We start from the raw sequence: 113,699 nt of genomic DNA, 5'->3' as shown, positions 1-113,699 counted from the left end.
TTGAGGGCGAGCAGCAGCACCATGCCGACGAAGAGGGACGCGATGAGGCCCCAGACGAGGTCGGGTTCGCGTTCGAAGAGCAGCGGCCCCGGCTGGATGCCGTACTGCTGGAAGGCGGCGAGCATGACGGCGGCGACCGCCGTGGTCGGCAGCCCGAGGGTGAGCATGGAGACGAGGGTGCCGGCCGCCGAGGCGGAGGACGCCGACTCCGGGCCCGCGACGCCCTCGATGGCGCCCTTGCCCCACTCGTCCTTGTGCCGGGAGAGGCGCTTCTCCGTCACGTAGGAGAGGAACGTGGGGATCTCGGCGCCGCCCGCGGGGATCGCGCCGAACGGGAAGCCGATGAGCGGGCCGCGCAGCCAGGACTTCCAGGTGCGGCGCACGTCCGCCTTGCCGAGCCAGGGGCGGCCGACGGGGATGGCCTCGCCGCCGCCGCCGCGGCGCAGGTGCGCGGCGACCCACAGGGCCTCGCCGATGGCGAAGAGGCCGACCGCGACGATGACGACGTCGACCCCGTCGGCGAGCTGCAACGAGCCGAAGGTGAGCCGCTGCTGGCCGGTCATCTGGTCCAGGCCGACGAGGCCGATGGTGAGTCCGATGAGGAGCGAGGCGAGACCGCGCACGCGCGAGGAGCCGAGGACGGAGGTCACCGCGATGAACGCGAGGACCATGATCGCGAAGTAGTCGGGGGCGCCGATGTCGACGGCGAGCGAGGCGACCTTGGGGGCGAGCGCGACGAGCAGGATCGTGCCGATCATGCCGCCCGCGAAGTGCCCGATGGCCGCGGCGGCGAGCGCTTGTGCGCCGCGGCCCGCCTTCGCCATCGGGTTGCCTTCCATGGCGGCGACGACGGCGGCGCTCTCCCCCGGCGTGTTGAGCAGGATCGAGGTCGTCGAGCCGCCGAACATCGCGCCGTAGTAGATGCCCGCGAACATGATGAACGCGCCGGTCGGTTCGAGCCCGTACGTGACCGGCAGGAGCAGGGCGACGGCCATGGCGGGCCCGATGCCGGGCAGGACGCCGATGGCGGTGCCGAGCAGGACGCCGAGCGCGGCCCACAGCAGGTTGACCGGGGTGAGGGCGGTGCCGAAGCCGTCCATGAGGGAGGTGAGGGCGTTCATGGCGTCACAGCGCTCCCATCAGGGGCCCGCCCGGCAGGGGGACGCCGAGGAGGTTGTCGAAGAGGACGTAGGTGAGGAGGGAGAGGGCGGCGGCGATCAGCGGGTCCCGCTGGGGGTGGCGGCTGCCGAGGGCGTAGGCCGCACCCCAGAAGAGGAGGGCGCCCGCGACGGGGAAGCCGAGCGGCTCGATGAGGACGGCGAAGGCGAGGAAGACCCCGGCGAGGAGGAGCACCGTGCGCCAGTCGGCGGGCTCGGACAGGTCGATGTCCTCGCCGGCCTCGGCCTCGCCGCGCCCGCCCCGCAGGACGTCGACGGCGAGCAGCACGGCGACGAGCAGCAGCCCGCCGCCGACGACGTACGGGACCGTCCTCGGGCCGACGGGTCCGCGCTGGGTCAGGTCGACGTCCATGGTGAGCGCGTCGGTGAGGACGAGGACGCCGAGGGCGAGCAGCAGGACGCAGACGCCGAGTTCGGAGTGGTCGCGCAGCCAGGAGCGCGCGGGCGCCGCCGGTGCGCGGGTCTCGGTGGAGGCCGTCACAGCCCCAGCTCCTTCAGTACGGAGACGACGTTCTCGTCCTGGGCGGTCAGGAAGTCCCCGAAGTCGTCGCCGGTGAGGAACGCGTCGCCCCAGCCGTTCTTCTCCAGCGACTGCTTCCACTCCTTCGAGGCGTGCAACTCGCGCACCAGGGTGGTGAGTTTGGTGCGCTGGGTGTCGGAGAGGCCGGGCGGGGCGACGATGCCGCGCCAGTTGGTGAAGTCGACGTCGTAACCGGACTCCTTGAGCGTCGGCCCGTCGAGGCCCGGGACGCGTTCGGGTCCGGTGACGGCGAGGAGCCGCAGCTCACCGCTCTTGATCTGGTCGAGGTATTCGCCGACGCCCGAGACGCCGAAGGCGACCTTGCTGCCGAGGATGGAGGCGAGGAGTTCGCCGCCGCCGTCGAAGGGGATGTAGTTGACCTTCTTGGGCGCGATCCCGGCGGCCCGCGCCATCAGCATCGGCGCCAGGTGATCGGGCCCGCCGGGCGAGGACCCGCCCCCGACGGGCAGCTTGCCGGGGTTCTTCTTCCACGCCTCGACGAGCTGCTCGATGTCCTTGTACGGGGAGTTCTTCGCGACGACGACGACATCCGCCTCCTCGGTGAGGCGGGCGATGGGGGTCGTGTCGGCGAGGGTCTTCGGGGAGTGGTTCGACCGCGCGGCGCCCACGACCCCCAACCCCATGGACATGGCCAGCTTGCCGTTGCCGTGCTCGCCGACGAGCCGGGTGAGGCCGACGGTGCCGCCCGCGCCGGGCAGGTTGAACACCTCGATGTTGTGGGTGAGTCCGGCGTCCTCGGCGTTCTTGGCGGCGGTGCGCGCCGTGATGTCGTAGCCGCCGCCGGGCGTGTTGGGGACCATGAGGCGCAGGCCGGGGATCTGCGTGCCGGTGTCGGCGCCGCTGCCGGTGGTGAGCAGCGGCGGCCCCACCAGGACGAGAGCCGCGGCCCCGAGCAGGGCGAGGGGTGTGCGCAGGCGCACGGGTGCCACCACCTGTCGAGTACGGGTCGGGTGTGCGGGGGTTGTGAGGTGGCCCACATGTTGCCGTCGCGTTAACGGACTGTCTCTCTTCCGCAAGCAAGGAACGTTGTGGTCCTTGTGGTCGCGCGCCTACCCTGCGCCAGTGACAAAGGCGCTGGTGACCAAGGTGCTGGTGGTGGACGACGACTTCATGGTCGCCAAGCTGCACAGCCGGTACGTGTCCGCCCTCGACGGCTTCGAGGTGGCCGCCGTGGCGCACAGCGGCGCGGAGGCGCTCCGCGCGGCGGAGGCGGCCCGCCCCGATCTGGTGCTGCTCGACGTGTACCTGCCCGACATGGACGGCATCGACGTGCTGCGGGAGCTGCGGGCCGCCGAGGAACGGGATCCGTCACGGGCCCCGGTGGACGCGCTGTTCATCACGGCCGCGCGGGACGCGGAGATCGTCCGGGCGGCGCTGCGGGCGGGTGCGCTGCACTATCTGATCAAGCCGTTCAACCAGGCGGCGCTGCAAGAACAACTGCGGCACGTCGCGTCGGTACGGGCCCGCCTCGACACGCTGGACGAGGCCCGCCAGGAGGACGTCGACCAGATCTTCGGCGCCCGCCCGCCCGGCTCCCGGGAGCTGCCCAAAGGCCTGGCCGCACACACGGCGGACCTGGTGGAACGCACCCTGCGCGCCCACCCCCAGGGCCTCTCGGCCACGGAATGCGCCCAGGAGGCGGGCTCCCTGTCGCGGGTCAGCGCACGCAGGTACCTGGAGTTCTTCACGGAGACGGGGAGAGCGCGGGTGACGCTGAGGTACGGCGGAACGGGCCGCCCGGAGCGCCGGTACACATGGACGGCCTAGGGGCGCGGGGAACGGCGCGAGCAACCACGACGCACCCGCGCCCGCACCCGCACCCGCACCCGCACCCGCACCCGCCAACAAAAAACGATGCGCCTACGGCGCTGAGGCCGCTCTTCCTGAGCACAATCTGAGCCGCGCCTTAAGCGCGCCATAAAGATCAACTCAGACCCCTCGGACGGGCAGATCCGCGCAACATCCCGGGCTAACTTCGCTGTCACGACCCCCCGTTCGAAACCGCCCAGGAGCACTCATGCCCACCCCCCGAAAGCTCGCCGCACTCACCGCCACCGGCATCGCCCCCCTCGCCCTGCTCGCCGTCTCGACCACCCCCGCGGCGGCGCACGGCACGCTCGGCGACCCCGTCAGCCGCGTCGCCGCCTGTTACGCGGAGGGCGCCGAGAGCCCCACGTCGGCGGCGTGCAAGGCGGCGGTCGCCGCGGGCGGCCCGCAGGCCCTGTACGACTGGAACGGCATCCGGGACGGCGCCGCCGGCGGCAAGTCGCAGGAGCGCATCCCGGACGGCAAGCTCTGCTCGGCGAACTCCGAGGAGTTCAAGGGCATGGATCTGGCCCGCGCCGACTGGCCCGCGACGCAGGTCTCGGCGGGCTCGTACACGTTCAAGTACAAGGTGACGGCCCAGCACAAGGGCACGTTCAACCTGTACCTGACGAAGCAGGGCTACGACGCGTCGAAGCCGCTCGCCTGGTCGGACCTGGACCTGGAGCACCCGGTGGCGACGAAGACGGACCCGACGGCCGAGGGCGGCTTCTACACCTTCTCCGGCACGCTGCCCGAGCGCACGGGCCGCCAGCTGATCTACGGCATCTGGCAGCGTTCGGACAGCCCGGAGGCGTTCTACTCCTGCTCGGACGTGACGTACGGCGGCGACTCGGCCTCGTCGGAGGGCGCGGCCCCGGCGCCGTCCGCCCCGACCGACGAGCAGATCGCGGAGGACGCCGACAAGTCGACGGTCGACCACAGCGGCATGGACATGAGCGGCGAGGACGACACGACGGCCCCGCACGAGAGCCACGAGAGCCACGAGGCTCACGAGGCCCACGAGAACCAGGCGGCGGACGAGGCGCAGGAGTCCGCCACCCCGGTGCAGGACGAGCAGCTTGCCGCCCAGGGCAACACCCAGAACCTCGCGGAGACCGGCGGCGACTCCACCACCCCTTACCTCGCGATGGGCGGAGCCGCCGCGCTCGCGCTGGGCGCCACGGGCCTGTTCATCTCGGTGCGCCGCCGCGCGACGCGCTGACCTCACGCCAGGTCACGTCAGGCCAGGCCAGGCCAGGTCACCAGGCGGGCTTGATCGGACCCGCGGGCGCCACGGCCGTCAGCTGCTCGGCCAGCGCCCGCGCCCCGCGCTCCCCGAGCCGCTCCACCCACGGCCGCACCGCCTCGGCCATGGCCTCCTCGGCCGCCCGGGTGCAGGCCCGGCCCCGTTCGGTCAGCACGACGAGCCGGGCCCGCGCGTCGGCCGGGTGGGGGCGGCGCTCGGCGTACCCCTTGCGCACCAGCTCGTCGACGAGTTGCGCGGCGGCCTGCTTGGTGACGCCGAGGTGCGCGGCGAGGTCGGTGGCGGTGGCGTCCCCGGTGGAGAGCCGTACGAAGGCGAACCCGTGGGCGGGCCGCAGCCCCTCGAAACCCTTGGCGACGACGGAGGCGTGGATGCGGTGCGTCAGGTCGCCCGCGGCGGCGAGGAGGGCGACGGACAGGGCCATGGCGTCGGAGTTCTGCACGCGGGTATTGAAACACCCTTGACGAGATGGTCAAGCAGCTTGACTATATGGACAAGCAGCTTGACCACCTGTACGTGTCGAACAAGGAGCAGCCATGCCCGTCGTCCGCGCCGCCGAGCCCGTCGTCCACGAACTGCACGGAACCCGTTTCGTCTCGTACGCCACCCCCGCCACGGGCAGCAAGGAGCTGGCCGCCTGGCGGGCCGAGATCCCGGCGGGCACGAAGGCGCCCGTCCACACCGTCACCCGCGAGGAGATCCTCCACCTCCTGACCGGCGCGCTGCGCCTGACGATCGACGGCGCCGCCCACACTCTCAGCGCCGGGGACACGGCGATCGTGAACCCGGGTGCGACTCTCGGGGTCGAGAACCCGGCGGACGCCCCGGCCACGATGTGGGTGACGACCTCCGTGGGGCTGGAGGCGGAGCTCGCGGACGGTACGCGGATCGCCCCGCCCTGGGCGAACGCCTGAGGTCAGGCGGCCAGGGAGGCGGGGACGATCGCCCCGGGGCCGAACCGGGCCCGTGCCCGGTCGGCCACCGCCTCCAGGGTTCTGGCCCGTTCGTCCACGGGGTCGAAGGTCAGCTGCCGGGTGGCGGCCCCGGCCGGGCCGAGGCCTTCGGCGCGCAGGGCGATCGCGCGCACCCGGGCCCGCTGCAGCCCCAGCGCGTCGTACATCCGGTACGCGGTCCCGGTCAGGGCGACGGAGTGGGCGCTCGGCTCGGCGAGCGTCCGGCCGCGTACGGTCGCGGAGCGGTCGGCGTAGCGCACGGTGAGGGTCAGGGAGCGGCACACCTGGCCCTCGTCCCGCATCCGGGCGCCCAGCTCGTCGGCGGCGGCCAGGAGGGCGCGGCGGTGCCGGTACGGGTCCAACTCGTCGCGCGGGAAGCCGCGTTCGGCGGCGAGGGAGCGCGCGGCGGCGTTCGGGACGACGCGGGTGCGGTCGATGCCGCGCGCCTTGTCGTGCAGGTCGCGTCCGACGCGGGCGGTGGTGAGGCGTTGCAGGGTGGACAGCGGCGCGGCGGCGAGGCGGCCGACGGTGTCGAGCCCGTACTCGCCCAGGGTCCGCGCGGTGGCGGCGCCGACGCCGGGGAGCGCGCCGACCGGCCGGCCGTCGAGGAACTCCCGCGCGTCCCGCACCGCGTACGTCACGCCGGGCGCGGCCTCGCGGGCGGCCATGCGCGCGAGCATCGGGCCGGGACCGGCCCCGATCAGGCACTCCACGCCGTGCAGGGCGACGGCCCTGACCCGGATGACGGAGGCGATCTGCCGGGCACCCCGCCCGAAGTACCGTACGGCGCCGCGCAGATCGACCAGGGCGGTGTCCGGCGGCAGCGCCTCGACGGCCGGGCTGAACGCGGAGAGCAGGCCGAGGAGGCGGGGCAGGGACGTCTCGTCGCCGGGCGGCAGCAGGAACCGTACGCACAGCACACCGCCCGGCCCGTGCTCGGCCGTACTCATCCCGCACTCCCCTGGCTCTGGTGCCACAGCTTGCGCCGCGGGCCCGTGTTCCCGTCACCGGCCGGCTTCAGGTCGGCCCACGGGTTCAGGACGAACCCGTTCGCCATCTGGATCCGCCGGCCGCTCTCGCCCCGCTCCTGGCCGGACTCCGCGCCGGGCGGCGGTTCGGCCATGCGCCGCGCCACCCCGTCGAGCCCCTGCTCGCCGTAGACCTCCGTCAGCTCGGCCATGTTCCACGCCGCTTCGCCCACCACGCTCAGGCTGCGCGGTCCGCGCCGCTGGACCGTGCCCCGTACGAGGAGCAGCCACGAGTGGAAGACGGTGTGCGCGCAGGCGGCGTGGGCGTCGTCGAAGAACGCGAGGTCGACGAGGCCCGTGCCGTCGTCGAGGGTGGAGAAGACGACGCGCTTCCCGGACCGGATCGGCGGGGTCTGGGTGGCCGCCTTCGCCCCGGCGACCAGGACGGTGCTGCCGTGCTCGGCGTCGCGCAGCCGCCGCGCGGAGACGACGCCGAGCTCGTCGAGGAACGTCTGGTAGTCGCCCATGAGATGGCGGGAGGCGTCCATGCCGAGGACGCCGAGTTCGGCGCTCATCCGTTCCGCGTCGCCGAGGTCGGGCAGTCCGGCGGATGCGGTGCGGCGGCCGCCGGTCAGCGGGAGTTGCTCGCCGCGCGCGCCGTGTCCCGAGCGCTGCAGTTCGGCCAGGTGGAGTTGCAGGTCGCGGCGGTTGGCGCCGAACGCGTCGAGGGCGCCGACCTGGGCGAGCCGGCCGGCGAGCGGGCGGCTCGGGCGGGCCCGTTCCCAGAAGTCGAGCAGGGAGGCGTAGGGGCGGCCCGCGGCGATGCGTCCGGCCTCCGCCTCGCTGATGCCGTAGACGTCGGAGAGGGCGAGCCGGATGCCCCACGTCCCCTCGGACTTCCCGTTCCCGGACTCCCCATCCCCGGACTTCCCGTCCCCGGACTCCCCATCCCCGGACTTCCCGTCCCCGGACACCCCGTCCCCGGACTTCCCGTCCCCGGACACCAGTTCGATCTGATGATCGACCGCCGACTTGTTCACGTCCAGTGGAAGCACCGGCACCCCCCGCCGCCGCGCGTCCGCGAGCAGCAGCCGCTTCGGGTACATGCCGGGGTCGTGCGTGAGCAGCCCCGCGTAGAACGCGGCGGGATGATGGGTTTTCAGCCAGGCCGACTGGTAGGTCGGGACGGCGAAGGCCACGGCGTGCGCCTTGCAGAACCCGTACGAGCCGAACGCCTCGACGATGGCCCAGGTCCGCTGGATGGTCTCGGCGTCGTAGCCGCGCACCGCCGCGTGCTGGGCGAACCAGAACTTGATCAGCTCCTGCGACGCGGGGTCGGACAGGCCGCGCCGCACCCGGTCGGCCTCGTCGCGGCCGCAGCCGGTCATGATGTCGACGATCTGGATGATCTGCTCGTGGAAGACGACGACGCCGTACGTCTCGCGCAGCGCCTCCGCCAGGTCGGGGTGCGGATAGCGGGCCGGGGCCCGGCCGTGCCGTGCCTCGATGAACGGGCGCACCATGTCGGCGGCGACGGGTCCCGGCCGGAACAGCGAGATGTCCACGACCAGGTCGTGGAAGGTGGCGGGCTGGAGCCGCCCGACCAGGTCGCGCTGGCCCGGCGACTCGATCTGGAAGCAGCCGAGCGTCTCGGTGGACTGGACGAGCCGGTACGTGTCCGGGTCGGTCCGGGGCAGCGCGTCGAGGTCCACGGACTCACCGGTCGTCCGCTCGATCTCGCCCACGGCGTGCGCCATCGCGGACTGCATCCGCACCCCGAGCACGTCGAGCTTGAGCAGGCCGAGGTCCTCCACGTCCTCCTTGTCGAACTGGGCCATGGGGAAGCCCTCGCCGCTGGTCGGCACGGTCGGCGTACGGGCGAGCAGGGAGGCGTCGGAGAGCAGCACCCCGCACGGGTGCATGGCGACGCCCCGGGGCAGCGCGTCGAGCGCCTCGACGAGGTCCCAGAGACGCGGATGGTCGCCGAACTCCCCCGCGATGTCCCGAAGTTCGGGCAGCTCGGCCATGGCGGTGCGGGCGTCGCGGGCGCGGACGTGCGGGAACGCCTTGGCGATGCGGTCGATGTCGGCGGGGGCCATGGACAGGGCCGCGCCGACGTCCCGGATCGCGTGCCGGACCCGGTAGGTCTCCGGCATCGCGACGGTGGCGACGCGCTCGGGCCCGAACCGGTCGAGGATCGCGCGGTAGACGTCCAGGCGGCGCGCGGACTCCACGTCGACGTCGATGTCGGGCAGGACGGAGCGGCGCTTGGACAGGAAGCGCTCCATGAGCAGGCCGTGCTCGACCGGGTCGGCATTGGCGATGCCGAGCAGGTAGTTGACGAGCGATCCGGCGCCCGAGCCGCGCGCCGCGACCCTGATGCCCATGCCCCGCACGTCGTCGACGACCTGGGCGACGGTGAGGAAGTAGGTGGCGAAGTCGTGGTGGGCGATGATGTCCAGCTCGCGGTGGAGCCGCTCCCAGTACGCGCGGTCGCCCGCGTGGCCGAGGCGGACCATGCCGGCGGTGGCGCGGGAGGCGAGGACGCGCTGGGCGGTGCGCCGCCCGGCGCCCACGAGGTGCGGCTCGGGGAAGCGGACGGAGCCGATGCCGAGGTCGTCCTCGGGGTCGACGCGGCAGGCGGCGGCCGTCCGCTCGGTCTGTTCGAGCAGCCGGCGGGCCGTGGAGCGGTGGAAGCCCGCCGCCTCCACGATCCGCTCGGCCTCGGCCAGCATGGCGGCGGGGTCCTTCAGCCAGCGTTCGCCGCTGTCCAGCTCCTTGGTCGGGTCGATGGGGACGAGGCGGCGCGCGGCGTCCAGGACGTCGGCGACGGGGCCCGCGCCCGGGTCGGCGTAGCGGACGTCGTTGCTCAGGACCGGGCGGACGCCCTGCTCCGCGGCGAAGCCGACGGTGCGGGCGGCCAGCCGGAGCGAGCCGGGTCCGGTGCCCGTCCTGCCGTGGTGGACGGCTTCGAGGCGCAGGGCGTCGCCGTAGACCTCGCGCCAGGGGACGAGCAGCGCCGCCGCGCGGTCGGGGCGTCCGGCGGCGAGGGCACGGCCGACGTCGGAGTCGGGGCCGAGCAGCACGGTGAGGCCGTCGCCGTGGTTGGCGTCCCAGGGCAGGCGGACGTCCTTGGGGTCGTCCCCGGCGTGCGCGGCGGTGATCAGGTGGCAGAGGTCGGCCCAGCCGCGGGCTCCGTCGCGGGCGAGGAAGGTGGCGCGGGGTGCCGACTCGTCGACGAAGGCGCCGCCGCGTACGGGGGCCGGGCGCTTGATGCCCGGCTCGCGGGCGCCCACCGCGAGGTCGGCGCCGAACAGCGGGCGCACCCCGTGCTCGGCGCACGCCTTGGCGAAGCGGACGGTTCCGGCGACGGTGTCCCGGTCGGTGAGGGCGGCGGCGGCCATGCCCCGCTCGGCGGCGCGCTCGGCGAGCCGCTCCGGGTGGGAGGCGCCGTAGCGCACGGAGAACCCCGAGACGGTGTGCAGATGCGTGAAGTCCACCGCACGCACCTCCAGCACACCTCGAGCCGATCGGATCTCACCTCCCCCACCTCCACCATAGACCAACTTTCGAACGCGTGTACGACAGTCGTTCGAGAGGCGGCACCGCCGTGCCGGCCTACGCCCCCGTTCGGCCCACCCCGCCTGCACGACACCGGCCGCCGCCGGAGCGTTGGGGCATGAGGTTCGCCGATGAGTTCAGATCCGCCGTCACCCCGCGCGCCACGCTCCTTGTGATCGGCGTGCTCGCCCTCCAGCTGCTCTTCATCGCCTCCTACGTGGGGGCGCTGCACAATCCGACACCGAAGGACGTGCCGTTCGGCGTCGTCGCCCCGGTGGAGCAGGCGGCACGCCAGGCCGAGCAGCGGATGGCCCGGCTGCCGGGGTCCCCGCTCGACCCCCGCGTGGTCGCCGACGAGAGGACCGCGCGGCGGCAGATCCTCGACCGGAAGATCGACGGCGCCCTGATTCTCGACCCGCGCGGCACCAAGGACACCCTGCTCGTCGCGTCGGGCGGCGGCACCGTCCTGGCCAGTGCCCTGGAGACGATCGCCACGAAGGTCGACGGCGCCGAGCGGCGGACCGTGCAGAAGGTCGACGTGGCGCCCGCCTCGCCCAGCGACTTCGACGGGCTCTCCGCGTTCTACCTCGTCGTCGGCTGGTGCGTCGGCGGCTACCTGTGCGCGTCGATCATGTCGATCAGCGCCGGGTCCAAGGCCGGCAGCCCGCAGCGGGCGGCGATCCGGCTCGGCGCCATGGCGGTCGTCTCGGTCGTCGGGGGCATCGGCGGCTCGTGGATCATCGGCGACTCGATCCTCGGCGCGCTGCCCGGCTCGTTCTGGGGGCTCGCCGGGCTCGGCGCCCTGGTCACCTTCGCGGTCGGCGCGCTCACGCTCGCCCTGGAGGAGCTGACCGGCATCGTCGGCATCGGCCTGGCCGTGCTGCTCGTCGTCATCGCGGGCAACCCGAGCGCGGGCGGCGCCTTCCCGCTGCCGATGCTGCCGCCGTTCTGGCAGGCGATCGGGCCGTGGCTGCCGCCGGGCGCGGGCACCTGGGCGGCGCGCTCGATCGCGTACTTCCACGGCAACGACCTGACGAAGTCGCTGCTCGTCCTCTCCGGCTGGGCGGTGCTCGGCGTCGTGGTGACGCTGGCCGTGTCGGCGCTGCGTCAGCGCAGGCGCGGCGGCGCGCGGAACGGGGTGGGACGGGGCCCGGAGAACGGGTCGACCCACGTGGGTGTCGCGTCGTAGGACCTCCCGCGCCCCGGCAGCACCCGCCCGGGTCGCGCAAAGACCCGCCCCCGCTGGCGGCGGGGGCGGGTCTTGACACTGCTACGCGGGATCAGCCGATCTCCGACCCCGTGGCGGACAGCGCTTCCGGTACGGGCTGGAAGAACGTCTCGCCGCCCGACGTGCAGTCGCCGCTGCCGCCGGAGGTGAGGCCGAGCGCCGTGTCGCCGGCGAAGAGGGAACCGCCGCTGTCGCCCGGCTCGGCGCAGACGTCGGTCTGGATGAGACCGTTGACGATGTCGCCGTTGCCGTAGTTCACGGTGGCGTCCAGGCCGGTCACCGTGCCGTCATGGACCTGGGTCGTGGAGCCGGAGCGGGTCACCTGCTGGCCGACGGTGGCGTCCCCGGCCTGGGTGATCGTCTGCGCGGACCCGTTGTAGAGGTCGACCTCGCTGGGGTGCGGGACGTCGGCGGTGTACTTCACCAGACCGAAGTCGTTGTCCGGGAAGCTGGACTGTTCGTTGGTGCCGATGACCTGGCCGCTGGAGTCGGACCAGGTGGAGATCGACTCGGTGCAGTGGCCCGCCGTGATGAAGTACGGCTGGCCGTCCTTGACCACGTTGAAGCCGAGGGAGCAGCGTCCGCCGCCGCCCGTGATGGCGTCACCACCGGCGATGAACTTGGTGAACTCGCCCTGGGTGCGCTTGAGTTCGGCCTTGGCGCCGAGCCCGTCGACGACCTTGTTCAGCTTCTCCCAGGCCGCGCCCTTGACCGTACGGTCGGCGGTGACGACGACCTTGTTGGTGGCGGGGTCGGTGGCCCACGAGGTGCCGGGGATGGTCGCGTCGCTCTTCAGCGTCGCGCGGGCGCCGTCGAGCGCGGCGAGGGAGTTCTCGACGACTCTGGCCTTGGCGCCGGCGCTCTGGACGGCCTGCGCGGCGTCCTCGTTGAGGACGTTGACGACGAGGTGCTTGGCGTCGGCGTCGTAGTAGCTGCCCGCCGTGTCCGTACCGAGGCTCTTCGCCAGGGACGAAGCGAGATTTCCGGCCTTCGCGACGGAGAGCGTCTGGGGCGCCGGATCCGCCGCTGGGGTGCTGGCGTTCGCAGTCTGGAAGGTGATGCCCGCGGCGACCAGAGCGGCGATTCCCGCCCCGGCCACGGCGACGCGCCGCTTGGGTATGCGTCGGTGCTTCAACTCATGTCCTCCTGTGGGGGGTTCGGAACAGGCCCGATGTGGGGGTGGGCCGTGTTCCGTGAGGCTGACGAGCCCACTATCCCGAGCGTCACAGGGAGCACACAAGGTCGACTTCAGGACGCGCGTACGGGAACTGCCGTGCGCCTTTCGTACCTTGTACGCCCCTGGCGGCCCACGTCGGTCCCCTTTGCAAACACCCTGTGCTCGGGAGGTTCGGCGGAGGGTAAGGTCTGGTCCTGTCCGAAAATCGGTGGTGTAAAAGCGCCCGGCCCGTTGCTTCATGTGGCCCGCGGAGTCTCTTCCTCCGCCACCGGCTCCTGCGCGCGCCGGGCTTTCCCGTCGAGTCCCTCCAAGGCGTCCGGTGCGGACATGTGCCGCACGGCCGCCTCCGCCGCCCGCCCCGCGTCCCCCGGCGTGGCCCGCTCCAGGAAGCGCAGCAGCTCCACCGGGAACGGCAGGACGAGTGTCGAGTTCTTCTCGGCGGCGACCGCCACCACGGTCTGCAGGAGCCGGAGTTGCAGCGCGGCGGGCTGGTCCGACATGACCCCGGCCGCCTCGGCGAGCTTCTTCGACGCCTGGAGTTCGGCGTCGGCGTTGATGACGCGGGCCCGCCGCTCCCGGTCCGCCTCGGCCTGCCGGGCCATCGACCGCTTCATGGTCTCCGGGAGGGACACGTCCTTGATCTCGACGCGGTCGATCTGCACGCCCCAGCCGATGGCCGGGCTGTCGATCATCAGCTCCAGGCCCTGGTTGAGCTTCTCGCGGTTGGAGAGCAGGTCGTCGAGGTCGCTCTTGCCGATGATGGAGCGCAGCGAGGTCTGGGCCATCTGCGAGACGGCGAACCGGTAGTCCTCGACCTGCACCACGGCCTCGGCCGCGTCGACCACCTTGAAGTAGATGACGGCGTCCACCCGCACCGTGACGTTGTCCCGGGTGATGCCGTCCTGTGCGGGCACGGGCATCGTGACGATCTGCATGTTGACCTTGTGGAGCCGGTCCACGAACGGGACGATCATCGTGAACCCGGGTCCGCGCACCGCCGACCTGAGCCGGCCGAGGCGGAACACCACCCCCCGCTCGTACTGGCGCACGACCCGCGCCGCCGCCATCCCGTACACCGCTCCGGCGCAGACCGCGGCCACCCCGGCCGCCACCAATTCCTCGACCATCGCACGGCCCCCCTGGGTCCGAAGTGGGCGCAGCAACGCAGCACTTCGACGGTAACCCCGGCAGGGGGCGGGGCGGGAGAGCCGGGCGGCGAGGAGAAGCGCGGACGAGGAAGCCCCCGCCGGGCCGGACCGGCGGGGGCTTCGCACACTGGCCGTGCTGGGTGTCCGTGCTTGCGCGGGCACGGACGCCGGATGTCGGGGCCGGGACTAGAAGACGTGCATCCCGTAGGCGTTGAGCGCCTCGACGACCGGCTGGAAGAACGTGGTGCCGCCGGAGGAGCAGTTGCCGCTGCCGCCGGAGGTCAGGCCGTAGGCGGTGGTGCCGCCGTACAGCGGGCCGCCGGAGTCGCCGGGCTCGGCGCAGACCGTGGTCTGGATGAGGCCGGAGACGACGTCGCCGCCGCCGTAGTTGACGGTGGCGTTGAGGGCGGTGACCCGGCCGCTGTGGATGCCGGTGGTGGAGCCGCGCCGGGTGACCGTCGTGCCGACGGACGGCGTGGCCGCGTTGGTGATGTCCACGCTGCCGACGGTGCCGGACTTGGTCACCGAGGTGTTGGTGTAGCGCACGAGGCCGTAGTCGTTGCCCGGGAAGCTCGACCCGGCGGTGGTGCCAAGGGTCGTGGTGTGGCCCGAGTTGGACCACCAGGTGCCCGCACCGTCGGTGCAGTGCCCGGCCGTCAGGAAGTAGTCGGCCCCGGCGCTGTTCTTGACGTTGAAGCCGAGCGAGCAGCGCCAGCTACTCGCATAGATGGCGTCGCCGCCGGAGATCAGCTTGTTGAACGTGCCGGGGGTGTGCTTGATCTTGATCGCCCCGGCGGTGTCGCCCGCCTCCTGCTTGATGCGGGATATCTCCGCCTGCGAGACCGACTCGTCGACGGTCACGACGACCTGCTTGGTCGCGGGGTCGACGGCCCACGCCGTACCGGCGATGTCGGCGCTGCGCACCGCGTCGCTGGTCTGCGTGAGTTCGGCGGCGCTGAAGGTCTGCGGGGCGTCGGCGGCGTGCGCGGAGGGTACGGCGAACGCTGCCGCGGCAAGGAAGCCGGTGCCCGCGGCGATCAGCCTGGTCCGTCTCACCGTGCCATTGGGGGTGGTGCGCTTGATCCTCACTGCTCGTTCCTCCCGAGGGGAAGTCGGGGGCCCGCGTGGGGTCGGGGCCCGTGAGGCGCGGCCAGGGCGGGCGTCCGGATTCCGAACACGCCGTGTTCCTGACAAGCGCTTGCCCGGGAGTATTCGGCGATTCAAATGATCGACTCAAGAGCGCCTTTCAGACGTGCACGGGATCTCCGCATGCACGACGGAACGCCCCGACGGCTTCACTCGTACATCCCGTACGCCGCCGGGGCTCGGCTCCTTCGGGGTAGACGGGCTGCGGAGCCCTCAGGTTCCACCGCCCCGGCCGGCCGCCACGGGATGGCCGGAAGTCGGCGCTCCGGATGCGGCGGGGCGCAGACCCAGATGCGCGCGCAGGGTGGTGCCCTCGTACGCCGTGCGGAACACACCCCGCTCCTGGAGGAGCGGCACCACCCGGTCCACGAACGCGTCGAGCCCGCCCGGGGTCAGATGCGGGACGAGGATGAATCCGTCGGCCGCGTCGCCCTGGACGAAGTCGTCGAGGTCGGCGGCGACCGCGTCCGGCGTCCCGATGAACGACTGCCGGCTGCTCGCCTCGATCACCGTCTGCCGGATGGAGAGGCCCTTGGCGCGGGACAGGGCCCGCCACTTCTCGGCGAGGGCGAGCACGTCACCGCGGTGCGTACGCCCCTGCGAGAGCCCGGAGTCGACGACCGGGTCGATGGCGGGCAGCGGCCCGTCCGGGTCGTACGAGGAGAGGTCGACGCCCCAGACCTGTTCCAGGGCGAGGATCGCGTTCTGCGGGGAGACCTGGCGGCGGCGGATCTCGGCGGCCTTCTCCTGCGCCTCGGCGGCGGTGTCGCCGAGCACGACCGTCACCCCGGGCATGATCTTGAGGTCGTCCGGCTCCCGCCCGTACGCCGCGAGCCGCGCCTTCACGTCGGCGTAGAACGCCTGCCCGGCATCCAGGGTGCCGTGCCGGGTGAAGATGACGTCGGCGGTGGACGCGGCGAACTCGCGGCCCTCGGCGGAGTCGCCCGCCTGGATGACGACGGGGTGGCCCTGCGGCGGGCGCGGGACGGAGGGCTCCCCTTCGACGGTGAAGTGCCGCCCCGCGTGCCGGAACGGGCGCCCGGTGCCCGCGTCCCACACCTTCCGCGCCACTTCGACGAACTCGGCGGCGCGGGTGTACCGGTCGGCGCGGTCGAGGTAGCCGCCGCGGCGGAAGTTCTCGCCGGTGAACGCGTCGGAGGAGGTCACCACGTTCCAGGCCGCGCGCCCGCCGCTGAGGTGGTCCAGGGAGGCGAAGCGGCGGGCGGTCTCGTAGGGCTCGTTGAAGGTGGCGTTGACCGTGGCGGCGAGCCCGAGCCGGTCGGTGACGGCGGCGAGCGCGTTGAGGACGGTCAGCGACTCGGGCCTGCCCACCACGTCCAGGTCGTGGATGCGGCCCTTGTGCTCGCGCAGCCGCAGCCCCTCGGCGAGGAAGAAGAAGTCGAAGAGGCCGCGTTCGGCGGTGCGGGCCAGGTGCTCGAAGGAGGCGAAGTCGATCTGCGACCTCGACGCCGGATCGTCCCAGACGGTCGTGTTGTTGACGCCGGGGAAGTGGGCGGCGAGGTGGATCTGTTTGCGGTCACCGCGCGTGCTGCGTGGCAGGGTCATGAGGGGTCTCCCGCGAGGGCGGCGTACTGGCTGGCGGGCCGGGCCAGCCCCAGGTGCTCCCTGAGCGTGCTGCCCGGGTAGAAGGTGCGGAACAGGGCGCGGTGCTGGAGCAGCGGCACCGTCCCGTTGACCAGGCGCTCCAGGTCGCGGCGCGGATCGAGCGGCGTCAGGTGGAAGCCGTCGGCGGCGCCCGCGCGGTGCCAGTCGGTGATGAGGTCGGCGAGGTCGACGGGCCCGCCCCGGTACAGCGGGCCCTCGCTCGTGGGCAGCGGGCCGCCGCCGTGCCCCGGCTGGGCCGCGTACTCGCCGTCGCCGAGGTCGATCCGCAGGGCGGCGAGGACGCGCAGGGTGCCGGGGTCGCGGCCGTGCTCGGCGGCGCGGCGCCGCAGCCCGTCGCGGGCGGCGGCGAGCCGGTCCGGTTCGGCGACGGCGACCAGGGCGACATCGGCGTGCCGGGCGGCGACGTCGTACGCGTACGGCAGGGTCGCGTCGATCACGACGACCGGGTTGCCCTGCGGCGGGCGCGGCACGATGGACGGGCCGCGCACGGAGAACGTACGCCCCTCGAAGTCGACGTGGTGCAGTTTGTCGCGGTCGACGAAGCGGCCGGTGGCGGCGTCCCTGATCTCGGCGCCGTCCTCCCAGCTGTCCCACAGTTTGCGGGCCACGTCGACCACGTCGCCCGCCTCGCGCCACAGGTCCGCGGGGGCGGCGGCGTCCCGGCGCCCGACGAGGCGCGCCTCGTGGTCGCCGGGCGAGACGTCGGGCCGCCAGCCGGCCCGGCCGCGGCTCACCCAGTCGAGCGTGGCGACGGCGGCCTGGACGTGGAAGGGCTCGGTGTGGGTGGTGGTCACGGTCGGCACGAGGCCGACGCGTGAGGTGCGCGGGGCGATCCGGGACAGCACGGAGAGGCTGTCGAGGCCCGGCCCGCCGAAGCCGTCGTGCAGGGTGACGAAGTCGAGGGCGCCGTGCTCGGCGAGGCGGGCGAGCTGCAGATGGGGTCCGGCGTCGAAGGTGCCGGGCAGGTCGACGGCCGCGGCGAGGTGCAGCAGGCCCCGGCCCGGTTGGCTGGTCATGGCTGGTGGACCTTTCGGGAGCGTAAGAGGAGGGAAGGGCTCACGGCTTCGGCAGGCCCTTGGGGTTGATCTCCGACTTGGCGACGGCCTCGCTCGACAGGTCCCACCGCTTGAGGACCCGCCCGTACGAGCCGTCCGCGATCACGTGGTCCAGGGCGGCCGCGTAGGCGTCGACGAGGCCGCTGCCCTTCTTCGTCGTCGCCGCGATCTTGCCCTGCACGAGGTCGCCGCCGCCCGAGATGGTGCCGATGATCTGCGACTGCCCGGCGGAGGCCACGTGGTAGGCGGCGGACGGGTTCGGGCCGAGATAGGCGTCGATACGCCCGGACTGGAGCGCCAGGTAGTAGTCCGTGTCCTTCTGGAAGTACTTGATGGTGACGGGCTTCAGACCGGCCTTCTCGTCCTGCTTGCTCCAGTCGACGAGGATCTTCTCCTGGTTGGTGCCCGAGGTCACGGCGATGGTCTTGCCCGCGACGTCCTTCGGCCCCTTGACCCGCCAGTCCGTGCCCTTCTTCGCCTCGAAGGCGATGTTGTCGAGCCGGTACGTCGCGAAGTCGTACTTCTCCTTGCGCTCCTCGGTGACGGTCACGTTGGAGAACACGGCGTCGAACTTGCCGCTGTCGAGCCCGACAAAGAGGTTCTCCCAACTCACCAGCTCGGACTGGAGCTTGAGGCCGAGCGTGTCCGCGACGAGGGTGGCGATGTCGAGTTCGGAGCCGATCCGCGTCTTGTCGTCGGTGGCGAAGAAGCCGAGCGGTGGCGAGGCGTCGGCGCTGCCGCCGAGCCGCAGCGTGCCCCGCTCGCGAACCGCCTCCGGCACCAGGGCCGCGATCTTGGCGTCCTTCTTGCCCCGGATGCGGTGCTGGTCGGGGCCGATGTTGATGCTGCCGACCTTCTTGGTGCCGCCGCTGCCGGTGGTCGTGGCGGCGTCGCTGTCACCCCCGCAGGCGGCGAGGAGCGGGGAGAGGGCGAGCGCGGCGACGGAGGCGGCGAGGGTGCGGCGGGAAAGCATGGACGTACTCCTAAGTGGTTGCGCGACAAGGGAAAGCGGGGGTTCAGAGGACCTTCGACAGGAACGCCTTCGTGCGGTCCTCGCGCGGCGCGTCCAGTACGTCGCCGGGGGCGCCGCGCTCGACGATGCGGCCCTCGTCCATGAAGACGACGGTGTCGGCGACCTCGCGGGCGAAGCCGATCTCGTGGGTGACGACGATCATCGTGGTGCCCTGGTGCGCCAGGTCCTTGATGACGTCGAGGACCTCGCCGACCAGCTCCGGGTCGAGCGCGGACGTCGGCTCGTCGAACAGGAGCAGCTTCGGCTCCAGGGCGAGCGCGCGGGCGATGGCGACGCGCTGCTGCTGGCCGCCGGAGAGCTGGCGGGGGTAGGCGTCCGCCTTGTCGGCGAGGCCGACGCGGGCGAGGAGGGCGCGCGCGGACTCGACGGCCTGGGCGCGGGGCCGCTTGAGCGCGGCGACGGGCGCCTCGGTGACGTTCTCCAGGACGGTGAGGTGCGGGAAGAGGTTGAAGTTCTGGAAGACGAAGCCGATGTGGGTGCGCTGTTTGAGGACCTCGCGTTCGCGCAGCTCGTACAGCTTGTCGCCGGAGCGGCGGTAGCCGACGAGCGCGCCGTCGACGCTGATCCAGCCGCTGTCGACCTTCTCCAGGTGGTTGATGGTGCGCAGCAGCGTCGACTTGCCGGAGCCGGAGGGGCCGAGCACGACGGTGACCTCGCCGGCCCGCACCTCCAGGTCGATGCCGCGCAGCACTTCGAGGGAGCCGAAGCTCTTGTGGACGGCCTTGATGTCGACCATGGGGGCCGGGGCCTCGGGGGCGGGGGCGCTCATCGGGTCGTGCCTTTCGCGAAGTGGCGCTCCACGTAGTGCTGGAGTACGGAGAGCGCGCTGGTCAGGAGGATGTACCAGGCGGTGGCGACCATGAGGAGCGGCACCACGCGGCCGTTGCGGCCGTAGATGACCTGCACCTGGTAGAAGAGTTCGCCGATCGCCATGACGGAGACGATCGAGGTGCCCTTGAAGAGGGAGATGACCTCGTTGGCGGCGTTCGGCAGGATCGAGCGCATCGCCTGCGGCAGCACGATCCGGCGGATCTGGCGCAGGCGCGGGATGCCGAGCGCGGCCGCCGCCTCCAGCTGACCGCTGTCGACGGCGAGGACGCCGCCGCGCACGATCTCCGCCGCGTACGCGGCCTGGTGCAGGGCGAGCCCGAGGACGGCGGCGCTCATCGCGCCGACCAGGCCCATCGTGTCGAAGGAGAAGAAGCCGGGCCCGAAGGGGATGCCGAACTGCAGCTCCTTGTACAGGTAGGCCAGGTTGAACCAGAAGAGGAGCTGCACGATGAGCGGGATCGAGCGGAACGCCCAGATGTAGCCGAACGCCACCGTCTTCAGGAACCGGCTGCGCGAGAGCCGCATGAAGGCCAGCACGATGCCGAGGGCGAAGCCGAGCGCGGTCCCGTAGAAGGTGAGCTGGAGGGTCGTCCAGACGGCCTTGAGGATGACGTCCGCGGTGAAGAACTCCGCGAACACCTCCCACTCCCAGCCCGCGTTGGTGACCAGGCCGTGCGCGAACTGGGCGAGCAGCACGGCGGTCGCGGCGATGGCCACCCAGCGCCAGGGGTGGCGGACGGGGACGACCTTGAGCTGGGCGTAGTCAGGGGGCGACGGTGCCGCCTTTCCCTCGTGCTGGACGGGTGGGTCGCTGGTCAGAGACATAGGGGTACCTCGAAGTGATCAAGAGGAAGGGAGGACGCGGGGCCGCTCAGGCGGCGGTGGCGCGACAGGACAGGCCCCGCAGGAACGCGAGGATGGCGCGCGCCGTGGCGTCGTTCTGCCGGAAGGACGGGCTGTTGGTGCGCGGCCGGGTGAAGCCTCCGGCGCCCCGCGCGTTGGTGTGCGGGCCGAGGGCGAAGCGGCGCGGGTGGGCGCCGCCGTCGCGGTACAGGACGCGTCCGTCGTCCGGGTCGACGGCGAGCAGCCCGGCCGGGGTCGACAGGGCCCCGTCCGCGTGCAGCTCGCGCAGGAGCCGGTCGCGGGTACGGGCGAGCGTGGGCTGCGGAAGGCGGGCCTCGACAAGGGCGCGGGCCTCCACGACATGGCCCGGCACGGTGGCACCGGTCGCCCGGAACACCCCGTCCTCGGCGCTGACCCGCATGTCGGCCCCGACGAACTTCACGACGCCCGCGCGGGACAGCGCGAGCAGCTGGCGAAGACGGGGTCCTGGCGGCCCCGAGGCCAGATAGCTGAAGAAGCCGTGCCACCAGTCGCCGATGTCGCCGAGCCGCATGACCTGCCCGTACACGGAGAGCAGGCCGATGAAGACGGCGAGGTCGGGGCTGTGCGCCGGGTCGTGGTGACGGTCGAGGTCGGCGGTGATGTAGGCGCGAAGGCCGGCCTGGAGATCGTCGTAGGAGGTGTGCCGGACCCCGGCGAGGGGGTGGTCGAGGGCGTCGAGGTCGAGCCGGTCGGCGGGGTCGGGGACGGCGGAGGCGACGAGGGCGTGCAGTTCGGCGCCGAGCGGGGCGGCGGCCGCGTACTTCTCCTCGAAGTCGGTCCAGGCCATGGCGGTGCGCTCGGGGTGCGCGGTGAAGAGGCGGTGGTAGTGCGCGAAGCCGAGTTCCTTGTCGATGAGCGGCCACACGTCGGCGCGGAAGTCGAACCCGTCCGGTCTGGCGAGGAGTGCGTCGATCTGGGCCGGGCCGAGGAAGCGCGGCAGCGGCGGGCGCTCCCCCGCCGCCGCGTCCCAGTCGTAGCCGATCTTCGAGTGGTACGGGACGCCGCGCCGCGAGCCGACGTGGAGGACGGGCTCGCGGCCCGAGGGGATGTACCGGTCCCCTTCGTAGCGCCCGCCGCGCCCCTCGGTGAGCAGCACCATGAGGTCGACGAAGGCGAGCCCGAAGCCGCGTACGAGGACGTCCTGGCCCGGCGCGAGCGCGCTCAGGTCGGAGTCGGCGGTGAAGTCGGGGGGCAGGTGGACGAGCCCGTGCCGCAGGGCGTAGGCGCGCAACTCGCGCTGTCCGTCGTCGAGTTCGGCGTCCAGGTGGCCCTGGGCGAGGAGGACGGTGTCACCGAGCAGCGGCTTGGTGCGGCCCTCCAGCCACACCTGCTGGCGTCCGTCGCGCGGCCCGTCGACCCGCAGGGCGCGCCGCGCGTGGTGGTGGACGACGACGCCCTCGGGCAGCGCGGCGACGGCCTTCTCGTACACCCAGCGCAGGTAGCGGCCCTGGCTGCGCCGGTCGGCGAAGACGCGCCCGTCGAGGCCGGCCCACTCGTGCAGGGCGGGGCCGGGCCGTACAGGGCCGTCGACCTGCACGGTGTCGTCGGTGAACATGGTGACGTCCTGCGCCTGCGAGTTCATCCACAGCAGCGGCGACTGTTCGCGCCGCCAGATGCGTCCGGCGCCCGGCGGGTACGGGTCGACGAGATGCACGTCGAGCGCCAACTCCGCGCCGTCCTCGGCGGTGTTGGCGGCGATGCGCTCCAGGATGCCGGTCGCCCGGGGCCCCGCGCCCACGATCACGAGGGACTGCCGCGCCGCGCTCACCGGGTCGTCCCGCGCGCGTAGTGCCGCTCGATGTAGTACTGGCCGACGCTGAGCAGTGACGTGACGACGACGTACCAGATGGTGGCGACCAGGAGCAGCGGGATGACCTGGTAGGTGCGGTGATAGACGAGCTGCACCGAGTAGAGCAGGTCCTGCACGGCGATGACGCTGACGATCGAGGTGCCCTTGAGGGTGCCGATCAGCATGTTCCCGGCGGGCGGCACGATGGAGCGCATGGCCTGCGGCAGCACGATCCGGCGCCAGCGGCGGGCGCGGCTGAGCCCGAGCGCCTGGGCGGCCTCGATCTGGCCCCGGTCGACGGAGAGGATGCCGCCGCGCACGACCTCGGCGGCGTAGGCGGCCTCGTGCAGGGTGAGCCCGATGATGGCGACGGTGACCGGGCCGAACAGGTCGACGGTCTTCACGCCGAGGAGCGTCGGGTACAGGGCGCCGATGTTGAACCAGAACAGCAGCTGCACCAGGATCGGCATGGACCGGAACAGCCACACGTAGCCCCAACTCACGGCACGCAGCACGGGGTTGGCGGAGAGCCGCATGATGGCGAGCAGCGTGCCGATCGCGAAGCCGAGCGCCATGACGAGCGCGGTCAGCCACAGTGTGAGCCCGAGCCCGCGCAGGACGGACGACGAGGTGAAGTACTCCCCCACCACGTCCCACTGGAACGCCTCGTTGCGCAGGACCGAGCTGACGGCGAGTCCGAGCAGGACGAGGACGAGGGCGGCGGCCACCCACTGTCCGGGGCGGCGGCGCGCAACGATGCGCGGTGCGGCGGAGGCGGCGGCCGGCGGGGCCGAGGGCGGGACTTTGGCGAGGATGTCCGATGACATGAGAAGGCTCCGTGGGACCGGACATCCTGGATGGCCGGCCTGGTCTTGCCTTCGACACCTGCGTGCGCACGGGAATCGGCACCGGAGCCCCTCAGCAGCGGTACCGCCCCTGAGAGTACGGGCCCTTGCGCGCGCTCTGTCAAGGGTGTCCACAGTGTGAGCCGTACGTCTCAAGTGAGTTGACGCCGAAACGGATGCCTGTTCCACTTGGCGCATGCATCCGCAGCAGTGGCTGGTCACGCGCTCCCACATCGACTTCGGTCGAGTGTGGTCCGCATCCTGTTGATGCCCTTCTGACGCCTTCTGTCCGCGTCTGGTCTGCTCTTCCCGCGCTGGTTTCCGCGAGCGCACGACGTCGCCTCCGCATGACCGTGTGAGCGCACGTCCACGTCCTCGCTCTCCGCGCGCGTCGCGCCCCGCACCACCCCTTGTTCACGCGTCCCGGTACGCGCGCTTTCGCGTACCTGCCCGCGCCTTCGCCCTGCCGCGCTCTCCCCTCCCCTCGCGTATCCGTCCGCTGTGCCGTCCTGTCGTGCCGCTGTGCCGTCCTGTCGTGCCGCTGTGCCGTCCTGTCGTGCCGTCATCGAAGGGCAGAACCCCACGCCATGCGCTCCACCTCCCTGACCTCCACCTTCGCGCTGATCACCGTCGCCACGCTGGGCCTCACCGCCTGCGGCTCGGGCGACGGCGGGGGCGGCGCGGAGACCGCCGCCGCCAAGAACGCCGAGATCCCCACGACCGACGTGGTCTCCGGCCTCGCGAGAGATCCCGCGGCGGCGAGACTGCTGCCCGCCGGCGTCCGCGAGAGCGGCAGCCTCAAGATCGCCGTGACCGTCGGCGGCAATCCGCCCAACTCGACGTATCTGCCCGACGGGAAGACGATCGTCGGCCAGGACATCGACTTCGCGAACGCCGTCGCCAAGGTGCTCGGCATCGAGCTCGACCAGGAGGTCGCGAGCTTCGAGGCGATCCTCCCCGCCCTGGGCAGCGGCAAGTACGACCTGGGCACGGGCAACTTCGGCGTCACCGACGAGCGCCGCAGGACGATCGACTTCGTCACCTACATCAATGACGGCCAGGGCTTCGCCGTCCGCAAGGACAGCGACCTGAAGAAGGTCACCGACCTGAAGCAGCTGTGCGGCCTGAACGTGGCGACGGGCGCGGGCACCACCTTCGAAGCGACCCTGGAGGAGAACAAGAAGGCCTGCGCGGACGCGGGCGAGAAGCCGTACGACGTGAAGACGTACTCCGAGCCGAGCGCCGTCTGGTCCTCGCTCCAGCAGGGCCGCTCCGACGTGGTGATGAGCACGATCAACGGCCTGCGGTACGCCGTGAAGCAGCAGGAGGGGCTGAAGTTCCTCAACGAGTTCCACCGCCTGGACGTCGGCTTCGCCTTCAAGAAGGGCACCCCTCTGGCCCCGGCGTTCCAGGCGGCGGTGAACAAGCTGATCGCGGACGGCACCTACGCGAAGATCCTGAAGAAGTGGGGCACGGCCCCGTCCGGCATCGACACGTCCAAGATCTCCCCGCCGGAGATCAAGGACTGACGGCTCCCCCGCGGCGCCCCGCAATCAGAGTCCTGGAGCCCTGAGGGCCCCGCCCGCAGAGCCCTGGAGGCTGGAGGCTGAAGGCTGAAGGCTGAAGGCTGGAGGCGCCGGAGTCCTGGAGCCTAGAGCCCGCAGTCGCAGCAGGAGCAGCACTCGCAGCATTCGCACGCCTCGCAGCACTCGCAGCAGCTGCAGTCGCAACTGCTGCACGCGCCTTCGCGCTTCTTGCGGGACCAGGGCCCCTCGAACTCGTCGGCGCAGCACACCTTGCAGGTGCAGCACAGGCCGATGGCGACGGCGCACCCGGCGAGGAGTCCGCGCTTGCCGGGCTTGTGCGGCTCGTGCCCGCCCCCGCCGCCGGGGCCGCCGAACCAGCCGGGGTCGCCGGGCCCGCCGGGCCCGCCGGGGTGGACCGGCTGCGCCGGCTGTCCGCCGCCGTAGGGGTTGGGGGAGGTGTACGGGCCCTGGCCGGTCGGCGCGTAGGGGCCGCCCGGCGCCCCGGTCGGGACCCAGCCGTCCGGGGTGCCGCCGCCCTGGGGCGTGGAGGCCGTGGCGGCGTGCGGCCCGTGCCCGGTGGCGCACGCGTCCGTTCCGAAGGCCCGGTCGACCGAGCGTCTCAGCTCGTGCGCGAGCAGCAGGTGGGCGAGTTTCCCGTCGGCGAAGTCGACCTCGCGCAGCGTGCGCCGGATGCGGTGCACGGCGTCGTCGGCGAGCTTGCGCGCCTCGACGAGCCCGGTGCCGGTGGCGGTGAGCGGGTTCCAGGCACCGGCGGCGGCGTCGGCGGCGCGGTCCTCGACGGCGTCCAGGAGGTGCGCGAGCCGGCCGAACATGCGGCCCACGGCGGCGAGCGGCTCGGCGTTGTGCGGGCGGCCCGCGAGATGGGCGGTGTGGGCGAACGCGGCGCCGGTCGCGGTCTCGGTCGGCTCGGTCACCTCGGGCACGGCGGTGCCGGGCCCGGCGAGCGCCTCGATCCCGGCCTGCCGTTCGACGGCGTCGACGAGCACGGCCGTGTCGAAGCCGATGGCGGATCCGCCGCGGGCCCCGGCCCTGCCCCAACTCGCGGCGACCTTCTTCGCGGCGGCGGCGACGGGCTTGCGGGCGAACAGGCCGTCCCGGTCCTCGACATGGTCACGGACCTTCGCCGAGGCGAGGACGAGCGAGACGGCGGCGGCCAGGCGGGCACCCTCGCCCCGGGCGACGGAGGCGGTGCGCATACCGCGCAGGGGGCAGGGGCCCGCCTGCCTGCGGCCGTCGCCCGCGGTCGCGGTCCCGGTCTGAGCCTCCGTCAGCACGGAGACGAGCAGACCGTCATAGTTGGTGACGATCCGGGCGAACTGCCCGTGGTCGCGGCGCAGCGCCAGGCAGAGCCCGCACAGGTGCGCCATCCACTGGGTCTTGAGGTCCTCACCGAGCCGATGGCTGCAAGGCCGGACGATTCCGAACAAGACGTCTCCCCCGTACGTCGGATGATGGCCCGTCAACACACGAGAGAGCGGTGTCAACTCGCGCGGACCGGGTACGTCCGATCGTACCGAGCGATCACGACACCCTTTCGTTCACCCGTACGCACCCGAGATCACCCGAACGCCGCGAAGGATCATATTTCATGCTCAGTCAGCACCCTTGACCCGCACGACCCTTGGAAACCTTGGGACAACCCCGTGTTGACTGTGCACCAGTACCGTCACGAAAACCCCGCGCGGCGACTATCCACTTGGCGCGGCATCAGCATCATGGACGACCATAGGGATACGGAACGCAGAGGAACCGCTGTGAGAGGAGGCGTCCATGGGATCGGTGCGTAAGGCAAGTGCCTGGCTTGGCCTCGTCGACGACAACGATGACGAGCGTTACTACGACGACGACTACGACGAGGGGCCCGAGCCCGCCGCCGCGAGCCCGGCCGCCTGGGTGACGGACCCGCGCGTGAAGGTCGCCGCGGAGGAGGCCCAGGAGGAGGGGCGCCGCATCGGCACCGTGACGCCGGACAGCTTCCGGGACGCGCGGCGGATCGGTGAGATGTTCCGTGAGGGCACCCCGGTCATCATGAACCTGACGTCGATGGAGCCGGCCGACGCCAAGCGCGTCGTCGACTTCGCGGCGGGCCTCATCTTCGGTCTGCGCGGCTCCATCGACCGCGTGGCCACCCGGGTCTTCCTCCTCACCCCGGCGGACACCCAGATCGTGTCGGGCCGTGAGTCCCGCACCCAGCCGGATGGTTTCTTCAACCAGAGCTGATCACCGGGGCCGATCAGCGCAGACGCCCACCGGAGCAGCCGAGCCGCCGGTCAGGCGACCGGCGATTCCGCGCGGGGTGCGTGCTCCTGGGCCGCCGGCGTCTCGCAGTCCATGCGGCGCGGGAGCCGAAGCGCCGCGCCCGCGCCGAGAAGCAGCAGCACCGCACTGACCACCAGGGTCACATGCAGGCCGTGCACGAACGAGCCGCGCGCCGCCTCGCGCAGGGCGGACCCCGCCCCGCCCCCGAGCCGCGCGGCGATCTGGTACGCCTCCCCCAGCGAATGCCCGGCCGCCCCGCTCGCCGCCTCCGGGACCCCGTGGACCCGGCCGAGTCCGGGCGCGTACGCCGCGTTCATCACCGAGCCGAGCAGCGCGATGCCCATGCCCGCGCCGAGCTGGTAGGAGGTCTCGCCGATGGCGGCGGCGCCGCCCGCGTCGTCGGCCGGTGCCTCGGTGAGCATCGATTCGTAGGCGCCGAACAGCGTGGACTGGAAGCCGAAGCCGAGCAGGACGAACCCGGCGCCGAGCAGCAACGGCCGGTCGTGCTCGCCCATCAGGCAGAGCAGGAGCACCGCGCAGGCGGTGAGGGTGAAGCCGCAGCTGACCATGGTGCGCGGGCCGAACCGGCGCAGTATCGGGGTGCCGAGGACGCCCGCGATCATCGCCGCGAAGGTCAGCGGCAGCATCCGCAGGCCGGTCTCCAGCGGCGTCATCTCCAGGACGAGCTGCAGATACTGGACCGCGATCAGTTCGAGCCCGACGAGCGCCAGCATCGCGATGACTATGCACCCCACGGACGTGGAGAACGCGGCGCGCGTGAACAGCCGCATGTCGATCAGCGGGTGCTCGCGCCTGCGCTGGCGGCGGACGAAGAGGACGAGGAGCGCGAGGCCCGCGAGGAAGGGCAGGACGGCGCCCGCGTCGAGGAGGTCCCGGTCGATGCCCAGTTCCTTGATGCCGTAGACGACACCGAGGACGCCGAGCGCGGCGAGCAGCGCGCCGAACAGGTCCCAGGGCCCGTCCGACCGCCCCTTGGACTCGGGGACGAGGATCCGGCACAGCGGCAGCATCACCGCCATCAGCGGGATGTTGATGAGGAAGACCGAGCCCCACCAGTAGTGCTCGACGAGGAAGCCGCCGAGGACGGGACCGGTCGCGGCGCCGATCGCGGCGACCGCCGTCCAGACGCCGATGGCGACGGCCCGCTCGCGCCGGTCGGGGAAGACGTCCCGCAGGATCGACAACGTCGCGGGCATGATCATCGCCCCGCCTATGCCGAGCAGGGCGCGGGCCAGTATCAGCACCTGCGCGCTGCCCGCGAGGACGGCGAGGGCGGAGGCCGCGCCGAACAGGGCGTAGCCGAGCAGCAGGATCCGCCGGCGGCCGATGCGGTCGCCGAGGGTGCCGAAGAGGATGAGGAGCGAGGCGCAGATCAGCGGATAGGCGTCGCCGATCCACAGCAGCTCGACGGAGGTGGGCCGCAGGTCCTCGGTGACCGAGGGCAGCGCCACGTAGAGGATGGTCGAGTCGAGGGCGACCAGGAGAAGGCTCATGCACAGGACCACGAGGACGACCCAGCGGTTCGCGCGGCCTCCGAGAGCGGCGAGGCGATGGTGCAGCCGCCCGGCGGCCGTGCTCGTCCCGGACATGTGCGTACCTCCCAGTGAATCCTCGTGTCCGGCGGATCCGCGGGCCGGGGATGCCCGCGGTCTTCGGCTCGGGAGGAGCGGTTCTCCCGGCCCCGCTGCGGAAGGCGAGTGAGCCGTCAGCGTACGCGAGTTCAGGCCACGTACACGTGGCGGACCTCTCATGGAGCCCGTCGGCTCATGTGGCGTGCGCCACTGGGGCGGCGGGGGCGGCGCACGGTGCTCCGGGTGCCGGCGCCGATAATCGGGCCCGTGAACGACGTCGATCAGCACGAGCCTCCCACCCTGCGAAAAGCGCTGCCCGCGCTCCTCGCCTATGCGGGCGTACGCGCGCTCGGCCTGCTCGCGCTCGCCCTGTGGAGCGCGGCCGAGGGCAAGAGCCCGCACACCCTGCTGAGCGCGCGCTGGGACTCGCTCTGGTACACGCGGGTCGCCGGGGACGGGTACGGCTGGTCGGTGACGCTGCCGGACGGCAGTGTCCACTCCAATCTGGCGTTCTTCCCGCTCCTGCCCTGGCTGGAACGTGCCGGGGCCGCGATCAGCCCCCTCTCCCCCGCCGACGCGGGCCTGGCGGTGAGCTGGCTCGCCTCGCTCGCGGCGGCCTGGGGGATCTTCGCGGTCGGCGCGCATCTGTACGGGCGCCGGGCCGGCGTCTGCCTCGCGGTCCTGTGGGGCGCGCTGCCGGTGGGGATCGTCGCGTCGATGGCGTACAGCGAGGCCCTGTTCACCGCGCTCGCGGCCTGGGGACTCTACGCGGTCCTGCGACAGCACTGGGTGAGCGCGGGTCTGCTCGCCTCCCTCGCCGGTCTGACCAGGCCGATCGGCGCGGCCGTCGTGGCGGCGGTGTGGGCGGCGGGCGCGCTGCGGGTCGCGCGCGAGCGCCGCGCGTCGTGGCGGATGGTCCTCGGCGTGCTCCTCGCCCCGGTGGGCGCGGCGGCGTATGTGCTGTGGGTGGGGCACCGCACGGGCGGCGGCCTGTTCGGCTACCTCGACGTGCAGGGGCAGTGGGGCAACGGGTTCGACGGGGGCGCCGCCTTCGCCCGCTTCGTCGCCGGGAAGTTCACGTCACCGCTGGGCGCGCTCGCCGGAATCGGCCTGATCGTCGCAGTGGCCCTGGTGATCCGGCTGTACGTGGCAGGGGTGCGGCAGAGCCAGCCGGTGCCGCTGCTCGTCTACACGGGTCTCGTCGTGCTGCTTGCCCTGTGTGCTTCGGGGTACTTCGGATCGAAGCCGCGTCTGCTGCTGCCCGCGTTCCCGCTGCTCCTGCCGGTCGCGGTGGCCCTGGCCCGGTGGCGTACCAGCAGGTCGGCGTGGTTGCTCGGCGGGCTCGCGCTGGTCTCGGCGGTCTACGGCGCGTTCTGGCTGAACGGGTCGGGCCCGCCCTGACCGGCCCCGGGGCAGCCGCGACCGGGCCCGGCCGACCTTGATCGACTTCGACGGGCCGGATGAGCGGACGGAGAATTCCGTGCCAGCACGGGGTGAACACATTCATCAGCGCGCGACAAGGAGATCCGGAAAACGGTCGCCGCATTCCCGTGGACCTTTCGCTCCCGTTTCCGCATTACCGGGGATAAAGGGGTCCCTGAGATCAATCCCACATCACATCGTCATCACAAAGCCACTGTTTCGTCCTGGTCGGCAGCGCGCCCGCTGTAGCGTCGATTGGGTGCGTACCGAACGAAACCTGACCCGCCGCCTCGAGCGGGTCTTCGCGAGACTCGACCGTGAGCCCGAACGGCCGGGCAACCTGGTCATGCCCAGGATGAGCCGGCACCGCGTCGTCCTCCTCGGCCTGACCCTCGCCTTCTACCTCGCGATCGTGGTCGCCGTCCTGGCCACGACGTGGCTGGTCGCCTTCGACTGGCAGGTCATGTTCTTCCGGCCCTACCAGCAGTGGCCGGAGATCCACGCCTTCCTGGACTACTGGGTCGTCCTCGGCCAGCGCGGCCCGACCGCCGTCATGGTGATGGCGTGGCTCGGCTGGCGCGCCTGGCGGCAGCACACCCTGCGCCCGCTCCTGATGTTCGGTGCCGCGCTGCTGCTGCTCAACGCCACGGTGGGCGCCGCCAAGTACGGCATGGGCCGCGCGGGCCCGCACTACGCCACCGTCATCGGCTCGAACGAGATGTGGAAGAACGGCGATATATTTCCTTCGGGACACACCGCGAACGCGGTGGTGACCTGGGGGATCCTGGCCTATCTGGCCTCCACGCCGCGCGCCCGCCGCTGGCTCTCCGCGCTCTCCGCGGTCATCTCCCTGAGCGTCGGCCTCACCACCGTCTACCTCGGTACGCACTGGCTGAGCGACGTCCTTCTCGGCTGGGCCGCGGGCCTGCTCATCCTCCTCGCGCTGCCCTGGTTCGAGCCGCTGGTCAGCCGCGCGGAAGCGGTGATCCTCTCGCTGCGCGCCCGCTGGCGTGCCCGCCGCGCCGGAGCCGGGGCGCCCCTGCCGCAGCCCGCCGCGGCGCCCGCGATGGATCTGGGGCCCCTCACGGCGCCGGCCGCCGCGCCCGCCGAGGACGCGGTCCGCGCGCGCGAGCCGGTCACCGCCGCGCGTCCCGCCGCCCGCCCCTCGGCGCTGCTCGCGCCCGGCCCGCACACCCCGCGGGGCGAGCGCACGCCACCGGCGGGCAGCAGACGCCCGGCGGCGGTGCGCGGCACCGCCCGGGCGGCCTCGACGGACCCGCAGCGGGCCTGACAGGCACCCCACCAGCAGCGGGCACGGTACGCACAGCCAGCCCGCATGAGCGAAGGGCCCGGAACCTCCACGGTTCCGGGCCCTTCGTCGTGGACGGGAGCGGGCGGTCAGCCCTTCCAGCAGCGGGTCACTCTGCCGTCCGTGACCTCGAAGTTCAGGCGTCCCGCGCGGTATTCCATCGTGATGATCGCCCCCGGCTGCAACTGCCGTACGGTCGACCAGCCGCGGCCGCGCGCCTGGCGCTCGGCGGGTTCGGCGGCGAGTCCGACGTAGGCGTCCGGGGTGTCCTGAGGCTCTGCGGGCGGGGTCGGAATGGGTGCCATACGGCCACCGTAGGCGGTGTGCGCGGGCGACGCCAGGCCCGGTCCGACGGGCCCCGCGCGACTTCGTACGGTCACGCTTTCGTCACAAGATCACGACGGTTGTTTTGGTCGAACTTCCTCACACGATCGGGCGGTTCCGCACTTCTCATACTGTTCTCATCCGCGCCGCTCCGGCCACCGCGTACGGAATTCAACAAGGCCCCCGGATTCCGCCGGAGCGCGCCCCCTTCCTTTACCGGGGGCCCCGCGCGCAATTCCCCGCGTATTCCGAATCCGGTGCCGCCGCGCGCGAGTTGAGATCGTCCGGGAATTGCCTGTCCATGCCACAAAGAGGTGTGCGCACCCTGTCGCGGCGGGGGCCGCGCGCGCATCATGGCGTGAGTTCGGCAAGCAGGCCCGGGGCGCGTGAGCAGCGAGGGGGCAAGCGATGGGAACGACCGGTGTGCAGGCCGGTGCCGGGGCGGTGGCGGGGCCGCGGGAGCGGCAGCCGGGCCGGGTGATCGTGGACTGGCTGACCACCACCGACCACAAGAAGATCGGCCACCTCTACCTCGTCACCTCGTTCGCCTTCTTCCTCGTCGGCGGCCTGATGGCGCTGGTGATGCGGGCCGAGCTGGCCCGTCCCGGGCTGCAGATCGTCTCCGCCGAGGAGTACAACCAGCTGTTCACGATGCACGGCACGATCATGCTGCTGCTCTTCGCGACGCCGACGTTCGCCGGGTTCGCCAACGAGATCATGCCGCTGCAGATCGGCTCGCCCGACGTGGCGTTCCCGCGCCTGAACATGCTCTCGTACTGGCTGTTCCTCTTCGGCGGGCTCATCGTGCTCGCCTCGCTCGTGGTGCCGGGCGGGGCCGCGGACTTCGGCTGGTTCGCCTACGCGCCGCTGAACAGCCTGACCCGCTCCCCCGGCATCGGCGCCGACATGTGGATCATGGGGCTCGCGCTCGCCGGGTTCGGCACGATCCTCGGCTCGGTGAACTTCCTGACGACGATCATCGGGATGCGGGCGCCCGGCATGACGATGTTCCGGATGCCGATCTTCACGTGGAACACGCTGTTCACGTCGATCCTCGTCCTGCTCGCGTTCCCGGTCCTCGCGGCCGCGCTGCTCTGCCTGGAGGCGGACCGGCGGTTCGGCTCGGTGGTCTTCGAGGCGCAGTACGGCGGCGCGCTCCTGTGGCAGCACCTGTTCTGGTTCTTCGGCCATCCCGAGGTCTACATCATCGCGCTGCCGTTCTTCGGGATCGTCAGCGAAATCCTGCCGGTCTTCAGCCGCAAGCCGATCTGGGGCTACACGATGCTGGTCGGCGCGACGATGGCGATCACCGGCCTGTCGGTGGTCGTGTGGGCGCACCACATGTTCACGACGGGCGGGGTGCTGCTGCCGTTCTTCTCGTTCATGACGTTCCTGATCGCCGTGCCGACGGGCGTGAAGTTCTTCAACTGGATCGGCACGATGCTGAAGGGCTCGCTGTCCTTCGAGACGCCGATGCTGTGGTCGTGCGGCTTCCTCGTCACGTTCCTGTTCGGCGGTCTGACCGGGGTCATCCTGGCGTCGCCGCCGATGGACTTCCACGTCTCGGACACGTACTTCGTCGTGGCGCACTTCCACTACGTGGTCTTCGGCACGGTCGCCTTCGCCACGTTCGCCGGGTTCTACTTCTGGTGGCCGAAGCTGACGGGGAAGATGCTCGACGAGCGGCTCGGGAAGATCCACTTCTGGACGCTGTTCGTCGGCTTCCACACGACGTTCCTGGTGCAGCACTGGCTGGGCGCGGAGGGGATGCCGCGCCGGTACGCGGACTATCTCGCCGCCGACGGGTTCACGGCCCTCAACACGCTGTCGTCGATCGGCGCGTTCCTCGTCGGACTGTCGACGCTGCCGTTCCTCTACAACATCTGGAAGACGGCCAAGTACGGGGTGAGGGTCGAGGTCGACGACCCGTGGGGGTACGGCCGCTCCCTGGAGTGGGCGACGTCGTGCCCGCCGCCCCGCCACAACTTCACGACGCTGCCGAGGATCCGCTCGGAATCCCCGGCGTTCGATCTCCATCATCCGGAGTTCGCCGCCTACGCGGCGCAGTCGGGCTCCGGTCCCGACACCCACAATCCGGACACCGGAGCCCACGTCGGCGAGTAGGAGCCTGTCTGCTCCAAGGGGCTCAGGCCCCCGCGTGCACCTCGATCGCGAGATCGTTGTCCGCCGTGTAGTACGGCTCGGCGGTCAGCTCGCGGCCGCCCGCGGTCACCTTCACCGCGGGGTAGGCGAAGATCGGCTTCTTGTCGGCGATGTCGTCCAGGAGCCGGGCGAGGCGCACCTCGGGCCCGTCCTCACCCGCGGGCCGCAGCCACAGGTCCCAGTGGCCCTCGGTCAGCTCGTCGTAGCCGATGCGCAGCGCGAACTCGGGTCCGTCCATGGTCAGTTCGCCCCGGAGCACCGGGCCCGACGTGGCGCGGGAACGTATCTCCGCGTGCGCCTTGGCGGTGAACTCCGTGCCGTAGACGCGCCCCTTGGCGGTCAGCTCGCCGCCCGCGATCAGCACATCGCCGGCCTCGGCGTGCGGGGTGCGCAGCCAGCTCCGTACGGTCAGGTTGCCGTGCTTGGTCGCGTACGGGATGCGCACGGCCACGTAGCCGCGCGAGCCACTGGGCGCCCGGTCGACGAGGGAGCGCAGGTCGTTCATGCCGGGCACGAGGCGCGCCGGGTCCTCGCCGGAGACCTGGACGTAGGCGTCCCAGCGGCCCTCGGGCAGGCCGACGCTGATCGGCAGGGAGGCGCGCAGGCGGCCGTCGCCCATCGGGGTGAGCGGAAGGCGCACCTCCTCCGCCGCGGTCCGGTCGACCAGGACGAGGCTGGCCGGGGAGGGCGAGCCGTGGTCGGAGACGTCGAAGGTGAGGCCGCCGGCGGAGTCGGCGATGCAGTCGGCGCGGGGTGGCATGCGGACGGTCCTGTCGTCGGACGGGGGGATCGGTGCGGGCGAGGCCAGCGGCGTCGTCATGCGGTGCGTCCCTTCTCCGCGGACTTGAGCACGTCCCGCACGGCGAAGGCGCCGTTCAGCAGGGAGCCGCGGGCCCGGTGCAGCAGGCCCACGGAGCCGTTGCGGCCGCTGAGCGAGGAGAAGAGGTCCTCGTAGCGCTCGGCGATGCGGGCGGGGTCGAAGCGCTCCGAGTGGGTCAGGGCGCGCGCCGCCATCTGCTTGCGCAGTTCGTCGTCGTTGATGAGTTCGAGCAGCCCGGCGGCGATCGCGTCGACGTTGCCGACCTCGACGAGGCGTCCGTCGACACCGTTGTCGATGATCTCGCCCGGACCGTGCGGGCAGTCGGTGGAGACGACGGGGAGGCCGCACCGCATGGCCTCGACGATCGTCATGCCGAACGACTCGAAGGTGGACGTCACCGCGGCGACGGAACCTTTCGCCCACTCCGGCTCGATGGGGTTGGCGGTGCCCATGAGGAAGACGTGGTTGTAGAGGCCGCGCTGGTCGATGAGGCGGCGCAGCTTGTCCTTCTGCTTGCCGTGGCCGTAGATCCGCAGCCGCCAGTCGGGGCGCTCGGCCCGCACCTGGTCGAAGGCCTTGATCAGCAGGTCGTACCGCTTGACCGGGGCGAGCCGGCCCGCCGCCACGACCCACTTGCCGCTGCCGTCGGCGGGCGCGACACGGGGCGCGGGCACCGGGTTGGGCATGGCCTCGATACGGACGCCGGGCAGCCGCATCCCGGCGCGGTAGGCGCGGGCGTCGGCCTCGGTGGTCGTGGTCAGCGCGTCGAGACGGGGGTAGACGCTGCGCAGTTCGCGGCGGAGCCCCGGGGAGTGCGTGTCGAGCGTGAGGTGCTCCTGGCCGACACGGAGCGGGCCGCGCCGGGTCTGGCGCGCGAGGTGCACGTTGAGCCCCGGCCGGGTGCCGACCACGACGTCCGCCTCGACGCCCGCCAGGTGCGCGGCGATCCGCCGGTCGGTGAGCGCGCTGTACTGCGCGAGGCGCCCCTCGTGCTTGGGGAAGTCCGATGCGGGCTTCTTGTACTCCGGGTCGTCGCCCTCGTACGTCGGCGAGTCCTTGCGCAGGTCGACGAGGTGGCGCAGGCGCACGCGCGGGTCGGGCGCGAACGTGGGCTCCTCACGGTGCCGGAAGACGGAGACCACTTCCACGTCATGATGCTCGGCCAGCGTGTTGGCCAGGTTGTACGTGGTGCGAATCGTCCCTCCGATCCCGTACGCGTTGTGAATGAGGAAAGAAATCTGCATGCGTCCCCGAATCCCACTGTTTCGCGGCGACAGTCCGGACGGTCTCGGTCCGTCCCGGGTGACCCCGCCTACCGGTGGTTAGACAGGTGTTCTCCGGCGAGGGTTGTCCATCATCATCATCTTGTTCCAGAACAGTTGCCTTATCGGTACGCAAGTCGGGGAACCGGTTCATCTCTTCGTCCATCAGGGTTACGTCATGGCTGGTAGGCGAGTTGCGGTACGCCGAAACACGTACGGTTCATGTCGCCGTTCCGCGTGCTCCAGCCCCGTTCGTCCGTCCACCTGGCGACCGAAAGACACGTCCTGCGGGTACGTGGAGGCTCGGGCAAGGTGCGGTACGTCACGGGCAGCAGCAGTCCGTCGGCGGTGTACGGGGCGGGGCGGTTCATGAAGCGGTCCAGGCACGCGCGCGTGACGTCTCCCCCGGCGCGGACGCACGAGCGTGCCGCGTCCGTGAACCACAGGGCGGCGGCCCAGCCCTCCAGCTGCCACTGCGAGTGCGTCCTCAGCCCCTTCGTCGCGTCGCGGAAGGCGCGTACGGCCGGGTGCCCGGTGTCCTCGAAGTTGCGGCTCGCGCCGGTCGCCCAGAGGGAGGCGCGGCAGTGCGGGGCATCCTTGTAGTCATCGGCGACCGTCGAGGACCAGCTCTGTACGGTCATGACCTTCGCGGTGACCCGGGCGCCGACCTGGTCCATGGCCCGGCACAGCCGCGCGTTGCCATGCGCGTCGATGGCGTCGAAGACCAGGTCGGTGCCCTGGTCCTTGAGGTCGGCGGCGGCCGCGCGGAAGTTCGGCAGCGCGAAGTCGAGCTGCTCGGTGATCACCTTGTAGCCCTCGGCCTTGAGGCCCCGGGTCACGAGGCGCGCGTACGCGGCGGAGGCGGCCTGGTTGTACGAGACGACGGCGGCCGTGCGGGCGCCCTGCTCCCGCGCGAAGTAGCGGTAGACCTCGGTGCCGCCGTACAGCTTGCCGCCCCAGCCGGGCGTGCCGTCGCGGGGCGCGAGGCTGCCGTAGATCCCGTACAGATGCGGATAGGTGTCGTAGGCGGCGCCGATCGGCTGGCCGCCGATGTCGGGCACGCGCGCGTGGGAGACCTTTTCGGCTCCCGCGTAGTCGAGCGACGTGGTGGCCACCAGGGCGACGACCTTCTTCTCGTCGATGAGTTCCTGCACGCACGCGTTGTTGCCGACACCGCTGCCGCCGTCGTCGCACAGGTGCGTCTCGACGCGGCGCCCGTCGATGCCGCCCTTGTCGTTCAGGGTGCGGAAGTACGCCTGGGCGCCGTCGCGGGTGTCGGTGAAGGTGGCGCCGCCGACCGGGCTGGTGGCGCTGGTGAGGATGCCGACATGGATCGGCGCCGTCGTCCGCGCCGTCGTCCGGCGCTCCGCCCCGTCCCCGAAGGCGCTCTCCGGCAGCCGGGAACCGCAGCCGGAGAGCGCGAGCAGAGCGCTCAGGGCGAGCACCGCCGCGAGCGCCTCAGCAGCCCGCGGGCGCCGACGCATTGCCGCTCAGCCGCACAAGCGCGCACAAGGTCCGCACGGACACCTTCCAGGTGCCGTCCCGCTCGACGGAGGTGCCCTTCGCGCCGGGCAGCACCGTGGCCCCCTTCAGGGCGAGGGAGTACGTCACCTCGGCGTCGGTCGGCGACGTGAACCGGATGGCGGTGACGTTCGCCTGCACCTGGCCGCCGCGCTTGTCCCCGCTGAAGCTCTCCAGGACCGGGCGCATCCGGGTCCCGTCCTCCAGGACCTGCTCCTTCTCCTCCTGCGGCACGGCCGGGTCGAAGAACTTCCGCCAGTTCTCCCTGATCTCCTTGCGGGCCGCCGCCGCGTCGGGGGGCGCGGACCGGGTGGGCGCCTCGGTGGAGGGCTCCCGCGAGGAGGGCTCCTGGGTGGACGGGGTCGGCGGACTGCTCTCGTCGCCGCCGTTGTCGTCGCTGCACGCCGTCAGCGCCGGGCCGAGCGCCAGAGCCGCGGCGAGGGCGAGCGCCGCGCCCCGCGTGCGGCCCGGCCGGACCCTGATCCTGTGCCCGAGAACCATCTGGCTCACCACCGGGTGTCGGTCCGGGCCTCGACTCCGCCCGGAGCTTTCGAGGTTGGCCTGCAGAAGGCATAGTGCAAGCGATCGGCCGACAAGACCAGACACGCGCAGGCACACTCCGTCATGACGTGGGGGTCACCGATGCGGACTGCCCGGCTCCGAACCGTGCCCCCCAACCTGTGGGCCGGGCTCGCCACCCTCGCCGCCGGCGCCGTGCTGTGCGTGGCCGGCTGGTACGGCGTCTCCGGCGAACGGTTCGCCGAGCGGCAACTGCCCTATCTCGCCTCGTGCACGGTGCCGGGGGCGGCGCTGATCGTCGCGGGCGCGGTCGTCCTCACGTACGGCAGGAGCGCGCTCGCCACCTCGCGGATCGAGGAGCTGTACGAGCTTCTCGTCGCCGACGAACCGGCCGCACCGCCGCCCGTGACCGGCCCCGTCGCCACCGCGGAGGCGCTCCTCATGCTCCCCGGCGGCACCCTGTGGCACCGCGCGGACTGCCCGCTCGTGGCGGGCAGGCCCGAGGCCGTGCCCGCCGACGCGGGGGCGCGGGCGGGCGGCGGGCTCGGCCCCTGCCCCGTCTGCGAGCCGCCCGCGGAGGGCTGAGGCGTGGCCTCCCTCACGTACGACCTCACGCTCGCGGGCCTGTCGGTGGGCGCGGCGGCGGCGCTCACCGGGACCGGACTGAGCGTCACCTACCGCGCGACGGGCGTCCTGAACTTCGCGCACGGCGCGATCGCGATGCTCTGCGCGTATCTGCTGCGGCAGTGCGTGGTGGAGTGGTCCTGGCCGCTGTGGGCGGGCGCCGCGCTGGTGCTCCTGGTCGTGGCACCGGGGATCGGACTGGCCCTGGAGCGTGGCGTGTTCCGCCCACTGGCCGTGGACGGCGCCGAGCAGGGCCGCACCCTGGTCGCCTCGATCGGCGTCTTCGTGCTCCTGGTCGGGGCGGCGGCGCTGCTGTGGGGCACGGGCGCGCGGGAGGACGCGCCGACGCTGATCGGGGCCGATCCGTGGGGGCAACTGGCGGTCGCCTGCGCGGTGGCCCTGACGGTGTGGGCGGTGACCCGGTGGACGCGGTTCGGCGGGGAGTTGCGGGCGGTCGTCGACAACCGGCCGCTCGCCGTGCTCGGCGGCATCGACGCGGACCGGGTCGCGGCGGCGGGCTGGGCGTTCGGCGCGTTCACGGCGGGCCTGACCGGGGTGCTGCTCGCCCCGTACGTACGGCTCGACCCGTACGGGCTGCCCTTGCTGGTGATGGAGGTCATGGCGGTCGCGGTCGCCGCGCGGATGCGGCTCCTCTCCGTGGCGGTCCTCGTCGCCCTCGCCCTCGGGATCGCGCAGAGCCAGCTGACCCGGGCGCACCCCGGCGGATGGGCGGAGCCGCTGCTCCAGGCCGTCGGCGCCAACCTGTTCGTCGTCGCGCTGCTCGTCGCGGCGCTCGCCCTGCCCGGGATCGGCGGACGCGGGGCGCTGCCGCGCGCGATGACGCGCCGGGGGCTGCCCGCGCCGCCGGGCGCGTGGCCGGTCGCTGCGGTGCTGTTCCTGCTGCCGCTCGGGTTCGCGGGGGCGGACCTGCGGACGTCGGTGCAGGTACCGGCGCTCGCGATGATCCTCCTCTCGCTCGTGGTGGTGACGGGGCGGGCGGGTCAGCCGGCGCTCGGCCAGGGCGCGTTCGCGGGCCTGGGCGCGCTGTTCGCGACACTGCTGACGCTGGGCCGCTTCCCGCTGCTGCCCGAGGTACCGGGCCTGGCGGCGTTGCTCCTCGCCGTGCTCCTGGTGGCCCCCTTGGGCCTGCTCACGGCGGTCCCCGCGATCGGGCGGCACGGCCTGGCTCTCGCCCTTGCGACGTTCGCGGTCGGGGTGGGCGTGAGCCGGTTCGTCTTCGCCCAGCCGTACGCGGCCTCGGGCCTGGCGCCCGGCAGACCGGCGGGCTTCGACGACGACCGCGCGTATTACGTCCTGGAGCTGGTGCTGCTTGCGGCGGCACTGCTCTTCGTCGGCGTCCTGCGACGGGGCCGCACCGGCCGCGCCCTCGCGGCGATGCGGGACCACGAGGCGGGCGCCTCGGCGGCCGGGGTGCGGGTGCCCGCGCTCAAAGTGGCGGCGTTCGTCGCGGGCGCCGGGCTCGCGGCGCTCGGCGGCGGCCTGCTCGCACTCGGCGCCCGCTCCTTCGACCCCGGCGCGTACGACCCGGTACGCGGCCTGCTCTGGTTCGCGGCCCTGGTCGTCCTCGGCGCGGACAGCCTCCTCGCCGCCCTGGCGGGCGCGGCCCTCCTGGTCGGCCTGGACGCGGGCACCCGGGGCGGCGTCGCGGCGGCCGCGATCGGCGTACTGGGCCTCCTGGCGGGCCGCTTCCCGGAGGGGGTGCACGAGGCGGTGCGGAGGGGGTTTGTACGGGGTGGGGGGCGGGGGCGGTTGACGGAGCGGGGGCTGAGGGTGCGGGGATTGTCGCGTCGCCGGTCCGGGGCCGGACGGTCAGCGCCGGGCGCACCGCCCGGGGCCGGCACTCGGCAGCCGCGACGCTCGCCGTCCGGGGGCGGGCGGGCAGCGCCGGGCGCACCGTCCCCGGCCGGGACCGGACCGGCAGCCCTGGAAGCACCACCCAGCACCGACACTCAGCAGCCGCCGCGCTCACCGTCCCCAGCCGAGGCCGGACAGCCAGCGCCGGAAGCATCGCCCGGCACCGACACCCGGCAACCGCCGCGCTCACCATCCCCAGTCGGCCCCCGCGATGCGCTCTGTCCACCCGGTCAAGGCCCGGCGGCGCGGGCACCAGCGCCTCCTCGTGACCGTCCGGCGGAGCACCTCCCGGGCGCGTCCGGCCGCACACCTGGCCCCCGGGCGGAGCCCCTGCTCTCCGCGTCGCGGGTCACCGTCACCTTCGGCGGGCGGTCCGTGGTGCGGGAGGTCGATGTCGAGGTGCCTGCCGGGCGGATCGTGGCTGTCGTCGGGCCGAACGGGGCCGGGAAGAGCACGCTGTTCCACTGTCTGGCCGGGTCGTTGCGGCCGGGGGCGGGGCGGGTGTGGCTGGGGCGGCGGGATGTCACGGCGCTGCCCGCGCACGCGCGGACCCGGCTCGGGGTGGCCCGTACGTTCCAGGAGTTGGCGGTCTTCCCGTCGTTGACCGTGGCCGAGAACGTCCGGGTCGGCGCAGAGCAGGGCCGCGTGCAGGACCCGGAGGCCGTCCGGCGGCTGCTCACCCTGTTCGGCCTGCGCGGCGAGCAACGCACGTCCGAGCTGCCCACCGGCGCCCTGCGCCGCGTCGAGCTCGCCCGCGCCCTCGCGGGGCGCCCGCACACCCTCCTGCTCGACGAACCCGCCGCAGGACTGGACGACATGGAGGTGAAAGACATGGCCCGGCTGCTGCGGGCCCTCGCCGCCGACGGGGCCGGGCTCCTGGTCGTCGAGCACGATCTCGATCTCGTCGCGGATCTGGCCGATGTCGTGCACGTCATGAGCGCGGGGCGCATCGTGGCGTCAGGGCCGCCGTCCAGTGTGCTCGAACACGCCGGCGGGGCCCGCCCGTGAGGCGCGGCGTCGAACTCCGCGCCGCCCGCGTGCGGTACGGGCCGCTGGAAGCCCTGCACGGCGTAGACCTTGCCGCTCCCGCCGGGACGGTCACCGTGCTGCTCGGCCGCAACGGGTCGGGCCGTACGACCGTCCTGCGCGCCCTCGCCGGCACCGCGAGGCTCAGCGCCGGGTCCGTCGTCTGGGACGGCGCCGACGTCACCCGGCACGCGGCGCACGCCCGCGCCGCCGCGGGGCTGCGCCTCGTCCCCGACCGGCAGGCCGTGTTCGCCGCCCTGGGCGTCGCCGAGCAGCTGCGGCTCGCCGCCCCGGACGGCGATCACCGCCCCGCGCTCGCCGCCTACCCCGAGCTCCGCCCGCTCCTCGACCGCCGCGCGGGCACCCTCTCGGGCGGCGAACAACGCATGGTCGCCGTCGCCCGCGCCCTGCTCGCCCGCGCGCGTGTCGTCCTGGTCGACGAGCCCGCCCAGGGCATGGCGCCCAAGGTCGCCGCCCGGACGTACGCCCTGCTGCGCGACCTGGACGCCGCCGTCGTCCTCGCCGAGCAGCGGCTGCCGCCGGGGCTGCGCACGGGCGGCGGCACCGTGCTCGTACACGTACTGCGGCGCGGCACCGTCGTGTTCAGCGGAGAGGCGGGCGAGGCGGGCGAGGTGGGCGGCGCGGTCGCTACCTCGGGATGATCGCCGTCGTGCCCGCCTCCGAGCGGGAGGGCCGCCGCTCCTTCTTCTGCGGCTTCCGCGCGGCACTCTGCACCACGCGCCCGGCCAGCCGGTACCGCTTCGAACACGCGGGCCAGGCGCCCCAGCCCTGGTCGTCGAGGACCTTCTCGGCGACCGTGATCTGCTCGGTGCGGGAGGCGAGATCGGCGCGCGGCGCGTACTTCAGGCCGCCGTACGCCTCCCAGGTGGACTGCGTGAACTGGAGCCCGCCGTAGAACGAGTTCCCCGTGTTCGCGTTCCAGCGGCCGCCGCTCTCGCACTCGGCGAGACAGGTCCACAGCCGCTGGTCGCGGGCGCAGTCGCGGGGTTTGGTGACGAGGTTCCCCAGGCCGCTCCCCGCGCCGGGGGCGGGTCCCGGAGCGGCCGACGCCGCGACGGGGGTGCAGGTCAGTGCGAGCAAGCCGCCCAGTACGACCGCCGCCCGGCCGCACGTCCTCGGCGGTGAAGACCTCAGGGGCTTGAGGGACTTCACCGGGCTCAGGGGCTTCAGTGGCATCAAGCGCTTCAGGTGCATCGCGCCACGCTAAGCACCTGCGTCCGGCGGCCTCCGCCGCCGCGCCGCGAGGCCCGCGACCCCACCCGGTCGGCTTATCGCATCAACGCACCGACCGGGCGGAGCCGCGAGCCCCTTGCCCCGGCCGGCCGGCGCCCTCACCGACCGGCCCGCCCGCCGATCGGCCCGCTAACCGATCAGCAGCCGCTGTCCCGGCATGATCAGGTCCGGATCGGCGCCGATCACCGCCCGGTTGATCGTGTACAGGCGCTGCCAGCCGGTGCCGTGCGCCGCCGCGATCCGGCTCAGGGTGTCGCCGCCGCGGACGACGTAGCCGCCGCCGCGCGCGGCCCCGCGGTCGGCGCCCGAGGAGTTCCGCCGTGCCGGGGCGGACTTGGGCTGTACCTGCTGCGGTTGCGCGGGCTTCGCCGCTCTGGGTGCGGCGGGGGCGGCCGGTGCCGCCGGTGCGCTGCCGTACGCGCCGGCCCGGGCCGAGCAGGTGGGCCAGGCGCCCCAGCCCTGGGCGCGCTGCACCCGGGAGGCCACCGCGATCTGCTGCGCCTTCGTCGCCCGGTCGGCCGTCGGCGCGTAGGCCCCTCCGCCGTACGCGCGCCAGGTCCCGGCGGAGAACTGGAGTCCGCCGTAGTAGCCGTTGCCGGTGCTGATGTTCCAGTTGCCGCCGCTCTCGCAGCGGGCGATGCGGTCCCAGACGCCACCGTCCGCGTGTGCGGAGCCGGCGGTGGCGAGGAGGCCGAGGGGGGCGAGCAGAGCCGCCCCGGCGATCACCACGGTCGTTCGAGCCGTACGAATCGGCACGGACATGAGATTCCCTCTCGTGGACCTCGTGGACTGCGGTGTGCAGACGGCGGTGGAATCTAGGCAGCGCACGGAGCCGCATCAACTGACGCCCCGTCACGCCAGGTCAATGAACCGTTACCTGAAGTAGCGGCGAGTTCCGGCCACCCACTTCATTCACTGATTTCATGATTTGTCGACCTGTCACCACGACGATCTGTGACTCACCTCACCCACTCAACTTCCTTGCATTCCCAACAAGTTGGCGTGGAGTGACAGATTCCGGGCGGCTCTTCACGGTCTGCTGCGGATGGGTGGATTCCGTTCGGTTCCGGGCGTGACTCCGGCCACAGATCGCCCGTTGTCCCTTTATCAGTACGCATCCGCCTTCACCCCCATCGATACATCGATACAGAGGAGCCCCCGTGCCGCGCTTGCTCGACGTGAGTGACGACGTACGCGCCGAGATCGGCGACGAAGAAGCAGACCGGCTGCTCGCCGGCGAGAACACCCCGGGCGGGTACGACTGCACGTCCTGCCGCACCCCGGGCGACACCCTTCAGGAGCGCACCAGCACCGTCCTGTTCGTCGGGGACGAGACGGCCGTGCTCGCCTTCGCCCACGCCGGCTGCCTGCCCTCGCAGGTCGTGCGGGTCGCGGAGGACCAGTTGCAGGGCGCCGTGCAGGCCGTCGCCGCCTCGGACGCGGCGAGCGCCACCGTGCCCGCGCAGTCCGGCGCCCCGCAGGCCGTGCTCGGTGTGACCAGCGGCCTGGTCCTGATCGAGGGCGAGCTGCACCCGGCCCTCGTCATCGAGCCGACCGGCCCCATCGCCCGCCCCGGGTCCACCACCGCGGGCGTGGGCGGCGACGACTTCCTGCCGCTCCTGATCGAGCAGGGCTTCATGCCGGTCACCGAGCTGACCGAGCCGCCGCACGCGCTGCCCGGCTGGTCGGTGCTGCTCGCCATGGGCCAGCTGCACGCCGTGCTCCAGCCCGGTACCGGCGGCGCCCCCTCGCAGGTCGCCTGGTGGCAGGCGCACCAGCCGCTCGTGGTCACCGAGGGCTGGCGGACGGCCGCCAACAAGACGCACACGGTGCTCGTCTTCGCCGCGCCCGTCGGCTCGATCGGCCGTCAGCCGCGTGAGGACCTGCTGCGGGACGCGCTCGACAAGGCCGCGGCGAACGGCAGGCTCGTCGCCGCCGCCATGCCGCTCGCGGGCACCTGAGCCACCGCCCCCGCACGACCCGGGCCCCCACGAACACGCCGGTCACCCTGCTGACGCCCCGCGAAAGCCGAGGCCAAGGGCGCATCCGTCGGGGGCCCGGGTCGTTGGCACGTATGTGCACCCATACGACCCCACCTCATCCCAGACCGGACGCCGCCAGCCGTACCCGAACTACATTCCGGCGATGCGTCCCCCGCAGGACTACGCGGCGGGCCGCTCGGCCACGCCGATCTACGACGCCCTCTACGCGGAGTACCGGCGCTCCTTCAGGACGCTGCCCGGCGACCGCAGCGGAGAGGAGCAGCTGGGCTTCGCGCCCTTCGGGACGGGGACGTACGTGGCCCGGCACCACACCCCGTACTACGCGACGGGCCATCACTACCCGCAGCAGAACGGGCGGCAGCCCGGCCATGGAGGTCATCTCCCGGCCGCGCTGCCGCCCGCACCGCGTAGGCCGTAGCAGCAGGATCGCTACTTCTTGCGCCCGCGCTTCTCCCGCACCCGCACCGAGATGTGGATCGGCGTCCCCTCGAAGCCGAACTCCTCGCGCAGCCGGCGCTCCACGAAGCGCCGGTAGCCGTGCTCGATGAAGCCGGAGGAGAAGAGCACGAACCGCGGCGGCTTGGTACCGGCCTGCGTCCCGAAGAGGATGCGGGGCTGCTTGCCGCCGCGGATCGGGTGCGGGTGGGCGGCGACCAGCTCGCCGAGGAAGGCGTTGAGGCGGCCGGTCGGCACCCGGGTCTCCCAGCCGGCCAGGGCGGTCTCGATGGCCGGAACCAGCTTCTCCATGTGGCGGCCGGTCCGCGCCGAGACGTTGACCCGGGGCGCCCACGCGATCTGGGCGAGCTCGGTCTCGATCTCGCGCTCCAGGTAGTAGCGGCGCTCCTCGTCGAGGGTGTCCCACTTGTTGAAGGCGACGACGATCGCGCGGCCCGCCTCGACCGCCATCGTCACGATCCGCTGGTCCTGCACGGAGATCGTCTCGGAGGAGTCGATCAGGATGACCGCGACCTCCGCCTTCTCGACGGCGGCGGCGGTGCGCAGCGAGGCGTAGTAGTCGGCGCCCTGCTGGAGGTGGACGCGCTTGCGGATGCCCGCCGTGTCGACGAACTTCCAGGTGACGCCGCCCAGCTCGATCAGCTCGTCGACCGGGTCGCGGGTGGTGCCCGCCAGCTCGTTGACGACGACGCGGTCCTCGTTCGCCACCTTGTTGAGCAGTGAGGACTTGCCGACGTTCGGGCGGCCGATCAGGGCGATGCGGCGCGGGCCGCCGATCGCGGTACCGAAGGTCTGCGGGGGCGCGTCGGGCAGCGCCTCGATGACGGCGTCCAGCATGTCGCCGGTGCCGCGGCCGTGCAGCGAGGAGACCGGGTGCGGCTCGCCGATGCCGAGGGACCACAGGGCGGTGGCGTCGGCCTCGCCGCTCGGGCCGTCGACCTTGTTGGCGCAGAGGACGACCGGCTTGCCCGCCTTGCGGAGCAGGCGGACGACGGCCTCGTCGGTGTCGGTGACGCCGACCGTGGAGTCGACGACGAAGACGACCGCGTCGGCCGTCTCGATCGCGTACTCGGCCTGCGCGGCCACCGACGCGTCGATGCCGAGCACGTCCTGCTCCCAGCCGCCGGTGTCGACGACCTTGAAGCGGCGGCCCGACCACTCGGCCTCGTAGGTGACGCGGTCGCGGGTGACGCCGGGCTTGTCCTCGACGACGGCCTCGCGGCGGCCGATGATGCGGTTCACCAGGGTCGACTTGCCGACATTCGGGCGGCCGACGACGGCGAGGACGGGCAGCGGGCCGTGGCCCGCCTCCTCGATGGCGCCCTCGACGTCCTCGACGTCGAAGCCCTCCTCGGCGGCGAGCTCCATGAACTCCGCGTACTCCGCGTCGCCGAGCGCCCCGTGCTCATGCTCCGAGGAGCCCTCGGGCTGGATCTGGTCGTTCATGAAGTCCGTACCTCGTCGTTCATTCGTGGTGATCGGTGGGCCGCCGTGTTCGTGTACGGCGATCCACTACTGAAAGTCTCGCTCAGCGCCCGGTCAGACGCCTGGCATGGGCCAGGTGCGCGGTCAGCCGCCCCTGGATGCGCACCGTCGCCGCGTCGAGCGCCGTGCGCGTACGCCGCCCGGTGCCGTCGCCCGCCTCGAACGGGTCGCCGAAGACGACGTCGACGCGGCTGCGCAGCGGCGGCAGCTTCTTTATCAACCGTCCGCGCTTCTCCGTACTTCCCAGTACGGCGACCGGGACGATCGGGGCGCCGCTGCGCACCGCGAAGTACGCGAGCCCGGCCCGCAGCGAGGCGAAGTCGCCCTCGCCGCGCGTGCCCTCGGGGAAGATGCCGAGCACTCCCCCGGCGGAAAGGATGTCGAGCGCCCGCGTGACGGCCTTCCGGTCCGTGCTGGTCCGGTCGACCTTCAGCTGCCCGATCCCTTCGAGGAAGGTGCCGAGCGGCCCGATGAACGCCTCCTGCTTGATCAGGAAGTGCGTCGGGCGCGGGGCGACGCCCATGACCATGGGCCCGTCCACGTTGTGCGAGTGGTTCACGGCGAAGATCACCGGGCCGCTCGCGGGGACCCGCCACGCGCCGAGGACGCGCGGCTTCCAGAGCCCGTACATCAGGCCGACGCCGATGCGCCGGCCGACTTCGGCCCCACGTTCCGAGGAGCTCACTTGGAGGCCCGCTTCTCCCCGACGAGGGTGACGACGCACTCGATGACCTGCTGGAGCGTGAGCTCCGTGGTGTCCACCTCCACGGCGTCGTCGGCCTTGGCGAGGGGCGACGTCTTCCGGCTGGAGTCCGCCGCGTCCCGCTTGACCAGAGCCTCCTGCGTGGCCTTGACGTCGGCGCCCTTCAGCTCGCCGGAGCGGCGGGCGGCGCGGGCCTCGGGCGAGGCGGTGAGGAAGATCTTCAGGTCGGCGTCGGGCAGCACGGTCGTCCCGATGTCACGGCCCTCGACGACGATGCCCCTGCCGTCGGCGGCGGCCGCGGCGGCGATGGAGCGCTGCAGCTCGGTGATCCGGGCCCGCACCTCGGGGACCGCGCTGACGGCGCTGACCCGCGAGGTGACCTCGCCCGTGCGGATCGGGCCCGCGACGTCCGTGCCGTCGACGGTGATGGTGGGCGCGGCCGGGTCCGTGCCGGAGACGATGTCGGCCTTGCCCGCGACCGCCGCGATCGCGGAGGGGTCGGTCAGGTCGATCCCGTTGTTCACCATCCACCAGGTGATCGCGCGGTACTGGGCGCCGGTGTCGAGGTAGCTCAGGCCGAGCTGGGCGGCGACGGCCTTGGAGGTGCTCGACTTGCCCGTACCGGAGGGTCCGTCGATGGCGACGATCACGGCTGCCGGAGCGGCGGTTTCCACGGTGACGGACACCTTTCTGAGTGCACGGGGCAGGAGGACGGGGCGCGAAGGCACCCCGCACAAGGTTACTGGCTCCCGCGAGCGCCTCTTACGGCCGCTCCTACTGCCGCATGGCCCAGCCACGCTCGCGCAGCGACGCCGCCAGCCTGGGCGCGGCGGCGGGCGCCACCATGAGCTGCACGAAACCGGCCTGCTGCCCGGTGGCGTGCTCGATGCGGACGTCCTCGATGTTCACGCCGGCGGCGCCCGCGTCCGCGAAGATCCGGGCCAGCTCGCCGGGCTGGTCGGAGATGAGGACGGCGACGATCTCGTACGCGGCCGGGGCGGCGCCGTGCTTGCCGGGGACCCGGCTCTGCCCCGCGTTGCCCCGGCGCAGCATGGTCTCGACGCCCTCGGCGCCCGCGCGGCGCTTGGCGTCGTCGCTGGACTGGAGGGAGCGCAGCGCCTGGACCGTCTCGTCGAGGTCGGCGGAGACGGCGGAGAGCAGGTCGGCGACGGGGCCCGGGTTCGCGGAGAGGATGTCGATCCACATGCCCGGCTCCGAGGCGGCGATCCGGGTCACGTCGCGGATGCCCTGGCCGCACAGGCGTACGGCGCTCTCCTCGGCGTTCTCCAGGCGGGCCGCGACCATGTTGGAGACCAGGTGGGGCATGTGCGAGACGAGCGCGACGGCCCGGTCGTGGGCGTCGGCGTCCATCACGACGGGCACGGCCCGGCACAGCGCGACCAGTTCCAGGGCGAGGTTCAGGACCTCGGTGTCGGTGTCCCGGGTCGGGGTCAGCACCCAGGGGCGGCCCTCGAAGAGGTCGGCGGTCGCGGCGAGCGGGCCGCTGCGCTCCCGGCCGCTCATCGGGTGCGTGCCGATGTACGAGGTCAGGTCGAGGCCGAGCGCTTCGAGGTCGCGGCGCGGGCCGCCCTTGACGCTGGCGACGTCGAGGTAGGCGCGGGCCGCGCCCTTCCGCATGGCGTCGGCGAGCGTCGCGGCGACATGGGCGGGCGGCACGGCGACGACGCACAGGTCGACCGGGCCCCCGGGCGCCTCGTCCGTCCCGGCGCCGAGCGCGGCGGCGGTGCGGGCCTGCGCGGTGTCGTGGTCGGCGAGGTGCACGGCGACGCCGCGCGAGGCCAGGGCCAGGGCGGCGGAGGTGCCGATGAGGCCGGTTCCGATGACGAGTGCGGTTCTCACGGGGCGATGTCCTTGCGCGGGGCGGCGGCAGCGGGGAGGCAGGGGTCCAGCCTAGTTGGCCCGGACGGAACCCTGTCGCCGTCCCCCCGGAGCTGCTTGCATGGAGGGCGGTACCTGCCGCCTCGGGGGAGGCTCGTGATGAAGCGCTCGGGACCGCTCTACACGCTGTACGCCGGGCTCGCCCTGGCGCTGATCATGCTGTCGCTCAACGCGACGACGGGCGAGGGGAACGCATCGTACGCGGGCGCTCCGGCGGCCACGGCGTCGCCTTCGGTCTCCCCCTCGCCGAGCGCCTCGAAGGCGGGCCCGGCCGCGAGCCCCGGTCCGTCGCGGACGGCGGCCCGCGGAAAGACCCAGTACGCGGGCCGCACAAACGACGACGTCGCGGCCGTCTCCGTCTCCGTACGGGGACGGAAAGCGATCGCGTACTACTGCGACGGCCGCACCAAGGAGTCCTGGCTGAAGGGCGACGTCGAGGACGACGGCTCCATGAGGCTCACCGGCAAGAACGGCGCCACACTGGCCGGGACCCTCGCCGACGAGCGGATCCGGGGCACCGTCCGCGTCCACGACGGGCCGCAGGACTTCACCGCGAAGAAGGCCGTCAAGCCGTCCGGCCTGTACCGCGCCACCACCGAGGTGCGCGGCGCGAAGATCGACGGCGGCTGGATCGTGCTGCCCGACGGCCGCCAGGTCGGCATCGTCCGCGAGAACGGCACACCGTCCGCCGCACCCCCCGTCGACCCGGAGACCGGCGCCGTCACGGTCGGCGGCGAACAGCTCACCGCGCGTCCCGTCGTGCCCTGACCACTTTCGCAAGGGGTAGTCATGACCATCGACCCGAACGCCCCGACCCAGAGCTTCCCGAGCCCCGAACCCGGCCGGGGTCCGGGCGCGGCCCGCTATCTGGTGCCCGCCGTCGTCGCGGCCGCCGTGGCGGTGGGCCTCGGTGTGTACGGCAAGGCCCACGACCCGGAGGGCACGGCGTTCAACCTGGCGGGCTTCTCCAGCACGAGCGCGGTGAAGTCCTGGCTGGCGACGGCGGCGTTCGCCTTCGCGCTCGTCCAGGTGGTGTCGGCGTTCATGGTCTACGGGAAGCTGCGCGGCCCGGCGTGGGCGCCCGCCCTGCACCGCTGGTCCGGCCGGGTCGCCTTCCTCCTCGCCGTGCCCGTGGCGGTGCACTGCCTGTACGCGCTCGGCTATCAGACGTACTCGACCCGCGTCATGTGGCACTCCTTCCTCGGCTGCTTCTTCTTCGGCGCGTTCAGCGCCAAGATGCTGCTCCTGCGCGCGGAGCGGCTGCCGGGCTGGCTGCTCCCGGTCGTCGGCGGCCTGGCGTTCGCGGTCCTGACGCTGCTGTGGCTGACGTCGGCGCTCTGGTTCTTCCGCACGGTGGGGGTGACGACATGAAGCCGGCGGCGACGCGGCGCAGCGTGCTCGTGGCGGGGGCGGCGGCGCTCGCGGCGGGGTGCAGCAAGTACGGCGAGGGGGGCGGCGGGAGCGGCGAGGAGTCCTCGGCCACGGCCGCGTCCTCGGGGCCCTCCGGCGCCAACCCGTCCGGGAAGCCTTCCGCCGCCGCGAACGAACTGGCGAAGACGTCCGACATCCCGGTCGGCGGCGGGAAGATCTTCCCCGACAAGAAGGTCGTGGTGACGCAGCCGGCGCAGGGCGACTTCAAGGCGTTCTCGGCGGTCTGTACGCATCAGGGCTGCACGGTGAACTCGGTGTCGGGGGGCACGATCAACTGCCCGTGCCACGGCTCGAAGTACAGGATCGCGGACGCGTCGGTGGCGGGCGGCCCCGCGCCGCGCCCGCTGCCGCCCCAGAAGATCACGGTCACCGGAAAATCGATCTCGCTGGGCTGAGCCGGCCCCGTACGCTCCCGGGATGGAACGGGAAGAGCCGCACCCGTACGAGCTGGTGCGCGACCACACGATCTACGCCTGCGTGATGGGCTCGCACGCCTTCGGCCTGGCCACGGAGGGCAGCGACACGGACCGCCGGGGCGTGTACCTGGCGCCGACCCCGCTGTTCTGGCGGTTCGACAAGCCGCCGACGCACGTCGAGGGCCCGGCGGAGGAACAGTTCTCCTGGGAGCTGGAGCGCTTCTGCGAACTGGCCCTGCGCGCCAACCCGAACGTCCTGGAGTGCCTGCACTCCCCCGTCGTCGAGCACCTGACGGACACCGGCCGCGAACTCCTTTCCCTGCGCGACGCCTTCCTCTCCCAGCAGGCCCACGAGACGTTCGCCCGGTACGCGGTCAGCCAGCGCCGCAAACTGGAGGCCGACGTCCGCACCCACGGCGCCCCGCGCTGGAAACACGCCATGCACCTGCTCCGCCTGCTCACCTCCTGCCGCGACCTGCTGCGCACGGGCAGCCTGACCATCGACGTGGGCGACCAGCGCGAGGCACTGCTGGCGGTGAAACGCGGCGAGGTCCCGTGGCCGGAGATCGACCGCCGAATGACCCGCCTGGCAACAGAAACGGAAGACGCGGCCCGCCACACCCCCCTCCCCAAAACCCCGGACCGCCCCCGCGTGGAGGACTTCCTGATCAGCACCCGCCGCGCCTCAGCCGCTGGTCAGAGCGCGTCCCACTCCGCCCCGTAAGCCCTCAGCTCGTCCCGGTGTTCCACTCGCTCCGCCCATTCCTTCGGCCAGGCGTCCGTGCCCAGGTGGGCTCCTGCGAAGGCGCCGGTCAGGGCTGCGATCGAGTCCGAGTCGCCGGAGGTGCAGGCGGCGCGGCGGAGGGCGAGGGCGGGGGCGTCGACGAAGAGGAGGAAGGACAGGAGGGCGGTGGCGAGGGCCTCCTCGGCGATCCAGCCGGCGCCGGTGGCGAGGCACGGGTCGGTCTCCGGGGACGGGGAGCGCAGGGCGTCGCGGAGGCGGTCCAGGGCGGCGAGGCATTCGTCCCAGCCCGCGGCGATGAAGGCCGCGGGGGTCGGTGCGTCGCTCCGGGTCCACAGGTCGCCGAGCCAGCGCTCGTGGTAGGTCTCGCGGTTCTCGTACGCGTACGAGCGGAGCAGGCCCACGAGGCCGGTGGGTTCGGCGCCCTCGGCGAGGAGGCGCACGGCGTGTGCGGTGAGGTCGGAGGCGGCGAGGGCGGTGGGGTGGCCGTGGGTGAGTCCGGCCTGCAGCTGGGCGGCGCCCGCCCGCTGCTCGTCGCTGAGGCCGGGCAGCAGGCCGAGCGGGGTGACCCGCATGTTGGCGCCGCAGCCCTTGGAGTGGATCTGGCTCGCGTCCTGCCAGCGCCGGTCCTCGGCGGTGAGCAGGTCGCAGGCGCGCAGGCAGGTGTTGCCGGGCGCTCGGTTGTTCTCCGGCGAGCGGTACCAGGCCACGAACTCGGCCCGCAGGGGCGGCTCGAAGCGTGCCGCGTCGAGCGGTCCGCGCCCCGTCGCGGTGCGCAGCGCGCGGGCGACGGCGAGCGCCATCTGCGTGTCGTCCGTGATGTACGCGACCGGGCCCGGCAGCTCCATCTCGCGCCAGGGGCCGCACTTGGCGAGGATCGCCGGTACGTCGTTGAACTCCGTCGGGAAGCCGAGCGCGTCGCCCAGGGCGAGCCCGAGCAGGGAGCCGGTCGCGGGGTTCTTGGTCAGCGGAGTCGTCGGGGTCATCAGCGGGTTCCCTCCGTGGCGTCCGACACGGGCTTGAGCAGGGGCGGGAGCAGGGCGGTCGCGCCGCCCGCCCGGTAGAGGGCGGCGGGTTTGCCGCGGCCGCCGGTCAGCCGGGAGGCGCCGGGGATCTGTTCGACGAAGCCGGGGGTCGCGAGGACCTTGCGGCGGAAGTTCGCCGGGTCGAGTTCGCTGCCCCAGACCACCTCGTAGACCTGGCGCAGCTCGCCGAGGGTGAACTCGGGCGGGCAGAACGCCGTGGCGAGGCAGGTGTATTCGAGCTTGCCGCCGATCCGTTCGTGGGCGTCGGCGAGGATCCGGTCGTGGTCGAAGGCGAGCGGCCCGTACGCGCCGCGCGCCCCCGGCTCGTAGGGCAGCCAGGCGGCGCGGGCCGCGTCCCCGCCGCCGTGCGCCTGCGGGGCGTCGGGGACGAGCGCGGCGAACGCGACGGAGACGACCCGCATCCTGGGGTCGCGGTCCGGCTCGCTGTAGGTGCGCAACTGCTCCAGGTGGAGCCCGGCCACATCGCTCAGCCCCGTCTCCTCGGCCAGCTCGCGCCGCGCCGCGCTCTCCGCGGACTCGGCGGGCTCCAGGAACCCGCCGGGCAGCGCCCAGCGGCCCGCGTACGGCTCCTGCCCGCGCTCGACGAGCAGGATCTGCAGTTGGCCCGCGCGGAGCGTGAAGACGGCGAGGTCGACGGTGACGGCGAAGGGCTCATAGGCGTGCTTGTCGTAGCCGTGCATACGGCAGCCCCCTCCCTTATTGGTCCATGAGACTTTAAAGGGAGGGGGCTGCCACGAACAAGCCCTACGGCTGTTTTCGCACGGCCCGCACGCCTGACGACGGCCTAGAGGTCGACTTCCTTCATCAACATGCCGACCTCGGTGTTGGACAGCCGCCGCAGCCAGCCCGACTTCTGGTCGCCGAGCGTGATCGGGCCGAACGCGACCCGGACCAGCTTGTCGACGGGGAACCCGGCCTCCGCGAGCATGCGCCGCACGATGTGCTTGCGCCCCTCGTGCAGGGTCACCTCGACCAGGTAGTTCTTGCCGGTCTGCTCGACGACCCGGAAGTGGTCCGCCTTCGCGTACCCGTCCTCCAGCTGGATGCCGTCCTTGAGCTGCTTGCCCAGGTCGCGCGGGATCGGGCCGACGATGTGCGCGAGGTAGACCTTCTTCACGCCGTACTTGGGGTGGGTCAGCCGGTGCGCCAGCTCGCCATGGTTGGTGAGCAGGATGACGCCCTCGGTCTCGGTGTCGAGCCGCCCGACGTGGAACAGCCGCGTCTCACGGTTGTTCGTGTAGTCGCCGAGGCACTGCCGCCCCTCGTTGTCCTCCATCGTGGAGACGACGCCGGCCGGCTTGTTCAGGGCGAAGAACTGGTACGACTGCGTGGCCACCGTCAGGCCGTCGACCTTGATCTCGTCCTTCTCCGGGTCGACGCGCATGCCCTGCTCGAGCACGATCTCGCCGTTGACCTCGACGCGGGCCTGCTCGACCAGCTCCTCGCAGGCGCGGCGCGAGCCGTAACCGGCACGGGCCAGGACCTTCTGCAGCCGCTCGCCCTCCTGCTCGGCGCCGGGGAAGGTCTTGGGGAGCTTCACTTCCTTCTTGCCCGCATACCGCTCGCGGTTGCGCTCCTCGGCCCGCGCCTCGTACTCGCGCGAGGTCGCCGGAACCCAGCGCCCACGGCTCTGCCCGGGCTGCTGCCCGCGCTTCGGGCCGCCCTTGGCGCCGCCGCGCGCGGACGCGCCACGGCCCGACTTCGGACCGTCCTGCGTGGAGCCGGGGCCCACGTCGTAACGCCGCTCCTCGGGACGCGGCTTCTTCGGACGGCCCGCGCCGGCCTGCTTCTCGTCGCGGTCGTTGTCGGCACCGCGGTAGGAGCCGCGGCCACCGCCACTCGCGCCGCGGGGGCCGCCGCCGCTTCCGCCACGGCCGCCGCCGCCGCTTCCGCCACGGGCGCCACCGCCGCTACCGCCGCGGCCGCCGCTGTTGCCACCACGGCTCCCGCCGTTGTTTCCGCTGCTGTTCCTGCCGCTGCTGCTTCGCATCACAATTTCCGTCTAGTCGGCTGCGTGATCGGGGTGATCGGAGTACTTGCCGTACTCGGAACCCGGCGCATCGGGTGCGTCCGGATCGAACGACGGAACCCCTTCCAGCGTCTCGGCCTCGATCGCGTCCGCCTCGGGGAGGAAGGGCGCGAGCTCCGGCAGCTCGTCCAGGCCGCGCAGGCCCATCCGCTCCAGAAAGTAGTTCGTCGTCCTGTACAGGATCGCACCTGTTTCGGGTTCCGCGCCCGCCTCCTCCACCAGCCCCCTCTGCAACAGGGTCCGCATGACCCCGTCACAGTTCACTCCGCGCACGGCGGAGACCCGGGAACGGCTGACCGGCTGGCGGTACGCGACCACGGCCAGCGTCTCCAGGGCGGCCTGTGTCAGCCGGGCGACCTGCCCGTCGAGCACGAATCCCTCGACGGCCGCCGCGTACTCGGGCCGCGTGTAGAAGCGCCAGCCACCGGCGACCAGGCGCAGCTCGAAACCGCGCCCCTGCACCGTGTACTCGTCGGCCAGCTCCCGCAGCGCGTCCGCGACGGCCCGCTTCGGCCGCTGGAGGATCTTGGCGAGGTGCTCCTCGGTGGCGGGTTCGTCGACGACCATCAGGACGGCTTCGAGGGCGGGGCGCAGGGCGAGCCCGGCCACCCCGTCCTCGGTGATCTCGGTCTCCACGCTCACTCCTTCTCCCTCTCCTCGTTGTCGGCCACCGGTTCGGGCGCCCGGTCGAACTCGTCGGTCACGACGGGCCGCGTCGTCTCCTCGCCGGTCCAGCGCACGAGCAGCTCACCGAGCGCCTCCTCCTGCTCCAGGGCGACGGCCTTCTCCCGGTACAGCTCAAGGAGTGCCAGGAAGCGTGCGACGACGGTCAGGGTGTCCTCGGTGTCGGCCACCAGCACCTGGAAGGTCGCCTCGCCCATCTCCCGAAGGCGTGCCACCACGAGACCGGCCTGCTCCTGGACGCTGACCAGCGGCGCGTGGATGTGGTCGACGTACACCTGCGGCTTGGGTTTCGGCTGCATCGCCTTCACCGCCAGCTCGGCGAACCCCTCGGCGCCGATCTTGATGACGACGTCGGGCAGCAGCTCGGCATGGTGCGGCTCGAGCCCCACGGTGCGCGGGTAGCGCCGCGCCTCGTCGTCGAGCCGCCCGCTGAAGATGTCGGCGATCCGTTTGTACGCGCGATATTGCAGGAGCCGCGCGAACAGCAGGTCGCGGGCTTCGAGCAGCGCGAGGTCGGCCTCGTCCTCCACCTCGGCGGCGGGCAGCAGCCGGGCGGCCTTCAGATCGAGCAGCGTCGCCGCGACGACGAGGAACTCGGTCGTCTGGTCGAGGTCCCAGTCGGGGCCCATGGCTCGGATGTGCGCCATGAACTCGTCGGTGACCTTGGACAGGGCGACCTCGGTGACGTCCAGCTTGTGCTTGGAGATGAGCTGGAGCAGCAGGTCGAACGGCCCCTCGAAGTTGGCGAGCCGCACCTTGAAGCGCCCGTCATCACCCTCGGGCCCGGCCCCGGCATCCTCGGGGACCGGCACGCTCTCGGGGACCGGCAGGCCCTCGGAGACCGGCACGCTCTCGGAGACCGGCTCCGGTCCCGCACCGGCCTGCGGCACAGCGTCCGCCGCGGCCACGACATCCGGCCCGGCCTCGGGCACCGCCCCGGAATCAGACTCGGACTCTGACCTGGGCTCGGGCTCGGCGATCTCCGGTTCCCCCGCCACCTGCCCCGGCTCGACCGGCGGAGCCACCCCGCGGCCCAGTGCGCGCCGGCGCGCGCCCCGGCCGGGCGCGGGAGAGGAATCGTTCACGGGCATCACTGCCGGAGGCTACCGCCGACGCGGCTAGCGTCCGCGCAGGCGGCGTACGAGAATGCTCGCGTCCCCGCGGGACTCCAGGTCGGCCAGGACCACGGCGACCGCCTCGCGCACGATACGGCCGCGGTCGACGGCGAGGCCGTGCTCGCCGCGCAGCACCAGGCGGGCGTGCTCGAGGTCCATCAGCTCCTCGGCGGAGACGTACACGGTGATCTTCTCGTCGTGCCGCTCGCGGCCGCTGGGGCGCCGGTTGGCGGCGCGGGAGCGGCGCCGGGCGGCCGCGGTCGAGCTGCGCCCTCCCCCGGAACCCTCCTGCGCCGTGCCGGACACGCGCCGGGTGGACTTCTCCCCGGCCTCCGCGGTGGCGGCCCGGTTGCGCGAGCCGCCCTCCGACTCGGCGTCCGACGCCGTGTGCTCGCCGGCGGGCGCGGACGCGGACGCCGTTTCGGAGTCGGACTCGTCGGCGGCGGCGGGCGCGGCCGCCGCCTCGTCGCTCTCGCCCGCCGGGCCCGGGACCCGTGCCTCGCCGTTCGCCGGGCGCCGCGGTGACGACGCCTGCAGTGCCATTCCCCCGGTCGTACGGAACAGTTCGTCGGCCCCCGGCAGACTCACTCGGCGTGACACCGGGCGAGCACCTCCCTGGCGAGCTGGCGGTAGGCCGCGGCACCGACGGAGTTCGAGGCGTACGTGGTGATCGGCTCACCGGCGACCGTGGTCTCCGGGAAGCGGACCGTGCGCCCGATGACCGTGTGGTAGACGTGGTCGTCGAACGCCTCGACCACGCGCGCGAGCACCTCACGGCTGTGCACCGTGCGGGAGTCGTACATGGTGGCGAGGATGCCGTCGAGCTCGAGCTCGGGGTTGAGCCGCTCCTGGACCTTCTCGATGGTCTCGGTCAGCAGGGCCACACCGCGCAGTGCGAAGAACTCGCACTCCAGCGGCACTATGACCTTGTGCGCTGCGGTGAGCGCGTTGACCGTGAGCAGGCCGAGCGAGGGCTGACAGTCGATCACGATGTAGTCGTAGTCGGCCATGAGCGGCTTGAGGGCGCGCTGGAGCGTGGACTCGCGCGCGACCTCGCTGACCAGCTGCACCTCGGCGGCGGACAGGTCGATGTTGCTCGGCAGCAGGTCCATGTTGGGGACCGCGGTCTTCAGGAGGACCTCGTCCGCCGACATGCCCCGCTCCATGAGCAGGTTGTAGACCGTGAGGTCGAGCTCCATCGGGTTCACACCCAGGCCCACCGACAGGGCGCCCTGCGGGTCGAAGTCGACGAGCAGGACCCGGCGGCCGTACTCGGCGAGCGCGGCACCCAGGTTGATGGTCGACGTGGTCTTGCCGACGCCGCCCTTCTGGTTGCACATCGCGATGATCTTCGCGGGGCCGTGGTCGGTCAGCGGTCCTGGAATCGGGAAGTACGGCAGCGGGCGCCCGGTGGGGCCGACGCGCTCACGGCGCTGCCTGGCAGCGTCCGGGGCAAGCGTGGCCGCGTACTCGGGGTCCGGCTCGTACTCGGCGTCGGGGTCGTAGAAGTGCCCCTCGGGGGACAGTTCGTCGTAGTCGGCGAAGTGGCTGGGTGAGGTGTCGCCGCTTCGGTCGCCGGCCATGGCGTTCACGTGATGGCCATCCATGCTCTGGTGTGCTGTCTGCGTCGGCTTTGGCTGGGGGCTGCTCGGCTGCTGGTGAGTGCTGCTCTGGAAGCCGCTCTGGTGGGCCGCGAAGGTACGCACAGCTACGGAGCCGACAGCTTGAAGCCCCGCGGGTCCCTGTCCGCCTGGCTGGGCACCTCCGGGAGTAAATGTCGACTCATTCACAAGTCGTCTTACCTCCTTGGATGTGACCAGGAACAATTTATCGATAGGTCAGCGTGGCACCATGCCGACGGTTGGCGACTCTATGGCGTGTCACCGCTCCGCAGCAACACAATCCGCCGTACCCGGCAGGATGTGTCGGCAACGGAACACCCTCATGTCAAGGGCGTGCGGCGGTTCTTCGGGGCGTTTCGCGGGGGCGCGAATCGGCTAAAGGGTTACGTTCACCGCGAGTTGACCAAGTCCGTACCCATGCGCTTACGGCCGGACCCCTGGCAAGGTCCGGCCGTAAGCGTGAGATTGACGACTTTTGTTGACGCCGCCGGGCGGCGCCCTCCCGGCCGGTGCTAGCCGAGCAGCGTGTCGAGGTCGACGTGGTCGAGGCCGTGGGCCTCCGCGACCTCCTTGTAAACCACCTTGCCGTCATGCGTGTTGAGGCCCAGGGCGAGCGCGCGGTCACGGCGCAGGGCGTCGGCCCAGCCGCGGTTGGCCAGCTCGACGATGTACGGGAGCGTGGCGTTGGTCAGCGCATATGTCGACGTGTTGGGCACGGCGCCGGGCATGTTGGCGACGCAGTAGAAGACCGAGTTGTGGACCGGGAAGGTCGGCTCGGCGTGCGTCGTCGGGTGCGAGTCCTCGAAGCAGCCGCCCTGGTCGATCGCGATGTCGACAAGGACACTTCCCGCCTTCATGCGCGACACCAGCTCGTTGGTGACGAGCTTCGGCGCCTTGGCGCCGGGGATGAGGACGGCGCCGATGACGAGGTCGGCCTCCAGGCACGCCTTCTCCAGCTCGAAGGCGTTGGAGACGACGGTCTGGATCTTCGTGCCGAAGATCTTGTCGGCTTCCTTGAGCTTGTTGATGTCCTTGTCGAGCAGGGTCACGTGGAAGCCCATGCCGATGGCGATCTGCGCGGCGTTCCAGCCGGAGACGCCGCCGCCGATGACGACGGCCTTGCCGGCGAGGACGCCGGGGACACCGCCGGGCAGCACACCGCGGCCGCCGTTCGCGGCCATCAGGTGGTAGGCGCCGACCTGCGGGGCGAGCCGGCCCGCGACCTCGGACATCGGGGCGAGCAGCGGCAGCTGGCGGTTCGCGGTCTCGACCGTCTCGTAGGCGATGGCGGTCGTGCCGGACTCCAGGAGCGCGTCGGTGCACTCCTTGGACGCGGCCAGGTGCAGGTAGGTGAAGAGCGTCTGGTCCTTGCGGAGGCGGTGGTACTCCTCCGCGATCGGCTCCTTGACCTTGAGGAGCAGGTCGGCGGTGGCCCACACCTCGTCGGCGGTGTCGAGGATCCGCGCCCCCGCGGCGACGTACTCCGTGTCCGGGATCGAGGAGCCCACACCGGCGTTCCGCTCGACGAAGACCTGGTGGCCGTGGCGCACCAGCTCATGCACGCCTGCGGGGGTGATGGCCACCCGGAACTCGTTGTTCTTGACCTCGCGGGGGATGCCGACCTTCATCGTCGATCACGGTCCTTGGCTCTGGGGATATACCGGTCATTGCACTGCATACCAGTGCGCCGAAGGACACACCGGGAGACGCCACGGAAGCACGCGGCGGAGCCAGTCTAATGAAGGTTTTCGAGCTGTCTAGCCTTTCGATACATCAATCTTCAGGTGAAGCACTACGGATTTCGCAGGTGTTAGCTGCTTGTTCCGAAGGGTTTGCTTCCGGAGCGCCGTCTGCGGTGCCCGCCACCGCCTCCTCTCCCAGCATGCGCTCGGCGGCACCCCGGTGCAGCTTGGCCGCGGCGGGGTCGCCGAGCCGTTCGAGGGTGTCCGCGAGCCGCAGCTGGAGCGCCGCCTGGAGCCGTACGTCCTCGGCCTGCCGCGCCCACTCGGCCGCCTCCTGGCAGGTGCGCAGCGACTCCTCGGGCCGCCCGGCGTACTCCTGCACCCGGGCCAGCTCGCTCAGCGCCCGCGCCTGGGCGGGCACGTCACCCTCCTTGCGGTACCCGGCGATCGCCGAGCGCCAGCCGCGCAGCGCCTCGCCGTAGCGCCCCGCGTACGTGTGGACGGTGGCGATGCGCCCGTGCAGCCGCGCGGCGTCGCTCCGCTCACCCCGGGCGAGCCGCTGGGCGAGGGCCCGGCCGTACCAGTCGGCGGCCCGGTGCCAGTCCTCCAGCTGCTGGTACGCGCCGCCTACGGATTCCATCGCGCGGCCCGTGGCGTACGGGTCCTGCGCGGCGCGTCCGGCGTCGAGCGCGGTCCGGTAGCGGGCCAGCGCCTCCCGTGTCCGCCCGGTCCCGGCGTCCAGGTCGCCGAGGTTGAGCAGCGCGGCGGCCTTCTCCCTCGGCAGGTTCCGCCGCTCGGCGACGTCGAGGACCATGCCGTGGATCGCGTACAGCTCGGGCGCGGCGGTCTCGGTGCCCCGGTGCGCGACCATGGCCCGCACGAGCCCGGCCATCAGCCGCCGGGCCAGCGTGTCGAGGTCGCCGTCCGCCACGGCGAGCCGGGCCGCGGCGAGCAGCGCGGGCTGCCTGGCGTGCAGCCACTCCGCCGCGGCGGCCGGGTCGGAGAAGCGCAGGGCGCTGGGCAGTCCGGCGAGTTTCTTGCGGGCCGGGCTGTCGGCGGGCTCGGTGACGGCGCGGCAGGAGCTCAGCAGGCGGACGGTCCGTTCCAGCATGCGGGCGCGGGCCAGCTGGAGTTCGCCGGGCCGGTCCTGGGTCTCGGTGAGCCCGCGCAACAACGGGATCAGGCAGCTCGGCACCTCGTACTGCGGCAGCCGCGTGCCGACCGCCCGGACGAGCCCGAGGGCGACGAAGTCGTCGAGCGTGGCGCGGGCCGCGGAGACGGAGCAGCCGGCCAGCGCGGACGCGGTGTGCGGGTCGACATACCCCTCGGGGGCAAGCGACAGATAGCGCAGTATGCGGGCGGCCGGTCCCGGCAGGGCCGCATAGGAGTGCCGGAAGACGCGTACGAGTGCGGGCCCGTCGCCGTCCTGCGCGTGCAGCTGCCGGGCGAGATCGGCGACGGACTCCTTGGGCCTCCTGGCCAGCCAGCCACCGGCGATCCCCAGGGCGGCGGGCTCCCCGGCGCACAGTTCGACCAGGGACTCGGCCGAGCGCGGATCACAGGTGACGCGGACGGACCCGATGTGCTCGGTGAGCAGTTCGAGGGCGGACTTGGTGTCGAGCCCGCCGACCGTGCAGGGCCGTACGTCCGGGATACCGGTGAGCGGGCCCTCGGCGACGGCGACGACCAGACAGTCCGGGGTGTCCGGAAGCAGCGGGTCGACGTGCTCGGCGTCCCCCGCGTCGTCGAGCAGCAGCACGACCCGGCGCACCGAGAGCCCCTCGCGCAACCGCTCGGCCAGGTCGTCGGCCGACTCCCCCGCGGGCGCCGGCAGCTTGAGCGCGTTCAGCAGGTCACGGGCGACCCGTTCGGTCGGTACGGGGGTGCCGTCCGGCGCGGTGAGCCGGGTGCGCAGCGCCCCGTCCGGGTACCGGTCGGCGACCTGGCGCAGCAGCTCCTCGGCGAGTGCGGTGCGGCCCGTGCCAGGGCGTCCCGCGATCAGCAGGACTCGGGCGCGGGGGGCTTTCCGGCCGGACAGGGTGTCGAGCCCCGCGCGCTCGATGTCCGCCCGCAGCTCCTTCAACTCCCGCCTGCGGCCCAGGAACTGACGGCCCGTCACGCCACGAGGGGACGGCCCGACCGCCGTCTCGTCGTCCGATTCGACCGCCTGATCCGTCACGGGCCACGCTCCGTCTCACCCAGCCCCTCCGGGGGTCGGCAGGGGCGTTCCCGAGCCTAGTTCAGTGAACGGGTCCGCCCCGGGCGAGCGGCGCGCCAAGATCGCCCGATCGGATCAGCGGGTTGTCGCATTAGCGGTGGGCTCCGCCGGTTCGGGGGGTGACGACTGCGCCGCGGATCTGCGGTGAGCGGACGAGCGCGGCTCTCGTCGTGGCTGGTCGCGCAGTTCCCCGCGCCCCCGAGATGCGCACTGCGTGCGGCATCTCAGCGCACCATGGGGCTGCGGCGAAGCCGCATGCTCCAGGGGCGCGGGGAACTGCGCGACCAGCCACGACGCAGCCGAGGACGCCCGAGAACCGTCGCCCCCACGGCGACTACGCGTCGAACGGCCGCGCAGGCCACTCCGCCTCGGCCGGCCGCAACCCCTCCACAAGCCCCTCGGACCGCGCCGCGCTGAGCGAAAGCACCCCCACCACAAGGCAGTTGTTGTGAAGGTCTCCCCCGAGCACCCCGGAAACCAGGTCCGCCAGAGGCACCCGCGCCAGCTCCATGTCCGCCTCCTCGTCCTCCACCTCGAAGCGGGCGCCCTCCGCCTCGGAGAGACCCCGCGCGAGGAAGATGCGGACCGCTTCGGAGCAGCCGCCCGGCGTGGTGTACACGTCGGTGAGAACGCGCCAGTCCTCGGCCTTGACGTGCGCCTCCTCGTACAGCTCGCGCTGCGCGGCGTGCAGCGGGTTCTCGCCGGGGACGTCCAGAAGGCCCGCGGGGATCTCCCAGAGCTTCATGGAGACGGGGTGGCGGTACTGCTTGAGGATGAGGACGCGGTCCTCGTCGTCGAGGGCGAGGACGGCGACGGAGCCGGGGTGCACCTGGTAGTCGCGCTTGGCGACCGATCCGTCGGGCATGACGACCTCATCCGTGCGTACGGAGGTCTTGTTCCCGACGAAGGGGGTCTCGGTGGCCCGGACCTCCCAGTGCTCGGCGGTGTCCTTGATCGCGGTCATGTCGCCACTTCCTCCCACGCACACACAAAAGAAACCGGGGCACGTGCCGCAAAAGGCACGCACCCCGGTAACCGTACATCGCTGGTGCGACAGGCCTTACTTGGCCTTCTTGGCCCCCTGCGCCGCGGCGACCTTGCGCTCCACCGCCGCCTTCACCAGACCGGCGAAGAGCGGGTGCGGACGCGTCGGGCGCGAGCGCAGCTCGGGGTGGGCCTGGGTGGCGACCAGGTAGGGGTGGACCTCGCGCGGGTACTCGACGTACTCGACGAGCTTGCCGTCCGGGGAGAGACCGGAGAACTGCAGACCGGCCTTCTTCTCCAGCTCGGCGCGGTAGGCGTTGTTCACCTCGTAGCGGTGACGGTGGCGCTCCTCGACGTACTCCTTGCCGTCGTAGACCTCGCGCGCGACGGAGCCCTCGGCGAGCTTGGCCGGGTACATGCCGAGGCGCATCGTTCCGCCCATGTCGCCCTCGCCCGCGACGATGTCGAGCTGCTCGGCCATCGTGGCGATGACGGGGTGGGCGGTGGCGGGGTCGAACTCGGTGGAGTTGGCGTCCGGCACGTCGGCGAGGTTGCGCGCGGCCTCGATGACGATGCACTGCAGGCCGAGGCAGAGGCCGAGCAGCGGCACCTTGTTCTCGCGGGCGAACCGGATCGCGCCGACCTTGCCGGACACGCCGCGCTCGCCGAAGCCGCCGGGGATGCAGATGGCGTCGACGTCGCCGAGCTGCTTCGCGGCGCCGGCCGGGGTCTTGCAGTCGTCGGAGGTGACCCACTTGATCTTGACGCGGGCCTTGTTGGCGAAGCCGCCGGCGCGCAGCGCCTCGGTCACCGACAGGTAGGCGTCGGGCAGGTCGATGTACTTGCCGACCAGGGCCATGACGATCTCGTGGTCGGGGTTGTGGACGCGGTCGAGCAGGTCGTCCCAGGTCGTCCAGTCCACGTCGCGGAACGGCAGGTCCAGCTTGCGGACGACGTAGGCGTCGAGGCCCTCGCCGTGCACGGTCTTCGGGATGTCGTAGATGGAGCGGGCGTCGGGGCAGGCCACGACGGCGTCCTCGTCGACGTCGCACATCAGGCTGATCTTGCGCTTGATGGCGGTCGGGACCTCGCGGTCGCAGCGCAGCACGATGGCGTCCGGCTGGATACCGATGTTGCGCAGGGCGGCCACCGAGTGCTGGGTGGGCTTGGTCTTCAGCTCGCCGGAGGGGCCGATGTAGGGCAGCAGCGAGATGTGCACCACGAAGACGTTGTCGCGGCCGACCTCGTGGCGGACCTGGCGGACGGTCTCCAGGAACGGCAGCGACTCGATGTCGCCGACGGTGCCGCCGACCTCGGTGATGACGACGTCGACCTCGTCGGTCGCCATGCGCCGGATGCGGTGCTTGATCTCGTTGGTGATGTGCGGGATGACCTGGACCGTGTCGCCGAGGTACTCGCCGCGCCGCTCCTTGGCGATGACCTGGGAGTAGACCTGCCCGGTGGTGACGTTGGCCGAGCCGTCGAGGTCGACGTCGAGGAAGCGCTCGTAGTGGCCGATGTCCAGGTCGGTCTCGGCGCCGTCGTTGGTGACGAACACCTCACCGTGCTGGAAGGGGTTCATCGTGCCCGGGTCGACGTTGAGGTACGGGTCGAGCTTCTGCATGACGACGCGGAGGCCCCGTGCCTTGAGCAGCATCCCGAGGCTGGAGGCGGTGAGGCCCTTGCCGAGGGAGGAGGCGACACCCCCGGTGACGAAGATGTGCTTGGTCGTCGTGGATTTGGGCGTCATGGCCAAGAGGGGGCTCCCGTGGTCGCGGTCTGGAGGTGCGTACCGGCGCTGTCTCCGGCCTTGTCGGGGGGAGGCGCCGTCGCTGCGGTTCGGGGGTTCGATGACCACCGGCTCACGGGCTACCAGGGTATCAGCGCCTCGGGCAGGGTGCTTCCGGCCACGCTCCGCGCACACCCCACCACAGGTGCACGACATCGTCACCCGGTGGTCACCCTTTCGGCGCAGGCGCGTTGTCAGGAGCGGCAAGCGGATCACTGGGGCGCGTCGTATCCTGCTCGCGACAGTCGGCTTGGCGAGTCACACAGGAAAACGGCAGCACAACGGCGCCACCCCCCGTCCGTACCGCAGGTGCCGTCGCCGGAACAACCGGCTGATCGTCTCGTTTGCAACGACGTGCCCCGACGACGTATCAAGACGATTCGTTGACTTCCGTTTGTGAACCGTTGACCGTTGACCGTTGACCGATCATCTAGACCTATGACCGCAGACCGCTGAGACCGCATTTGCGATCGCCCCTCGACCCACTGTCGCGGTCCTGGGGCGTACGTGGCCGTTCGACTGGAGACGCACGTGGCCGGGCGCATCGAGGATTACGCACTTATCGGAGACATGCAGACCGCCGCCCTGGTCTGCCGGGACGGCACAGTCGACTGGCTGTGCCTGCCCCGCTTCGACTCGCATGCCATTTTCGCCGGGTTGCTCGGCACCGAGGATCACGGCTTCTGGCGCCTTGGCCCCGCGCACGCCGCCGACTCCGAACCGCCCGCCGCGACACGCCGCGGCTACCTCGGGGACTCGCTGATCCTCCAGTCCGAGTGGGACACCCCGCGCGGCACGGTCCGCGTGACGGACTTCATGCCCCCGCGTGACGGCGCGCCGCAGCTCACCCGCATCGTGGAGGGCGTCACCGGGCGCGTCCAGATGCGTTCGGCGCTGCGGATGCGGTTCTCGTACGGGCGGATCACCCCGTGGGTGCACAAGGTCGACGGCCGTACGGTCGCGGTCGCCGGCCCGGACTCCGTGTGGCTGGACTCGGAGGCGGAGACGTACGGCAAGAACCTGACGACGTACTCCGACTTCACGGTGTCGCCCGGCGAACAGGTGGCGTTCACCATCCAGTGGCAGCCCTCGCACCAGAAGCCGCCGTCCCTGCCGGACCCGCAGGGCGCGCTCGCGGCGACCCAGGAGTTCTGGCGGGAGTGGGTCGAGCACTGTACGTACCACGGCCCGTACCGCGAGGCCGTCGTCCGCTCCCTCATCACGCTGAAGGCGCTCACGTACGCGCCGACCGGCGGCATCGTCGCCGCGCCCACCACCTCCCTGCCGGAGGAGATCGGCGGCGTACGCAACTGGGACTACCGCTACACCTGGCTGCGGGACGCGGCGATCACCCTCTCCTCGCTCCTGCGCACCGGCTACCGCGAGGAGGCCCGCGCCTGGCGCGAGTGGCTGCTTCGCGCCGTCGCGGGCGACCCGGAGAACCTGCAGATCATGTACGGCATCGCGGGCGAGCGCGAGCTGGGCGAGGCCGAGCTGGACTGGCTGCCCGGCTACGAGAACTCGACGCCCGTACGCGTGGGGAACGGGGCGGCGCACCAGCTCCAGCTCGACGTGTACGGCGAGGTCACCGAGGCGCTGCACCTGGCGCACATGACGGGCCTGGCCCGCAACGACTACGCGTCGCTGCTCCAGCTCAAGCTCATCCAGTACCTGGAGAAGCACTGGGACGAACCGGACGAGGGCATCTGGGAGGTGCGCGGTCCGCGCCGCCACTTCGTGCACTCGAAGGTGATGGCGTGGGTCGCGGTCGACCGCACCATCAAGCTTTTGGAGTCCGGCGACGCGGACGGGCCCCTGGAGCGCTGGCGCGAGCTGCGCGACGACATCCACCGGGACGTGTGCGCCCGCGGTTACGACGCCGAGCGCAACACCTTCACGCAGTCCTACGGCTCCAAGGAGCTGGACGCGTCGCTGCTGCTCATCCCGCAGATGGGCTTCCTGCCGCCGGACGACAAGCGCGTCATCGGCACCATCGAGGCGATCCAGCGGGAGCTGTCCACCCCTGACGGCTTCATCCTGCGCTACCCCACCGACGGCGACAACGCGGGGCTCGACGGGCTCCCCGGCGACGAAGGCGCGTTCCTCGCCTGCTCGTTCTGGATGGCGGACGACCTCGCGATGATCGGCCGGGTCGACGAGGCCCGCAAGCTCTTCGAGAAGCTGCTCAACCTCCGCAACGACCTGGGCCTGCTCGCCGAGGAGTGGGACCCGCACCTGCAGCGCCAGGTCGGCAACTTCCCGCAGGCGTTCAGCCACGTGCCCCTGATCGACACGGCGCTGCGGCTCACGTCCTCCGGGGCGTACAGCGGCTGACCCGGGATGTTCGTGGGGCGCGCGCGCAGGTAGCGTCCGCCCCATGGACAGCTCCCGCACCCCGCAGAACGCCCCCGGGGGCATCACCGTGCAGCGCGCCCTGGAGCTGCCGGGCCTTCGCAGCGGGCTGCCCGAGGTGGTGGCCGGCGCGGACCGGCTCCAGCGGACGGTGCGCTGGGTGCACGCGGGCGAGGTGCCCAACATCGCGTCGCTCCTCAAGGGCGGCGAACTGCTCCTGAGTACGGGCTACGGGCTCGGGACCCGGCCCGCCGAACAGCGGGCCTTCGTCCGCAAGCTGGCCGAGCGGGGCATCGCGGCGCTCGTCATAGAGCTGGGCCAGCGCTTCGAGCGGCTGCCCGCCGCGCTCGTCGAGACGGCACGGGCCGCGAACCTCCCGCTGGTGCAGCTGCACCGCGAGGTCCCGTTCGTGACGGTCACCGAGGAGATCCACACCGAGATCGTCAACGGGCACTACGCGCTCCTTCGCCGCGCCGAGGACGTGCACCGCCGCTGCACCGAGGCCCTGCTGGGCGGCGGCGGGGTCCCGCAAGTGCTGCGCGTCCTCGCCGGGTTCAGCGGCAACCCCGTCTTCCTGGAGACCGTCGACGGGCAGCTCCTGTACGCGGCGGGCGCCGCCGGTGACGTCGCCGACCCGCTCCAGGTGTGGGAGGGGATGCGCGCGACCCACCAGGACGAGCCGCCCGGCGGGGCCGTGCTCGTGGACGTGCCGGGCGGCGGGCCCGGCGCCGGTTCGGTGCGGGCGCGGCTCGTGCTCCTTCCGGTGGTGGCGCCGCTCGCCCCGGTCCACCGGATCGCCGCCGAGCGGGCCGCCGGGTCCCTCGCCGTGGTGCTGATGCAGGCGCGGCAGGAGGAGGAGCTGGCGGCGCGCGGGCGCGGCGACTTCCTCACCGACCTCGCGGAGGGCCGGATCGCCCCGGAGGACGCCCCGGCGCAGGCCCGCGTCCTCGGGTTCAAGCCGACCGGGCAGGGACCGCTCCTTCCCGTGGTGATGCGGCTGCCGGAGACCCCGGTCGGCTCCTCGCCGGGCGGCGGCTGGGCGGTGCTCGCGCGGGCCGTGTCCGAGGAGCTGGCCTCGGTCGGCGTCCCGGTCCTGCTGGGCGTGCGGCCCGTCGAGGGGCGGGTCCCGCTCCTGCTCGGCCTGCGCGCGGAGGCGGAGCGCCCGACGGTCGCGGCGCGGGTCGCGGCGGCACTGCGGGCCGGGGTGGAACGGGCCGGGATGCGGCGGGCGGGCGCGCAGGCCCCGGTCGTCGTGGTCGGCGGCGCGGGCGGCTGGGCCGCGGCGGCGGCGGGCCTGCGCCACGCGGCGGAGACGGCGACGGCGGCGCAGGGCCTGGACGACAAGGCGTGGCACGACGCCCGGCGCCTCGACATCGACCTGCTGCTCTGGCGGCTGCACCGCCACGACGAAGGGGCCCTCGCCGCGTTCGTCGAGCGGGCGATCGGCCCGCTCCAGGACCACGACCGGCGGGCGAAGCCGCCGCTGCTGCCCACGCTCCAGATCTACCTGGCGCACGCGGGCCGCAAGGCGGAGACCGCCCGCGAGCTGCATCTGAACCGGCAGACCCTCTACAACCGCCTCGCCCGGATCGGGGAGTTGCTCGGCACGGATCTCGACGATCCGCAGACGGTCCTCGCGCTGAGCCTGGCGCTACGGGCCCGCCGCCACGTGCAGTGAGCCCTTCTCCATGAACGGACGGGCAAGTTGCACAGTTGAACAAGGGGGTCAGAACGCGCCCGTCAACTCGTCGTAGACACTGAGGACCTGCGCGATCGTCGCGTCCTCGGTCGGCCACGACGCGGCCTGCGCCAGGCCCAGGTCCCGGAGTCCCGCGCGGCGCGCGGGGTCGGAGAGCAGCCGCTCGACAGCGCGGGCGAGCGCCGGGGCGTCCCCGTAGGGCACCAATTCGGCGGCTTCGCCGACCAGTTCGGGGATGCCGCCGACCCGGGTCGCCACCAGCGGCACTCCCGCGTGCAGCGCCTCCTGGGCGAGCAGCGAGCGCGATTCCCAACTGCTGGGCAGCAGGGCCACATCGGCGGCGGGCAGCAGCTCGGCGACGTCGTCCCGGCGCCCCGCAAGGCGTACGGGCAGCCCTTCGGTCTCGATCCGCCTTTGCAGCGCGCCCCGTTCGGGCCCCTCGCCCGCGATGACGAGCAGCGGCGCCGGGTCGAGGTCGAGCCAGGCGTGCGCGGCGTCGAGCAGCACGTCGTAGCCGCGATGCCGTTCCAGGCTGCCGACGGCCATCAGCAACGGGCGGTCCACGGCGCCCAGTTCGGCCCGTGTCTTGTTGCGGGCCCGCTCCGCGTCCTCCGCGTCGACCCGCTCCGCGCGGCGCGCCGGGAACGAGACGGCGGCGAGCCTGGCGTCCCGGGCGCCTCGTTCCCGCGCCCGGTCGACCAGCTCCGACGAGGTGCCGAGGACGACGGACGCGGCGCGGGCCACGCGGCGCTCTAGCATCCGCAGCAGATGGGCGCGGGCCCCTTCCGCGAAGCCGCGGGTGTGCCAGGTGACGACGAGCGGGACACTGCGGCCGTGCAGCGCCAGGGAGGCGCGCAGCGCGGCGTGCAGGCCGTGCGCGTGCACCAGGTCGGCGTCGGCGCAGGCCACGCGGAGCGCGGCGACGGACGCGGGGTCGCTGCGGCGCGGCACCGCGAGATGGTGGGCGCCGACGTCCCCGAACCCGTACGCGCGCTCGGCCTCGGACGGGGCGCAGACCGTGACGCGCACCCCGCGGGCGACGAGCCCCGCGGCGAGCGACCGGACGTGGGCGCTGCTGCCCGCGCTGCCGCCACCCAGGACCTGCACGGTGCGCAGCGGCGACTGTCCGTGCGCTGAGTGGCTGCTCACGTGGCTCACGCGGCGTGGCTCCTGATGCGGTGGTTCGAGTGGGTCCCGGCCCGGGAACGGTGCGGGCCCGGAAGTGGTCCAGGCCAAGGATGCCAGCCCGTACGGACGTTCCGGCACCGGCCACGGTCCCCCACCCGGCCGTCTCGGGCAACCCGGCGCACCGGATCACTCACACGGGTGAGTCGATACGGGTCCTAGAACACCGAGTCCCTCTTGGCCCACGCGCTCACATGCTCCCCGCGAGCGGCCGCCGCGACGAGACCGGCGGCGTGCGCGACGAGCCCGGCCCGCCCGTTCCCCGCGACGATGGCGACGCCGAACGCGGCGCCCAGGGCGTGCGCCCCCGCGTCGCCGAGCATGCCGCGCTCCGCGAGGTCGTCCGGGAGCGCCATGGCGGCGGCACCCATGGGCGCGGCGGCGAGCGAACCGCGCAGCAGCCCGGCGCCGCCGAGTGCGAGCGCCGTCTGGGCCGCGCGTCCCGGACGTACGTCGACGAGGTTGACGAAGTGTGCCGTGCCGGCGACGACGGCCCCGGCGAGCACCTTGTCGGCCCACCGCTCCTTGAGCAGCGCGCCCGCGACGAGTCCGGCCGCCGAGATGCCGAACAACTTGACGGCGCCGCTGGTCACTTCGCCGTGCCGCAGCGCGCCGAGGTGGGCGCGGAAGCCGCGCCGCGGGTCGTCCGCGCCCACCACATCGTCGTACGCGCCGCAGGCCCCGGCCGCGAGCGTGGCGATCAGGGCGGCGCCGCGCGTCCCCGGGTCGGCGGCGAGCACCCCGAGGGCCGTACCGACGGTGACGGCGGGCCCGGGGCACAGATCGACGTCCCGGCCCGCGTGGTTCTTCCGGTCCCACAGCCGCGCGCCGCCCGGCTTCGTCCGGCGCAGGGCACCGCGGGCGGCCAGGGTGACGCCCGCGGCCAGTGCGGCGGCGCGAAGGCTGCGGGCGGCCTCAGGCATCGGCGCGGGCCGCTTCGAGGAGCTCCTCGGCGTGCGCCCGCGCCGTCTCCGAGTCCTCCTGGCCCGCGAGCATCCGCGACAGCTCCCGTACGCGGTCCTCCCCTTCGAGGACGGTGACACCGGAGCGCGTCACGGTCCCGTCGTTCGTCTTCTCGACGAGGAGCTGCCGGTCGGCGAAGGCGGCGACCTGCGGCAGGTGGGTGACGACGACGACCTGCGCGGACTTGGCGAGCTTGGCGAGGCGCCGGCCGATCTCGACGGCCGCCTTGCCACCGACCCCGGCGTCGACCTCGTCGAACAGGTAGGTGGGCACGGGGTCGGTGCCCGCGAAGACGACCTCGACCGCGAGCATCACGCGGGACAGCTCACCGCCGGACGCGCCCTTGGCGATGGGCCGGGGCGGGGCGCCGGGGTGCGGCGCGAGCAGCAGCTCGACCTCGTCGACGCCGCTCGGCCCGCACACCACGGTCCGCCCGTCGACCTCGACACCGTCGGCGCCGTCGGTCTCGTTCTGCCGGATGTCGAAGGACACGCGCGCGTGCGGCATGGCGAGCGAGGCGAGTTCCTCGGTCACCGCGGCCGCGAACCGCGAGGCGGCCTCGGTACGGGCGGCGGTCAGCTCCTGCGCCAGGGCGCCGAGCTCCCCGCGCAGCGACTCGCGCTCGGCGGTCAGCTCCTCGATGCGCTCGTCGTCGCCGTCCAGTTCGAGGAGGCGTGCGGCGCTCGACTCGGCCCAGGCGAGCACGCCCGCGACGTCCTCGCCGTACTTGCGGGTGAGCTGGGTCAGCGCGGCCCTGCGCTCCTCGACGGCCGAGAGCCGCAGCGGGTCGGCGTCCAGGTCGTCGGCGTACCCGGCGAGTTCGGCGGCGACGTCGGTCAGCAGGATCTGCACCTCACCGATCCGCTCGGCGAGCGTGGCGAGCGCCGGATCGTGCGCGCGCACGGCGTCCAGGGCACGGGCGGCGCCGCCCACCAGAGTGGTGGCGTCGACCCCCTCCGGGTCCTCGGGGTTCCCGGCCAGCGCGGCGTGCGCGGCGGCGGCGGCCGAGGCGAGCGCCTCGGCGTGCCCGAGCCGCGACGCCTCCTCCCCCAGCTCGACGTCCTCACCGGCGCGCGGCTCCACGGCGGCGATCTCGTCGAGCCCGAACCGCAGCAGATCGGCTTCCTGTGCCCGCTCCCGCGCCCGCGTGGTGATCTCGTCCAGCTCACCGCTGACGGCCCTGAGCCGCTTGTAGACGGTCGCGTACTTGGTGAGCGGCACGGCGACGGCGTCCCCGGCGTACCGGTCGAGCGCCTGCCGCTGCCGCCCCAGCTTGAGCAGCCCCTGCTGGTCGGTCTGCCCGTGAACCGCGACGAGCTCGTCGGCCAGCTCGGCGAGGACTCCGACCGGCACGGACCGCCCGCCCAGATGCGCCCGCGAGCGCCCCTCGGCGGAGACGGTACGGCTGACCAGCAGCACCCCGTCCTCAAGATCGGCCCCGGCCTCCTCGGCCCGCGCCACGGCACTCGAACCGGGGGGCACGGCGACGCGCCCCTCCACCACGGCGTTCTTCGCGCCGATCCGCACGAGCGCGGGGTCGGCCCGCCCGCCGAGCAGCAGCCCGAGGCTGGTGACGACCATCGTCTTGCCCGCGCCGGTCTCGCCGGTCACCGCCGTGAATCCGGGTGACAGCTCGACCACCGCGTCGTCGATGACTCCGAGCGACCGTATCCGCATCTCCTCCAACACGAACACGACCTTACGAGGTGAGGGGCGGTCCGTGCGACGGCCCCCTGCCCGAGTGCCCCGAAAGGGGCGCGAAGAACAGCGCGCCCGGCAGCGATCCCGCGACGACCGGGCGGACGGGACCCTCAGTGAGGCGCCCCGCGCCACCCCGCGACGGGCAACGCGAACTTGGCCACGAGCCGATCCGTGAACACCGCATGATGCAGCCGAGCGAGCCGCACAGGAACAGCCCCCCGCCGAACCTCGACCCGGGCCCCCGCGGGCAACCCCACGGTCCGCCGCCCGTCACACCACAACACCCCATGCGGCGTGTGCGGCTGCACCTCCACCGCCAGCACCGAGTTCGGCGACGTGACGAGCGGCTTGGCGAACAGCGCGTGTGCGCTGATGGGCACCATCAGCAACGCCTCCACCTCGGGCCACACCACAGGCCCACCCGCCGAGAACGCGTACGCCGTGGACCCCGTCGGAGTCGCGCACACGATCCCGTCACACCCGAACCCGGTCACGGGCCGCCCGTCGATCTCGAGGACGACTTCGAGCATCCGCTCGGGCTCGGTCTTCTGCACGGCGGCCTCGTTGAGCGCCCAGTCCCGGTGCACGACGTCACCGTTGCGGTGCACGACGACGTCGATCGTCATGCGCTCCTCGACCTCGTACTCCTTGGTGACGACCCGGTCGACGACCTTGTCGAGGTCGTCGCGCTCGGCCTCCGCGAGGAACCCGACCCGCCCGAGGTTCACCCCGAGCATCGGCACCCCGGACGCCCGCGCGAACTCGGCACCGCGCAGGAGCGTCCCGTCACCACCGAGGACGATGAGCAGCTCGCACCCGTCGAGGCAGGCCGGGGTGGCCTCCTGCACGAGCTGCACGGACGGCGGCAGCGGCAGGTCCGCCGCCTCCGAGGCGAGGACCCGCACGCCGAGGCCGCTCTTGAGCAGCCCTTCCACGACGCGTTCGGCACTGCGGATGGCCGCGGGCCGCCCGGTGTGCGCGAGCAGGAAAACAGTACGAGCTCGGGTCTGAGTCAACGCGGCCCCTCCGCCACTGCACGGTCAACGTCGGCCGGGTCCAGTTCGGGCGCCCCGGCACGCAGCCACAGAAAGTACTCGACATTTCCGGAAGGGCCGGGCAGGGGGCTCGCGGTGACGCCCCGCACCCCGAGCCCGAGCGCGTACGCCTGTGCGGCCACCCCGCGTACGGCCTCGGCCCGCAGCTCGGGGCTGCGCACGACGCCGCCGCTGCCGAGCCGCTCCTTGCCCACCTCGAACTGCGGCTTCACCATGAGGACGAGGTCCGCGTCGGGCGCCGCGCACCGCGCGAGGGCGGGCAGCACGAGGCCGAGCGGGATGAAGGAAAGATCCCCGACCACCACGTCCACCGGCACTCCGTCGATCGCCTCCAGCGTCAATTCGCGTACGTTCGTACGGTCCTTGACGGTGACGCGCTCATCGCTCTGGAGTGACCAGGCGAGCTGTCCGTACCCGACGTCGACGGCGACGACGTGCGCGACCCCGGCGCGCAGCAGGACGTCCGTGAAGCCGCCCGTCGACGCCCCGGCGTCCAGCGCCCGCCGCCCCTTCACCACGAGCCCTCGCGGCCCGAACGCGGCGAGCGCGCCCGCGAGCTTGTGCCCGCCGCGCGAGACGTAGTCGGGGTCGCTGTCGTCGGAGGCGACGACGATGGACACCCCGTTCTCCACCTGGGTCGCCGGCTTGGTCGCGACGATCTTGGCCACGCTCACCCGCCCGGCGGCGATCAGCTGGCTCGCGTGCTCCCGCGAGCGCGCCAGCTTGCGGTGGACGAGTTCGGCGTCGAGGCGGCGACGTGCCACACCTGCCACGGTCGGTTCAGCTCCTGTGCTCGTACGTCGATGAGGGCGCCGGTGACGGTGCCGGTGAGGGCGCCGACGGCTGGGGCCCGGCGTCGAGCGCGGTCAGCGCGGTGCGAAGGCCCTGGTGTACATCCTCGTACACCTCGACGTGTTCGTCCGCCGCGAGGTGGTCGACATCGCCGAGCCGCTCCAGCTGGGCGTCCACGTCGGCGTTCCCCGTGGGGGTGCGCAGGATGCCGAGGGGCGCCGGGGCAGCGGGCTCGTACGGCTCGTGCGGCTCGTGCGGCTGTCCGGCGGATTGCTCGACGGAGTGCTCGCCGGGGTGCTCGGCGCGGTGCTCGGCGGGGGTCTCGCTCATGCTCAGACGCTACCTCGGAAGCCCGGTGTACCGTCGATCACGATGGCCACTACGGAGGAGTGCCGCGCGGCACTCGACAAACTCTCGGACACCATGGCGGGCGCGGACGGGGACGTCCGGGCCGCCGCGGCGCTCGACCGCACCCTGAGCTGCCGCATCACGGACCTGGACGTGACGTTTTCCGGCCGCCTGAAGGACGGCCGGATCGAGGTGCTCTCCACATACCCGGGACCGCCTGCCGAGAAGGCGCAGATCCGGCTCGCGATGACGGGCGACGATCTGGTGGCCCTGGTGGACGGGCGGCTGAACTTCGCGAAGGCGTGGGCCGCGGGGCGGGTCAGGCTGGAGGCGTCGTTCCGCGACCTGCTGCGCCTCAGGACGCTGCTTTAGCCACTTCCGGGGCCTTGGGGTGAGCCGGCTTCCGCGCCTTGCGGGCCGCGGGCACGACCAGCGGGGTCCCCGTCTCCGGGTCGTCGATGACCTGGCACTTCATCCCGAACAGCCGCTCGACGAGGTCGGCGGTGACGATGTCCTTCGGCGCGCCCTCGGCGATCACCTCGCCCCCGCGCAGGGCGATGAGGTGCGTCGCGTACCGGGCGGCGTGGTTGAGGTCGTGCAGGACGGCGACGAGCGTGCAGCCCTGCTCCTCGTGCAGTTCGGCGCAGAGGTCGAGGACGTCGATCTGGTGCTGGATGTCGAGGTAGGTGGTCGGCTCGTCCAGGAGCAGCAGCGGCGTCTGCTGGGCGAGCGCCATGGCGATCCACACGCGCTGGCGCTGGCCGCCGGACAGCTCGTCCACGTACCGGTCGGCGAGGTCGGCGACGCCGGTCGACTCCATGGACTCCCGGACGACCTTCTCGTCCTCCGGCGACCACTGGCGCAGCAGGCCCTGGTGCGGGTAGCGGCCGCGGGCGACGAGGTCGCCGACGGAGATCCCGTCGGGCGCGACGGAGGACTGCGGCAGCAGCCCGAGCGTCTTGGCGACCTTCTTGGCGGGCATCGACTGGATGACGCTGCCGTCGAGCAGGACGCGGCCCGCGCTCGGCTTCAGCATCCGCGACAGGGCGCGCAGGAGGGTGGACTTGCCGCAGGCGTTCGGGCCGACGATCACCGTGAAGGAGTGGTCGGGGATCTCCACGGACAGCTTCTCGGCGATGACGCGCTGGTCGTAGCCGAGGGTCACGTCGTCGGCTATCAGCCTGTTCACAGCGGTGCTCCTTGCGTTCTGGAGGTTCTGGTGCGGCTGGTCCGCCGGGGAGTTCTCGGTGCGGCGGCCGCTCATATCCGGCCCGCCTTGCGCTCGGTGACGAGGAGCCACAGCAGGTACGCGCCGCCGACGACGCCGGTCACGACGCCGACGGGCAACTGGTCCGCGCCGAACATCCGCTGCGAGACCAGGTCGGCGACGATCAGCAGCGTGGCGCCCATCCAGGTGGCGGCCAGCAGGTTCGGGCCCGGCGACTTGGTGAGGCGCCGGACGATCTGCGGGGCGGTGAGCGCCACGAAGGTCACCGGTCCGGCGGCGGCGGTCGCGGCCGCGGTCAGGAAGACGGAGGCGGTGAGCAGCAGCAGCCTGGTCCGTTCGACGGGGATGCCGAGCGCGCCGGCCGAGTCGTCGCCCATCTCCAGCATCCGCAGCGGGCGCCCGAACGCGGCGACGACCGGCACGAGGACCGCGAACAGGATGAGCAGCGGCCACACCTGCTCCCAGCCGCGTCCGTTCAGGGACCCGGTCATCCAGACGGTGGCGCGCGCCGCGTCCACGAAGTCGGCCTTGGTGAGCAGATAGCCGTTGACGGCGGTGACGAACGCGGAGACACCGATGCCGACCAGGACGAGCCGGTAGCCGTGCACGCCCCGCTTCCACGCGAGGACGTAGATCGCGAGCCCGGTGACGAGTCCGCCGACGAGCGCGCCGAGCGCGACCTGCGCGGCGCTGCCGCCGAAGATGACGATCATGACGAGCGCGCCCGCGGTCGAGCCCTGGCCGAGGCCGAGCACGTCGGGGCTGCCGAGCGGGTTGCGCGAGATGGACTGGAAGAGCGCGCCGGACAGGCCGAGCGCGCCGCCGACCAGGAGGCCGACGAGGACCCGCGGCAGGCGCAGGTCGTTGATGATGAACTCCTGCCCGGCGTCGCCGTGCCCGGCGAGGGTGCGCAGGACGTCGAGGGCCGGGATCGGGAAGTCGCCGGTGCCGATGAGGACGACACTCGCGGCGAGCGCGGCGACGACGAGCACGCCCACGACGACGGCCGAGCGGACGTCGAGACGCAGGGAGAGTCCGCCCGGGGTACGGATCGCCTTGGTGGTCTTCACAGCTGGGCCAACCTCCGGCGTCGTACGAGAAGGATGAAGACCGGGGCGCCGATGACCGCGGTGACGATGCCGACCTGGAGTTCGGCGGGGCGGGCGACGATCCGGCCGACGACGTCCGCGCCGAGCAGCAGCACGGGTGAGAGGACCGCCGCGTACGGCAGGATCCAGCGCATGTCGGGCCCGGTGAACGAGCGCACGATGTGCGGCACCATCAGGCCGACGAAGACGATGGGGCCGCAGGCGGCGGTGGCGGCGCCGCACAGCAGCGTCGCGGCGGCCATGCTGAGCGCGCGGGTGCGGCCGAGGTGGGCGCCGAGGGCGCGGGCGGTGTCGTCGCCCATGGCCATCGCGTTGAGGGGCCGGGCGAGGCCGAGCGCGAGCACGGCGCCGACCGCGATGAACGGCAGCACCTGCTCGATCGTGTCCGTCTTGGCGCTGGCCAGCGAGCCGACCTGCCAGAACCGCATCCGGTTGAGCGCCACGTCATCGGTGATCATCACGGCGTAGAGGTAGCCGGAGAGCGCGGCGGTGATCGCGGTACCGGCGAGCGCGAGCCGCACGGGCGTCGCACTGCGCGTACCGCCGAGGACGTACACGAGCACGCCCACGGCGGCGGACCCGGCGAAGGCGAACCACACGTAACCGCTGAGCGAGGTCACCCCGAAGAAGCTGATCGCGGTGACGACGGCGGCGGAGGCGCCCATGTTGATGCCGAGGATGCCGGGGTCGGCGAGCGGGTTGCGGGTCAGCGCCTGGAGCACGGCGCCGGCGAGGCCGAGCGCGAGCCCGGCGAGGAGACCGAGCAGCGTCCGGGAGACACGCTCCCCGACGACGATGTCGGCGTAGCTCCCCGAGTCGTGGAACAGCCCGTGCCAGACCTGGTCGAGCGAGAGCGGCTTGGCGCCGACGGCGATGCTCGCCACACAGACGGCGATCAGCACGACGACCGCGGCGACCAGCCCGGCCGTGCGTATCGCCGTACGGCGGCCGGGTGGCGCGGGAGCGGTGTCCGCGCTTGTTTCTGGAGGACTGTCGACCAACACGAGGTTAGGTTAGCCTACCCTGCAATTCGGCCCAATCCTGCTGGCTGCCGTGGCCCGTGTCCCCCTGCCCGAGAGAAGCATCCCTCATGCCCCCTGCCCTGTCACGCCGCGCCCTCCTCACCACCGCGGGAGGGCTGGGCCTGGGCGCACTGCTCACGGCGTGCGGGAACGGCGAACGGGGCGGCGCGGCGGCCTCGGACTCCTCCGCCTCCCGATCCGCCGCGGGCCCCTGGACCTTCAAGGACGACCGCGGCAAGACGGCGAAGGTCGGCCACACCCCCAAGAACATCGTCGCGTTCGTCAGCGCCGCCGCCGCGCTCCACGACTACGGGATCGAGTGCAAGGGCGTCTTCGGCCCGTCGAAACCGGTCGACGGCAAGCCGAACCCGCAGGCGGGCACGGTGGACGTCACCGAGCTGACCAGCGTCGGCGAGGAATGGGGCCAGTTCAGCGTCGAGAAGTACGCGGCCCTCCGCCCCGACCTCCTCATCAGCAACATGTTCCCGCCGCCCGACCTCTGGTTCGTCCCCGAGGAGAGCAGCGAGAAGATCGCGGCGCTCGCCCCCACGGTCGGCATCAGCGTCGCCCACGCCTCCCTCCGCGTCCCGCTGCGCCGCTACACGGAGCTCGCGGAGTCCCTCGGCGCCGACCTGGAGGCCGAGGCGGTCGTCGCGGCGAAGGCCCGCTTCGAGAAGGCGGAACGCACCCTCCGCGAGGCGGCGAGGAAGAACGGCGGCCTCAAGGTCCTCGCCATGACCGGCGACGCCGACAACATGTACGTCGCCGTCCCCGACTCCTACTGCGACCTCCACTACTTCAAGGACCTCGGCGTCGACTTCGTCGAAGGCAAGAAGAGCGACAAGTGGGGCTTCTGGGAGTTCCTGAGCTGGGAGAACGTCGACAAGTACCACGCCGACCTCATCATGATCGACAACCGCGCCTCGGCCATGACCGAGCAGCAGCTCGCGAAGAAGCCGACCTGGGCCGCCCTCCCCGCCGTCAAGGCGGGCCAGACCACCCCGTGGGCCATGGAGGAGCGCTACAGCTACGCGGGCTACGCCCCGGTCCTGGAACGCCTGGCAGCGGCCATCACGGAGTCGAAGAGGCTCCCGCGTTGACGATGCCGGTGACGCGGCGACACGGGTGAGGCGGCAAGGCCGGTGACGCGACGATGCGGGTGACACGGCAAGGCCGGTGACCCCGGCACTAGCGCTGCATGTACTACCTGCCTTGCATGTACTACCTGCCCTGCATGTCCTATCTGCCCTGCCCGCCCTGCCCACCTGCCCGGCGGAGCCCTAAAGCTCCAGCCGTCCCAGCGCCTTCTCCGCGTCCAGCTCGCACACCCCGTCCCCCGCGACCGTCCAGGCCGCCGCGCACAGCGCACGCAGTCCGTCCATCGCCTCGCCGTCCCCCTCCAGCTCCAGCCGCTCCTCCCCCGCGGACGCGGTCCATCCCCCGCACCGGAACCCGTCCCCCTCCTCCGTCACCTCGGGCTGCCCCGTGAGCACCCCGCGCAGGTCCCGGTCCACATAGGTGGGCCGGTGCTGCGGCGGTGCGGCGAGGAGCTGCGCCGCGTCGGTGACCCCGGTGAGCACCAGGAGCGAGTCGACCTCCCCGTTGAACGCCCCCTCGATGTCCGTGTCCAGGCGGTCCCCGACCACCAGCGGCGTCTTCGCCCCCGTACGCAGAATGGTCTCCCGGTGCATCGGCGGCAACGGCTTCCCCGCGACCTGCGGCTCCGCCCCCGTCGCGATCCGGACGACCTCGACCGCCGCCCCGTTCCCCGGGGCGATGCCGCGCGCGCTCGGGATCGTCAGGTCGGTGTTGGACGCGAACCACGGCACACCACGCCCGGCGATGGCGTAGCAGGCCTCGGCGAACCGCCCCCACGCCATGTCGGGCCCCCCGTACCCCTGCACGACGGCGACGGGCTCGTCGTCCGCCGAGTCGACCGGCTCGAGCCCCCGCTCCCGCAGCGCCACCCGCAGCCCTTCCCCGCCGATGACCAGGACCCGCGCCCCCTCGGGCACCTGCTCGCTGACGAGCCGCGCGACGGCCTGCGCGGACGTGATGACGTCATCCGCCTCGGTCGGGATCCCCAGCTCCACGAGGTGCTCGGCGACAGCGTCCGGCGTCCGCAACGCGTTGTTCGTGACGTACGCGAGCGCCATCCCGGCCTTCCGCGCGTCGGCGAGCGACTCCACGGCATGGTCGATGGCGTGCCCGCCCGCGTACACCACCCCGTCCAGGTCGAGCAGCGCGGTGTCGTACGCCTCGCTCAGCGCCCGCGCACTGCTCCCCGGCCGCACCCGCGGCTCCGCGCCGGCCGCACCGCTCGCACTCTGGCTCATTCCGTTCCGCCCTTCCTCGAACCCACTCCCCCGATCATCCCCCACGCCACTGACACTCGTACGATGCACGGATGAACACTGCAGGTGACGGCCTGGATCTGCGCCCCTTCCGCGGGGTGCGCTACGACCCCGAGCGCATCGGCAGCCTCGCGGCCGTCACCTCACCCCCGTACGACGTCGTCGTCCGCCCGGACGGCCTGCTCCACCTGGAGAGCGCGGACCCGCACAACATCGTCCGCCTGATCCTTCCGCAGGCCACGTCCCAGCGCTCGCGCGACGACCAGGCGGCCGCCACCCTGCACCGCTGGCTCGCCGACGGCATCCTCGCCGCCGACCCCGAACCGGCCCTCTACGTCTACGAGCAGCGCAACGGCCACCTCCTCCAGCGCGGCCTCATCGGCGCCCTGCGCCTGTCGGAGGCGGCCGAGGGCGTCGTCCTGCCGCACGAGGACGTCATGCCGCACATCGTCGAGGACCGTGCGGGCCTCATGCGCACCACCGGGGCCAACTTCGAGCCCCTCCTGCTGACCTACCTCGGCAACGATCCGGACAATGGTCCGAGCGACGCCGAGGCGCCCGGCGCCGCCGCGACCCTCATCGAGCACACCACCCGCCACTCCGAGCCCCTGCTCTCCACGACGACCGAGGACGGCTACAGCCACCGCCTGTGGGCGATCAAGGCCCCGGCGGACATCCGCGCGGTCCAGGACGACCTGTCGCACCGCCAGGCCCTCATCGCCGACGGCCACCACCGCTGGGCCACCTACCTGCGGCTGCGCGCCGAACATCCGTCGCCGACCCCGTGGGACCACGGCCTGGTCCTCCTCGTCGACACGGCCCGCTACCCCCTGCGCGTCCGCGCCATCCACCGCCTCCTCAACAACCTTCCGCTCGACGAGGCGCTGGCAGCGGCGGCTCCCTACTTCCGCACCAGGGAAGTCGCGGGCCCGCTCCCCCAGGCGATGGAGGCCCTCGCCGAGGCGGCCGGCCACGGCAACGCGTTCCTGCTGACCGGCACCGCCGACAGGTACTACCTGCTCGACCGCCCCGAGCCCGCCCTCCTCGACCGCACGGTCCCGAAGGACCGCCCCGAGGCATGGCGCACCCTGGACGCGACGGTCCTGCACTCCACGCTCCTCGCCCACCTGTGGGGCATCCCGGAGGACTCCCCCGCCGACGTCACCTACATCCACGCCACGGACGCCACGGTCGAGAAGGCCCGCCGTGACGGGGGCACAGCGGTCCTGATGCACCCGGTCCGTGAGGAGGTCGTCCGCGAACTGGCCCGCCAGGGCGTGACGATGCCCCGCAAGTCGACCTCGTTCGGCCCGAAGCCGGCCACGGGCCTGGTCATGCGCACGCTCACGACCGGCACGACCGGCACGACCGGCGAAAACGACTGACGGGCGGACCCGGAAGGGCCCGCCCGTCACCTCACTTCACTTCACTTCACTTCAGCGGGGACGCCGCCGACTTCACTTACTTCTACTTCTCTTCCTTCGCTCCGGAAGCGTCGTCGTGGTCGTCCTCGTCACCGTCGAACGCGTCGACGAACTCGACCCCGTCCAGCTCGGCAAGGCGGTCCGACGCGTCCGTGCTGCCGTCCTTGTCGGACTCCACGGCCTTGGCGAACCACTCGCGCGCCTCGCCCTCACGCCCGGCCGCCAGCAGCGCGTCGGCGTACGCGTACCGAAGCCGCGCCGTCCACGGCTGCACGGAGTTCGACGCCAGCTCGGGGCTCTGCAACGTCACGATGGCCGCGTCCAGCTGCCCCATGTCACGCCGAGCGCCGGCCGCGACGAGCCGCATCTCGACCTGCCCGGCCTTGTCGAGCTTCTGCACCTCGGGCGCCCCGGCCATGTCGAGCGCCTTCTCCGGCCGCCCGAGCCCCCGCTCGCAGTCGGCCATGACGGGCCAGAGTTCCACGCGCCCGGTCATCCGCCGAGCCGCCCGGAACTCGGCGAGAGCCTCGCCGTACTCCTGGCAGGCATACGCGGCGAACCCGGCGGCCTCGCGCACAGCGGCCACACGCGACGCGAGCCGCAGCGCGACCTTCGCGTACCCGTACGCCTTCTGCGGGTCCTCGTCGATCAGCCGAGCGACCATGACGAGGTTCTTGGAGACGTCCTCCGCGAGCCCCTTCGGCAGCGACTGCAACTCCTGCTGCACATCCCGGTCGAGCTCGAACCCGGAGACGTCCTCCGGAATCGGCAGCCGCTTGATCGGCTCACGGTCCCGGTCCCGCTCGTCCCGGAACCGCCCGCCGCCACGACGGTCGTCCCGACGGTCATCGCGCCGGTCGTCCCGCCCGCGGTAGCCGCCACCGGGCCGCCCGCCACGGTCGTCCCGCCCACGGAACCCACCACCACGCCGGTCATCCCGACGGTCGTCGCGTCGGTCATCCCGGCGATCGTCGCGACGGAAGGGCGGCCGGTCACCATCACGGCGCGGCCCACGGTCTCGATCGCGATCCCGGTCGTCACGCCGGTACGAGGGCCGGTCGTCCCGCCCACGGAACCCGCCACCACGATTGTCGTCACGCCGGTCGTCCCGACGATCGTCGCGACGGTCATCCCGTCGGTCGTCGCGACGGAAGGGCGGCCGGTCACCATCACGGCGCGGCCCACGATCCCGATCACGATCACGGTCGCCGCCACCGTACGAGGGCCGGTCATCACGCCCACGGAACCCGCCGCCCCGGCTGTCGTCACGCCGGAACCCGCCGCCACGATTGTCATCACGCCGGTCATCACGCCGGTACGAGGGCCGGTCACCGTCACGGCGCGGCCCACGATCCCGGTCACGGTCGCCGTACGAGGGCCGGTCGTCCCGCCCACGGAACCCGCCACCACGATTGTCGTCACGCCGGTCATCCCGCCGGTCGTCACGTCGGTCGTCGCGACGGTCATCCCGTCGGTCGTCGCGACGGAAGGGCGGCCGGTCACCATCACGGCGCGGCCCACGGTCCCGATCACGGTCGCCGCCACCGTACGAGGGCCGGTCATCACGCCCACGGAACCCGCCGCCCCGGCTGTCGTCACGCCGGAACCCGCCGCCACGATTGTCGTCACGCCGGTCATCACGCCGGTACGAGGGCCGGTCACCGTCACGGCGCGGCCCACGATCCCGGTCGCCCTGCGGACGGTCGCTGCGCCGGTCGCCGCGCGGAGCGCCCCCGCGGTAGCCGCCCCGGTCGCCGCTGTCCCGGCGGCGCTGGTCGCGCTCCGGTCGCTCGTCGGGAGAGTTGGGGGACATCGGGGGACTCCTGTCTTCGGTACCGCAATCATTCTCGCGCAGCCGGGTAGCCGGCGCGCTCCGAGAAAAACTCCGGAATGCTCTGGAAATACAAAAAGGACCCTTGGTCCCAGCATGTGTGCCGGGACCAAGGGTCCTCTCAATAATAGTTCGGCGGCGTCCTACTCTCCCACAGGGTCCCCCCTGCAGTACCATCGGCGCTGTGAGGCTTAGCTTCCGGGTTCGGAATGTAACCGGGCGTTTCCCTCACGCTATGACCACCGAAACCCTTTCAGACGTCCCTCATGGAGGGACATAAGAACAGGGCGGCGAACTAGCACACTCTTCAATTGATAGGTGTAACTGTTCAGCCAGCACAGCCTGTTCGTTGTCTGGGAACAACACAGTGGACGCGAGCAACTGAGGACAAGCCCTCGGCCTATTAGTACCAGTCACCTCCACCCGTTACCGGGCTTCCAGATCTGGCCTATCAACCCAGTCGTCTACTGGGAGCCTTAACCCCTCAAAGGGGGTGGGAGTCCTCATCTCGAAGCAGGCTTCCCGCTTAGATGCTTTCAGCGGTTATCCTTTCCGAACGTAGCCAACCAGCCATGCCCTTGGCAGGACAACTGGCACACCAGAGGTTCGTCCGTCCCGGTCCTCTCGTACTAGGGACAGCCCTTCTCAAGACTCCTACGCGCACAGCGGATAGGGACCGAACTGTCTCACGACGTTCTAAACCCAGCTCGCGTACCGCTTTAATGGGCGAACAGCCCAACCCTTGGGACCGACTCCAGCCCCAGGATGCGACGAGCCGACATCGAGGTGCCAAACCATCCCGTCGATATGGACTCTTGGGGAAGATCAGCCTGTTATCCCCGGGGTACCTTTTATCCGTTGAGCGACGGCGCTTCCACAAGCCACCGCCGGATCACTAGTCCCGACTTTCGTCCCTGCTCGACCCGTCGGTCTCACAGTCAAGCTCCCTTGTGCACTTACACTCAACACCTGATTACCAACCAGGCTGAGGGAACCTTTGGGCGCCTCCGTTACTCTTTAGGAGGCAACCGCCCCAGTTAAACTACCCATCAGACACTGTCCCTGATCCGGATCACGGACCCAGGTTAGACATCCAGCACGACCAGAGTGGTATTTCAACGACGACTCCCCCTGAACTGGCGTCCAGAGTTCACAGTCTCCCACCTATCCTACACAAGCCGAACCGAACACCAATATCAAACTGTAGTAAAGGTCCCGGGGTCTTTCCGTCCTGCTGCGCGAAACGAGCATCTTTACTCGTAGTGCAATTTCACCGGGCCTATGGTTGAGACAGTCGAGAAGTCGTTACGCCATTCGTGCAGGTCGGAACTTACCCGACAAGGAATTTCGCTACCTTAGGATGGTTATAGTTACCACCGCCGTTTACTGGCGCTTAAGTTCTCAGCTTCGCACACCCGAAAGTGCACTAACCGGTCCCCTTAACGTTCCAGCACCGGGCAGGCGTCAGTCCGTATACATCGCCTTACGGCTTCGCACGGACCTGTGTTTTTAGTAAACAGTCGCTTCTCGCTGGTCTCTGCGGCCACCCCCAGCTCACCGAGTAAATCGGATCACCAGTGATGGCCCCCCTTCTCCCGAAGTTACGGGGGCATTTTGCCGAGTTCCTTAACCATAGTTCACCCGAACGCCTCGGTATTCTCTACCTGACCACCTGAGTCGGTTTAGGGTACGGGCCGCCATGAAACTCGCTAGAGGCTTTTCTCGACAGCATAGGATCATCCACTTCACCACAATCGGCTCGGCATCAGGTCTCAGCCTTAATGTGCGACGGATTTACCTACCGCACGGCCTACACCCTTACCCCGGGACAACCACCGCCCGGGCTGGACTACCTTCCTGCGTCACCCCATCACTCACCTACTACCAGATTGGACCGGCGGCTCCACCACTTTCCATTCCCCGAAGGGTCCGGAACGGCTTCACGGCCTTAGCATCACTGGATTCGATGTTTGACGCTTCACAGCGGGTACCGGAATATCAACCGGTTATCCATCGACTACGCCTGTCGGCCTCGCCTTAGGTCCCGACTTACCCTGGGCAGATCAGCTTGACCCAGGAACCCTTAGTCAATCGGCGCACACGTTTCTCACGTGTGTATCGCTACTCATGCCTGCATTCTCACTCGTGAACCGTCCACCACTAGCTTCCGCTGCGGCTTCACCCGGCACACGACGCTCCCCTACCCATCACAGCCGCCGTTGGGCGTATTGCTGCAATGACACGACTTCGGCGGTACGCTTGAGCCCCGCTACATTGTCGGCGCGGAATCACTAGACCAGTGAGCTATTACGCACTCTTTCAAGGGTGGCTGCTTCTAAGCCAACCTCCTGGTTGTCTGTGCGACTCCACATCCTTTCCCACTTAGCGTACGCTTAGGGGCCTTAGTCGATGCTCTGGGCTGTTTCCCTCTCGACCATGGAGCTTATCCCCCACAGTCTCACTGCCGCGCTCTCACTTACCGGCATTCGGAGTTTGGCTAAGGTCAGTAACCCGGTAGGGCCCATCGCCTATCCAGTGCTCTACCTCCGGCAAGAAACACACGACGCTGCACCTAAATGCATTTCGGGGAGAACCAGCTATCACGGAGTTTGATTGGCCTTTCACCCCTAACCACAGGTCATCCCCCAGGTTTTCAACCCTGGTGGGTTCGGTCCTCCACGAAGTCTTACCTCCGCTTCAACCTGCCCATGGCTAGATCACTCCGCTTCGGGTCTTGAGCGCGCTACTAAATCGCCCTATTCGGACTCGCTTTCGCTACGGCTTCCCCACACGGGTTAACCTCGCAACACACCGCAAACTCGCAGGCTCATTCTTCAAAAGGCACGCAGTCACGACTGTATGTGCAAGCACATACAGCGACGCTCCCACGGCTTGTAGGCACACGGTTTCAGGTACTATTTCACTCCGCTCCCGCGGTACTTTTCACCATTCCCTCACGGTACTATCCGCTATCGGTCACCAGGGAATATTTAGGCTTAACGGGTGGTCCCGCCAGATTCACACGGGATTTCTCGGGCCCCGTGCTACTTGGGTGTCTCTCAAACGAGCCGCTGACGTTTCGACTACGGGGGTCTTACCCTCTACGCCGGACCTTTCGCATGTCCTTCGCCTACATCAACGGTTTCTGACTCGTCTCACAGCCGGCAGACTGTAAAAGAGAGATCCCACAACCCCGCATACGCAACCCCTGCCGGGTCTCACACGTATACGGTTTGGCCTCATCCAGTTTCGCTCGCCACTACTCCCGGAATCACGGTTGTTTTCTCTTCCTGCGGGTACTGAGATGTTTCACTTCCCCGCGTTCCCTCCACACTGCCTATGTGTTCAGCAGCGGGTGACAGCCCATGACGACTGCCGGGTTTCCCCATTCGGAAACCCCCGGATCAAAGCCTGGTTGACGACTCCCCGGGGACTATCGTGGCCTCCCACGTCCTTCATCGGTTCCTGGTGCCAAGGCATCCACCGTGCGCCCTTAAAAACTTGGCCACAGATGCTCGCGTCCACTGTGCAGTTCTCAAACAACGACCAACCACCCATCACCCCGAACCAGTAGATTCGAGTGCACTGGGGCCGGCACTGAAGGCAGCCATATCGGCCGTACCTTCAGATACCCAACAGCGTGCCCGACCCGGTCCCGTCCGGAGATCATGCTTTCCACGCCCCGAAGAGCAGTACTCACAGCCTCCGACCCGACAACCAGATCGAATAGTCAACGTTCCACCCATGAGCAACCACCGTCGAACGTTTGCCGACGTTATGGCCCTGGACCACCAAGCAAGCTTGGCGGCCTAGATGCTCCTTAGAAAGGAGGTGATCCAGCCGCACCTTCCGGTACGGCTACCTTGTTACGACTTCGTCCCAATCGCCAGTCCCACCTTCGACAGCTCCCTCCCACAAGGGGTTGGGCCACCGGCTTCGGGTGTTACCGACTTTCGTGACGTGACGGGCGGTGTGTACAAGGCCCGGGAACGTATTCACCGCAGCAATGCTGATCTGCGATTACTAGCAACTCCAACTTCATGGGGTCGAGTTGCAGACCCCAATCCGAACTGAGACCGACTTTTTGAGATTCGCTCCACCTTGCGGTATCGCAGCTCATTGTATCGGCCATTGTAGCACGTGTGCAGCCCAAGACATAAGGGGCATGATGACTTGACGTCGTCCCCACCTTCCTCCGAGTTGACCCCGGCGGTCTCCTGTGAGTCCCCATCACCCCGAAGGGCATGCTGGCAACACAGAACAAGGGTTGCGCTCGTTGCGGGACTTAACCCAACATCTCACGACACGAGCTGACGACAGCCATGCACCACCTGTACACCGACCACAAGGGGGACCCTGTCTCCAGGGTTTTCCGGTGTATGTCAAGCCTTGGTAAGGTTCTTCGCGTTGCGTCGAATTAAGCCACATGCTCCGCTGCTTGTGCGGGCCCCCGTCAATTCCTTTGAGTTTTAGCCTTGCGGCCGTACTCCCCAGGCGGGGAACTTAATGCGTTAGCTGCGGCACCGACGACGTGGAATGTCGCCAACACCTAGTTCCCACCGTTTACGGCGTGGACTACCAGGGTATCTAATCCTGTTCGCTCCCCACGCTTTCGCTCCTCAGCGTCAGTAATGGCCCAGAGATCCGCCTTCGCCACCGGTGTTCCTCCTGATATCTGCGCATTTCACCGCTACACCAGGAATTCCGATCTCCCCTACCACACTCTAGCCTGCCCGTATCGACTGCAGACCCGGGGTTAAGCCCCGGGCTTTCACAACCGACGTGACAAGCCGCCTACGAGCTCTTTACGCCCAATAATTCCGGACAACGCTTGCGCCCTACGTATTACCGCGGCTGCTGGCACGTAGTTAGCCGGCGCTTCTTCTGCAGGTACCGTCACTTTCGCTTCTTCCCTGCTGAAAGAGGTTTACAACCCGAAGGCCGTCATCCCTCACGCGGCGTCGCTGCATCAGGCTTTCGCCCATTGTGCAATATTCCCCACTGCTGCCTCCCGTAGGAGTCTGGGCCGTGTCTCAGTCCCAGTGTGGCCGGTCGCCCTCTCAGGCCGGCTACCCGTCGTCGCCTTGGTGAGCCATTACCTCACCAACAAGCTGATAGGCCGCGGGCTCATCCTTCACCGCCGGAGCTTTTAACCACCGTCCAGGAGGACGGAAGTGTTATCCGGTATTAGACCCCGTTTCCAGGGCTTGTCCCAGAGTGAAGGGCAGATTGCCCACGTGTTACTCACCCGTTCGCCACTAATCCACCCCGAAGGGCTTCATCGTTCGACTTGCATGTGTTAAGCACGCCGCCAGCGTTCGTCCTGAGCCAGGATCAAACTCTCCGTGAATGTTTCCCCGTGATCGGGGTGACACCACGAGAGCGGACCGGGCGGGAGGAATAGTCCCGTCCGGTCACAGCGTCCTCGCTGTGTTTATTTCAAAGGAACCTCGCCCCAACCATCATGCGACGGCCGGAGACGGGGTAATCAACATATCTGGCGTTGACTTTTGGCACGCTGTTGAGTTCTCAAGGAACGGACGCTTCCTTTGTACTCACCCGAGAGACTCTCTCGTGGCTTTCCTCCGGGCGCTTCCCTTCGGTCTTGCTATCTTGCTGTCTTGCGTTTCCAACCTTACCAGATCCGTTTTCCGTTCCGTTTCCGGTTCGGATTTCATTTCCGGTGGCCGTTGGAGGGCCTTTGCCTTTCGGCTCTTCCACTACGTTAACCGATTCCCGCCGCAACTCATAATTGAGTTTCGCGGGTTCGAATTTCGACGTGCGAGCACGCAGAAATGTCCCCGTTGAAGGAGATCGTGAGTAGTGGTTTGGCCGCATCCGGTTGTCGGCTGAACGCCTACCCGGGTCAAGCGGCTCGGACTACCTTACGGATCGCTCAAGAGTGCGTCAAGTTCGGCGGCGGCGCGGCGTGTGCGCCCGGTAAGGGCTGACCGTCGGGTCGTCGGCGATCCAGAAGCGCCATGGGTGGACGCCACCGTCACCGGCGACCCCGGTGCGGGGGCCGTTCCTCACCTGGTCAACGGGGATCGGCGTGCCGTGCAGGACCTCCACCGGGGAGTCGCCGGGGGCGCAGGCGTCCGTGCCGTCGAGGTCGCGGCCGACCGACAGGGCCGTGGCCAGGCGTGCCGGGCCTTTGGCGAGTTCTCTGTCGTTCCGGGCCGAGAGTCGACGTTTGCGGGCGGACTCGGCGCCCTCCACGATCTCGCCGGCGCGCAGCAGGACCCCGCTCGCGGTGCCCTCCGGGCCGCACACCAGGTTCATGCAGTGCCACATGCCGTAGGTGAAGTAGACGTACACGTGTCCGGGCGGGCCGAACATCACGCGGTTGCGGGCCGTCTGTCCTCTATAGGCGTGGGACCCGGGGTCGTTCGCACCGTCGTAGGCCTCGACCTCGGTGAGGCGGAGTTCGACGGGGCCGTCCTCCGTGTGGTGCACGAGGATGCGTCCCAGGAGGTCAGGGGCGACGTCCAGGACGGGCCGGTCGAAGAACGAGCGGGTCAGGGGCGTACGGTCAGGGGCCGCGATCATGCCGTCCGAGGGTAACGGAACGGGTGGCCGCGGCACGTGCGGAACCGGGGCCCCGTCCACCGCGTTTGTAGTCAGCAGGACCGGCGGGTCGGGACGGGTGGGCCCTGCTTCCGGTTCTCCGGCGACGGCTGGCGTCGCCGGATCACGGTTCACCTACGGAGGAGATCGAGTCATGGGCTTCAAGCGACTGCTGGCGAGTCTGGGTGCGGGCGGGGCGTCCGTCGAGACGGTGCTGACCGAGGCCAATGTCGTGCCCGGTGGCGTGGTCCAGGGTGAGGTCCGGATCCAGGGCGGCTCCGTGGACCAGGAGATCGAGGGGCTGTCCGTCGGTCTGCAGGCCCGCGTCGAGGTCGAGGGCGGTGACCAGGAGGTCAAGCAGGACATCGAGTTCACGAAGGTGCGGCTCGGCGGCGCCTTCTCCCTCCAGGCCAACGCCGTGCACGCGGTGCCCTTCGGCCTCGAGATCCCCTGGGAGACGCCGGTCACCACGATCGACGGGCAGCAACTGCGCGGGATGAACATCGGCGTGACCACCGAGCTGGAGATCGCCCGGGCCGTGGACTCCGGGGACCTGGACCCGATCAGCGTGCACCCGCTGCCGTCGCAGCAGGCGATCCTGGACGCGTTCATCCGGCTCGGGTTCCGCTTCAAGAGCGCGGACATGGAGCGCGGGCACATCCGGGGCACGCGGCAGAAGCTGCCGTTCTACCAGGAGATCGAGTTCTTCCCGCCGCAGCAGTACCGGGGCCTGAACCAGGTGGAGCTGAGCTTCGTGGCCGACGACCGGGAGATGGACGTCGTCCTGGAGATGGACAAGAAGGCCGGTCTGTTCAGCGAGGGCAGCGACACGTTCCGCTCGTTCGTCGTCGGGCACCACGACTTCCAGGGCACGGACTGGTCGGCGTACCTGCACCAGTGGCTGTCGGAGGTCGGCAGCCGGAAGAACTGGTTCTAGGGTTTCAGCGTCCGCGTTCCGTAGAACCCGGGACTCTGTGGAGCTGTGAGCTCCGCAGACCCGTGAGCTTCAGGAGGTGTCCTTGTGACCGAGCAGCCCGATCGCGCGCCGCTGCCGCACGACTTCCATCCGCAGGTGCCCTCGTTCACCGTCGTGAGTGAGGACTTCGAGGCAGGTGGGGTGCTCGACGACGCGCAGGTGTACGCGGCCGGGAACACCTCGCCGCATCTGCGGTGGGAGGGCTTCCCCGCCGAGACCAAGAGCTTCGCCGTCTCGTGCTTCGACCCGGACGCGCCGACGGGCAGCGGGTTCTGGCACTGGTCCGTCTTCGACATCCCGGCCTCGGTGACCGAGCTGCCGGCCGGAGCGGGCAGCGGCAAGTTCGCGGGCCTGCCCGAGGGTGCGGTCCAGGTGCGCAACGACTACGGGACGAAGGAGTTCGGCGGCGCCGCGCCGCCGGCCGGGGACCCCGCGCACCGCTACGTCTTCACCGTGTACGCGGTGGACGAGGAGAAGCTCGGGATCGACTCGGACACGTCGCCCGCGGCCGTCGGGTTCAATCTGCGGTTCCACACGCTGGCGCGCGCGCAGGTCGTCGCCGAGTACGCGGCTCCCGCGGAGCGGTAACGGCGTCGGCGAGCCCCCTATAACGTTCATTGAACGTTTGCCCACCTCCAGTCTTGAAAGGGACCGGAGGTGGGCATTTTTTATTGCGTTGTCCATCTCGGCGCGCGCGGCCAGAGTTGACGCACGGACGCCGAGGGGTGATCCGCTGCGTACGGGAGGTGGGCAGGGTGCGGGACACATTGGTGCTGAACGCGAGCTTCGAGCCGCTCTCGACGGTGACGCTGAACCGAGCCGTCGTGCTGGTGCTGCAGGACAAGGCCGTCGTCGAGCAGGCCCACCCCGAGCTTCGGATGCGCGGCGCCGCCCTCGACATGCCCGTGCCGCGGGTGATCAGGCTCTGCCGGTACGTGAGGGTGCCGTTCCGAAGACGCGCACCGTGGTCGAGGCGGGGTGTGCTCGTGCGGGACCAGCACCGGTGCGCGTACTGCGGGCGGCGGGCGACGACCGTGGACCACGTGGTGCCGCGGTCGCGGGGCGGGCAGGACACTTGGCTGAATACGGTGGCTTCGTGCGCCGAGGACAATCACCGCAAGGCCGACCGGACGCCGGAGCAGGCGGGGATGCTGCTGCTCACGCAGCCGTTCGAGCCGACGCCTGCGGACGCGATGCTGGCGTCCCTCGCGTCGGCCGACCGGGCCGCTCTCCCGGAGTGGCTGGGCGAGCAGATGGCGGCCGCGTAGGCCGCCACTCCCCCTGCCGACCGGCTAGTCGATCGGCGGCTGCTCCCGGCGCTCCTTGCCCACCGCGGACGGGCCGGGGGTGCCGCCGCCCATCGGGTTGAAGTTGCCCATGGCGCCGCTGAGGCCCTTGAGGGCGTCGCCGATCTCGCTGGGGACGATCCAGAGCTTGTTGGCGTCGCCCTCGGCGATCTTCGGGAGCATCTGGAGGTACTGGTAGGAGAGCAGCTTCTGGTCCGGGTCTCCGGCGTGGATCGCCTCGAAGACCGTACGGACGGCCTGGGCCTCGCCCTCGGCCTTCAGGGCGGCGGCCTTGGCCTCACCCTCGGCCCGCAGGATCGCGGACTGCTTCTCACCCTCGGCGGTGAGGATCTGGGACTGGCGGATACCTTCGGCGGTGAGGATCGCGGCGCGCTTGTCGCGGTCGGCGCGCATCTGCTTCTCCATCGAGTCCTGGATGGAGGTCGGCGGCTCGATCGCCTTGAGCTCGACGCGGTTGACGCGGATGCCCCACTTGCCGGTGGCCTCGTCGAGGACGCCGCGCAGCGCCGCGTTGATCTCCTCGCGGGAGGTCAGGGTCCGCTCCAGGTCCATGCCGCCGATGATGTTGCGCAGGGTCGTGACGGTGAGCTGCTCGATGGCCTGGATGTAGCTGGCGACCTCGTAGGTCGCGGCCCTCGCGTCGGTCACCTGGTAGTAGATGACGGTGTCGATGTTGACGACGAGGTTGTCCTGGGTGATCACCGGCTGCGGCGGGAACGGAACGACCTGTTCGCGCAGGTCGATGCGGTTGCGGATGGAGTCAATGAAGGGGACGACGATGTTCAGGCCCGCGTTGAGTGTGCGGGTGTAGCGGCCGAAGCGTTCGACGATCGCCGCGCTCGCCTGCGGGATGACCTGGATGGTCTTGATCAGGGCGATGAAGACCAACACCACCAGAATGATCAGGACGATGATGATCGCTGACATCGCGTCTCCTGCGCTCCTTCGTGCCGTTGTCCCCCGGCGCCGCCCGCCGGAAGGATCATGGGTTCCTGCTGGTCGAGTCTGTCAGAACCACCCATGTGGCGGGGCCGGTTCAGGTCACCCGCGGGTGCGGATCGGGTTCCGGATCTGGTTCAGATGACGATCGCGGTGGCTCCTTCGATCTCGACCACGTCGACCTGGCGGCCCGGTTCGTACGTCGCGTTCTCGTCGAGGGTGCGGGCCGACCAGATCTCGCCGCCGAGCTTGATCCGGCCACCGCTCGCGTCGACGCGCTCGACGACGACGGCCTGTTTGCCCTTCAGGGCGTCGATGTTGGTGGCCAGGACCGGTTTCTGCGCACGTTGTCGTACGGCGATGGGGCGTACGACGGCGATCAGGGCGCAGGAGACGACGGCGAAGACCACGACCTGGAGGACGGGGCCGCCGCCCAGTCCGGCCGTCGCGGCGCCCGCGCAGGCGCCCACGGACAACATGCCCAGTTCGGGCATGGCGGTGATGACGAGCGGGATTCCGAGCGCGGCCGCCCCTATCAGCCACCACACCCATGCGTCGATGTCTGCCACGTGGTCATGGTAGATCCGCGGACGGTCATGCCGACAGGGGACGACCGGTCCGCGGGCGCACGGCGGCTCAGCTCAGCGGGAGGCCGGTGGCGGTCCAGCGGTCGCCGCGCTGCTCGACGACGAGCGGGAGGCCGAAGCAGTGCGACAGGTTGCGGGAGGTCAGCTCCAGCTCGAGCGGGCCCGCGGCGAGCACCTTGCCCTGACGGATCATCAGGACGTGGGTGAAGCCCGGGGCGATCTCCTCGACGTGGTGCGTGACCATGATCATGGAGGGTGCGATCGGGTCGCGGGCGAGGCGGCCGAGGCGCCGGACGAGGTCCTCGCGGCCGCCGAGGTCGAGCCCCGCGGCGGGCTCGTCGAGGAGGAGCAGCTCGGGGTCGGTCATCAGGGCGCGGGCGATCAGGGTGCGCTTGCGCTCGCCCTCGGAGAGCGTGCCGAACTTGCGGTCCAGGTACTCGCTCATGCCGAGGCGGTCGAGGAAGGCGCGGGCGCGCAGCTCGTCGATGTCCTCGTAGGACTCCTGCCAGCCGGCCGTCATGCCGTACGCGGCGGTGAGCACCGTCTGCAGGACGGTCTGGCGCTTGGGCAGCTTCTCGGCGAGGCCGATGCCGGCGATGCCGATGCGCGGGCGCAGCTCGAAGACGTCCGTGCCGGGCCTGCCCAGCGTCTCGCCGAGGATCGTGGCGGTGCCGCCGCTCGGGTAGAGGTAGCTCGAGGCGATGTTCAGGAGGGTGGTCTTGCCCGCTCCGTTGGGTCCGAGGATGACCCAGCGCTCGCCCTCCTTCACCGACCAGGAGACCTGGTCCACCAGAGCCCGGCCCTCGCGGACCACGGATACGTCCTCCAGCTCCAGTACATCGCTCATGAGCGCGTTGTCTCCCATTGCAGTCTCGGCCGTCTCGCGTGCGTCCGTAGAGGTTCGGCTTGTTTCGGCACTGGACGCAGCCCCCGGGTAAAACCTACGCCACCGCCGGGGCGGCCCCTTCCCTCGGTGGGTGTTTTGGTGCCGTCCGGTACGCGTCCGGTGCCCGTCCCGTGCTTTCCCGGGGACTTTCTCCGGCTTCTATGGTGGGGCGCATGCTCACAGAACCACGCTCCGGACGCCTGGCCGCATGGGGAAATGCCCTTTTGGCCGGTTTTATTGCTCCTGATGACGCGGTGCTCGCGATCGTCGGGGAGGACGCGGTGCACCGCGTCGAGGGGATTCCCGGGGAGGCGGGACCCGTCGGGCTCTCGCTCGCGCTCGGGCGGCTGCGGGCGCTCGGCGTGAGCGGTCTGCGCGTGGCCCTGCCCGCGCCGGGGCATCCGCTGGGCCTGAGCGGGCCGCCGGAGTTCAACGCGCGGGCCGTCGCCGCCGAGGAGGCCGTCGTCTGTTTCGGTGCGGCGCTCGGGCTGGTCCCCGAGGTGGACGAGGCCGGGCCCGAGGGCGATCTCCATGTGCGGGTGCTGTGGCACTGCCTGCCGGTGCGGGAGGCGCCGCCCGCCGACGTGCCGTCCCTGGGCGAGGCCGAGCGCGAGCTGGCGGAGGCCCTCCGGGAGGCGACGGAGGTGCTGACGCGCCTCGACGTGGCGGGCTCGGGGCCCGTCGCGGAGGCGGCGATCGAGGCGTACCGGGCGCGCGCCGAGCGGGGCCGCGAGGTCCTGGCCCCCGGGTATCCCCCGCGGGCCGTACGCGTGCTCGAACTGGCGCAGCGCGTCGGGCTCCTGGTGGAGACAGCGTACGGGAGCGGGCACGGCGGCGCGGTGAGCGCCTCGGAGATGTCGGCCCGCGCGGTGGCGCTGCGGCCGGTGGAGCGGACGGCGCGACGGGCGCAGGTGGCGGCGTACAACGCGTTCGTGGAGGAGCGGAACCGGGGCTGAGCGAGCGGCAAGGTGGAGCGACGCACCGGAGCCCCGCGCGGGCGGCCGCGCGGGGCTCCGGGGGTGAGGCGGAGGTCAGTCGTTGGCCGCCGGGTTGCCGAAGGTCGGGTTCAGCAGGCCGATGACGTTGATGCTGTTCGCCACGGCGTTGACCGGGACGTGGACCGGCACCTGGACCGCGTTGCCCGAGAGGACACCGGGGGAACCCGTGGCCGCGCCCTCGGCCCCCGCGTCGGCGACGGCGGCACCGGCCGAGGCACCGGCGGCGACACCGGCGACGGCGACGGCCAGGGCGGCCTTCTTGGCGATGTTCATGAGAAGTGTTCCTCCAGATGGTGCGTTTCGGCCCCAGGGACGGGCCGCACCCGGGGCAACGTGACCACCGGTCGGAGGGAACGGGTTCGGCACCGCGATACGCCCGAAAGGATCACCCGCGCAGCGCGCTCCAGGCGGGCCGGGAACGCCATCGGCCTCCCGGGTGCGCCCGGGAGGCCGATCGTCTCGAAGAGAGCTGCGTGTGTCAGCCGTTGTGGCTGTGGTTGCCGAAGACCGGGTTCAGCACGCCGATGACGCTCACGCTGTTGCCCGTGGCGTTGACCGGGATGTGGACCGGGGCCTGGACCAGGTTGCCCGAGCCGACGCCCGGGGAGTGGACGGCGTTGCCGTTCGCGTGCGCACCGTCAGTGGCGGAGGCGAGACCGGCACCGGCGGCGACCAGGCCACCGGCGACGAGGGTGACAGCCGCGGCCTTCTTCAGGTTCTTCACTTCAAAGTCCTCCTTGCGATTGCCGCGGCCAGCCGCCGCGGCACGCACTGGAGAACGCGGACCGGCCCGGAGGGATACGCCGAACGGGGGACGTATACACGACAGTATGAATCTCTCACCGGGCGGGAACCCGCCCCGGCGGGGTGCAGTAGTGCGTCGCGCGCCCGACCGGGGATATGACACAGGCGCTCAGCCCGCGGCTCCGTGCCGCACCGCCCATAGAGCGGCCTGGGTGCGGTCGGCGAGGTCGAGCTTCATCAGGATGTTGGAGACGTGCGTCTTCACCGTCTTCTCGGAGAGGACGAGGGCGCGGGCGATCTCCCGGTTGGAGCGGCCGTCGGCGATCAGGCCGAGGACCTCGCGCTCCCGCTCGGTGAGCGCACCGCCCCTGCCCTGCCCGCCGTTCGCCTCCTCCTGCGAGAGCAGCGCGCCCGCCACCTCGGCCTGGAGCAAAATGTGACCCGCGTGGACGGAGCGGATGGCACCGGCGAGCGCGTCCGGATCGACGTCCTTGTAGACGTAGCCGGCGGCTCCCGCGCGCAGGGCCGGGACCACGGTGCGCTGCTCGGTGAAGCTGGTGACGATGAGCACGCGCGCGGGGTTGGCCAGTTCGCGGAGCTTGCGGAGCGCGTCGACGCCGTCCATGCCCGGCATCTTGACGTCCATGAGGACGACGTCGGGGCGCAGCTCCTCGGCGCGGGCGACCCCTTCCGCGCCGTCCGCCGCCTCGCCGACGACCTCGATGTCGTCCTGGACCTCCAGGAACGTGCGCAGGCCGCGGCGGACGACCTGGTGGTCGTCGACCAGAAGAACCTTGATCGGTTCAGCCACCGGGAACCTCCATGTCGATCGTGGTGCCCTTGCCGGGCTCCGATTCCACTGTGAGCCGGCCGCCGACCCCGCTCGTCCGGTCGCGCATGGAGACCAGGCCGAGGTGGCGGCCCGCGCGGCGGACGGTTCTGGGGTCGAAGCCCGAGCCGTCGTCGGTGACGCGCAGCGCGGCGCCGGTGCCCCGCTTGTCGACGGTGACCTGGACGTGCTCCGCGCCGGAATGACGCAGCGCGTTGTGCAGCGCTTCCTGGGCGACACGGAGCATCGCCTCCTCCTGGGCCGCGGGCAGGGCCCTGATCCCCCCGGTCCCGAAGGTGACCCGGGCGGTGTGGGCGCGGTCGAGGACCTGGATCTGCGTCCGGAGGGTGGCGACGAGGCCGTCCTCGTCGAGGGCGGCGGGGCGCAGCTCGACGACGGCCGCGCGCAGCTCCTCGGTGGCTTCGGCGGCGAGCTCGACGACGTGGCTCAGCTCGCCCTTCGCGCGCGCGGGGTCGCGGTCCACGAGCTTGGCGGCGGCCTGGGCGGTCAGGCGCAGGGAGAAGAGTTTCTGGCTGACGGCGTCGTGCAGTTCGTGGGCGAGGCGTGAGCGTTCCTCGGCGATGGTGAGTTCGCGGCTGCGCTCGTAGAGCCGGGCGTTGGTGAGGGCGATCGCGGCGTGCTGGGCGAGGATGCCGAGCAGGTCCTCGTCCTCCTCGGTGAAGCCGCAGCCGCCTTGGGGCTTGGGGCACCTCTTATTGGCGAGGAAGAGCGCGCCGATCGTCTCGTCTCCGTCCTTGATGGGCAGGCCGAGGAAGTCGGACATGTCGGGGTGGGCGGAGGGCCAGCCCTCGAAGCGCGGGTCCTCGCGGACGTCGGCGAGCCGTTCCGTCTTCGCCTCGCGCAGCATGGCGGCGAGGATGCCGTGCTGGCGCGGGAGCGGGCCGATGGCCTTCCACTGCTCGTCGCTGACGCCGTCGACGACGAACTGGGCGAAGCCGCCGTGGTCGTCGGGCACCCCGAGCGCCGCGTACTCGGCGTCGAGCAGTTCGCGCGCCGAGGCGACGATCGTCTTGAGGACGTCGCGCACCTCTAGGTGTCTGCTCATGGCCAGCAACGCGGCGCTCACCGCGGCCAGTCCCGTCCGTGGGCCGTGACTCATGATTCTCACCGTACCGGCGGGGTGTGACAGTCCGTATCGGCCTTGTGGCGGCGGCCGCGTAGGGCGGTGGGCGTAGGCCGAAGGGCCCGGAGACGTCGCGACCCGCGCAGGAGGTGGCGGGGTCCCCCGCGTTCCTACGTTGAGGACAGCCGGCCCGGACGGCGTCGGCACGACATGGGGACGGTTGTCATGGCAGTTGCGATCATCACGGGGGCGTCGCGGGGGTCCGGGCGGGCGCTGGCCACGGCGCTCGCCGGGCGCGGCTGGGATCTCGTCCTGGACGCGCGGTCCGCGGGCCCGTTGGAGGAGGTCGCCGCCGCGTTGCGCGAGCGGGGCGGTGCGGTGACGGCCCTGGCGGGCGATGTGGCGGACGGCGGGCACCGGGCGGAGCTGATCGGGGCGGCGTGGGACCTGGGCGGGCTCGATCTCCTGGTGAACAACGCGGGGGTGCTCGGGGCCGCCCCGCTGGTGCCCCTCGAGGAGCACGCGCTCAACGACTTCCGGGCGGCTCTGGAGGTCAATGTGGTGGCGCCGCTCGGTCTGGTGCAGGAGGCGCTGCCCTTGCTGCGCGAGGCGCCTGCCGGGGCGGTGATCAATCTGAGTTCGGACGCGGCGTCGGAGGCGTACCGCACGTGGGGCGGGTACGGGGCGACGAAGGCGGCGCTCGACCAGCTGTCGGCGGTGCTCGCGGTGGAGGAGCCGGGGCTGCGGGTGTGGGCGGTGGATCCGGGCGGGATGCGGACGGACATGCTGGCGGCCGCCGAGCCGGACGAGGACCTGAGCGGGGTGCCGCGCCCGGAGGACGTGGTGCCGGCCTTCCTGAGCCTTCTGGAGCGGCGGCCCGCGAGCGGGCGGTACGCGGCGCCTTCGCTGCTGGTGACGCGGTGACGCTCGCGCTGCGGATCCCGGCGGACCGGTCGGCGCGGGTGCCGGCCGAGCAGCGGGGTCCGGGCCGGGACAGGTCGTCGGTGCGGCTCCTGGTGTCGCGTGGGACCGAGGTCGCGCACCGCCGGTTCGCCGGGCTGCCGGGCGAACTGCGGGCCGGGGACGTGCTCGTCGTGAACACCTCCCCCACGCTGGCTGCCGCGGTGGACGGACGGCTCGGGCACGCGCGCGTGGTCGTGCATTTCTCGACGCGGGGCGAGGACGGGCGCTGGGCGGTTGAGCTGCGCGATCCGGACGGGCGGGGCACCACGCGCCCGCGCGCGGGTGGACCCGGGGGGACGGTGGTGTCGCTGCCCGGCGGCGCGGGCCTCGTATATGAGGAGCCGGTCGCCGCGGGTTCGGGGCGGCTGTGGTGGGCGCGGGTGGCCGGGGACGTGCCGGCGCTGCTGCGCGGGCACGGGCGGGCGATCCGGTACGCCTACACGGAGCGGGACCAGCCGCTGTCCGCCTACCAGACCGTGTTCGCGCTGCCGTACGCGGACGGGGCGGGCAGCGCGGAGATGCCGAGCGCGGCGCGGCCGTTCACGGCGCGGATGGTGGCGCGGCTGGTGAGCCGGGGCGTGCAGTTCGCGCCGGTCACGCTGCACACGGGGGTGGCGTCGGCGGAGTCGCACGAGCCGCCGTACCCGGAGCGGTACGCGGTGCCGGAGGCGTCGGCGAGGCTCATCAACGCGGCGCGGGCGGGCGGGGGCCGGGTCGTCGCCGTCGGGACGACCGCCGTGCGGGCCGTCGAGTCGGCGGCCGGTGCGGACGGGGTGGTGCGGGCGGCGGGCGGCTGGACCGACCTCGTGGTGGAGCCGGGGCGCGGGGTGCGGGTGGTGGACGGGCTGCTCACCGGGCTGCACGAGCCGGCGGCGTCGCATCTGCTGATGCTGGAGGCGATCGCGGGGCGGGCCGCGGTGGGCCGTGCGTACGAGGAGGCGGTGCGGGAGCTCTACCTGTGGCACGAGTTCGGCGACGTGCACCTCATCCTTCCGGAGGAGAACGCTCACCCTGTGCATTGCAGTGGCAACCAGATGTGAGATCCGGAGTGGGGTCATGTGACGCCGCGCATAGGGCGCGCATCACGTACGAAGGTCCGTAGTGGGTCAGCGCGCTCACCGTTTGCCGAGGCAGGGCGGGGTCTGAAGGTCGAATGTCGACTTTCGGCCCCCTTTGGCGTGCCCGCTCTCCACTAGGCGGCTTCGTACGTCACATCGTTGCCACAAAATTTTGCGCCCGCTAACAATGGCCTCCGTCGCTCAGCGCCGACCGGTTGTACCCACGGCGTCCGTGTTCGAAACACGAGCCCGTCCGGTTCGGTCGGCGAGCGGCTCCCCGTTCTCCGAGAGGTCCCCATCTCCCATGCGCAAGTTCACCCTCCCCGGCCATAGCCAGCTGTCCCGCCCCCACAAGGTCTCGATGGCCGGTGTCGCCGCCCTCGGCGCGGCCGCGCTCGCCGTGACCCTCGTGCCGGGCCAGGGCACGCAGGCGCAGGCGTCCGAGACGGTCTCCGCTGCGCCCGTCGCGTTCACCACGAACGCCGGCACGCAGCAGATCAAGGACGTGCAGGCCAGCGTCACCAACCAGCAGGCCAACGCGTCGCAGAAGGCCCAGCAGATCGCCGCGAAGCTCAAGGCGCAGCAGGAGGCCGAGGCGAAGAAGAAGGCCGACGCCGAGGCGAAGGCCAAGGCGGACGCGGCCGCCAAGGCGAAGGCCGATGCCGACGCCAGGGCGAAGGCCGACGCCGAGGCGAAGGCGAAGCAGGAGCGCGAGGCCAAGGAGGCCGCCTCCCGTGCCGCCGCCCGCAAGCCGGTCTACGCGAACAACCTGGACGGCTGGATCAAGCAGTCCCTGGACATCATGCAGGCCAAGGGCATCCCCGGCTCCTACAACGGGCTCTACAGCAACATCATGCGTGAGTCCACGGGCAACCCGAACGCCATCAACGGCTGGGACATCAACGCCCAGAACGGCACCCCGTCGATCGGCCTGCTCCAGGTCATCCAGCCGACGTTCGACGCGTACCACGTCGAGGGCACCTCGACGAACATCTACGACCCGGTCGCGAACATCACGGCCGCCGCCAACTACGCGGCCGCCACGTACGGCTCGATCGACAACGTGAACAGCGCGTACTGACACCCATTGACGGGACCTCTGGGTCCGGAACACGCTGAACCCCCATGCCAGTGAAGGGCGGCACCCGACAGGGTGCCGCCCTTCACTGGTCCTCGCCCGTAAGCGCTGCTACTTGCGCATGACCTCGGGCTCGTGGCGGCGCAGTAGGCGGGCGACCGCGAAGCCGCAGACCACGCCGAGCAGGATGAGGATCGTGAGGTTGATGCCCCACTGGGTGACCGAGTGCTCCCACAGCGGGTCGAGGTCGTTCGGCTTCTTCGGGTCCCACGGCGGCATCAGGTGGGAGAGGTCGAGGGTGGCCCCGGCCGCGCCGACCGCCCAGCGGGACGGCATCAGCCAGGCGAACTGCTCCAGGCCGATCGATCCGTAGATCTGGAAGAGGACGCCGGTGAAGACGACCTGGACGATCGCGAACATGACCAGCAGCGGCATCGTCTTCTCGCTGGTCTTCACGAGCGAGGAGATGACCAGGCCGAACATCATCGACGTGAAGCCGAGCGCGATGATCGAGACGCACAGCTCGATCGCGGGCGGCATCAGCAGCCCTTCCTTGGGCAGCTCGCGCGGGGCGAAGCCGATGGCGCAGATGATGACGCCCTGGATGGCCGTGATGACGCCGAGGACGATGACCTTCGACATCAGGTACGCGGAGCGGGACAGGCCGGTGGCGCGCTCCCGCTCGTAGATCACCCGCTCCTTGATCAGCTCACGGACCGAGTTGGCGGCGGCCGAGAAGCACATGCCGACGGCGATGATCAGCATGATCGTGCCCGCGTCGCCGTTGAACTTCGAGGGCGGTTTCGGCGGCGCCAGTCCGAAATCGGCCGGAATGACGACGGAGACGACGCCCAGGACCGCGGGCAGGATCACCATCAGGCCCATGAAGCCCTTGTCGGAGGCGATCACCGAGATGTAGCGGCGGATCAGCGTGATGAGCTGGGCGCCCCACGGCTGCGGTTTGGGCGGCTTGATGGCGGCCGGCGGTGGCATCTGCACCGACTGCGCGGCCACGGCGTCGATGTCGGCCGCGTACATCTGGTAGTGCTGCGAGCCCTTCCAGCGGCCCGCCCAGTCGTAGTCGCGGTAGTTCTCGAACGCGGAGAAGACATCGGCCCAGGTCTCGTAGCCGAAGAAGTTGAGGGCCTCCTCGGGCGGGCCGAAGTACGCCACCGAACCGCCGGGCGCCATGACGAGCAGCTTGTCGCAGATCGCCAGCTCGGCCACGGAGTGGGTGACGACGAGGACGGTGCGCCCGTCGTCGGCGAGGCCGCGCAGCAGCTGCATGACGTCGCGGTCCATGCCCGGGTCGAGACCCGAGGTCGGCTCGTCGAGGAATATCAGCGACGGCTTGGTGAGCAGCTCCAGGGCGACGGAGACGCGCTTGCGCTGGCCACCGGAGAGGGAGGTGACCTTCTTCTCCTTGTGGATGTCCAGCTTCAGCTCGCGCAGCACCTCGTCGATGCGCTGCTGGCGCTCCTGCTCGCTGGTGTCCGCGGGGAAGCGGAGCTTCGCGGCGTACTTGAGCGCCTTCTTGACGGTCAGCTCCTTGTGCAGGATGTCGTCCTGCGGGACCAGACCGATGCGCTGGCGCAGCTCGGCGAACTGCTTGTAGAGGTTCCGGTTGTCGTAGAGGACGTCGCCCTCGTTGGCCGGGCGGTAGCCGGTGAGCGCCTTCAGGAGCGTCGACTTGCCGGAGCCCGACGGGCCGATGACGGCGATCAGCGACTTCTCGGGGACGCCGAAGGAGACGTCCTTGAGGATCTGCTTGCCGCCGTCGACGGTGACCGTCAAGTGCCGTGCGGAGAAGGAGACTTCACCGGTGTCGACGAACTCCTCGAGGCGGTCTCCGACGAGCCGGAACGTCGAGTGGCCGACGCCGACGATGTCGTTCGGGCCGAGCAGGGCCGTGCCGCCCTTGGCGATCGGCTGGCCGTTGACGTACGTGCCGTTGTGCGAGCCGAGGTCACGGATCTCGAAGCGGCCGTCGGGCGTCGCGTGGAACTCCGCGTGCAGCCGCGAGACCTGGAGGTCGGAGACGACCAGCTCGTTCTCCAGGGCGCGGCCGATGCGCATGACGCGGCCGAGCGCGAGCTGGTGGAACGTGGTGGGGCTGCGGTCGCCGTAGACCGGCGGGGCCCCCGCGACGCCGCCCGGTCCCTGCGGTCCCTGCTGGCCCGGCACCTTCTGCACGGGCGGCTGCGCTTGCTGCTGCCACGCCTGCTGCTGGGGCGCTTGTTGCCGGGGCGCTTGTTGCCGGGGCGCCTGCTGCTGCCAGTCGGGGGCGGCGTTCTGCTGCTGCGGCGGGGGCTGCTGCGTCAGCCCCGCGGCCTGCTGCTGCGCCTGGTGCGGCGTGGAGACGGCGGCGGCCTGCGCACTGCCCCGCACGTTGACCCGCGGGCCGTCCGTCGCGTTGCCCAGGTGCACCGACGAGCCGGGGCCGATCTCCATCTGATGGATCCGCTGACCCTGGACATAGGTGCCGTTGGTCGAGCCGTGGTCCTGGATCACCCAGCTCCGGCCGTCCCAGCTGATCGTGGCGTGCCGCCAGGAGACCCTGGCGTCATCGAGCACGACGTCTCCCCCCGGATCACGGCCGAGGGTGTAAGGCCTGGACGGGTCGAGCGTCCAGGTCCTGCCATTCGATTCCAGTACGAGTTCAGGCACTCCATGCCCCACTGAGTTGTCCCCCGAAGTTGTGCCCCGTCATGGGGAGTCTAGGGATGTCGAACATCGTGAGGAACTATTTCAGGAACGGCCCCGTGACCGAAAGTCGGGCCTTGCGTCGGAGCTTGTGAAGACTCTCGGGCGCTCCCGGTGCCCGCGCCCGTTGACGTGACAGATGCGGCCCGGAAGGGTGGGAGGCGCCCACAACTCCCCACGGATCATGCGCATCACGCTGATCATGCGCAAAGCGGTCGTCCGGGGGCGAGGCGGTACGGATCGGGGGGTCCTGATGGTGACCGGCCACGACACGAAGCGGCGCGGCGGCATCCCCGCCGGCGACGTGCTGCTCTCCGCCGTAGCGGCGGTGAGCTGGGCGTTCATCGGGATGACGGGGGTCGCGGCGCTCGGCCTTCACCTCCTCGACGCCGACTCCGCAGGCTCACTCGCCCCGATGACGGCCGCGGTGGTGGCGCTCGGCGTCGGCGGCCGCGTGACGCCGTCCGGCGACGTGTCGGCGTTCGGCCTCGACAGCGCGCAGGCGCACACCGCCATCGATGTCGCGCCACTGGGCGTGGGGCTCGTCGGCGCGCTCCTGCTCAGCTGGTTCTTCCTACGGGGCCTGCGCGCGCGGGGAGTTGAGGTCTCGCCCGGGGAACTGCTCGCGCGCGCGGGGGCGGTGCTCGTGCTCTTCCTGACGCTGCTCGGCGGGCTCGTATGGGCGGGTCACGACATCATCACGATTGACGGTTCGAAGCTCGGGGTGAACGACATTCCGGGCGCGGGTGGGCTGCCGGGCGACATCAAGGACAAGCTGCCCGGCGGGGTCGGGGGGCTGCTGCCGGACCGGCTCAACGACCTGGTCAATGCGGAGGCCTCCGTCGGGTTCACGGTACGGACGGGGGCGACGCTGCTCGGCGGCGCCGCGTTCGTGACCGGGGTGCTGGTGATCGCCCTGCTCGCGTCGCGGCGCACGCCCCTGCCGCGCGCGCTCGCGCCGGTGCACCGGGTGGTGCGGCCCGCGGTGTCGGCGCTCGTGACCGTTCTCCTGGTGGCCGTTCTCGCGGGGCTCGCCGCGGCGGCGTACGCGATGATCGGCGACGACCATCCGCGGCGGATCGCGGGCGCGGCGCTTCTGGGCGCGCCCAACGGGGTGTGGCTCGGGGTGCCGATCGGCCTGTTCGTGCCCTGGGACGGCAAAGCGACGGGTGAACTGTCGCGGCTGCTCCCCGATCCGATGGACGACCTTCTGCGGGCGGACGCGGGGCCCGTGACACTCGGCCGCCTCGCCGAACTCGACGGCCGCGTATGGCTGTTGGCCGTGGCGACGGCCCTGATGATGCTGTTCGCCGGGGTCCTGACGGCGGCCCGTACCCCGTTCGTACGGGGCCGGGGCCCGCGCCTGCCCTCCTTCGCGGCCGCCTGCGCGCTGCGCCTCGGCGTGGTCACGGCGCTGACGCTGCCGCTCCTCGTCTGGCTGACGGACATCTCGGCGAACGCGTCCCTGACGGTGCTGGGCTTCGACGCGTTCGGCGCGGGCATCGAGCTGCACGGACGGGTCGGGATGGCGCTGCTGCTCGGGGCGGTGTGGGGGGCGGGAGCGGGAGCGCTCGGCGCCGCGCTGGCCCACGCGTCCGGAGCGGCGGGCAGCCGGGCGGCCCCCCTGGCGACGGCCTCGGCGGCGCCGCCAGGGCCGAGCGCACCCCGGGACCCGTCCCTCGCCCCGGCCCCGAGCCCGTCAGGGCCGTACCGGGAGAGCCGCCCGTACCGGCCGTCCAACGCGGACACGAACCCTTATATGCGGCCGTACGAGGGGGGCGGCGCGGACCCGCGGGGGCCAGGAGGCCAGGACCCGGGGGCGCGTGGCGCGGAGGGGTACGGGCGGGGGGTGCCGGGGCGTGAGCAGCACGGGTGGGGTCCGGAGGGCGGCCCGGCGCAGGGTGACGACCTGACCGGCGCCCCCACGGTCGCCGGTCCGACCCGGCCGGAGCCGTCACCCCGGCCGTCACCCCGGCCGTCACCCCGACGGCCCCGGAACAGTGATGACACCGGCCTGCCGCCCCCACCCCCGCCCGCGCCCCCGCCTCCCCCGGCCCCGGGCCGGACCCGGGACGGTCGATGGCGCCGAGGAGACCGGGACGAACGCTGAGGCCTCCGGCCGGAACGGGGCGGGCGGCACCCGGGCACGCGTACCTCGCGGCCCCGCGCCGGACCCGGAGCAAGATCTGCCGGGGCATCTCGCATGGCCCCGTGCGCGGCGGAGCCGGGGTGTCCGGTGGTTGGACCCGGGCCGCGATGCGTACACGCGCCCGATAACGTAAGGGCATCATGAGCGCCTCGCAGCCCACGCACCCCGCTGATGCCCCGCACGTCGACTCGGACCCGTACGTGCCGGCCGACGTCCCGACCCTCCTGGTCAAGATATTCGGCAAGGACCGGCCCGGCCTCACCGCCGGCCTCTTCGACACGCTCGCCGCCTACTCCGTCGACGTCGTCGACATCGAGCAGGTCGTCACCCGGGGCCGCATCGTCCTGTGCGCCCTGGTGACGGAGCCCCCGGCCGGCCTGGAAGGTGACCTGCGGGCCACCGTCCACAGCTGGGCGGAGTCCATGCGGATGCAGGCCGAGATCATCTCGGGCATCGGTGACAACCGGCCGCGCGGCATGGGCCGCTCCCTGGTCACCGTGCTCGGGCACCCGCTCACCGCGGAGTCGACGGCCGCGATCGCCGCGGCCATCACGCGGACCGGCGGCAACATCGACCGTATCTTCCGGCTCGCCAAGTACCCGGTGACGGCCGTGGAGTTCGCCGTGTCGGGCACCGGCACGGAGGAGCTGCGCACGGCGCTCGCCATAGAGGCGACGAGGCAGAGCCTGGACGTGGCCGTCGTCGCGTCCGGTCTGCACCGGCGCGCGCAGCGGCTCGTCGTGATGGACGTCGACTCGACGCTCATCCAGGACGAGGTGATCGAGCTGTTCGCGGCGCACGCGGGCTGCGAGGAGAAGGTCGCCGAGGTGACGGCGGCGGCGATGCGCGGCGAGCTGGACTTCGAGCAGTCGCTGCACGCGCGCGTGGCGCTGCTCGCGGGCCTGGACGCGTCGGTGGTGGACAAGGTGCGGAGCGAGGTGCGGCTCACGCCGGGCGCCCGCACCCTGATCCGTACGCTGAAGCGCCTGGGCTATCAAGTGGGCGTCGTGTCGGGCGGGTTCACCCAGGTCACCGACGATCTGCGGGAGCGGCTCGGCCTCGATTTCGCGCAGGCCAACACCCTGGAGATCGTCGATGGCAGGCTGACGGGCCGGGTCACCGGCGAGATCGTGGACCGGGCGGGCAAGGCGCGCCTCCTGCGCCGGTTCGCGGCGGAGGCCGGGGTCCCGCTCGCCCAGACCGTGGCGATCGGCGACGGCGCGAACGACCTGGACATGCTGAACGCGGCCGGTCTCGGCGTCGCCTTCAACGCCAAGCCCCTGGTCCGCGCGGCGGCCCACACCGCCGTGAACGTGCCCTTCCTCGACACGGTCCTGTACCTGCTCGGCATCACCCGCGAGGAGGTCGAGGCGGCCGACACCCAGGAGGAGGAGACGGTGGTCAGCGCCGTCTGATCCGATCCGTCCCGTACGTCAGAGGACCCGGTACGCCGGAGGGCCCGGTACGCCGGAGGACCCGATACGTCGGAGGACCCGGTACCGATCATTCGGTACCGGGCCCTTTCACATCGCGGGGGCGTGTCTCAGTCGTTCGGCGACCAGTAGTCGACCAGCTTCGCGGCACCCGGCTCCAGGGACTTCCAGGGCCCGGTGAAGGTCAGTACGGCGAACGCCGCGGTGGAGAAGCCCGAGCGGCCGAGGCGCTGGGCCGCGTCCGGTGCGGAGTCGCCCGCGAGGGCCTCGGTGAGGCCCTGCATACCGGGGTTGTGGCCGACCATGACGGCGTTCGTCACGTCGTCCGGCGTCTCGTTGAGGACCGCGATGAGTTCGCCGGGGGACGCCTCGTAGATGCGCTCCTCGTAGACGGTCTTGGGGCGCTCCGGCAGCTCGGAGACGGCCAGTTTCCACGTCTCCCGGGTGCGCGTGGCGGTCGAGCAGAGGGCCAGGTCGAGGGCGATGCCGGAGTCGGCGAGCTTGCGGCCGGCGATCGGGGCGTCCTTGCGCCCGCGCTCGGCCAGCGGCCGCTCGTGATCGGACACCTGAGGCCAGTCCGCCTTGGCATGCCGGAAAAGGACAATCCTGCGGGGTTCTGCGACGCTCATACGTCCCAGCTTCGCACGAAACCGACCACGGGGCGCAGGGAGTTGGCGGTCCGCCCCCGCCCGCCGGCCTGTCCTAGCCGGCCACCAGTTCCCTGGCGCGTTCCAGGATGTGGCCGAGGGTCGGATCTCCCGCCGCGGCGTGGGCGTCGGCCGGGTTGAGGATGAGCAGCAGGAGCGCCACGAAGGCGACGGCCGGCAGCGCGATCGCCCACCAGGGCAGCCGGATGTCGACGCCGCCCGTGGCTGCCGGGTGGGTCCGGGGGTGCGTGGGGGCCGACATGGTGTCCTCCGTGGTCCGCGAGGCCGTGGTTCCCGTCCGTGCGCCGACGCTGTCGGCGACACTTCGAACCTACGGATCCTGCGGCCCCGGCCCCATCCGGTGATCCACCCACTTCACCCTGACACTGGCCCCCTAGGGGATGGTGGAGTTAACCCCACCCCGGGGCCGTCCCCGGCCTCGCGGGCCCGGCGCCGGTGTCAGGGCGAGGCACCGGTGTCAGGGCGAGGCGATCGTCGCGATGATCGCCACGACCACGGTGACGGCGAGCATCGCGCCGATCACCAGCAGAAGCTTCTTCTGGCCGTTCTGGGGGTTCGGCTCGAGCACAGGCGACATGCGGCAAGTGTCGCACCTGTCCGTCGGCGTCAGGACGCCGGGGCCGCCCTTCGGGCGGACGACGGGACTTCAGGAACGCGCCCAGGGCCTCGCGGCCTCGTCCTCCACGGTGCGGTTGCGGCCCGCGAGGACGCCGACGACGATCTGCGGCACCATCAGCGCGGCCATGAGCGCGATGGGGACGCCCCAGCCGCCGCTGCTCTGGTAGAGGACGCCGACGAGGAGGGGTCCGGGGATGGAGATCAGGTAGCCGGTGGACTGGGCGAACGCGGAGAGCTTGGCGACGCCCGCGCCGGTGCGGGCCCGCATGCCGACCATGGTCAGGGCGAGCGGGAAGGCGCAGTTGGAGATGCCGAGCAGGATCGCCCAGGCCCAGGCGCCGGAGGAGGGCGCGAAGTACAGGCCCGCGTAACCGGCGAGGCCGCACGCGCCGAGGATGACCACGATGGGGCCCTGGTTCGGCAGCCGGGCGGCGACGCGCGGGATGACGAAGGCGAGCGGGATGCCCATGGCCATGGTGACGGCGAGGAGGACGCCCGCGGTCGAGGCGGAGACCCCGGCGTCGCGGAAGATCTGCGCCATCCAGCCCATCGTGATGTAGGCGGCGGTGGCCTGGAGCCCGAAGAAGACGGCGAGCGCCCACGCGGTGCGGCTGCGGGTGATGCGCAGGGCGTCGCCCTGGCCGGCCGCGGTGGTGTGGGCCGGTTCGGCGGGTCCCGCGCTCCTGGCGCGGGCGAGCGGCGCCCACGGCAGGACGGCGGCGACGCCGAGGGCGGCCCAGACGGCGAGGCCGGTCTGCCAGCTGCCTCCGAGCGCGTCGGTGACGGGCACGGTGGCGGCGGCCGCGAGGGACGTGCCCATGGCGAGGGCCATCGAGTACAGGCCGGTCATGGAGCCGACGCGGTCGGGGAACCAGCGCTTGACGATGACCGGCATGAGGACGTTGCTCACCGCGATGCCCATGAGGGCGAGGGCGCTGGCGACGAGGAAACCGGCCGTGTTCCCGGCGTAGGGCCGGATGATCAGGCCCGCGGCGATCGCGACCATGCCCGCGCAGACGACCGCGCTGGCGCCGAACCGCCTGGCGAGGCGCGGCGCCATCACGCCGAAGACCGCGAAGCAGAGCGGGGGCACGGAGGTGAGGAGCCCGGCGACGCCGCCGCTCATGCCGAGCCCGTCGCGGACCTCTTCGAGGAGGGCGCCGAGGCTGGTGATGGCGGGGCGCAGGTTGAGGGCGGCGAGGACGATGCCGACGGTGACCAGGCGTACGGCCCACGCGCGCGGGGCGCCCCGTCCGTCGTCGCGCGGGGTGGATATCGGGGTCTCGGCGGTCGACGGGGGCGGCGCCATCGTCGGGGTCGTCGTCGGGGTTTCCTCACTGGCCATGGGGCCCATCTTAGAATCATGGGATGATTGGCTGTCCACTCGGCGGAGCGGGCTCGGTAAAGTCCGCTCGACGCCACCGCGCAGCCGGACCGCCGCGACAAGGGAAGAGACAAGGGAAGAACCGTCGATGCCACTGACCTCTCCGCGCCGCTCGGCCCTGTCCGAGCAGGTGATCTCCGCCCTGCGCGCCCAGATCTCGTCGGGCGAGTGGCCGGTGGGCTCCCGCATCCCGACCGAGCCCGAACTGGTCGAGCAGCTGGGCGTCGCCCGGAACACGGTGCGGGAGGCCGTACGCGCCCTCGCGCACAACGGGCTGCTCGACATCCGGCAGGGCTCGGGCACGTACGTCGTGGCCACCAGTGAGCTGGCCGGGGTCATGCAGCGGCGGTTCGCGGACGCCGATCCGCGCCACATCGCCGAGCTGCGCTCCACGCTGGAGTCGAGCGCGGCGCGGCTCGCGGCCGAGCGGCGCACCGAGCGCGATCTGAAGCAGCTGGACGCCCTGCACCTGCGCCGGGAGGAGGCGTGGGAGGCGGGCGACGCGGAGGCGTTCGTGGCGGCCGACGCGACGCTCCACCTGGCCGTCGTCGCCGCGTCGCACAACGACGTGATGACGTCGATGTACGCGGACCTCGGCGAGGTGCTGCGGGACTGGCTGCGCGAGGACGTGGGCGAGCGGCTGACCGCCGAGAACCACATGGACCACGCGCGCCTGGTCGACGCGATCCGGGAGGGCGACGCGGAGACGGCGGCCGCGGAGGCGGCGTCCTATCCGTTCCTGTGCCGTCCGGGCAGGCTGGACGGGCCCTCCCGCAGGCTGGACGGGCCCTCCCCCGCCTGACGCAGCCGGTCGGCCTTCTCGTGGCTGACCCACGCCCTGCGCACGCTCCGCCAGCACCGCCCGTTCATCCGGACCGTCTCGGCCGGGCCCACGTCGGCCGGGGCCGTGTCGGTGTCGATGTCCCACCAGGGGTCGCACTCGATGTGCAGGGCCACCCGGTCGACGCCGGGGTACGGGTTGTGGCAGTCGGCGGTCACACGTACGCCCTTGACGAGGGTGCGGCAGCCCGCGCCGAACCGTTCGGGCGTCTTCGCGGCCACGCGCGCGTGGCCGGGATCGTGGCGCTGGGCCGCGGTGTCGGACACCGCGTCGTAGGGCAGCGCGGCCAGCAGGGCCGCGGCCGCGAGGGCGGGGGCTATGCGAGAGGACAGGCGCACGGAAAGGGACCTCCTCGCACCAGAGTGCGGGGAGGCCCCTTCACCTCGCCCGGCCGGTGGGCCGAACGGGGGACACCTCGTTTCGGGCGGTGCCCGGACACCGCCCGGACGCCGCCCGGACGGCGATCAAGCAGGGGTCAGGCGCCGATGGCGTGCAGACCGCCGTCCACGTGGACGATCTCGCCCGTCGTCTTCGGGAACCAGTCCGAGAGCAGCGCGACGATGCCGCGCCCGGCCGGCTCCGGGTCCTCCAGCTTCCACTCCAGCGGCGAGCGGCTGTCCCAGACCGCGGCCAGCTCGCTGAAGCCGGGGATCGACTTCGCGGCCATGGAGCCGATCGGGCCCGCCGAGATCAGGTTGCAGCGGATGTTCTGCTTGCCGAGGTCGCGCGCCATGTAGCGGCTGGTGGCCTCCAGGGCGGCCTTGGCCGGGCCCATCCAGTCGTACTGCGGCCAGGCGAACTGCGCGTCGAAGGTGAGGCCGACGACGGAGCCGCCCTCGGTCATCAGCGGCAGCAGCGCCGTCGTCAGCGACTTCAGCGAGAAGGCGGAGACGTTCATGGCGGTGGCCACGGACTCGAACGGCGTGTTCAGGAAGTTGCCGCCGAGCGCGTCCTGCGGGGCGAAGCCGATGGAGTGCACGATGCCGTCGAGCCGGTCGCCGAGGTGCTCGCGGACCTGGCCCTCCAGGCGGGCGAGGTGCTCGTCGTTGGAGACGTCGAGCTCCAGGACCTTGACCTTGTCCGGGTCGGGCAGCTTCTTGGCGATGCGCTCGGTGAGCGTCGGCCGCGGCCAGGCGGTGAGGATGATCTCCGCACCCTGCTCCTGGGCGAGCTTCGCGGCGTGGAAGGCGATGGAGGACTCCATCAGCACACCGGTGATGAGGATCTTCTTGCCCTCGAGAATTCCAGCCATGATGTTCAGTGACCCATTCCCAGTCCGCCGTCAACGGGAATGACGGCACCAGTGATGTACGAAGCGTCGTCCGAGGCGAGGAACTTCACCGCGGAGGCGATCTCCCCGACCTGCGCGTACCGGCCGAGCGGCACCTGCGCCATGATGCCCGTGCGCTGCTCGTCGGTGAGCGCCTGGGTCATGTCGGTGTCGACGAAGCCGGGGGTGACGACGTTGAAGGTGATGTTGCGCGAACCCAGCTCGCGGGCGAGGGAGCGCGCGAAGCCGACCAGGCCCGCCTTGGAGGCGGCGTAGTTCGCCTGCCCCGCCGAACCGAGCAGACCGACGACGGAGGAGATCAGCACGACCCGGCCCTTCTTGGCGCGCAGCATGCCGCGGTTGGCGCGCTTCACGACCCGGAAGGTCCCGGTGAGGTTGGTGTCGAGGACGGACGTGAAGTCCTCCTCCGACATGCGCATGAGGAGCTGGTCCTTGGTGATGCCGGCGTTGGCGATCAGGACCTCGACGTTGCCGTGCTTCTCCTCGATCTCCTTGTAGGCCTGCTCCACCTGCTCCGTGTCCGTGATGTCGCACTTGACGGCCAGCGCGCCGGCGTCGGTGAGCTCCTTGGGGGGCTCGCCGGAACGGTAGGTGAACGCGACCTTGTCGCCCTGCTCCAGGAAACTACGGGCGATGGCGAGGCCGATGCCCCGGTTGCCTCCGGTGACGAGAACCGAG

101 protein-coding genes and 3 rRNA genes (2 of these 104 cut by a window edge) are annotated in these 113,699 nt (G+C 71.6%); 33 read left to right on the top strand and 71 right to left on the bottom strand.

What is annotated here, in order from left to right; translation table 11 throughout:
* The 3 genes in view from C1N81_RS34565 to C1N81_RS34555 are tightly spaced (at most 4 nt apart) and all read right to left on the bottom strand, a layout consistent with a single transcriptional unit that may run on beyond the window.
* Positions 1 to 1,121, bottom strand: partial view of a tripartite tricarboxylate transporter permease gene (locus tag C1N81_RS34565; protein ID WP_394435248.1) — the 5' portion only. It extends 391 nt beyond the left edge of the window; 1,121 of the gene's 1,512 nt are visible here — the first part of the coding sequence; its start codon is at positions 1,119 to 1,121; its stop codon lies off the left edge, out of view.
* Between the two features lie 4 nt (positions 1,122 to 1,125).
* Entirely contained in the window at positions 1,126 to 1,659 is a 534-nt protein-coding gene (locus C1N81_RS34560; RefSeq protein WP_394435247.1) for a tripartite tricarboxylate transporter TctB family protein, read from the bottom strand.
* The gene (locus tag C1N81_RS34555) at positions 1,656 to 2,639 is read right to left on the bottom strand and encodes a Bug family tripartite tricarboxylate transporter substrate binding protein (RefSeq protein WP_394438420.1); all 984 of its coding nucleotides are present in this window, start codon (positions 2,637 to 2,639) and stop codon (positions 1,656 to 1,658) included. The genes C1N81_RS34560 and C1N81_RS34555 overlap by 4 nt, the downstream gene beginning before the upstream one ends.
* 157 nt (positions 2,640 to 2,796) lie before the next feature.
* Here C1N81_RS34555 and C1N81_RS34550 point away from each other — a divergent pair, with 157 nt between their 5' ends.
* A complete protein-coding gene (locus C1N81_RS34550) occupies positions 2,797 to 3,486 on the top strand; it encodes a response regulator (RefSeq protein ID WP_394438418.1) in 690 nt (229 codons plus the stop codon).
* 250 nt (positions 3,487 to 3,736) lie between these two features.
* A complete protein-coding gene (locus tag C1N81_RS34545) occupies positions 3,737 to 4,747 on the top strand; it encodes a lytic polysaccharide monooxygenase auxiliary activity family 9 protein (RefSeq protein WP_394435246.1) in 1,011 nt (336 codons plus the stop codon).
* A 37-nt stretch (positions 4,748 to 4,784) separates the two neighbouring features.
* Here the strand turns inward: C1N81_RS34545 and C1N81_RS34540 are convergent, their stop codons facing one another.
* Positions 4,785 to 5,231, bottom strand: a complete 447-nt coding sequence (locus C1N81_RS34540; RefSeq protein ID WP_394435245.1) for a MarR family winged helix-turn-helix transcriptional regulator — start codon at positions 5,229 to 5,231, stop codon at positions 4,785 to 4,787.
* Positions 5,232 to 5,325: 94 nt separating this feature from the next.
* On the opposite strand from C1N81_RS34540, the gene C1N81_RS34535 reads away from it, so the two are divergent.
* On the top strand, positions 5,326 to 5,703 hold the full coding sequence (locus C1N81_RS34535) for a cupin domain-containing protein (RefSeq protein ID WP_394435244.1): 378 nt from the start codon (positions 5,326 to 5,328) through the stop codon (positions 5,701 to 5,703).
* A 2-nt stretch (positions 5,704 to 5,705) separates the two neighbouring features.
* Here C1N81_RS34535 and C1N81_RS34530 read toward each other — a convergent pair whose 3' ends face one another.
* Together C1N81_RS34530 and C1N81_RS34525 are read right to left on the bottom strand one after the other, a co-directional pair.
* On the bottom strand, positions 5,706 to 6,692 hold the full coding sequence (locus tag C1N81_RS34530) for a DNA polymerase Y family protein (RefSeq protein ID WP_394435243.1): 987 nt from the start codon (positions 6,690 to 6,692) through the stop codon (positions 5,706 to 5,708).
* Positions 6,689 to 10,210, bottom strand: a complete 3,522-nt coding sequence (locus C1N81_RS34525; protein ID WP_394435242.1) for a DNA polymerase III subunit alpha — start codon at positions 10,208 to 10,210, stop codon at positions 6,689 to 6,691. The genes C1N81_RS34530 and C1N81_RS34525 overlap by 4 nt, the downstream gene beginning before the upstream one ends.
* Before the next feature lie 179 nt (positions 10,211 to 10,389).
* Between C1N81_RS34525 and C1N81_RS34520 the strand changes: the two genes are divergently transcribed.
* Positions 10,390 to 11,460, top strand: coding sequence for a DUF3533 domain-containing protein (locus C1N81_RS34520; RefSeq protein ID WP_394435241.1), 1,071 nt, complete (start codon positions 10,390 to 10,392; stop codon positions 11,458 to 11,460).
* A 91-nt stretch (positions 11,461 to 11,551) separates the two neighbouring features.
* On the opposite strand, the gene C1N81_RS34515 is transcribed toward C1N81_RS34520, so the two are convergent.
* The 10 genes from C1N81_RS34515 to C1N81_RS34470 form a co-directional block, all read right to left on the bottom strand.
* On the bottom strand, positions 11,552 to 12,634 hold the full coding sequence (locus tag C1N81_RS34515) for a S1 family peptidase (protein ID WP_394435240.1): 1,083 nt from the start codon (positions 12,632 to 12,634) through the stop codon (positions 11,552 to 11,554).
* A 278-nt stretch (positions 12,635 to 12,912) separates the two neighbouring features.
* A complete protein-coding gene (locus C1N81_RS34510) occupies positions 12,913 to 13,803 on the bottom strand; it encodes a slipin family protein (RefSeq protein ID WP_394435239.1) in 891 nt (296 codons plus the stop codon).
* Between the two features lie 207 nt (positions 13,804 to 14,010).
* Entirely contained in the window at positions 14,011 to 14,913 is a 903-nt protein-coding gene (locus C1N81_RS34505; protein ID WP_394435238.1) for a S1 family peptidase, read from the bottom strand.
* A gap of 270 nt (positions 14,914 to 15,183) precedes the next feature.
* Positions 15,184 to 16,536 (bottom strand): LLM class flavin-dependent oxidoreductase, encoded by a 1,353-nt coding sequence (locus tag C1N81_RS34500; protein WP_394435237.1) that lies wholly within the window; start codon positions 16,534 to 16,536, stop codon positions 15,184 to 15,186.
* On the bottom strand, positions 16,533 to 17,612 hold the full coding sequence (locus C1N81_RS34495) for an LLM class flavin-dependent oxidoreductase (protein ID WP_394435236.1): 1,080 nt from the start codon (positions 17,610 to 17,612) through the stop codon (positions 16,533 to 16,535). The genes C1N81_RS34500 and C1N81_RS34495 overlap by 4 nt, the downstream gene beginning before the upstream one ends.
* Before the next feature lie 40 nt (positions 17,613 to 17,652).
* Positions 17,653 to 18,624, bottom strand: a complete 972-nt coding sequence (locus C1N81_RS34490; protein ID WP_394435235.1) for an ABC transporter substrate-binding protein — start codon at positions 18,622 to 18,624, stop codon at positions 17,653 to 17,655.
* A gap of 43 nt (positions 18,625 to 18,667) precedes the next feature.
* Positions 18,668 to 19,453 carry an amino acid ABC transporter ATP-binding protein gene (locus tag C1N81_RS34485; RefSeq protein ID WP_394435234.1) on the bottom strand — a complete coding sequence of 262 codons (786 nt, stop codon included), beginning with the start codon at positions 19,451 to 19,453 and terminating at the stop codon, positions 18,668 to 18,670.
* Entirely contained in the window at positions 19,450 to 20,340 is an 891-nt protein-coding gene (locus C1N81_RS34480; RefSeq protein WP_394435233.1) for an amino acid ABC transporter permease, read from the bottom strand. Before C1N81_RS34480 ends, C1N81_RS34485 begins: the two co-directional genes overlap by 4 nt.
* Positions 20,341 to 20,386: 46 nt before the next feature.
* Entirely contained in the window at positions 20,387 to 22,168 is a 1,782-nt protein-coding gene (locus C1N81_RS34475; RefSeq protein ID WP_394435232.1) for an FAD/NAD(P)-binding protein, read from the bottom strand.
* The gene (locus tag C1N81_RS34470; protein WP_394435231.1) at positions 22,165 to 23,016 is read right to left on the bottom strand and encodes an amino acid ABC transporter permease; all 852 of its coding nucleotides are present in this window, start codon (positions 23,014 to 23,016) and stop codon (positions 22,165 to 22,167) included. Before C1N81_RS34470 ends, C1N81_RS34475 begins: the two co-directional genes overlap by 4 nt.
* 605 nt (positions 23,017 to 23,621) lie before the next feature.
* On the opposite strand from C1N81_RS34470, the gene C1N81_RS34465 reads away from it, so the two are divergent.
* Positions 23,622 to 24,563 (top strand): ABC transporter substrate-binding protein, encoded by a 942-nt coding sequence (locus tag C1N81_RS34465; RefSeq protein WP_394435230.1) that lies wholly within the window; start codon positions 23,622 to 23,624, stop codon positions 24,561 to 24,563.
* Between the two features lie 122 nt (positions 24,564 to 24,685).
* On the opposite strand, the gene C1N81_RS34460 is transcribed toward C1N81_RS34465, so the two are convergent.
* Complete coding sequence (locus C1N81_RS34460) at positions 24,686 to 26,008, bottom strand: DUF5685 family protein (RefSeq protein WP_394435229.1); 1,323 nt, start codon at positions 26,006 to 26,008, stop codon at positions 24,686 to 24,688.
* A gap of 343 nt (positions 26,009 to 26,351) precedes the next feature.
* Between C1N81_RS34460 and C1N81_RS34455 the strand changes: the two genes are divergently transcribed.
* On the top strand, positions 26,352 to 26,801 hold the full coding sequence (locus tag C1N81_RS34455) for a cell division protein SepF (protein WP_394435228.1): 450 nt from the start codon (positions 26,352 to 26,354) through the stop codon (positions 26,799 to 26,801).
* Between the two features lie 50 nt (positions 26,802 to 26,851).
* On the opposite strand, the gene C1N81_RS34450 is transcribed toward C1N81_RS34455, so the two are convergent.
* Positions 26,852 to 28,450, bottom strand: a complete 1,599-nt coding sequence (locus C1N81_RS34450; protein ID WP_394435227.1) for an MFS transporter — start codon at positions 28,448 to 28,450, stop codon at positions 26,852 to 26,854.
* A 249-nt stretch (positions 28,451 to 28,699) separates the two neighbouring features.
* Here C1N81_RS34450 and C1N81_RS34445 point away from each other — a divergent pair, with 249 nt between their 5' ends.
* Both C1N81_RS34445 and C1N81_RS34440 read left to right on the top strand, forming a co-directional pair.
* Complete coding sequence (locus C1N81_RS34445) at positions 28,700 to 29,833, top strand: hypothetical protein (protein WP_394435226.1); 1,134 nt, start codon at positions 28,700 to 28,702, stop codon at positions 29,831 to 29,833.
* Between the two features lie 280 nt (positions 29,834 to 30,113).
* A complete protein-coding gene (locus tag C1N81_RS34440) occupies positions 30,114 to 31,145 on the top strand; it encodes a phosphatase PAP2 family protein (protein WP_394435225.1) in 1,032 nt (343 codons plus the stop codon).
* Between the two features lie 107 nt (positions 31,146 to 31,252).
* Here C1N81_RS34440 and C1N81_RS34435 read toward each other — a convergent pair whose 3' ends face one another.
* The gene (locus C1N81_RS34435; protein ID WP_394435224.1) at positions 31,253 to 31,468 is read right to left on the bottom strand and encodes an I78 family peptidase inhibitor; all 216 of its coding nucleotides are present in this window, start codon (positions 31,466 to 31,468) and stop codon (positions 31,253 to 31,255) included.
* Between the two features lie 427 nt (positions 31,469 to 31,895).
* Here C1N81_RS34435 and ctaD point away from each other — a divergent pair, with 427 nt between their 5' ends.
* Entirely contained in the window at positions 31,896 to 33,611 is a 1,716-nt protein-coding gene (gene ctaD / locus C1N81_RS34430; RefSeq protein WP_394435223.1) for an aa3-type cytochrome oxidase subunit I, read from the top strand.
* 22 nt (positions 33,612 to 33,633) lie between these two features.
* Here the strand turns inward: ctaD and C1N81_RS34425 are convergent, their stop codons facing one another.
* The 4 genes from C1N81_RS34425 to C1N81_RS34410 form a co-directional block, all read right to left on the bottom strand.
* The gene (locus C1N81_RS34425; RefSeq protein WP_394435222.1) at positions 33,634 to 34,470 is read right to left on the bottom strand and encodes a hypothetical protein; all 837 of its coding nucleotides are present in this window, start codon (positions 34,468 to 34,470) and stop codon (positions 33,634 to 33,636) included.
* Entirely contained in the window at positions 34,467 to 35,714 is a 1,248-nt protein-coding gene (locus C1N81_RS34420; protein WP_394435221.1) for a glycosyltransferase family 4 protein, read from the bottom strand. Before C1N81_RS34420 ends, C1N81_RS34425 begins: the two co-directional genes overlap by 4 nt.
* A 194-nt stretch (positions 35,715 to 35,908) precedes the next feature.
* Complete coding sequence (locus tag C1N81_RS34415) at positions 35,909 to 37,216, bottom strand: ABC transporter substrate-binding protein (protein ID WP_394435220.1); 1,308 nt, start codon at positions 37,214 to 37,216, stop codon at positions 35,909 to 35,911.
* Complete coding sequence (locus C1N81_RS34410; RefSeq protein WP_394435219.1) at positions 37,191 to 37,754, bottom strand: hypothetical protein; 564 nt, start codon at positions 37,752 to 37,754, stop codon at positions 37,191 to 37,193. Before C1N81_RS34410 ends, C1N81_RS34415 begins: the two co-directional genes overlap by 26 nt.
* 141 nt (positions 37,755 to 37,895) lie before the next feature.
* Between C1N81_RS34410 and C1N81_RS34405 the strand changes: the two genes are divergently transcribed.
* From C1N81_RS34405 to C1N81_RS34395, 3 genes are read left to right on the top strand one after another with little or no spacing between them, the layout of a single operon-like run.
* Positions 37,896 to 38,357 (top strand): hypothetical protein, encoded by a 462-nt coding sequence (locus C1N81_RS34405; RefSeq protein WP_394435218.1) that lies wholly within the window; start codon positions 37,896 to 37,898, stop codon positions 38,355 to 38,357.
* Between the two features lie 3 nt (positions 38,358 to 38,360).
* Positions 38,361 to 41,279: an ABC transporter permease subunit gene (locus C1N81_RS34400; protein ID WP_394435217.1), complete on the top strand. Its 2,919-nt coding sequence runs from the start codon at positions 38,361 to 38,363 to the stop codon at positions 41,277 to 41,279.
* Entirely contained in the window at positions 41,276 to 41,959 is a 684-nt protein-coding gene (locus C1N81_RS34395; RefSeq protein ID WP_394435216.1) for an ATP-binding cassette domain-containing protein, read from the top strand. The genes C1N81_RS34400 and C1N81_RS34395 overlap by 4 nt, the downstream gene beginning before the upstream one ends.
* Here C1N81_RS34395 and C1N81_RS34390 read toward each other — a convergent pair.
* Together C1N81_RS34390 and C1N81_RS34385 are read right to left on the bottom strand one after the other, a co-directional pair.
* Positions 41,946 to 42,398 carry a transglycosylase family protein gene (locus C1N81_RS34390; protein ID WP_394435215.1) on the bottom strand — a complete coding sequence of 151 codons (453 nt, stop codon included), beginning with the start codon at positions 42,396 to 42,398 and terminating at the stop codon, positions 41,946 to 41,948. The genes C1N81_RS34395 and C1N81_RS34390 overlap by 14 nt on opposite strands.
* A 282-nt stretch (positions 42,399 to 42,680) precedes the next feature.
* Positions 42,681 to 43,313 carry a LysM peptidoglycan-binding domain-containing protein gene (locus C1N81_RS34385; protein WP_394435214.1) on the bottom strand — a complete coding sequence of 211 codons (633 nt, stop codon included), beginning with the start codon at positions 43,311 to 43,313 and terminating at the stop codon, positions 42,681 to 42,683.
* Positions 43,314 to 43,711: 398 nt separating this feature from the next.
* On the opposite strand from C1N81_RS34385, the gene C1N81_RS34380 reads away from it, so the two are divergent.
* Together C1N81_RS34380 and C1N81_RS34375 are read left to right on the top strand one after the other, a co-directional pair.
* Entirely contained in the window at positions 43,712 to 44,512 is an 801-nt protein-coding gene (locus C1N81_RS34380) for a hypothetical protein (RefSeq protein WP_394435213.1), read from the top strand.
* Positions 44,513 to 44,696: 184 nt separating this feature from the next.
* Positions 44,697 to 44,972: a hypothetical protein gene (locus tag C1N81_RS34375; RefSeq protein ID WP_394435212.1), complete on the top strand. Its 276-nt coding sequence runs from the start codon at positions 44,697 to 44,699 to the stop codon at positions 44,970 to 44,972.
* An 11-nt stretch (positions 44,973 to 44,983) separates the two neighbouring features.
* On the opposite strand, the gene der is transcribed toward C1N81_RS34375, so the two are convergent.
* The 4 genes from der to C1N81_RS34355 all read right to left on the bottom strand — a co-directional run bounded on the left by der (position 44,984) and on the right by C1N81_RS34355 (position 49,058).
* On the bottom strand, positions 44,984 to 46,456 hold the full coding sequence (gene der / locus C1N81_RS34370) for a ribosome biogenesis GTPase Der (RefSeq protein WP_394435211.1): 1,473 nt from the start codon (positions 46,454 to 46,456) through the stop codon (positions 44,984 to 44,986).
* An 82-nt stretch (positions 46,457 to 46,538) separates the two neighbouring features.
* Positions 46,539 to 47,219: a lysophospholipid acyltransferase family protein gene (locus C1N81_RS34365; RefSeq protein WP_394435210.1), complete on the bottom strand. Its 681-nt coding sequence runs from the start codon at positions 47,217 to 47,219 to the stop codon at positions 46,539 to 46,541.
* On the bottom strand, positions 47,177 to 47,872 hold the full coding sequence (gene cmk / locus C1N81_RS34360) for a (d)CMP kinase (RefSeq protein WP_394435209.1): 696 nt from the start codon (positions 47,870 to 47,872) through the stop codon (positions 47,177 to 47,179). The genes C1N81_RS34365 and cmk overlap by 43 nt, the downstream gene beginning before the upstream one ends.
* A gap of 100 nt (positions 47,873 to 47,972) precedes the next feature.
* The gene (locus C1N81_RS34355) at positions 47,973 to 49,058 is read right to left on the bottom strand and encodes a prephenate dehydrogenase (protein WP_394435208.1); all 1,086 of its coding nucleotides are present in this window, start codon (positions 49,056 to 49,058) and stop codon (positions 47,973 to 47,975) included.
* 138 nt (positions 49,059 to 49,196) lie between these two features.
* Here C1N81_RS34355 and C1N81_RS34350 point away from each other — a divergent pair, with 138 nt between their 5' ends.
* The 4 genes from C1N81_RS34350 to C1N81_RS34335 are packed head-to-tail and all read left to right on the top strand — an operon-like array spanning position 49,197 to position 51,668.
* The gene (locus C1N81_RS34350) at positions 49,197 to 49,865 is read left to right on the top strand and encodes a hypothetical protein (RefSeq protein WP_394435207.1); all 669 of its coding nucleotides are present in this window, start codon (positions 49,197 to 49,199) and stop codon (positions 49,863 to 49,865) included.
* Between the two features lie 21 nt (positions 49,866 to 49,886).
* On the top strand, positions 49,887 to 50,468 hold the full coding sequence (locus C1N81_RS34345; protein WP_394435206.1) for a DUF6529 family protein: 582 nt from the start codon (positions 49,887 to 49,889) through the stop codon (positions 50,466 to 50,468).
* The gene (locus C1N81_RS34340) at positions 50,465 to 50,923 is read left to right on the top strand and encodes a Rieske (2Fe-2S) protein (RefSeq protein WP_394435205.1); all 459 of its coding nucleotides are present in this window, start codon (positions 50,465 to 50,467) and stop codon (positions 50,921 to 50,923) included. Before C1N81_RS34345 ends, C1N81_RS34340 begins: the two co-directional genes overlap by 4 nt.
* A 22-nt stretch (positions 50,924 to 50,945) precedes the next feature.
* Positions 50,946 to 51,668, top strand: coding sequence for a nucleotidyltransferase domain-containing protein (locus tag C1N81_RS34335; RefSeq protein WP_394435204.1), 723 nt, complete (start codon positions 50,946 to 50,948; stop codon positions 51,666 to 51,668).
* On the opposite strand, the gene C1N81_RS34330 is transcribed toward C1N81_RS34335, so the two are convergent.
* The 11 genes from C1N81_RS34330 to C1N81_RS34280 all read right to left on the bottom strand — a co-directional run bounded on the left by C1N81_RS34330 (position 51,641) and on the right by C1N81_RS34280 (position 64,816).
* A complete protein-coding gene (locus C1N81_RS34330; protein WP_394435203.1) occupies positions 51,641 to 52,672 on the bottom strand; it encodes an ADP-ribosylglycohydrolase family protein in 1,032 nt (343 codons plus the stop codon). The genes C1N81_RS34335 and C1N81_RS34330 overlap by 28 nt on opposite strands.
* Positions 52,672 to 53,412, bottom strand: coding sequence for an NUDIX hydrolase (locus C1N81_RS34325; protein WP_394435202.1), 741 nt, complete (start codon positions 53,410 to 53,412; stop codon positions 52,672 to 52,674). The genes C1N81_RS34330 and C1N81_RS34325 overlap by 1 nt, the downstream gene beginning before the upstream one ends.
* 104 nt (positions 53,413 to 53,516) lie before the next feature.
* Entirely contained in the window at positions 53,517 to 54,722 is a 1,206-nt protein-coding gene (locus C1N81_RS34320) for a pseudouridine synthase (RefSeq protein WP_394435201.1), read from the bottom strand.
* Positions 54,723 to 54,734: 12 nt separating this feature from the next.
* Positions 54,735 to 55,328: an SMC-Scp complex subunit ScpB gene (gene scpB / locus C1N81_RS34315; protein WP_394438416.1), complete on the bottom strand. Its 594-nt coding sequence runs from the start codon at positions 55,326 to 55,328 to the stop codon at positions 54,735 to 54,737.
* A gap of 71 nt (positions 55,329 to 55,399) precedes the next feature.
* Positions 55,400 to 56,536, bottom strand: a complete 1,137-nt coding sequence (locus tag C1N81_RS34310; RefSeq protein WP_394435200.1) for a segregation and condensation protein A — start codon at positions 56,534 to 56,536, stop codon at positions 55,400 to 55,402.
* 27 nt (positions 56,537 to 56,563) lie between these two features.
* Complete coding sequence (locus C1N81_RS34305) at positions 56,564 to 57,160, bottom strand: hypothetical protein (RefSeq protein ID WP_394435199.1); 597 nt, start codon at positions 57,158 to 57,160, stop codon at positions 56,564 to 56,566.
* A complete protein-coding gene (locus C1N81_RS34300) occupies positions 57,145 to 58,350 on the bottom strand; it encodes a ParA family protein (protein WP_394435198.1) in 1,206 nt (401 codons plus the stop codon). The genes C1N81_RS34305 and C1N81_RS34300 overlap by 16 nt, the downstream gene beginning before the upstream one ends.
* A gap of 344 nt (positions 58,351 to 58,694) precedes the next feature.
* Positions 58,695 to 59,810 (bottom strand): alanine dehydrogenase, encoded by a 1,116-nt coding sequence (gene ald / locus C1N81_RS34295; protein ID WP_394435197.1) that lies wholly within the window; start codon positions 59,808 to 59,810, stop codon positions 58,695 to 58,697.
* A gap of 145 nt (positions 59,811 to 59,955) precedes the next feature.
* Entirely contained in the window at positions 59,956 to 62,043 is a 2,088-nt protein-coding gene (locus C1N81_RS34290) for a tetratricopeptide repeat protein (RefSeq protein WP_394435196.1), read from the bottom strand.
* Positions 62,044 to 62,416: 373 nt separating this feature from the next.
* Complete coding sequence (locus tag C1N81_RS34285) at positions 62,417 to 63,046, bottom strand: NUDIX domain-containing protein (protein ID WP_394435195.1); 630 nt, start codon at positions 63,044 to 63,046, stop codon at positions 62,417 to 62,419.
* A gap of 96 nt (positions 63,047 to 63,142) precedes the next feature.
* The gene (locus tag C1N81_RS34280; RefSeq protein WP_394435194.1) at positions 63,143 to 64,816 is read right to left on the bottom strand and encodes a CTP synthase; all 1,674 of its coding nucleotides are present in this window, start codon (positions 64,814 to 64,816) and stop codon (positions 63,143 to 63,145) included.
* Between the two features lie 570 nt (positions 64,817 to 65,386).
* On the opposite strand from C1N81_RS34280, the gene C1N81_RS34275 reads away from it, so the two are divergent.
* Positions 65,387 to 67,189 carry a glycoside hydrolase family 15 protein gene (locus tag C1N81_RS34275; protein WP_394438413.1) on the top strand — a complete coding sequence of 601 codons (1,803 nt, stop codon included), beginning with the start codon at positions 65,387 to 65,389 and terminating at the stop codon, positions 67,187 to 67,189.
* 43 nt (positions 67,190 to 67,232) lie between these two features.
* Complete coding sequence (locus C1N81_RS34270; RefSeq protein ID WP_394435193.1) at positions 67,233 to 68,885, top strand: PucR family transcriptional regulator; 1,653 nt, start codon at positions 67,233 to 67,235, stop codon at positions 68,883 to 68,885.
* 48 nt (positions 68,886 to 68,933) lie between these two features.
* Here C1N81_RS34270 and C1N81_RS34265 read toward each other — a convergent pair whose 3' ends face one another.
* The 6 genes from C1N81_RS34265 to C1N81_RS34240 all read right to left on the bottom strand — a co-directional run bounded on the left by C1N81_RS34265 (position 68,934) and on the right by C1N81_RS34240 (position 74,932).
* Positions 68,934 to 70,064: a glycosyltransferase family 4 protein gene (locus C1N81_RS34265; RefSeq protein WP_394435192.1), complete on the bottom strand. Its 1,131-nt coding sequence runs from the start codon at positions 70,062 to 70,064 to the stop codon at positions 68,934 to 68,936.
* Between the two features lie 185 nt (positions 70,065 to 70,249).
* Entirely contained in the window at positions 70,250 to 71,014 is a 765-nt protein-coding gene (locus C1N81_RS34260; RefSeq protein ID WP_394435191.1) for a hypothetical protein, read from the bottom strand.
* Positions 71,007 to 72,731 (bottom strand): DNA repair protein RecN, encoded by a 1,725-nt coding sequence (gene recN / locus C1N81_RS34255; RefSeq protein WP_394438412.1) that lies wholly within the window; start codon positions 72,729 to 72,731, stop codon positions 71,007 to 71,009. The genes C1N81_RS34260 and recN overlap by 8 nt, the downstream gene beginning before the upstream one ends.
* A gap of 134 nt (positions 72,732 to 72,865) precedes the next feature.
* Positions 72,866 to 73,771: an NAD kinase gene (locus C1N81_RS34250; protein ID WP_394435190.1), complete on the bottom strand. Its 906-nt coding sequence runs from the start codon at positions 73,769 to 73,771 to the stop codon at positions 72,866 to 72,868.
* The gene (locus C1N81_RS34245; RefSeq protein ID WP_394435189.1) at positions 73,768 to 74,583 is read right to left on the bottom strand and encodes a TlyA family RNA methyltransferase; all 816 of its coding nucleotides are present in this window, start codon (positions 74,581 to 74,583) and stop codon (positions 73,768 to 73,770) included. The genes C1N81_RS34250 and C1N81_RS34245 overlap by 4 nt, the downstream gene beginning before the upstream one ends.
* Before the next feature lie 7 nt (positions 74,584 to 74,590).
* The gene (locus C1N81_RS34240) at positions 74,591 to 74,932 is read right to left on the bottom strand and encodes a hypothetical protein (RefSeq protein ID WP_394435188.1); all 342 of its coding nucleotides are present in this window, start codon (positions 74,930 to 74,932) and stop codon (positions 74,591 to 74,593) included.
* A gap of 42 nt (positions 74,933 to 74,974) precedes the next feature.
* On the opposite strand from C1N81_RS34240, the gene C1N81_RS34235 reads away from it, so the two are divergent.
* Positions 74,975 to 75,322 carry an SCP2 sterol-binding domain-containing protein gene (locus tag C1N81_RS34235; protein WP_394435187.1) on the top strand — a complete coding sequence of 116 codons (348 nt, stop codon included), beginning with the start codon at positions 74,975 to 74,977 and terminating at the stop codon, positions 75,320 to 75,322.
* Here the strand turns inward: C1N81_RS34235 and C1N81_RS34230 are convergent.
* The 3 genes from C1N81_RS34230 to C1N81_RS34220 all read right to left on the bottom strand — a co-directional run bounded on the left by C1N81_RS34230 (position 75,306) and on the right by C1N81_RS34220 (position 78,291).
* Entirely contained in the window at positions 75,306 to 76,139 is an 834-nt protein-coding gene (locus C1N81_RS34230) for an ABC transporter ATP-binding protein (RefSeq protein WP_394435186.1), read from the bottom strand. The two genes, C1N81_RS34235 and C1N81_RS34230, sit on opposite strands and share 17 nt — an antisense overlap.
* Positions 76,140 to 76,210: 71 nt before the next feature.
* Positions 76,211 to 77,248: a FecCD family ABC transporter permease gene (locus C1N81_RS34225; RefSeq protein WP_394435185.1), complete on the bottom strand. Its 1,038-nt coding sequence runs from the start codon at positions 77,246 to 77,248 to the stop codon at positions 76,211 to 76,213.
* Positions 77,245 to 78,291: a FecCD family ABC transporter permease gene (locus C1N81_RS34220; protein ID WP_394435184.1), complete on the bottom strand. Its 1,047-nt coding sequence runs from the start codon at positions 78,289 to 78,291 to the stop codon at positions 77,245 to 77,247. Before C1N81_RS34220 ends, C1N81_RS34225 begins: the two co-directional genes overlap by 4 nt.
* A gap of 86 nt (positions 78,292 to 78,377) precedes the next feature.
* Between C1N81_RS34220 and C1N81_RS34215 the strand changes: the two genes are divergently transcribed.
* Positions 78,378 to 79,409: an ABC transporter substrate-binding protein gene (locus C1N81_RS34215; protein ID WP_394435183.1), complete on the top strand. Its 1,032-nt coding sequence runs from the start codon at positions 78,378 to 78,380 to the stop codon at positions 79,407 to 79,409.
* A 180-nt stretch (positions 79,410 to 79,589) separates the two neighbouring features.
* On the opposite strand, the gene C1N81_RS34210 is transcribed toward C1N81_RS34215, so the two are convergent.
* Entirely contained in the window at positions 79,590 to 80,645 is a 1,056-nt protein-coding gene (locus tag C1N81_RS34210; protein WP_394435182.1) for an HAD hydrolase-like protein, read from the bottom strand.
* A gap of 71 nt (positions 80,646 to 80,716) precedes the next feature.
* Here C1N81_RS34210 and C1N81_RS34205 point away from each other — a divergent pair, with 71 nt between their 5' ends.
* Entirely contained in the window at positions 80,717 to 82,048 is a 1,332-nt protein-coding gene (locus C1N81_RS34205; protein ID WP_394435181.1) for a DUF1015 family protein, read from the top strand.
* An 82-nt stretch (positions 82,049 to 82,130) separates the two neighbouring features.
* Here the strand turns inward: C1N81_RS34205 and C1N81_RS34200 are convergent, their stop codons facing one another.
* The 6 genes from C1N81_RS34200 to C1N81_RS34175 all read right to left on the bottom strand — a co-directional run bounded on the left by C1N81_RS34200 (position 82,131) and on the right by C1N81_RS34175 (position 90,467).
* Positions 82,131 to 82,814 carry a tetratricopeptide repeat protein gene (locus tag C1N81_RS34200; protein ID WP_394435180.1) on the bottom strand — a complete coding sequence of 228 codons (684 nt, stop codon included), beginning with the start codon at positions 82,812 to 82,814 and terminating at the stop codon, positions 82,131 to 82,133.
* Positions 82,736 to 83,716: a hypothetical protein gene (locus C1N81_RS34195; RefSeq protein WP_394435179.1), complete on the bottom strand. Its 981-nt coding sequence runs from the start codon at positions 83,714 to 83,716 to the stop codon at positions 82,736 to 82,738. The genes C1N81_RS34200 and C1N81_RS34195 overlap by 79 nt, the downstream gene beginning before the upstream one ends.
* A 332-nt stretch (positions 83,717 to 84,048) precedes the next feature.
* Positions 84,049 to 84,165, bottom strand: a 5S ribosomal RNA gene (gene rrf / locus C1N81_RS34190).
* 136 nt (positions 84,166 to 84,301) lie between these two features.
* Positions 84,302 to 87,425, bottom strand: a 23S ribosomal RNA gene (locus C1N81_RS34185).
* Positions 87,426 to 87,742: 317 nt separating this feature from the next.
* Positions 87,743 to 89,268: ribosomal RNA gene (locus C1N81_RS34180) — 16S ribosomal RNA — on the bottom strand.
* Together the 16S, 23S and 5S rRNA genes form the textbook arrangement of a ribosomal RNA operon.
* Before the next feature lie 557 nt (positions 89,269 to 89,825).
* Entirely contained in the window at positions 89,826 to 90,467 is a 642-nt protein-coding gene (locus tag C1N81_RS34175; protein ID WP_394435178.1) for a DNA-3-methyladenine glycosylase, read from the bottom strand.
* A gap of 172 nt (positions 90,468 to 90,639) precedes the next feature.
* Between C1N81_RS34175 and C1N81_RS34170 the strand changes: the two genes are divergently transcribed.
* From C1N81_RS34170 to C1N81_RS34160, 3 genes are all read left to right on the top strand, one after another.
* A complete protein-coding gene (locus tag C1N81_RS34170; RefSeq protein ID WP_394435177.1) occupies positions 90,640 to 91,422 on the top strand; it encodes a sporulation protein in 783 nt (260 codons plus the stop codon).
* Positions 91,423 to 91,506: 84 nt separating this feature from the next.
* Positions 91,507 to 92,049, top strand: a complete 543-nt coding sequence (locus tag C1N81_RS34165) for a YbhB/YbcL family Raf kinase inhibitor-like protein (RefSeq protein ID WP_394435176.1) — start codon at positions 91,507 to 91,509, stop codon at positions 92,047 to 92,049.
* A gap of 167 nt (positions 92,050 to 92,216) precedes the next feature.
* Positions 92,217 to 92,729 carry an HNH endonuclease gene (locus tag C1N81_RS34160; protein WP_394435175.1) on the top strand — a complete coding sequence of 171 codons (513 nt, stop codon included), beginning with the start codon at positions 92,217 to 92,219 and terminating at the stop codon, positions 92,727 to 92,729.
* Positions 92,730 to 92,753: 24 nt separating this feature from the next.
* Here C1N81_RS34160 and C1N81_RS34155 read toward each other — a convergent pair whose 3' ends face one another.
* The 3 genes from C1N81_RS34155 to C1N81_RS34145 all read right to left on the bottom strand — a co-directional run bounded on the left by C1N81_RS34155 (position 92,754) and on the right by C1N81_RS34145 (position 95,141).
* Positions 92,754 to 93,695 (bottom strand): SPFH domain-containing protein, encoded by a 942-nt coding sequence (locus C1N81_RS34155; protein ID WP_394435174.1) that lies wholly within the window; start codon positions 93,693 to 93,695, stop codon positions 92,754 to 92,756.
* Positions 93,696 to 93,844: 149 nt separating this feature from the next.
* Positions 93,845 to 94,276 (bottom strand): NfeD family protein, encoded by a 432-nt coding sequence (locus tag C1N81_RS34150; RefSeq protein ID WP_394435173.1) that lies wholly within the window; start codon positions 94,274 to 94,276, stop codon positions 93,845 to 93,847.
* Positions 94,277 to 94,343: 67 nt separating this feature from the next.
* Complete coding sequence (locus C1N81_RS34145) at positions 94,344 to 95,141, bottom strand: ABC transporter ATP-binding protein (RefSeq protein ID WP_394435172.1); 798 nt, start codon at positions 95,139 to 95,141, stop codon at positions 94,344 to 94,346.
* Positions 95,142 to 95,353: 212 nt separating this feature from the next.
* On the opposite strand from C1N81_RS34145, the gene C1N81_RS34140 reads away from it, so the two are divergent.
* The gene (locus C1N81_RS34140) at positions 95,354 to 96,136 is read left to right on the top strand and encodes a hypothetical protein (RefSeq protein WP_394435171.1); all 783 of its coding nucleotides are present in this window, start codon (positions 95,354 to 95,356) and stop codon (positions 96,134 to 96,136) included.
* Between the two features lie 75 nt (positions 96,137 to 96,211).
* On the opposite strand, the gene C1N81_RS34135 is transcribed toward C1N81_RS34140, so the two are convergent.
* The 4 genes from C1N81_RS34135 to C1N81_RS34120 form a co-directional block, all read right to left on the bottom strand.
* The gene (locus C1N81_RS34135; RefSeq protein ID WP_394435170.1) at positions 96,212 to 96,451 is read right to left on the bottom strand and encodes a chaplin; all 240 of its coding nucleotides are present in this window, start codon (positions 96,449 to 96,451) and stop codon (positions 96,212 to 96,214) included.
* 205 nt (positions 96,452 to 96,656) lie between these two features.
* Entirely contained in the window at positions 96,657 to 96,902 is a 246-nt protein-coding gene (locus tag C1N81_RS34130) for a chaplin (protein WP_394435169.1), read from the bottom strand.
* Between the two features lie 189 nt (positions 96,903 to 97,091).
* Positions 97,092 to 97,733 (bottom strand): response regulator, encoded by a 642-nt coding sequence (locus C1N81_RS34125; RefSeq protein ID WP_394435168.1) that lies wholly within the window; start codon positions 97,731 to 97,733, stop codon positions 97,092 to 97,094.
* The gene (locus C1N81_RS34120; protein WP_394435167.1) at positions 97,726 to 98,871 is read right to left on the bottom strand and encodes a GAF domain-containing sensor histidine kinase; all 1,146 of its coding nucleotides are present in this window, start codon (positions 98,869 to 98,871) and stop codon (positions 97,726 to 97,728) included. Before C1N81_RS34120 ends, C1N81_RS34125 begins: the two co-directional genes overlap by 8 nt.
* Before the next feature lie 189 nt (positions 98,872 to 99,060).
* Between C1N81_RS34120 and C1N81_RS34115 the strand changes: the two genes are divergently transcribed.
* The 3 genes from C1N81_RS34115 (at position 99,061) to C1N81_RS34105 (ending at position 101,937) form a co-directional block, all read left to right on the top strand.
* Positions 99,061 to 99,759 carry an SDR family NAD(P)-dependent oxidoreductase gene (locus C1N81_RS34115; RefSeq protein ID WP_394435166.1) on the top strand — a complete coding sequence of 233 codons (699 nt, stop codon included), beginning with the start codon at positions 99,061 to 99,063 and terminating at the stop codon, positions 99,757 to 99,759.
* Positions 99,756 to 100,838, top strand: a complete 1,083-nt coding sequence (locus C1N81_RS34110; RefSeq protein ID WP_394435165.1) for an S-adenosylmethionine:tRNA ribosyltransferase-isomerase — start codon at positions 99,756 to 99,758, stop codon at positions 100,836 to 100,838. Before C1N81_RS34115 ends, C1N81_RS34110 begins: the two co-directional genes overlap by 4 nt.
* Positions 100,839 to 101,160: 322 nt before the next feature.
* The gene (locus C1N81_RS34105) at positions 101,161 to 101,937 is read left to right on the top strand and encodes a transglycosylase SLT domain-containing protein (protein ID WP_394435164.1); all 777 of its coding nucleotides are present in this window, start codon (positions 101,161 to 101,163) and stop codon (positions 101,935 to 101,937) included.
* A gap of 108 nt (positions 101,938 to 102,045) precedes the next feature.
* Here C1N81_RS34105 and C1N81_RS34100 read toward each other — a convergent pair whose 3' ends face one another.
* Positions 102,046 to 104,613, bottom strand: a complete 2,568-nt coding sequence (locus C1N81_RS34100; RefSeq protein WP_394435163.1) for an ABC transporter ATP-binding protein/permease — start codon at positions 104,611 to 104,613, stop codon at positions 102,046 to 102,048.
* 277 nt (positions 104,614 to 104,890) lie between these two features.
* Between C1N81_RS34100 and C1N81_RS34095 the strand changes: the two genes are divergently transcribed.
* Complete coding sequence (locus C1N81_RS34095; RefSeq protein WP_394438410.1) at positions 104,891 to 106,747, top strand: streptophobe family protein; 1,857 nt, start codon at positions 104,891 to 104,893, stop codon at positions 106,745 to 106,747.
* 179 nt (positions 106,748 to 106,926) lie between these two features.
* Positions 106,927 to 108,201, top strand: coding sequence for a phosphoserine phosphatase SerB (gene serB / locus C1N81_RS34090; protein WP_394435162.1), 1,275 nt, complete (start codon positions 106,927 to 106,929; stop codon positions 108,199 to 108,201).
* 128 nt (positions 108,202 to 108,329) lie between these two features.
* On the opposite strand, the gene C1N81_RS34085 is transcribed toward serB, so the two are convergent.
* The 4 genes from C1N81_RS34085 to C1N81_RS34070 form a co-directional block, all read right to left on the bottom strand.
* Complete coding sequence (locus tag C1N81_RS34085; protein WP_394435161.1) at positions 108,330 to 108,848, bottom strand: SixA phosphatase family protein; 519 nt, start codon at positions 108,846 to 108,848, stop codon at positions 108,330 to 108,332.
* Between the two features lie 73 nt (positions 108,849 to 108,921).
* On the bottom strand, positions 108,922 to 109,128 hold the full coding sequence (locus C1N81_RS34080) for a hypothetical protein (protein WP_394435160.1): 207 nt from the start codon (positions 109,126 to 109,128) through the stop codon (positions 108,922 to 108,924).
* A 216-nt stretch (positions 109,129 to 109,344) separates the two neighbouring features.
* On the bottom strand, positions 109,345 to 109,464 hold the full coding sequence (locus C1N81_RS34075) for an SGM_5486 family transporter-associated protein (protein ID WP_394435159.1): 120 nt from the start codon (positions 109,462 to 109,464) through the stop codon (positions 109,345 to 109,347).
* 69 nt (positions 109,465 to 109,533) lie between these two features.
* Entirely contained in the window at positions 109,534 to 110,850 is a 1,317-nt protein-coding gene (locus C1N81_RS34070) for a CynX/NimT family MFS transporter (protein ID WP_394435158.1), read from the bottom strand.
* A gap of 127 nt (positions 110,851 to 110,977) precedes the next feature.
* Here C1N81_RS34070 and C1N81_RS34065 point away from each other — a divergent pair, with 127 nt between their 5' ends.
* Complete coding sequence (locus tag C1N81_RS34065; protein ID WP_394435157.1) at positions 110,978 to 111,691, top strand: FadR/GntR family transcriptional regulator; 714 nt, start codon at positions 110,978 to 110,980, stop codon at positions 111,689 to 111,691.
* Here C1N81_RS34065 and C1N81_RS34060 read toward each other — a convergent pair.
* The 3 genes from C1N81_RS34060 to fabG all read right to left on the bottom strand — a co-directional run.
* Positions 111,619 to 112,068, bottom strand: coding sequence for a hypothetical protein (locus C1N81_RS34060; RefSeq protein ID WP_394435156.1), 450 nt, complete (start codon positions 112,066 to 112,068; stop codon positions 111,619 to 111,621). The genes C1N81_RS34065 and C1N81_RS34060 overlap by 73 nt on opposite strands.
* A gap of 137 nt (positions 112,069 to 112,205) precedes the next feature.
* Positions 112,206 to 112,982 carry an enoyl-ACP reductase FabI gene (gene fabI / locus C1N81_RS34055; RefSeq protein WP_394435155.1) on the bottom strand — a complete coding sequence of 259 codons (777 nt, stop codon included), beginning with the start codon at positions 112,980 to 112,982 and terminating at the stop codon, positions 112,206 to 112,208.
* Between the two features lie 5 nt (positions 112,983 to 112,987).
* On the bottom strand, positions 112,988 to 113,699 hold the 3' portion of the coding sequence (fabG, locus tag C1N81_RS34050) for a 3-oxoacyl-[acyl-carrier-protein] reductase (protein WP_394435154.1). It continues 8 nt past the right edge of the window; only the last 712 of its 720 coding nucleotides appear in the window; its start codon lies off the right edge, out of view; it ends in the stop codon at positions 112,988 to 112,990.

This window comes from Streptomyces sp. SGAir0957, assembly GCF_043523415.1.
The sequence above is the reverse complement of the archived record's forward strand: the minus strand, read 5'-3'. Positions and strand labels throughout refer to the sequence as shown.

Excerpts from the sequence above, each read along its gene's own strand:
- C1N81_RS34545 (WP_394435246.1), top strand. The coding sequence starts at position 3,737 with ATGCCCACCCCCCGAAAGCTCGCCGCACTCACCGCCACCGGCATCGCC.
- C1N81_RS34535 (WP_394435244.1), top strand. The coding sequence starts at position 5,326 with ATGCCCGTCGTCCGCGCCGCCGAGCCCGTCGTCCACGAACTGCACGGA.
- C1N81_RS34530 (WP_394435243.1), bottom strand. The coding sequence starts at position 6,692 with ATGAGTACGGCCGAGCACGGGCCGGGCGGTGTGCTGTGCGTACGGTTC.
- C1N81_RS34520 (WP_394435241.1), top strand. The coding sequence starts at position 10,390 with ATGAGGTTCGCCGATGAGTTCAGATCCGCCGTCACCCCGCGCGCCACG.
- C1N81_RS34510 (WP_394435239.1), bottom strand. The coding sequence starts at position 13,803 with ATGGTCGAGGAATTGGTGGCGGCCGGGGTGGCCGCGGTCTGCGCCGGA.
- C1N81_RS34500 (WP_394435237.1), bottom strand. The coding sequence starts at position 16,536 with ATGACCCTGCCACGCAGCACGCGCGGTGACCGCAAACAGATCCACCTC.
- C1N81_RS34495 (WP_394435236.1), bottom strand. The coding sequence starts at position 17,612 with ATGACCAGCCAACCGGGCCGGGGCCTGCTGCACCTCGCCGCGGCCGTC.
- C1N81_RS34490 (WP_394435235.1), bottom strand. The coding sequence starts at position 18,624 with ATGCTTTCCCGCCGCACCCTCGCCGCCTCCGTCGCCGCGCTCGCCCTC.
- C1N81_RS34485 (WP_394435234.1), bottom strand. The coding sequence starts at position 19,453 with ATGAGCGCCCCCGCCCCCGAGGCCCCGGCCCCCATGGTCGACATCAAG.
- C1N81_RS34480 (WP_394435233.1), bottom strand. The coding sequence starts at position 20,340 with ATGTCTCTGACCAGCGACCCACCCGTCCAGCACGAGGGAAAGGCGGCA.
- C1N81_RS34470 (WP_394435231.1), bottom strand. The coding sequence starts at position 23,016 with ATGTCATCGGACATCCTCGCCAAAGTCCCGCCCTCGGCCCCGCCGGCC.
- C1N81_RS34465 (WP_394435230.1), top strand. The coding sequence starts at position 23,622 with ATGCGCTCCACCTCCCTGACCTCCACCTTCGCGCTGATCACCGTCGCC.
- C1N81_RS34455 (WP_394435228.1), top strand. The coding sequence starts at position 26,352 with ATGGGATCGGTGCGTAAGGCAAGTGCCTGGCTTGGCCTCGTCGACGAC.
- C1N81_RS34450 (WP_394435227.1), bottom strand. The coding sequence starts at position 28,450 with ATGTCCGGGACGAGCACGGCCGCCGGGCGGCTGCACCATCGCCTCGCC.
- C1N81_RS34435 (WP_394435224.1), bottom strand. The coding sequence starts at position 31,468 with ATGGCACCCATTCCGACCCCGCCCGCAGAGCCTCAGGACACCCCGGAC.
- ctaD (WP_394435223.1), top strand. The coding sequence starts at position 31,896 with ATGGGAACGACCGGTGTGCAGGCCGGTGCCGGGGCGGTGGCGGGGCCG.
- C1N81_RS34425 (WP_394435222.1), bottom strand. The coding sequence starts at position 34,470 with ATGACGACGCCGCTGGCCTCGCCCGCACCGATCCCCCCGTCCGACGAC.
- C1N81_RS34420 (WP_394435221.1), bottom strand. The coding sequence starts at position 35,714 with ATGCAGATTTCTTTCCTCATTCACAACGCGTACGGGATCGGAGGGACG.
- C1N81_RS34415 (WP_394435220.1), bottom strand. The coding sequence starts at position 37,216 with ATGCGTCGGCGCCCGCGGGCTGCTGAGGCGCTCGCGGCGGTGCTCGCC.
- C1N81_RS34410 (WP_394435219.1), bottom strand. The coding sequence starts at position 37,754 with ATGGTTCTCGGGCACAGGATCAGGGTCCGGCCGGGCCGCACGCGGGGC.
- C1N81_RS34405 (WP_394435218.1), top strand. The coding sequence starts at position 37,896 with ATGCGGACTGCCCGGCTCCGAACCGTGCCCCCCAACCTGTGGGCCGGG.
- C1N81_RS34385 (WP_394435214.1), bottom strand. The coding sequence starts at position 43,313 with ATGTCCGTGCCGATTCGTACGGCTCGAACGACCGTGGTGATCGCCGGG.
- C1N81_RS34375 (WP_394435212.1), top strand. The coding sequence starts at position 44,697 with ATGCGTCCCCCGCAGGACTACGCGGCGGGCCGCTCGGCCACGCCGATC.
- der (WP_394435211.1), bottom strand. The coding sequence starts at position 46,456 with ATGAACGACCAGATCCAGCCCGAGGGCTCCTCGGAGCATGAGCACGGG.
- C1N81_RS34350 (WP_394435207.1), top strand. The coding sequence starts at position 49,197 with ATGAAGCGCTCGGGACCGCTCTACACGCTGTACGCCGGGCTCGCCCTG.
- C1N81_RS34345 (WP_394435206.1), top strand. The coding sequence starts at position 49,887 with ATGACCATCGACCCGAACGCCCCGACCCAGAGCTTCCCGAGCCCCGAA.
- C1N81_RS34340 (WP_394435205.1), top strand. The coding sequence starts at position 50,465 with ATGAAGCCGGCGGCGACGCGGCGCAGCGTGCTCGTGGCGGGGGCGGCG.
- C1N81_RS34335 (WP_394435204.1), top strand. The coding sequence starts at position 50,946 with ATGGAACGGGAAGAGCCGCACCCGTACGAGCTGGTGCGCGACCACACG.
- C1N81_RS34330 (WP_394435203.1), bottom strand. The coding sequence starts at position 52,672 with ATGACCCCGACGACTCCGCTGACCAAGAACCCCGCGACCGGCTCCCTG.
- C1N81_RS34325 (WP_394435202.1), bottom strand. The coding sequence starts at position 53,412 with ATGCACGGCTACGACAAGCACGCCTATGAGCCCTTCGCCGTCACCGTC.
- C1N81_RS34320 (WP_394435201.1), bottom strand. The coding sequence starts at position 54,722 with ATGCGAAGCAGCAGCGGCAGGAACAGCAGCGGAAACAACGGCGGGAGC.
- scpB (WP_394438416.1), bottom strand. The coding sequence starts at position 55,328 with ATGGTCGTCGACGAACCCGCCACCGAGGAGCACCTCGCCAAGATCCTC.
- C1N81_RS34310 (WP_394435200.1), bottom strand. The coding sequence starts at position 56,536 with ATGCCCGTGAACGATTCCTCTCCCGCGCCCGGCCGGGGCGCGCGCCGG.
- ald (WP_394435197.1), bottom strand. The coding sequence starts at position 59,810 with ATGAAGGTCGGCATCCCCCGCGAGGTCAAGAACAACGAGTTCCGGGTG.
- C1N81_RS34285 (WP_394435195.1), bottom strand. The coding sequence starts at position 63,046 with ATGACCGCGATCAAGGACACCGCCGAGCACTGGGAGGTCCGGGCCACC.
- C1N81_RS34280 (WP_394435194.1), bottom strand. The coding sequence starts at position 64,816 with ATGACGCCCAAATCCACGACGACCAAGCACATCTTCGTCACCGGGGGT.
- C1N81_RS34270 (WP_394435193.1), top strand. The coding sequence starts at position 67,233 with ATGGACAGCTCCCGCACCCCGCAGAACGCCCCCGGGGGCATCACCGTG.
- C1N81_RS34260 (WP_394435191.1), bottom strand. The coding sequence starts at position 71,014 with ATGCCTGAGGCCGCCCGCAGCCTTCGCGCCGCCGCACTGGCCGCGGGC.
- recN (WP_394438412.1), bottom strand. The coding sequence starts at position 72,731 with ATGCGGATACGGTCGCTCGGAGTCATCGACGACGCGGTGGTCGAGCTG.
- C1N81_RS34240 (WP_394435188.1), bottom strand. The coding sequence starts at position 74,932 with ATGAGCGAGACCCCCGCCGAGCACCGCGCCGAGCACCCCGGCGAGCAC.
- C1N81_RS34235 (WP_394435187.1), top strand. The coding sequence starts at position 74,975 with ATGGCCACTACGGAGGAGTGCCGCGCGGCACTCGACAAACTCTCGGAC.
- C1N81_RS34215 (WP_394435183.1), top strand. The coding sequence starts at position 78,378 with ATGCCCCCTGCCCTGTCACGCCGCGCCCTCCTCACCACCGCGGGAGGG.
- C1N81_RS34210 (WP_394435182.1), bottom strand. The coding sequence starts at position 80,645 with ATGAGCCAGAGTGCGAGCGGTGCGGCCGGCGCGGAGCCGCGGGTGCGG.
- C1N81_RS34205 (WP_394435181.1), top strand. The coding sequence starts at position 80,717 with ATGAACACTGCAGGTGACGGCCTGGATCTGCGCCCCTTCCGCGGGGTG.
- C1N81_RS34175 (WP_394435178.1), bottom strand. The coding sequence starts at position 90,467 with ATGATCGCGGCCCCTGACCGTACGCCCCTGACCCGCTCGTTCTTCGAC.
- C1N81_RS34170 (WP_394435177.1), top strand. The coding sequence starts at position 90,640 with ATGGGCTTCAAGCGACTGCTGGCGAGTCTGGGTGCGGGCGGGGCGTCC.
- C1N81_RS34155 (WP_394435174.1), bottom strand. The coding sequence starts at position 93,695 with ATGTCAGCGATCATCATCGTCCTGATCATTCTGGTGGTGTTGGTCTTC.
- C1N81_RS34145 (WP_394435172.1), bottom strand. The coding sequence starts at position 95,141 with ATGAGCGATGTACTGGAGCTGGAGGACGTATCCGTGGTCCGCGAGGGC.
- C1N81_RS34140 (WP_394435171.1), top strand. The coding sequence starts at position 95,354 with ATGCTCACAGAACCACGCTCCGGACGCCTGGCCGCATGGGGAAATGCC.
- C1N81_RS34135 (WP_394435170.1), bottom strand. The coding sequence starts at position 96,451 with ATGAACATCGCCAAGAAGGCCGCCCTGGCCGTCGCCGTCGCCGGTGTC.
- C1N81_RS34120 (WP_394435167.1), bottom strand. The coding sequence starts at position 98,871 with ATGAGTCACGGCCCACGGACGGGACTGGCCGCGGTGAGCGCCGCGTTG.
- C1N81_RS34115 (WP_394435166.1), top strand. The coding sequence starts at position 99,061 with ATGGCAGTTGCGATCATCACGGGGGCGTCGCGGGGGTCCGGGCGGGCG.
- C1N81_RS34105 (WP_394435164.1), top strand. The coding sequence starts at position 101,161 with ATGCGCAAGTTCACCCTCCCCGGCCATAGCCAGCTGTCCCGCCCCCAC.
- C1N81_RS34095 (WP_394438410.1), top strand. The coding sequence starts at position 104,891 with ATGGTGACCGGCCACGACACGAAGCGGCGCGGCGGCATCCCCGCCGGC.
- serB (WP_394435162.1), top strand. The coding sequence starts at position 106,927 with ATGAGCGCCTCGCAGCCCACGCACCCCGCTGATGCCCCGCACGTCGAC.
- C1N81_RS34085 (WP_394435161.1), bottom strand. The coding sequence starts at position 108,848 with ATGAGCGTCGCAGAACCCCGCAGGATTGTCCTTTTCCGGCATGCCAAG.
- C1N81_RS34080 (WP_394435160.1), bottom strand. The coding sequence starts at position 109,128 with ATGTCGGCCCCCACGCACCCCCGGACCCACCCGGCAGCCACGGGCGGC.
- C1N81_RS34075 (WP_394435159.1), bottom strand. The coding sequence starts at position 109,464 with ATGTCGCCTGTGCTCGAGCCGAACCCCCAGAACGGCCAGAAGAAGCTT.
- C1N81_RS34070 (WP_394435158.1), bottom strand. The coding sequence starts at position 110,850 with ATGGCCAGTGAGGAAACCCCGACGACGACCCCGACGATGGCGCCGCCC.
- C1N81_RS34065 (WP_394435157.1), top strand. The coding sequence starts at position 110,978 with ATGCCACTGACCTCTCCGCGCCGCTCGGCCCTGTCCGAGCAGGTGATC.
- fabI (WP_394435155.1), bottom strand. The coding sequence starts at position 112,982 with ATGGCTGGAATTCTCGAGGGCAAGAAGATCCTCATCACCGGTGTGCTG.